Consider the following 115343-nt stretch of genomic DNA (forward strand, 5'->3'; position numbering starts at 1 on the left):
GCCCGACGCGAACTGACCGACCTGGTGATCCGCTACCGGGCCGCCAAACGCCGCCAGGACCTCCTCGACTTCGGGGACCAGATCGCCCTGTCCGCGCAGCTCGCCGGGCTCCCCGAGGTGGGCCGCGTCCTGCGCGACGAGTACCGGGTCGTGCTGCTCGACGAGTACCAGGACACCTCCGTGGCCCAGCGCATCCTCCTGGCCGGGCTGTTCGGCGGCGGCACCGGCCACCCCGTGACCGCCGTGGGCGACCCCTGCCAGGCGATCTACGGCTGGCGCGGCGCCTCCGTCGCCAACCTCGACGATTTCCCGGACCACTTCGCCCGCGCGGACGGACGCCCCGCGGTCCGCCAGGCGCTCAGCGAGAACCGCCGCAGCGGCGGCCGCCTCCTGGACCTCGCCAATGGCCTCGCCGAGCCCCTGCGCGCCATGCACGCGGGCGTGGAGGCCCTGCGGCCCGCCCCGGGCGCCGAACGCGACGGCTCGGTCCGCTGCGCCCTGCTGCGCACCCACGCCGAGGAGATCGACTGGATCGCCGACTCCGTCGCCCACCTCGTGCGTACCGGCACCGCGCCCGGTGAGGTCGCCGTCCTGTGCCGCACCGCGTCCGACTTCGCCGAGATCCAGGGCGCGCTGGTGGCCCGTGACGTCCCCGTCGAGGTCGTCGGCCTGTCCGGACTGCTGCACCTGCCCGAGGTCGCCGACCTCGTCGCCGTCTGCGAGGTCCTCCAGGACCCGGGCGCCAACGCCTCCCTGGTCCGGCTGCTCTCCGGCCCGCGCTGGCGCATCGGCCCGCGCGACCTCGCCCTCCTGGGGCGCCGCGCCCGGCTGCTCGTGAGCCACGCGCGCGTGGAGGGCGGCGACGACCCCGACCGGAGGCTGGCCGAGGCCGTCGAGGGGGTCGACCCGTCCGAGGTGACATCGCTCGCGGACGCCCTCGACACCTTCCTCGAGACACCGCTGGACGGCTCCGGCGACGACGACGGGCTGCCCTTCTCGCCGGACGCACGCGTGCGGTTCGCACGGCTGGCCACCGAACTGCGCGAGCTGCGCCGGGCCCTGTCCGACCCGCTCATGGACGTCCTGCACCGCGTCCTCGCCGTCACCGGCCTGGAGGTCGAGCTGTCGGCCTCCCCGCACGCCCTGGCCGCCCGCCGCCGCGAGACCCTGTCCAACTTCCTCGACGTCGCCGCGTCCTTCGCCGCGAGCGACAGCGAGGCCACCCTGCTCGCCTTCCTCGGCTTCCTGCGTACCGCGGCGCAGTACGAGAAGGGGCTGGACAACGCGCTGCCCGGCGGGGAGAACACCGTCAAGGTGCTCACCGCGCACAAGTCCAAGGGCCTCGAATGGGACGTCGTCGCCGTGCCCGGTCTCGTCACCGGCACCTTCCCCAGCGGCCAGGGCCGCGAGAAGTGGACCGCCCAGGGCAGGGTGCTGCCGCACGGTCTGCGCGGCGACGCCGACACCCTGCCCGACGTCGCCTCCTGGGACTCCCGCGGTCTGAAGGACTTCCACGCGGCCATGAAGGAGCACCAGCACACCGAGGAGCTCCGCCTCGGCTACGTCACCTTCACCCGCCCCCGTTCCCTGCTCCTCGGCTCCGGCCACTGGTGGGGGCCCAGCCAGAAGAAGCCCCGCGGCCCGTCCGACTTCCTCACGGCCCTGTACGAACACTGCGCCGCCGGACACGGCGAGATCGAGGCCTGGGCGGACGAACCGGCCGAGGACGAGGAGAACCCGGCCCTGCACCGGGCGACCGCCGACGAGGTCTGGCCCCTGCCCCTGGACGACGAGGCACTCGCCCGCCGTCGGACCGCCGCGGAGACGGTCCTCGCCCACCTGGACGCCCTCGCCACCGGCCAGGACGGTCCTCCCGCCGCCCCCGGCGCCTACGACGACCCGGACTGGCCGCCACCCCCCGAGGACGACGAGGCGCCCTCGGACGCAGCGGATGCCGGCTGGAGCGGGGACCCCGCCGACTGGGACACCTGGACCACGGACCGCCCGGCCGCCCCGCACGACACCCGCCCCGCGCGGGAGCACCCCACCGTCCCTCACCAGGCGACGCCTGCCGAACGGCGCCCGGGCGACGCCCCCGTCCCCGGCCCCGCGCGCCTCACCCCGGAAGAGGCCCGGACCGTCGCCTCCTGGGACCGCGACCTGGACGCGCTCACCGGCGAGCTCCTGCGCGCGCGAGAGAGCGTCACCGAGGTGCCGCTTCCGGCCTCGCTGACCGCCTCCCAGGTGCTGAGCCTGGCCGCCGACCCGGACGGTTTCGCCCAGGAGCTGGCCCGTCCCATGCCCCGCCCGCCGCGGCCCGCGGCCCGCCGCGGCACCCGTTTCCACGCCTGGGTGGAGGCCCGGTTCGAACCTCTGGCGCTGCCCCTGCTGGAACCGGAGGAACTGCCCGGCGGCGACGCCGAGATCGCCGACGAACAGGACCTGGAGTTCCTCAAGGACGCCTTCGAACGCACCGAGTACGCCCGCCGCACCCCGTTCCGCGTCGAGGCGCCCTTCCAGCTCTCCCTGGCCGGCCGGATCGTGCGCGGCCGCATCGACGCCGTCTACAAGGAGGGGGACGGGGACACCGCGACGTACGAGATCGTCGACTGGAAGACGAACCGCGCCGCCACCGCGGACCCGCTCCAGCTCGCGCTCTACCGCATCGCCTGGGCCGAGCAGCAGGGCGTACCGCCCGCCTCGGTGACGGCCTCCTTCCTGTACGTACGCACCGGCGAGGTCGTGCGGCCCGAGGGGCTGCCGGACCGCGCGGCGCTCGAGAAACTGCTGCTGGCCGAGCCGGCCGGTGACGAACCGCACGGTCGGGGTGTCCCCGCGGGCCGATAGGCTCGTAAGCATGAGCCACCCCGTTGACGATGCTGTCAGCGCTGTCCGCACGTACATCGAACAGCACCGCGCCGCCTTCCTCGACGACCTCGTCGACTGGCTGCGCATCCCGTCCGTGTCGGCGCAGCCCGACCACGCGACCGATGTCCGCCGCAGCGCCGACTGGCTCGCCGCCAGACTGCAGGAGACCGGCTTCCCCACCGCCGAGGTCTGGCCCACCCCCGGTGCTCCCGCGGTCTTCGCCGAGTGGCCCTCCGGGGACCCGCAGGCACCGACGGTCCTCGTGTACGGCCACCACGACGTACAGCCCGCCGCCCGCGAGGACGGCTGGAGCAGCGAGCCCTTCGAACCGGTCGTCCGGGAGAACCGCCTGTACGCGCGCGGGGCGGCCGACGACAAAGGGCAGGTGTTCTTCCACACACTCGGGGTCCGCGCCCACCTCGCCGCCACCGGCCGCACCGCCCCCGCGGTCAACCTCAAGCTGCTGATCGAGGGCGAGGAGGAGTCCGGCTCCCCGCACTTCCGCGCCCTCGTCGAGGAGCACGCCGCGCGGCTCACCGCCGACGCGGTGATCGTCTCCGACACCGGCATGTGGTCCGAGGACACCCCCACGGTCTGCACCGGCATGCGGGGCCTCGCCGAGTGCGAGATCCGCCTGCACGGCCCCGGCCAGGACATCCACTCCGGGTCCTTCGGTGGCGCGGTCCCCAACCCGGCCACCGCCGTCGCCCGCCTCGTGGCCGCCCTGCACGACGAGCACGCGCGCGTGGCGATCCCCGGCTTCTACGACGGCGTGATCGAACTCACCGACCGCGAACGCGAGCTCTTCGCCGAGCTGCCCTTCGACGAAGGGCAGTGGCTGCGCACGGCCAAGTCCCGCGCCACCCACGGCGAGGCCGGACACACCACCCTGGAGCGCATCTGGGCCCGCCCCACCGCCGAGGTCAACGGCATCGGCGGCGGCTACCAGGGCCCCGGCAGCAAGACGATCATCCCGGCGTCCGCCATGGTGAAGCTCTCCTTCCGTCTCGTCGCCGGCCAGGACCCCGACCACGTGGAGAAGGCCGTCCGTGCCTGGGCCGCCGAGCAGGTGCCCGAGGGCATCCGCTGCGAGATCGCCTTCGGTCCGGCCACCCGCCCGTGCCTGACGCCGCTGGACCACCCGGCCCTGCGGTCCGTGGTCCGCGCGATGGGCCGCGCCTTCGACGCACCGGTGCGCTTCACCCGGGAAGGGGGCTCCGGACCGGCCGCCGACCTCCAGGAGGTCCTCGACGCCCCGGTGCTGTTCCTCGGCATCTCCGTCCCGTCCGACGGCTGGCACGCCCCCGACGAGAAGGTGGAACTGGACCTGCTCCTCAAGGGCGTCGAAACCTCCGCCCACCTCTGGGGCGACCTGGCGGAGTACTGGCGTCACGCGCCCTGAGCACCGCGCACGGTCCGGGACCCGACCGGCACCGCGCGCGGCACACTGGAAAGGCCGCCCGCACCGCCGAGCCCTCCCGGACCCGGTCACCACCCGCCGTACGAACCGCTGAACCCGCCTGCCGAAACGAACCGCTCACCGGGGGAGTTGGAACCACTCGTGACCACCTGGACCGACCGCACCGCCGACCGTCCCATCTCGCTCACCGCCCCGAGCGGCATCGACCGCGCCGCCCACCACCGCCTCGACGAGGCCTGGCTCGCGGCTGCGTGGAGCCACCCCTCGACGCGCTGCTTCGTGGTGTCCGGCGGCCAGGTCCTCATCGACGAGACACCGGACGGGGCCACCGAGCTGGTCATGACCCCCTCGTTCGAGGCCCCGCTCACCGAGGCACACCGCTACTTCCTGGGCACCGACGCGGACGGGACCAGCTACTTCGCCCTGCAGAAGGACTCCCTGCCCGGCCGCATGGACCAGTCCGCGCGCCCGGCGGGACTGCGCGAGGCCGGCCTGCTCCTGTCGGACCGCGACGCCGGACTGATGGCCCACGCGGTCGCACTGGAAAACTGGCAGCGCCTGCACCGCTTCTGCTCCCGCTGCGGCGAGCGCACCGTCATCGCCGCGGCGGGCCACATCCGCCGTTGCCCCGCCTGCGGCGCCGAGCACTACCCGCGCACCGACCCCGCGGTGATCATGGCGGTCACGGACGGCGAGGACCGCATCCTGCTCGGCCGCCAGGTGCACTGGCCCGAGGGCCGTTTCTCGACCCTCGCCGGTTTCGTGGAGCCGGGCGAGTCCATCGAGCAGTCGGTGCGCCGGGAGGTCCAGGAGGAGGTCGGCGTCGCCGTCGGCCAGGTCGAGTACGTCGCGAGCCAGCCGTGGCCCTTCCCGTCCAGCCTGATGCTCGGCTTCATGGCTCACGCCACCTCGACCGAGATCAACGTCGACGGCGACGAGATCCACGAGGCCCGCTGGTTCTCCCGCGAGGAGCTGGGCGCCGCCTTCGAGACCGGCGAAGTGCTGCCGCCCTACGGCATCTCGATCGCGGCCCGCCTCATCGAGCTGTGGTACGGCAAGCCGCTGCCGACGCGCGGCGCCTTCTGAACCCGGCACGGCACCGCGAGAGGGGCGGCCCTCCCGTCACACGGGAGGGCCGCCCCTCTGCCACCGCCACGACCGACGCGGCCGTGGCGCACCGGCTACGCGCCGATCTTCTGCTTCACCTGCGCCAGCGACGGGTTCGTCAGCGTCGACCCGTCGGGGAAGAGGACCGTCGGCACCGTCTGGTTTCCGCCATTCGCCTTCTCCACGAACGCGGCGGACTCCGGGTCCTGCTCGATGTTGACCTCGGTGTACGCGATGCCCTCGCGGTCCATCTGGCTCTTCAGCCGACGGCAGTAGCCGCACCACGTGGTGCTGTACATCGTCACAGTGCCCGGCATGTCTCTCGTGCTCCTTCGGCGACTCGGGGAAGCGGCGGCTCGGGGATCGAGGTCGCACGAGGGGAACGTCCGGAGCGGCGCCACCATTCCCGCCGGGTGACGTCTGTCGCACGGTACGACAATCGGTGCGTGCCTGTGGACAGCCGACTCACCCGTCTCGCGAGACCTGGCAGCATTGCGGTGTGACAGCAGCAACGCACTCCACCCTCTTCCCGCAGGTACCGGACTCGGCCGACGCGGTGCTCGACGGGCTCGACCCCGAGCAGCGCGAGGTGGCGACCACCCTGCGCGGCCCGGTGTGCGTGCTGGCGGGAGCCGGTACGGGCAAGACCCGCGCCATCACCCACCGCATCGCCTACGGGGTGCGCGCCGGCATCCTCCAGCCCTCCAGCGTGCTCGCCGTCACCTTCACCAACCGCGCGGCCGGGGAGATGCGCGGTCGGCTGCGCCAGCTCGGTGCGGCCGGGGTCCAGGCCCGCACCTTCCACTCGGCGGCCCTGCGGCAGCTCCAGTACTTCTGGCCGAAAGCGATCGGTGGCTCCCTGCCCCGGCTCGTCGACCGCAAGATCCAGCTCGTCGCCGACGCGGCCGCCGCCTGCCGCATCCGCCTCGACCGGGGTGAGCTGAGGGACGCCACCGCGGAGATCGAGTGGTCCAAGGTGACCCAGACCGTCCCCGCCGACTACGCCCTGGCGGCGGCCAAGGCCGGCCGCGAGACCCCCCGCGACCCGGCGGAGATCGCGCAGCTCTACGCCGCCTACGAGGATCTCAAGCGCACCCGCTCCGTGATCGACTTCGAGGACGTACTGCTGCTGACGGTGGCCGTCCTCCAGGACCGGCACGACGTCGCCGAGCAGGTCCGCGCCCAGTACCAGCACTTCGTCGTCGACGAGTACCAGGACGTCAGCCCCCTCCAGCAGCGGCTGCTGGAGCTGTGGCTCGGAGACCGCGACGACCTGTGCGTGGTCGGCGACGCCAGCCAGACGATCTACTCCTTCACGGGAGCAACCCCCGACCACCTGCTCGACTTCCGCGTCCGCCACCCCGGCGCCACCGTCGTCAAGCTGGTCCGCGACTACCGGTCCACCCCCCAGGTCGTCCACCTCGCCAACGGCCTCCTCGCCCAGGCGCGGGGCAGGGCCGCCGACCACCGCCTGGAGCTGGTGTCCCAGCGCCCCGCGGGCCCCGAGCCCGTCTACACCGAGTACGCCGACGAACCGGCCGAGGCCGAGGGCGCGGCCCGCCGCATCCGCGAACTCCTCGACTCGGGCGTCCCGGCCGCCGAGATCGCGGTCCTGTTCCGCACCAATTCCCAGTCGGAGACCTACGAGCAGGCGCTCGCCGACGCCGGAGTCCCCTACCAGCTGCGGGGCGCGGAGCGCTTCTTCGACCGGCCCGAGGTGCGCAGGGCCGGAAGCGCCCTGCGGGCCGCGGCGCGCTTCGGCGGCAACGACTCCCTCCTCGACGACACCGTCGACCTGCCCTCGCAGGTGCGCGCGGTGCTGTCCGGCGAGGGCTGGACGACCGAGCCCCCGGCCGGGTCGGGGGCCGTCCGGGAGCGCTGGGAGTCGCTGGCCGCCCTGGTCGGCCTGGCCCAGGACTTCGCCGCCGCCCGGGCGGGAGCCACGCTGAGTGATCTCGTCGTGGAGCTCGACGAGCGGGCGGGCGCCCAGCACGCACCGACGGTGCAGGGCGTCACCCTCGCCTCCCTGCACTCGGCCAAGGGCCTGGAGTGGGACGTCGTGTTCCTGGTCGGCGTTGCCGAGGGCATGATGCCGATCACCTACGCAAAGACCGACGAGCAGATCGAGGAGGAGCGCCGCCTCCTCTATGTCGGGGTCACCCGCGCGCGTGATCGCCTGCACCTGTCGTGGGCGCTGGCCCGGTCGCCCGGCGGCCGGCCGAGCCGCAGGCCCAGCCGGTTCCTCAAGGGGCTGCGGCCCGGTTCGGGCACGGCGGGCGGACGGGCGTCCGGCGGGGGTGCCGGGGGAGTGGAGCGCGGCTCCCGGGGCGGCGGTCGCGGTGCCGCGGCCCCCGCGCCGAGACGGGCCCAGCGGACACCGGCGCGCTGCAGGGTCTGCGGGCGCACCCTCACCGACGCCGGCGAGATGAAGCTGATGCGCTGCGAGGGCTGCCCGTCCGACATGGACGAGGGCGTCTACGAGCGGCTGTGCGCGTGGCGGGCGGTGCAGGCGGAACGCAGCGGACAGCCCGCGTTCTGCGTGTTCACCGACAAGACTCTGATGGCGATCGCCGAGTCCGTCCCGGAGGACGAGCGCGAACTTGCCCGGATCCCGGGGGTCGGGATGCGCAAGCTCAACCGCTTCGGCTCCGACGTCCTGGCCATCTGTGCAGGCCAGGAAGGTGTGGGGCTTGACGCGGACGACTGATGCGAACTCGTCGAAAAAATAGTTTGCGCATGCCCCGGGAATCCCCATAGGTTCTTGGTCACGGGAGCAGCGGCCTTCCCGAAGGCCCTGAATCCGTGTTGTACTTGCATATCCGTGGACTGGTTCGTCCCAGTCCCCCGAGACGCCGAGAGGAGGCGAGTCCAGTGATCAGCATCAACAACAGCTCCGTCGTCGGCTTCACCGCCAAAATGACCGATCGCTCGGCCGTCTCCCTGTGCATCCTCGGCGCTTCCCACTCGGGCACCGGTCTGTCCGGCATTCCTGCCGTGCGTCCGGCTGCCTCCGCCGCTGCTCCCGCGGGCCTTCCCGTCCGCGAGCGCAATGAGCGACCGACCAAGGCACTGGAAGCAGCAGTAGTGGCACAGGCGCAGGCCTATGCCTTTACCGCGACCGGTGCCGGATTCCGGAAGCAGACGACGACGCAGCACCACCTGATGTGGGCCTTCCGTGGGCCAGAACCCTGGAGTGATCCAGCCTGATCGCCGATCAGGCCGGCGCCTTCAGGGCCGCGGAACCCCACCCGGGATCCGCGGCCCTTCTGTTTGTCCCCGAACGGGGGCGACAGCACGAAGGAGCCTCGGGACAAGAAAAGAACCCGGTACCAAGCCGCCACCCGGTCAACCGGCCGGAACGAACAGACGAGGAAGACCACCCGTGCAACTCGAAGCGCACGCCCCGTCCGTACCGCCTTCCGACACGATCCCCAAGCCCTGTTCCACGGAGGACTCCACCTTGACCCCGCTCACCGCGCTCACCGCGCTCGACGACGCCATCGAGAACCTCGGCGTGCCCGTCCCCTGCCGCTCCTACGACCCGGAGGTCTTCTTCGCCGAGTCGCCGGCGGACGTCGAGTACGCCAAGTCCCTCTGCCGCACCTGCCCGCTGATCGAGGCCTGCCTCGCCGGTGCCAAGGAGCGGCGTGAGCCCTGGGGCGTCTGGGGTGGAGAGCTGTTCGTCCAGGGTGTCGTCGTCGCCCGGAAGCGGCCCCGTGGCCGTCCGCGCAAGAACCCGGTTTCGGCATGAACACCGCAGGAACGATCGACCGCCCCCTCACGTACGACCCCCAGAAGCAGGCCCCGATGAAGCCGTCCACCCACGACATCGCAGGCACCGCGCCTGAAGACTTCACCACCACCGGCGCGAAGGACTCGCGTCAGAACAGGACCCGTGAAATGCAACTCATCCCAGAAGCCCTGGCGCGTGCGCATATGCGCGACCGCCTGCATGAGGCCGAGCGGGAACGCCGGGCGCTGCGCCTGGCGACCGCCCGCCGGATGCAGCGCCGGGCGGAGCGCGCCTCGCTGCGTGCTCGGCGCGCGCTGGCCATGGCGGTCATGCAGTAACCGACACACCTGAAGCGGTGGTCTCCCGGGGGAGAGACAGGCTTCGCTCGTGGGGGCCGGTCCGGCCGAACGGACCGGCCCCCACGGCGCGTTCGGTTCCGGTGGATCAGGCCTCCGCGGCGGTCTCCTTCACCTCGTCCACGTCCTCGCCGTCCCCGGCGGCGTTCTCCTCCGCTTCTTCGGCCTCGTCCTCGGCGACGAACCCGACCAGCCACTCCTCCAGCTCGTCGCGCAGCCGCACGGTGGCCCCGAGCTGGCACAGCACCCCGATGGTGCTCAGGGTCACGCGGTGGATCAACAGGTAGGCCGGCGGCAGGTTGAGCTGCTTGGCCAACTGGTAGGCGGGGGAGCGGGGGTCGCCGATGCGGGCGGCCTGGCTCCGCATCCACCCGCGGGTGAAGGTGAACGCGTCGACACGGGCCGGCTCGATGATCGGCAGGAGGTAGTCGAGAACCGCGTCGGGGTCCAGGTCTATCGACTCCTTGACGAACCCCTCCGCGCGGAGCATGTCGTAGACCGCCTCTGCCTCGCCGTCCAGCGTCATGCGCAGGGCCTCGCCGATGGGCTCGGGCAGGCCACCCGGGAGGCGGTCGACCGTGCCGAAGTCCAGGACACCCAGCCGCCAGTCTTCCTCTCCCTCCGGCCCGCCGGGCAGCAGCCGGAAGTTGCCGGGGTGCGGGTCGGCGTGCAGCAGCCCGGTGCGTGCCGGACCCGAGAAGAGGAAGTGGGCCAGCAACTGGCCGGCCCGGTCGCGTTGCTCCGGTGTGCCGTCCGAGATGATCTCCGACATCGGGATGCCGTCGATCCACTCGGTGATCAGCACCTGCTCGCGCTGGTGGACCACGTCCGGCACCACGATGTCCGGGTCCTCGGCGAAGACCTCGGCATGCGTCCGCTGGGCCTCGGCCTCCAGGTCGTAGTCCAGCTCCTCCGAGACCCGGTCCTTCAGCTCCGTGATCAGCGGCTTGATGTCCATGCCGGGGACCAGCGGGCCGAGCAGGCGGGCGAAACGACTGAGCTGGTTGAGGTCGGACAGCAGTGCCTCGCCGGCGCCCGGGTACTGCACCTTGACCGCCACCTCGCGGCCGTCGTGCCACACCCCCCGGTGCACCTGACCGATCGAGGCGGCCGCCGCGGGCTTGTCCTCGAACTCCAGGAACAGGTCCTGCCAGTCCTCTCCGAGCCGCTCCGCGAGCACGGCGTGCACGGTGCGGGTCGGCATCGGCGGTGCCGCCTCCTGCAACTTGGTGAGCGCGGCCCGGTAGGGTCCGGCGACCTCCTCGGGCAGCGCCGACTCGAAGACGGACAGCGCCTGCCCGAACTTCATCGCCCCGCCCTTGAGCTCGCCCAGCACCTTGAACAGTTGGTCCGCGGTGCGCTGCTGCAGTTGCTGGCCGACGATCTCCGCGGACTCGCCCACGATCCGCTTGCCGAGCCCCCAGGTGGCCCGCCCGGCGAAGCCGAGCGGGAGCGCGGCGAGCTTGGCGGTCCGGGTGACCGCCTTGCGCGGAAGATCAGACATGCGCCCTCCAAGTCCCAGCCGGCCGCGCCGGTTCCGCCTCGTGGCGTACTTCCGCTGACGGCCCTTGCCCAGCCATTGTCGCGCGCCGTGCCCCGTCCTCGGGGATGTGTTGCTGCTTACCTTTTGCGGCCGCTCCGCAGGGACACGCGGGGTGCGGCCGGACCGGTCGTGTCTGCCAGTGCAGACCGGGCAGCGAGACCTCCCAGCGCACGCCGGTGCTCGACGGCGTCCGGCCGTCCAGGAAGGAGAGCGCGTGAGCCGCCGCGAACCCGGCGACGGCTGCCGCGAGCGTGAGGTCGCAGGGCGGCACCCGGCGCTGCCGGCCGGAGCGCCACTGCGCCACCAGCCGCGGCCAGGCGGCGTCCCGGTCGGCGCGGTCGGCGTACAGACAGCCGGCGCATCCCGTCTCGCCGGGCAGCACGAGGGGGCCGACGACACCGGTTCCCTCGACGACTCCCGCGTACAGGTGGGGCGTGCCGGAGGCCATCAGGGATTCCGCCGCGGTGGGATCGGGCGTGTGCACCGCCACGTCGTCGCGCGGAGCGACGATCACCAGGGAGAGGCCCGTGGCGGCCTCCTCGTGCGGTGTCGTCGGGCTCCGGCGCGGCGGCCGGCCGGGGGCGGCCCTGCGGACGACACGGCGGGCGGCCTCGTCCCGGCGGTCGCCGGCCGACTCGGCGGGCAGGCCGCCCGGAGCGACGTCCCAGGGCTCGACGCGTCCGCCGTCGCGCACGTCGATCTCGCCGACGCCCGCGCCCGACAACAGGCCGGCCAGCATCGCGCCCACCCGTCCCGCACCCCTGACCCCGACCCGCAGCGCGCGACGGGCGGCCAGGTGTCTCATGGCGTCACCGGGCTCGGAGGTGGTCAGGGACAGCGAGGCCAGGTCGGGGCGGAGCCGGTCGAGGACCTCCTTCTTCTGCCGCAGGGCGTCGGCGTCCGGCCCGCCCCCGCGGGAGTCGTCGAGGAGACCGGCCCGTGCCAGCCGCTCCACCACCCGGTCCACGTGCCCCTCGGGCAGGTCCATGCGGTGCCCCTCCTCACGCAGGAGCGCCGGGCCGCGGGTGCCGTTGAGCAGGTCGAGGAAGCTGCCCGTCGCCGTGTCCACCGGCGCCAGCGTCAACGCGTGCGCCGGTGTCATCCCGAACTGCACAGTGTTCAGATCGCGCCAGCCGCGCCTGAGCGCGGGCTTCACCATCGGATGCATGCCAGGTCCCCCGTAAGTCTCCCGTGTCCGTGTCCGTGTCCGTGCCCCAGCCCGTGCCCGTGCCCCAGCCCGTGCCCGTGCCCGTGCCCGTGCCCGTGTCGGTGCCCGAGCCCGGGCCTGTGTCCGTGTCCGCGTCGCCGTCCGTGGTCACCGCCCGGCGACCGGTCGCGGATCGGCCGGCGAGTGCCAGCATGCCCGGCTGCGCGGAAAGGCGTCGAAAGTTGTCCACAGGCGGGGGATGTTCGTCGTACGAATCAGCCGCACGTCTGCCGTGACGAGTGGCGGATCGGCACGGAAGCGTCCCGGACCCGGGACTTCCCCGTGTGCAGCGGGTAACGTCGCTGGCGTGTCCGCCGACCCACTGCACCGTGCCGGGGCGCCCCCGCGCACACCCACGAATCCGTCGCCGCGCGGCTCGGGCAAGAGCGCGGTCGAGGTGCGCAGGAGCACCCGGCGACGACGGACGGTCTCCGCGTACCGCGAGGGCGACCGCACCGTCGTGCTGATCCCCGCCCGGATGTCCGCGGCGGAGGAGCAGCGCTGGGTGGGCGTCATGCTGGACAAGCTGGCCGCCCAGGAGAGCAAGCGCCTCCTCGGTGACGCCGAGCTGGCCGAGCGCGCGGAGCGCCTGTCGGGACAGTACTTCGACGGCCGGGCCCGGCCCGCCTCGGTCCGCTGGGTGACCAACCAGAACACCCGCTGGGGCTCCTGTACCCCGTCCGAGGGAAGCATCCGGCTGTCGCACCGCCTCCAGGGCATGCCCGAGTACGTCGTCGACTACGTCCTCCTGCACGAACTGGCGCACCTGCTGGTCCCCGGGCACGGGCCGCGGTTCTGGCGCCTCCTCGACGCCTACCCGCGGACCGAGCGCGCCAGGGGCTACCTGGAGGGTGTGGTCGCCGCCGACCGCCTGCCGCACGTACCCGGCGCCCGCAGCGAGTAGCGTGCGGCCCGGGCGGGCGTCCGCCACGGGCCCGCACGGGTTTCGTACCGGGTCTGTACCGGCTTCCTCCGGTGTCGGTGATTGCCGCTAGCCTGACGCGACGCACTCACATTCGGATGGGGGACGGTCGTAACGCATGGCCAGGGAATTCCAACGCGGCCACAAGGCCAGGATCAGTGACCTCACCGCGGGCACGGATCTGTACGTAGGCGTGCAGATCTCCGGCCCCGGGCTGAGCTTCGACATCAGCTGCTTCGGCCTCGACGCCGACGAGCGGTTGTCGGACGACCGGTACTTCGTGTTCTTCAACCAGCCGAAGACGCCCGAGGAGTCCATCCAGCTCCTGGGTGCGCAGGCGGGTGACACGGAATCCTTCCGGGTCACCCTCGACAGGATCCCGCAGCAGATCCAGAAGCTCTCCTTCACCGCGACGATCGACGGCGCGGGCCAGATGTCGCAGGTCGGGCCCGGGTACATCCGGATCGTCGCGGGCGGCGAGGAGGTGGCCCGGTACCCGTTCAGCGGTTCGGAGTTCTCCACCGAGCGCGCCGTGATGCTGGGCGACTTCTACATGAAGGACGTGTGGCGGTTCGCCGCCGTCGGGCAGGGCTTCGACGGCGGTCTCGACGCGCTGCTGAGGAACTTCGGGGGTGAGGTCGCCGAGGACGAGGCGCCCGCCGCGCAGCAGGCGCAGCAGCCGCAGTCCGGGGCCGCCCCGGGCTTCGCCCCGCCCGCCCAGGCCTCGGCGCCGCCGGCCTTCGGCGCCCCCGCCGCCTCCGCGCCGGCTCCTGCTCCGGCACCCGTTCCGCAGCCCGCACAGCAGGGCTTCGCCCCGCCCCCCGCGGCCACCCCGCCGCCGGCTCCCGCTCCGGCGCCCGCGGACGTGCACGCCGCGGCGACCATCGTCGCGCCGATGAACCCGGCTCCCGGCGGCGCTCCCGTACCACCACCGCCCGCCCCGGCACCCGCGCCGTACGGACAGCCGGGCCAGCCCGGTCAGCAGCCGCTGTACGGCCAGGTCCCCGGTCAGACCGCGCCGCCGCCCCCCGGCTACGGCCAGCCCCCGGCGCCGCAGGCCCCGGCCCCGCCGCCCGGTTACGGCCAGCCGCCCGCGCCCGCCGGCTACGGGCAGCCCGCCCCGCCCCCGGGCTACGGGCAGCCGACGGCACCTCCCGGCTACGGCCAGCAGCCTCCGCAGGCCGCACCGCACGGCATGCCCCAGGGAGCGCCGCAGGGCGCCGGTGTGACCGCGGCGCTCCAGCAGTACCGGGAGACCGCGGCCGGGCAGCGCTGGACGCAGCAGAACAAGAAGCTGGTCCGCGTCGACCTCGGAGCCGAGGGCCAGCCCGTGCTCGCCCGGCAGGGCAGCATGGTGCTCTACCAGGGCAAGGTCGACTTCAGCTACAAGGGCGCCGGATTCACCGGCCGGGTCGTGGGCAACGTGACCGGCCAGGAGATGCAGCTCATGCGCTGCACCGGCAAGGGGCAGGTGTTCCTCGCGGACGACTCCTCGATGCTCCACCCCATCGAGCTCCAGGGCGACGCCGTCTGCGTCTCCGCGGAGAACGTCCTCGCCTTCGACGAGAGCCTCCAGTACGAGGTCCGCCGGATCGAGGGGCACGGCATCCCGGGCGGAGCGCTGTTCACGATGCAGTTCCAGGGCACCGGCACGATCGTCGTCAAGACGCACGGCGTGCCCGTGGTGCTGCCGGTCACGCCCACGACGTTCGCCGACTGCAACGCCGTGGTCGCCTGGTCCGCCGCCGCCCAGGTGGTCGTCTCCAGCCAGGTGCGGATGCGCCGCAACTCCTACGCGGGCGACACGGGAGAGAGCGTCAACCTGCAGTTCCGGGCCGCGCCCGGCAGCTTCGTCGTCGTCCAGCCGTACGAGATCTGAGGGAGAGCCCGACATGAACCAGCCGCTCGCGGGCTACGCCCCCGCACCCGTCGGCGCCCGCATGGAGAACCACGGCAACCACATGCTGAAGGTCGCCATGCAGACCGGGAACGACCTCCTCGCACGCGTGGGGTCGATGGTCGCCTACGAGGGCTTCGTCCAGTACGAGCCCAACCCGTCGGCCGTCCGCCAGATCGCCAAGGACTGGATGACCGGCGAGGGCGCGCCCCTGATGAAGTGCTCCGGCGACGGACTGCTCTACCTCGCCGACTACGGCGCCAACGTCGTCGTCATCAACCTCAACGGCGACGGGATCTCCGTCAACGCCACCAACCTCCTCGCCTTCGACGCCCACCTGACGTGGGGCGTGGAACGGGTCAAGGGCCTGGCGAAGTTCGCCGGACAGGGCCTGTGGAACACCAGGATCTCCGGGCAGGGCTGGGTCGCCCTCACCTCCCGGGGCAAGCCGATCGTGGTGGACTGCGGCGGCGGCGAGGACGAGACCTACGTCGACCCGGACGCGCTCGTGGCCTGGTCCCCGAACCTCAAGGTGAAGGGCAAGCGCAGCTTCAAGGCGCAGTCGCTGATCGGCCGCGGCAGCGGCGAGGCCTTCCAGATGGCCTTCTCCGGTCAGGGCATCGTCGTCGTCCAGCCCAGCGAGGACAGCACCGACCGCCTCCGGGTACGGGGCTGAGGGGGAGCCACACATCATGCAGAGCCCGATTTTCGCCTACAACGACCAGCAGTCCCAGGAAGCCTGGAGCCTGCAGAACAAGCACATGCTCCGCGTCGCCCTGACGGGCCACGACGACGTGCTGGCCCGCAAGGGCACGATGGTCGCCTACCAGGGGCTCGTCGAGTTCGACGCCGAGTACCAGAGCAACAGCCAGTCGCACGCGCGTGCGTACACCGGTGAGGGCCTGGACCTGATGCGCTGCCACGGACAGGGCACGGTCTACTTCGCCAACCTCGCTCAGTGCGTCCACGTCGTCGACGTCGACCAGGACGGCCTCACCGTCGACAGCAGCTACGTGCTCGCCATGGACTCCGGCCTGCACCACGAGGTCATCGCGGTGGACAGCCTCTACGGCATCTCCGGCTCGGGGAAGTACCAGCTCAACATCACCGGCCGGGGCAAGGTCGCCCTGATGACCTCGGGCTCCCCGCTGTTCCTGCAGGTGACGCCCGACAAGTACGTCAACTGCGACGCCGACGCCATCGTCGCCTGGTCCACCGGCCTGCGCGTGCAGATGCAGGCCCAGACGCACTCCTCCGGCGTGTGGCGGCGCCGGGGGAACACCGGTGAGGGCTGGGAGCTGAGCTTCATGGGCAGCGGCTTCGCGCTCGTCCAGCCCAGCGAGCTGCTGCCGCCGCAGAACGCGCAGATCGGCTCGGGTCTCGCCGCGCAGTACGGCATGGGCCAGCACGGAGCCCGCGGGCAGAACCAGGGCAACGTCTGGAGCTGAGCACGGCGGACGGCCGCAGTCCGGTACGGGGTGTTCGCGAGAGCGGTCACCCCTTACCGGTCACAGCCGGGCGCGGGTCGCCTCCAGCAGGCGCACGACCGACGCGTCGGCCACGTCCGCGACCTCGGCGTACGGGAACCAGCGCAGGTCCAGGGACTCGTCGCTGATCGCCTCCACGGCTCCCTCGGGAGCCAGGGCCGCGTACTGGACGTCCAGGTGCCAGGCACAGGGCGTGTGGTGGCGGTCCAGCCGTACGGGGCCGCCCGGCAGCAGGGTCAGCCCGGCGATGCCGGACTCCTCCGTGCCCTCGCGCAGGGCCGCGCGGTCCAGGGTCTCGTCGACCGGTTCGCAGTGGCCGCCCATCTGCAGCCACATGCGCAACTTCTTGTGCAGGGTGAGCAGGACCCGCTCGCGCGAGGGGTCGATCACCAAGGCGCTCGCGGTGATGTGCCCGTCGGCGCAGGCCTTCCACATCCCGTCGGGGTGTGAGGCGAGGTGGTCCAGGTAGACCTGGCGCAGCTCGTCCTGGCCCTCGAAGCCCTTCAGGACCAGGACCGCGTCGTCGTGGAGGCTCACTCGCCGTCGTCGCCCTTGGGCTTGTCCCGGTCGTCGGACCGCCTCTCGCCCCGGACGTCCTCGTCGCCCTTGTCCCTCTTCTTCAGGTCGGGCTTGCCCGCGGCCTCGCCGAGCATCTTGTCCAGCTCGGAGAAGTCGAGCTGCTCGCGGTGCACGAAGCCGTCCGGGTCGTCCAGGTCGGTCGCGGTCGGCAGCATGTCCGGGTGGGCCCACAGACCGTCCCGGCCGTCGACGCCGTGCGCGTCCGTCAGGGAGGCCCACAGCCGGGAGGCGTCGCGCAGCCGGCGCGGGCGCAGCTCCAGGCCGATCAGCGTGGCGAAGGTCTGCTCGGCGGGACCGCCCGAGGCGCGGCGGCGGCGCAGCGTCTCCCGCAGCGCGTCGGCGGAGGACAGGCGCGGCTTGGCGGCGGTGTGCACCACCGCGTCCACCCACCCCTCGACCAGCGCCAGAGCCGTCTCCAGACGGGCCAGGGCCGCCTTCTGCTCCGGGGTGTCCTCCGGCTGGAACATGCCCTGCTGGAGAGCCTCCTGCAGCTGCTCCGGGTTCTGCGGGTCGAACTGGCCGACCACGTCCTCCAGCTTCGCCGTGTCCACCTTGATGCCGCGGGCGTAGCCGTCGACGGCACCGAAGAGGTGCGAGCGCAGCCACGGCACGTGCGCGAAGAGGCGCTGGTGGGCGGCCTCGCGCAGGGCGAGATACAGCCGCACCTCCTCCTGCGGCACGCCGAGGTCCTTGCCGAACGACTCGATGTTCGCCGGCAGCAGCGCGGCCTTTCCGGCCGGGCCGAGCGGCAGGCCCACGTCGGTCGAGCCGACGACCTCGCCGGCGAGCACGCCGACGGCCTGCCCGATCTGCGTGCCGAACATGGCGCCGCCCATGGACCGCATCATGCCGATCAGCGGGCCCGCCATGGCCTGCATCTCCTCGGGCAGGACGTCGCCCATGGCGTTGCCGACGCGCTCGGCGACCGGGTCGACCAGCTCGCGCCAGGCGGGCAGGGTCGCCTCGACCCACTCCGCGCGGCTCCAGGCCACGGCGGTGCCCGCGCCCGAGGGCAGGGCGGTGGCGTCGTCCAGCCACAGGTCGGCCAGGCGCACGGCCTCCTGGACGGCGGTGCGCTCGGCGGGACCGACGCTGGCGTCCTTGCGGCCGTCCGGGGTGCCCTGGGAGACCGTCTGGCGGGCGATCTGCTTGGCCATGTCCCAGTTCACCGGCCCGCCCTCGTAGGAGAGCATCTGGCCGAGCTGCTGGAACGCGGCGCCCAGGTCGTTGGGGTTCATGGAACCGAACATGGCAGCGAACGGGTTGTCCGCGCCGGGACCGCCCAGGCCTCCGGCCCCGGACATGCCGAAACCGAACGGGTTGGCCGGTCCCTGACCACCGCCGCTCTGCTGGTCCTTCTTCTTGCCCTCGTCGCCGTCGTCCGGCTCCTCCGGCGGAAGGCCGAATCCGAATGGGGTGTCACTCACGGGGTTCCTCGGCTGGTAAGGCCGCCGGTTCTTTCCGGCGGCACGGCTGCCCGACTTCACCATCCAGCGTAGACACCCGAAGCCGATCGGGCCTCGGTGCTTCGCCGGCCGGCGGCCTGCGGCAGGATGGATGCCACCTGGTACGCACGCGTCGCTCGCGCTCGTACTGAAGACAACCTCTGGAGACGCCCGGTGAGTTCCCCAGATCCACAGGTTCGCGCAGCGCGAAACCAGTCAACCAGTTCCGCCCGCCCCGGCGCGCGCGGACCCGTCGTGGCGGTCACCGGTGCCGCGTCCGGCGTCGGGGCGCTGCTCACCGCCCGGCTCGCGGCGTCCGACGAGGTCAGACAGGTCGTGGCCATCGACGAACGACGCGGTGGGTGCGAGGCGGCCGAGTGGCAGATCCTGGACGTACGGGACCCGGCCATCGCGGAGAAACTCCGAGGTGCGGACGTTGTGGTGCACCTGGCGCTCGACCTCGACCTGGAGACCGACGCGGCCGCCCGCACGGCTTACAACGTCCGGGGGACCCAGACCGTCCTGACCGCCGCCGCGGCGGCGGGTGTGCACCGGGTCGTGCTGTGCACCTCCGCGATGGTCTACGGCGCCCTCCCGGACAACGAACTGCCGCTGTCCGAGGACGCCGAGCTGCGCGCCACGGCCGAGGCCACGGGCGTCGGGGACCTGCTGGAGATCGAGCGGCTCGCGCGCCGCGCGCCGCGGGCGCATCCCGGCCTCAACGTCACGGTGGTCCGCCCCGCCGTGCTGGTCGGCGGCATGGACACCGCGCTGACCAGGTACTTCGAGTCGCCCAGGCTGCTGGTCGTGGCCGGGTCGCGGCCGGCCTGGCAGTTCTGCCACGTCGACGACCTGTGCAGCGCCCTGGAGTACGCCGTCCTGGAGAAGGCCGACGGTGAGCTGGCCGTCGGGTGCGACGGCTGGCTGGAGCAGGAGGAGGTCGAGGAGCTGAGCGGCATCCGGCGCATGGAGCTGCCCTCGGCGGTGGCGCTCGGCGCGGCGGCCCGGCTGCACCGGATCGGACTGACCCCCTCCCCGGCCGGCGACCTCGCCTACACGATGTACCCGTGGGTGGTGAGCGGCAGCCGTCTGCACGATGCCGGATGGCGTCCCAAGCACACGAACGAGGAGGTGCTGGCGGAGCTGCTCGAGGAGGTCTCGGGGCGGCACACCGTCGCCGGCCGGCGCCTGGGTCGCAAGGACGCGACGGCGGCGGGCGCCGCGGGCGCGACGGTGGCGCTGCTGGGCGCCGCCGCGGTGGTGCGCCGCGCGCGCAAGGCCCGGCGCCGCATCTGAGGGGAGTCCACGGGGTGGCGGCGGCCTCTGTAGGAGGCTCCAACGCCGCACGCGCGCGTGCCGGGCGATCAGGCTATTCCGCGCCGTCCGCGCCGTGGGGCACGATGGACGCATGGCAACCACGAGCGACCACCCCGGTGAGCGGGCCGCAGCGGACCCCGTCAGGCTGATCGGCATCCGCGAGACGCCACTGTCCGTGGACGAGGTCTTCCGCGCGGTCGGGGACGACGCGTCCGGCGGCACCGCGCTGTTCGTGGGGACCGTGCGCAACCACGACGGGGGCACCGACGTCGACCGGCTCGGGTACTCGTGCCACCCGAGCGCCGAGGCCGAGATGCGGCGGATCGCCGAGAAGGTCGTCGCGGAGTACCCCGTTCGGGCGCTCGCGGCGCTGCACCGTGTGGGGGACCTGGAGGTCGGGGACCTCGCGGTGGTCGTCGCGGTGTCCTGCCCGCACCGGGGCGAGGCCTTCGACGCCTGCCGCAAGCTGATCGACGACCTCAAGCACGAGGTGCCCATCTGGAAGCACCAGACGTTCTCCGACGGCACCGAGGAATGGGTGGGCGCGTAGCGCCTGCGCCGGGTACCTCGGGTTGCGTAACCCGCCCCCCGGCGTGAGCGTTGTCACTGCGAATGGTTAATCTGCTGATCAGTCAGTCGCGGACACTCATGGGGTTGGGAGGTCGGCATGGCGGCGCTCGCCTGGTTGCTGATTCCGCTGGTGGCCGCTGTCGGCGCGGGCCTGTGGGGCAGTTGGGCCAACCGGACCCGCAAGGCGCGCAGCGACGGTCCCGAGCTGGACGGGTACGCCCGGTTCCGCGAGGCCATGGAGAAGTCCCGCACGGGTGCCTGACGACCGTCCGGACGGCCGCCCGGCGGGGGTTGCCCTGACGATGTTCCGACAGCCGCGTCCCGTACTGTCGTGCCATGCCACGCCGCACCGCGACGATGCTCGCCTCCACCCTGATGCTGATCGCGCTCCTGTGCGCGGGTGTTTTCATCCCCGTGCCCTACTCGGAGATGTCGCCCGGTCCGACGGTGAACACCCTCGGCGACCACGACGGCGAGCCGGTGCTGCAGATCTCCGGGCACAAGACCTATGAGGCGAGCGGCCATCTGAACATGACCACCGTCCGGGTCACCAGCGCCGAGTACAAGATGAACCTCGTGGAGGCCGTCTACGGCTGGCTGTCGCACGACAACAGCGTGGTGCCGCACGACACCCTCTACCCGGACGGCAAGACCGAGGAACAGGCCACCCAGGAGAACGCGGAGGAGTTCAGCGCCTCCCAGGAGACCGCGAAGGTCGCCGCCCTGAAGGCGCTCGACATCCCGGTGAAGTCCTGGGTGGTCGTCTCCGCCGTCGTCAAGGGCTCCCCGGCGCAGGGCAGGCTGCACGCCGGCGACGTGGTCAAGGCCGTGGACGGCACGGCCGTCAAGAAGCCCGCGGACGTCGCCGAGCTGGTGACCAAGCACAAGCCGGGCGAGGAGACCGTCTTCACGATCGTGCCCGCCAAGGAGCAGGCCGCCGCCAAGAAGGAGGGCCGGACGGCGACGAAGACGCAGGAGGTCACGATCACCACCGAGGCCTCCGACGACGTCGGCGAGAAGCGCGCCATCGTCGGCATCTCCGCCGGGACCGACCACACGTTCCCGTTCGAGATCGACATCAAGCTGGCCGACGTCGGCGGTCCGAGCGCCGGCCTCATGTTCGCCCTCGGCATCTACGACAAGCTCACCCCGGGCGACCTCACCGGCGGCAAGTTCGTCGCCGGCACCGGGACGATCGATGACGACGGCAAGGTCGGCCCGATCGGCGGCATCGGCATGAAGACCATCGGGGCGCACGACAAGGGCGCCCAGTACTTCCTGACGCCCGAGGACAACTGCGCGGCGGCGGCCGAGGACACCCCCGACGGGCTCACCCTCGTGAAGGTCGGCACCATCGACGACGCCCTCGGCGCGCTGAAGGACATCCGCGCCGGGAAGACCGCCGACCTGCCGAAGTGCACGAAGGGATAGCCCCCGCCACGGGCGTCCGGCGGCCCGGCGCCGTCCCGGGGCCCTAGTCCTCGAAGGTCGCCGTCAGCGCCTCGGCCAGACCCGGCACCAGGTCGGAGCCCGTGAGGACCTCCGTGGCGGTGTCCTTCTCCCGCAGCCGCAGGGCCGAGTCGCGGGCGCCGTCGCGCAGGACCGCGACCGTCATGCGGACCTCCTGGCGGTCCGGGTGCTCCGCCACCCACTGGGCGAGCTTCTTCTCGTTCAGGCCCTGGGGCACCTGGGCCTCGGCCGAGGGCGGCAGCATCAGGCGCTCCACGGCGAGCGCGCAGCCGACGACGGCGTCGGGCCAGGCGATGGTGCCCAGGAACTCGTCGAGCGCCTGGTTCGTGGGAATCTCGTCCTGCTCGATCGGGGTGAGGCCGGAGGACTCCGCCTCGTCCTGCAGACCGAGCCGGTCCGCGAGCGAGGGCTGGTCGGACCGCAGCCGTGCGGTGTCGACGAGTGCGAAGAGGCGTGCGGGCTGGTCCCAGCCGAGGCCGGAGACGTACTCGTCGATCTCGAGCACGGCCCGGGTGAGGGGGCTCGCTGCCATGGGGGTGTTGGACATGGTCACAATCCTGCCTCGTTCATGGCCCGAATCGGGAACCGAGTAAACGATGAGTAAGTTGCATAAGTGTGCGCCCACGAATACGGGGGCGCACGGGGGGCCCGCGAACCCGAGGGCCTGACGGATCAAACAGCGAACTTCGAGGTGCGCACCTTGGCTTTCCAGATGCCGGACCGCGGCGGAGGCCCCCCGACGGGGCCGCGGATCAGAGTGGGCCGCCCGTCCCGGCGTGTCCGAACCCTGCTGCTGACACTCGGTGTTCTCGCCGTGCTTCTCATGGCGTTCACCATGTTCGCGGGGTTCTGGACGGACTGGCTCTGGTACCGGTCGGTCCACTACTCGTCGGTGTTCACGACGACCCTGTGGACCAAGATCGGTCTCTTCTTCGTCTTCGGCCTGCTCATGGCGCTCGCCGTAGGGTTCAACATCTGGTTGGCCCACCGCCTGCGCCCGCCGCTGAGCGCCATGTCGATGGAGCAGCAGAACCTCGACCGGTACCGGATGGGCATCGCCCCGTACAAGAAGTGGCTGCTGCTGGGCATCACCGCCCTGGTCGGCCTCATCGCCGGTGCCTCGGCCTCCGGGCAGTGGCGTACCTGGCTGATGTGGATCAACGGCGTGCCCTTCGGGCAGAAGGACCCCCAGTTCAAGCTGGACGTCTCCTTCTACGCCTTCGACCTGCCCTGGTACCGGTTCCTGCTCGGCTTCGGCTTCGCAGCCGTGATCATTTCCGTGATCGCCGCCGCGCTCACCCACTACCTGTACGGCGGGCTCCGCATCACCAGCCCGGGCGCGCGCGCCACGGCCGCCGCCACCGGGCACCTGTCGGTGCTCATCGGTGTCTTCGTCGCCCTCAAGGCGGTCGCGTACTGGCTCGACCGGTACGGACTGGCCGTGAAGTCCAGCGACTTCAAGGCGACGGACAACTGGACGGGCCTCAGGTACGTCGACGCCAACGCCTACCTGCCGGCCAAGACGATCCTGTTCTGTATCGCCGTCATCTGCGCGCTGCTGTTCTTCGCCACCCTGTGGCGGCGCACCTGGCAGTTGCCCGTCATCGGCTTCGGCCTGATGGTGCTCTCCGCGATCCTCATCGGCGGTCTGTACCCGGCGCTGGTCCAGAAGTTCCAGGTCCAGCCGAACGAGCAGGCCAAGGAGGCGCCGTACGTCGAGAAGAACCTCGTCGCCACGCGCGACGCGTACGGCATCGAGGGCACCCAGGTCACCGAGTACCCGGGCAAGAGCGAGACCACGGACAAGACGAAGCTCCGTGACGACGTGGACGCCGCGGCGTCCATCCGCATCATGGACCCGAACGTCATCTCGCCGACGTTCCAGCAGCTCCAGCAAATGCGTAACTACTACGCATTCCCGACCAATCTGGACGTCGACCGGTACTCCAAGGACGGCAAGGACCAGGACACGGTCATCGGTCTGCGCGAGCTGAACCTCGCCGGCATCCCGAAGAAGAACTGGATCAACAACCACTTCCGCTACACCCACGGCTACGGCGTGGTGGCGGCCAAGGGCACGGCCGTCGACGCGGAGGGCCGCCCGGTCTTCACCGAGTCCAACCTGCCGTCCGAGGGAGACCTCGGGAAGTACGAGCAGCGGATCTACTACGGCGAGAAGACGACCACCTACTCGATCGTCGGCGGTCCCCAGAAGGAGATCGACTACTCCGACGACACCGGTGAGAAGACGTTCAGCTACAAGGGCGACGGCGGCGTCGACCTGTCCAGCCCGATCAACCGGGCGGCGTACGCCGCGGCGTTCAGCGAGCCGCAGATCCTCTACTCCGGTGCGATCGGCGAGGGTTCGAAGATCCTCTACAACCGCACGCCCAAGGAGCGCGTCGAAGCGGTCGCCCCGTGGCTGACCATCGACGGCGACGCCTACCCGGCGGTGGTGGACGGCCGGATCCAGTGGATCGTCGACGCGTACACCACGATGAACGGCTATCCGTACGCCTCCCGCACGACGCTCGGCGACACGACGGCCGACTCGCTGACCGCCAACAACAACTCGCGCGCGGTGGTGGCCCAGCAGAACCAGGTCAACTACATCCGCAACTCCGTGAAGGCGACCGTCGACGCGTACAGCGGTGACGTGAAGCTCTACGAGTGGGACACCCAGGACCCGATCCTGAAGACCTGGCGGAACGCCTTCCCGGGCACGGTCCAGGACAAGAGCGAGATCTCCAAGGAACTGATGGCGCATCTGCGCTATCCGCAGGACCTGTTCAAGGTCCAGCGCGAACTGCTCACGCGCTACCACGTGAAGGACGCCAACACGTTCCTCAGCGGCAGCGAGGTGTGGCAGGTGCCGGACGACCCGACCAACAAGTCGGGCGACGCGGTGCCGCCGTACTACCTGAGCATGAAGATGCCCGACCAGAAGGCGCAGGCGTTCTCGCTGACGACCACGTTCACACCCAACGGGCGTGACAACCTCAGCGCGTTCATGGCCGTCGACGCCGAGGCGGGCACCAGCGACTACGGCAAGATCAGAATCCTGAAACTGCCGACGAGCACGACCGTCAACGGACCCAAACAGGTCCAGAGCCAGTTGAACTCCGAGCAGGACATCGCCGAGACCATCAGGCTGCTGAGAGGCGGCGACTCGGAGGTGGAGTACGGCAACCTGCTGACGGTGCCGCTCGACGGCGGGCTGCTGTACGTGGAGCCGGTCTACGTGCGCGGTGGCGACCTCAAGTACCCCTTGCTCCGCAAGGTCCTGGTGAGTTACGGGGGCAACACCGCCTTCGAGAACACCCTCGACGAAGCGCTCAACAAGGTCTTCGGAGCCCAGGCGTCCGAGAGCGAGCAGCCACCGTCGGACGAGGGCGACGACACCACCCAGCCGCCGCCGTCGTCCACCAACCCGACGGTCCGGGAAGCGCTGAGCGACGCGCAGAAGGCCTTCGACGCCGGGCAGAAGGCCCTGGAGCAGAAGGACCTGGCGGCGTACGCCAAGGCGCAGAAGGACCTCGAGGACGCGCTCAAGCGGGCCGAGGACGCACAGGCCAGGGCCGACCAGGGCGCCGGCGGCAAGAACGGCGACAAGAGCACCGGCGACAAGACCGGTGAGGACAAGGCCGGGGACAAGGCCGGGGGCGACAAGGCCAGTCCGGACGCGACCCCGACCGGCGACGCCGGCGGAGGGTCGGACACGAGCTGACCGACGCCCCGCGCCCGGCGTCCGCGTCAGGCGTTCGAGCTGGTCAAAGCCCCATCCCGCGCCGTGCTAGGGTTGTTTACACAACGGCGCGGGGTGGAGCAGCTCGGTAGCTCGCTGGGCTCATAACCCAGAGGTCGCAGGTTCAAATCCTGTCCCCGCTACTGATGTCGTGAGCTGGTTGCGAACGACCACGAAGGCCCGGATTCCCACAAGGAGTCCGGGCCTTCGTGATGTGCGAACGCATGTCCCGGTGGACACGACGGCCGCGCCGCCAGGGGGAGTTGGGCACTTCTGTGTTTGACTTGTCTCCCTGTGGGCATGTCGACAAAACGCTGAAGTGACCTCACTGACTGCGGTATACCGGATGTACCGAGGTTGCGGGTGGTGCGACGATGAACGTTATGGGGGACATGGCAAATCTGTTCGGGACAGGGCGTTTTGCGCAGCCGTCCGGTGAGTCGTCCGGTCAGTTGTCCGGTCAGGACGAGGCTGCCGACGAGGCTCAGGTGGCCGCCGACGAGGCCGCCGAGGAAGTGCGTCTGCGGCTCGCCGTCGACGGCGGTGACGTCGAGGCGATGAGCGTGCTCGGGGCGCTGCTGCTGCGCCGCGGCGACTTCGACGGCGCCGAGTCCCACCTGCGTGCCGCCACCGCCGCCGGCGACCGGGCCGCCGCCAACAACCTGGGCGTCCTGCTGCACCAGCGGGGGTACGCCGACGAGGCCGCCGGATGGTGGCGCATCGCCGCCGTCGCCGGATCCGCCGCGGCCGCGCACGCGCTGGGCCGGCACTTCCGTGAACGGGGGGACGAGCCCGCCGCCGAGTACTGGCTGCGCCAGTCCGCGGAGCAGGGCCACGTACTGGCCGCCTACGCCCTCGCCGACCTGCTGGAGCACCGCGGCGACGACACCGGGGCCGAGCGGTGGATGCGGGCCGCCGCCGAGCGCGGGCACAGGGAAGCGGCGTACCGGCTGGCGCGGACCCTGGACCGGCGTGCCGGGCAGCGCGCCGGCGACGACGAGGCGGCCGTGCACGCGGCCGGCGAGGCCGAGCAGTGGTACCGGCAGGCCGCCGCGCGGGGTCACCGGCGGGGCGCGCTGCACCTCGGGGCGATCCTGGAGAAGCGCGGCGAGCTCAGGGAGGCCGGCCGCTGGTACCTGACGTCCGCCAAGGACGGCGAGGCCCGTGCCGCCTGTGCGCTGGGCTTCCTGCTGCGGGACGCCGGGGACACCGAGAGCGCCGCCGTGTGGTGGCTGCGGGCCGCCCAGGACGGGGACGGCAACGCCGCCAACGCGCTGGGCGCGCTGCACGCCGAGCGCGGCGAGACGCAGACGGCGGAACGCTGGTACCGGGCCGCGATGGACGCCGGTGACGACAACGGCGCGTACAACCTCGGTCTGCTCTGCGCCGAGCAGGGGCGCACCACGCAGGCCGAGCAGTGGTACCGGCGGGCCGCGTACGCCGGGCACCGGGAGGCCTCCAACGCGCTGGCCATCCTGCTGCTGAGGGCCGGGGACGAGAGCGGCGCCGAGCCGTGGTTCTCCAAGGCCGCCGAGGCGGGCAGCGTCGACGCCGCCTTCAACCTCGGGATCCTGCACGCCGGGCGCGGCGAGGAGCGGGAGGCGCTGCGCTGGTACGAGCGGGCCGCCGCGGCCGGGCACACCGAGGCCGCGCTGCAGGTCGGCATGGCACGGCTGCGCGGCGGCGACGAGCGTGAGGCGGAGCGGTTCCTGCGCTGCGCGGCCGGGGGCGGCAGCGCCGAGGCCGCGTACCGGCTGGCGTCGGTGCTGGACGCGCGCCGCCCGCCCGCGCCCGCGCACGAGCTGGGGGAGCCGGCCCACGAGAAGACCGAGTGCGAGGAGTGGTACGAGCGTGCGGCCTCCCAGGGGCACCGGCGGGCCCAGGTGCGGGTCGGCATGCTCGCGGCGGCGCGGGGCGACGTGGTGGAGGCCGCGCGGTGGTACCGGGAGGCGGCCGAGGCCGGGTCGCGCAACGGGGCGTTCAATCTGGGGCTGCTGCTGGCCCGCGAGGGCAGTGAGCCCGAGGCGGTGGTGTGGTGGCGCCGCGCGGCCGATGCCGGGCACGGACGGGCGGCGCTGCGGCTGGCGCTGGTGTGCGCGCGGCGGGGGGAACTGGCGGAGGGGCAGCGGTGGGCGGACCTGGCGGTGTCGCTGGGGCCGGAGGAGGTGGGGAAGCGGGCGGCGCGGTTGCGGGACGCGTTGCTGCAGGAACTGTCGGCGTGACGCCGCGCTGAGCGTGGTGCGGGCGCGAGGGGCGCGGCCCGGCGTAGCGGCGTGGTCATGCACCTGGGGCCGGAATCCTTCCGGATTCCGGCCCCAGGCCTTCAGTAGCGGGGACAGGATTTGAACCTGCGACCTCTGGGTTATGAGCCCAGCGAGCTACCGAGCTGCTCCACCCCGCGTCGATGAATGGAACACTACGTCAACACGAAGACGGGAAGCAAATCCGTGCTCACGCCGCCGCGCAGTTCGGGCAGGTGCCGCGGTACGTCACCTCGACCTCCGAGACCGTGAAGCCGAAGCGCTCCGAGTCGGGGAGGTCGGCCAGCGGATTGCCGGTCGGGTGGACGTCGCGGATCGCACCGCACCGGGCGCAGACCAGGTGCTGGTGCGGACGGTGCGCGTTCGGGTCGTAGCGCTTGGCGCGCTTGTCCGTCGCGACCTCCAGCACCTCGCCGAGCGAGACCAGCTCGCCCAGGGTGTTGTAGACCGTCGCCCGGGAGATCTCGGGGAGCTTGGCCACGGCCCGGGAGTGCACCTCGTCGGCCGTCAGGTGGACGTGTTCGCCGTCGAGGACCTCGGCCACCACGCGCCGCTGTGCGGTCATGCGCCAACCGCGACCGCGCAGCCGTTCCAGAAGGTCACTCATGCCCACCAGCCTAACAGCAAGGGGGTCAGGTCCCGAACGGGTGTGATTTTGGACTGCTACCTGACTTAGACATTGTCTATCATAGCCCTGGGCCGGCTGTGGCGCCCCCTCGTCACGCGGTCGCGACCGGTGTGCGGTGCGGGGCGCGGGCCGGTGCCCAGCGGCGGATGATGTCGCGCACCGAGACGATGCCGACGGGCTCGCCGCCGTCCAGGACGATCAGATGACGGAAGCCGCCGTGCGCCATCGCGGTCGCCGCCTCCTCCACGGTCCAGGTCGGCGTGGCGAAGACGACGTCGGTGGTGGTGTGGCCGTGGGCGCGCTCGGTGTCGGGGTCCTGGCCCCCGCCCACCGAGATCAGGACGTCGCGTTCGGTGAGGATGCCGATGCCGCCGGCGTCGGGGTCGTACACCACGGCCGCGCCGACGTGGCGTGCGGACATCAGGGCGGCGGCCTGGCGGAGCGTGTGGGCGGGGCCGATGGTCAGGACGACCTTGCTCATGACTTCACGGACGAGCATGGGGGAGGCACCTCCTGCGGTGATCCATGAGGTGGTGCATGGATTCACACGTTCACAAGTGGGGGAGCTCTCAGAGTGGCAGGCAAAGCACCGGTCAACAAGGGGGCGCGGAGGACGATTCGGGGGGCGCTCAGTAGCGCTGGTTCAGATACCCGAGCAGCTCGTCGTGGAGCCGGCCGTTCGACGCCGCCGCGTTGCCGCTGTGCGGGCCGGGGCGGCCGTCGAGGCCGGTGAAGGTGCCGCCGGCCTCCGTGACGATGATCGCGTTCGCGGCCATGTCCCAGAGGGAGAGCTCCGGTTCGGCGCAGATGTCCACCGACCCCTCGGCCACCATCATGTACGGCCAGAAGTCGCCGTACGCGCGCGTGCGCCAGACCTCGCGCGTGAGGTCGAGGAAGCCGTCGAGGCGGCCCTGTTCCTCCCAGCCGCTCAGCGAGGAGTACGCGAACGAGGCGTCGGAGAGCGTGGCGACCTGGGAGACGTGCAGCCGGGAGGCGGAGGTCAGGCTGCGGCCGGTGAACGCGCCGTGGTCCTGCACCGCCCACCAGCGCCGGCCGAGGGCGGGCGCCGAGACGAGCCCGACGACCGGCTGGTAGCCGCCCTCCTTCGCCTCCATGAGGGCGATGAGGGTGGCCCAGACGGGCACCCCCCGCACGTAGTTCTTGGTGCCGTCGATCGGGTCGACGACCCAGCGCCGGGGGCCGGTGCCCGCGACGCCGAACTCCTCGCCGTGGACCGCGTCACGCGGGCGGGCGCGGGCGAGGTGGCCGCGGATGAGTTCCTCGGCGGCCTTGTCCGCCTCGCTCACCGGGGTCATGTCCGGCTTCGTCTCGACCTTCAGGTCGAGGGCCTTGAACCGGTCCATCGTCGCGGCGTCGGCGGCGTCGGCGAGCACGTGGGCGAGGCGGAGGTCGTCGAGGTAATCGGGCATGCCGTCACGCTATCTGTCCCGGGCGGGGCAGGGCCACCAGGGGTTTGGCGGGCGTGGCGGGGTGTGGAGGGCGGCGCGCGGACCGCCGCCCGCACGGGGGCGCGAGAACCCTTGACAGTGCCCCCATACCCGTCAAATCTGGCAGCGAGCCGCTCGGTACCGGCGGCAGCGCAACCGCCTAGGGAGGCGACGGTGCCCGCAGCCCGGGAGTCCCTGCTCGACGCCGCCTTCAGGGCGTTGGCGCGCCGACCGTGGTCCGCCGTGCGGATGGTGGACGTCGCGGCCTCCGCCGGGGTGTCCCGGCAGACCCTCTACAACGAGTTCGGCAGCAAGGAGGGGCTCGCCCGGGCGCTGGTGAGGCGCGAGGCCGACGGCTATCTCGCCGGAGTGGAGCGTGCGCTGGCCGGGGCCAGTGACCCCCGCGAACGGCTCACCGCGACCGCCGAGTGGATGATGTCGGCGGCCCACGACAACCCCCTGGTCCGGGCCATGCTCACCGGCTGCTGGAGCGAACGGCTGCCCGCGCCCTCCCCGGCGGCGGTGCCTTCCTCCATCACCGCACCGGCCCAGCGACGGGCCGACGGCCCGCTGCCCACGCCCGGCGACCTCGTGGGCCTCGTCCGCGACCGTGCCGTGGCCGTCCTCCACGGCACCGGTCCGCTGCCCCCGCCGGACGCCGCCGAACTGGCCCGCTCGTGCGAACTGGCGGTGCGGCTCGCCCTGTCCTGCGTGACGGCGCCGCCGGCCGAGGGCGGGGTGGCCGACCTCCTGCGCACCGCCCTGCCGCGCCGGCTCACGGCGTAGCGGAGCGGCGGGTCAGTGGGCCGAGCCCGACAACTGCAGTCCGATGACACCGATGATGACGAGGCTGATCGAGACGATCTTCAGGGTGGAGACCAGGTCGCCGAGGAAGACCATGCCGTAGATGGCGGTGCCCGCCGCGCCGATGCCGGTCCACACCGCGTAGGCGGGGCCGACGTCGAGCTTCTTCAGGGACATGGTCAGCAGGCCGAAGCTGCCCAGCGCGAAGGCGCAGAAGGCGATGGTGGGCCAGAGCCGGGTGAAGCCGTGCGAGAGCTTCAGACAGACGGCGAAGCCGGTCTCGAGCACTCCGGCCACTATGACCAGCAGCCACGCCATGTCTCGTCCTCCCGTAGTCCGTGCCGTGACCACCGCGTCGATCGGTGCCGATCAGCGGCTTCGTCCGACCGTGAACCCAACGGCCCCGCCCGGCAGACGACTTGGTCCGCCGGTGATGTCGTCGGGCTTTGCCCGGGCTTGGTTCCGGCTTGGTGCGATTATGCACTTACCGGCTGCACGGCACGGCAAACAACGCGGCGGTCAGTCGCCTTCCTTGCGTTCCCGCGTCGACAGCAGCCGGCGCAGCGAGTACAGCCGGGCCGGGTCCGCGTGCCCCTCGGCGACCCAGGCGTCCAGGGCGCAGTCGGGCTCGTCGTGACTGCACGCGCGCGGGCAGCCCTCCGTGCCGGGCACCAGGTCGGGGAAGGCGTTGATCACCCGGGACGGGTCGATGTGCGCCAGCCCGAACGACCGTACGCCGGGGGTGTCCACGACCCAGCCGCCCTCCGCCGAGGACAGCGGCAGGGCGAGGGCCGAGGTCGTGGTGTGCCGGCCGCGGCCCGTCACCGCGTTCACGTGTCCCGTCACCCGGCGGCGGTCCTCCGGCACCAGGGTGTTGACGAGGGTCGTCTTGCCGACGCCGGAGTGGCCGACGAAGGCCGTGATCCTCCCGTCCAGGTGCTCGCGCACGAGGTCCGCGGCGGCGCCGTTCTCCAGCTGCTCGCGGCTGGTGACGACGTACGGGATGTCGAGGGCGCCGTACAGCTCCAGGAGCTCGTCCGGCGGTGCCAGGTCCGCCTTGGTCATCACCAGCAGCGGGGTCAGGCCGCCGTCGAACGCGGCGACCAGGCAGCGGTCGATCAGGCGGGGGCGCGGCTCGGGGTCGGCGAGGGCGGTGACGATGGCGAGCTGGTCGGCGTTGGCGACGACGACGCGCTCGTACGGGTCGTCGTCGTCCGCCGTACGGCGCAGTACGGACGTGCGCTCCTCGATGCGCACGATGCGCGCGAGGGTGTCCTTCTTGCCGGACAGGTCACCGACCAGGGCGACCCGGTCGCCGACCACGGCCGCCTTGCGTCCCAGCTCCCGGGCCTTCATCGCCATGACGACCCGGTCCTCGACCAGGCAGGTCAGCCGGCCGCGGTCCACCGTGAGGACCAGGCCCCCGGCGGCGTCCTCGTGCTTGGGCCGGATGTGGGTCCGCGGCCGGTTGCCCTTGCGGTTCGGGCGGGTGCGGATGTCGTCCTCGTCGGTGTGCTTGCCGTAGCGGCGCATGGCGAACCGTCCCTACGCCCCGAGCATCCCGGTCCACAGGTCGGGGAAGTCGGGCAGGGTCTTGGCGGTCGTCGCCACGTTCTCGATCTCGACGCCCTCGACCGCGAGGCCGACGACGGCGCCGGCGGTGGCCATGCGATGGTCCTCGTAGGTGTGGAAGACGCCGCCGTGCAGCGGGCGCGGGCGGATGTGCAGTCCGTCGGCGGTCTCGGTGACGTCACCACCCAGTTCGTTGATCTCCTTGGTGAGCGCGGCCAGCCGGTCCGTCTCGTGCAGCCGCAGGTGGGCCACGTTCCGCAGGGTCGAAGGGGAGTCCGCGAGGGCGGCGACGGCCGCGATGCCGGGAGTCAGCTCGCCGACCTCGCCGAGGTCGACGTCGATGCCGTGGATGGCGCCCGAGCCGGTGAACACCAGCCCGAAGTCCGTCAGTTCGCAGGAACCGCCCATCTCGGTGAAGATCTCGCGCAGCCGGTCGCCGGGCTGGGTGGTGCGGGAGGGCCAGTCGGGGATCACGACCTTGCCGCCGGTCACCAGCGCCGCCGCCAGGAACGGCTGGGCGTTGGACAGGTCCGGCTCGATCGTCAGGTCCCGGCCGAGCAGCGCGCCCGGCGTGACCCGCCACACGTTGGGCTCGCCGCCGGACTCGGGGGTGTCGACCTGCGCGCCGACCGCGCGCAGCATGTCGACCGTCATCCGGATGTGCGGCATCGACGGCAGCGCGGAACCGGTGTGGCGCACCTCGACGCCCTGGTTGAAGCGCGGCCCGGACAGCAGCAGGGCGCTGACGAACTGCGAGGAGGACGACGCGTCGACCTCCACCGGCCCGCCCTCCAGCGCGCCGCCGCCCTGCACGGTCAGCGGCAGGGACCCGCGCCCGTCGTCGTCGACCCGGGCGCCCAGCACGCGCAGCGCGTCGATCACGCCGTGCAGCGGACGCTCGTAGGACCGGGGGTCGCCGTCGAAGCGGACGGGGCCGTCGGCCAGCGTGGCGACCGGCGGCAGGAAGCGCATCACCGTGCCGGCGTTGCCGACGTCGACCGTTGCCGGGCCGCGCAGGCCCGCCGGGATGACCCGCCAGAACTCGCCGGTGCCGTCCGGGCCGACACCCTCCTCGATCTCGACGCCCATCGCGCGCAGCGCCTCGGCCATCAGCACGGTGTCGCGGGAGCGCAGTGGGCGGCGCAGCCAGCCGGGCTCGGAGGCGAGGGCGGCCAGCACCAGGGCACGGTTGGTGACCGACTTGGACCCGGGCACGTGGACGGTCGCGTCGACGGCTCCGCTCGCGTGCGGGGCGGGCCAGAGGGGGGTGTGCGCGGGGTTCACGGTCATGGGCCCCACTTTAATGGCTGGGGGCGGTCGGAGATCTTGATCAAAAGTGGCGAAATCTGACCGAAACCACGGAGGGGCGTATGCGGTGGCACATGCCTTGCATATATGCGGGCACCTTGGGGCGCCGTGCCTGTTCCGCGCCGGGACTGCTTCTGTCCGCGCCTGTCCGGGCCTGTCTGTGCGCGGTTGCGCCCGTCTGTCTTGTCTGTTCCTGTCTGCGCCTGTCTGTGCCTGTCCGGGCCTCACAGCTCCAGCAGCCAGCGCCCTCCGCCGATCAGCGAGCACAGCGACACCGCGTGGAAGAGGAAGAACCACACGCCCGCGGGGGCGTGGGTCAGCCGCGCCAGCTGGTCCGCGTCCGAGTCCCCTGCCCCGCCCCGCGACCGCTTGGCCTGCAGCTCGAAGGCCGGGCGCACCCCGCCGAGCAGCAGGAACCACACCACCGCGTACGCGAACGCCGCCTGCACCTGCGGGCCCGCCAGCCAGGACACCAGGACGAACGTGCCGCCGGTGACCACCACCGTCAGCACCCCGTAGGCGTTGCGGACCATCACCAGCAGGGCCACGAGCAGCGCCGTGGCCAGCCACAGCAGCAGCGTGATGCGCCCCGCGGCCAGCAGCGCGGCGCCGCCGAGGCCGAGCAGCGGGGGAGCGGTGTATCCCGCGACGGCGGTGAGGATCATGCCCAGTCCGTGCGGCTTGCCCCGGCTCACGGTCAGGCCGCTGGTGTCCGAGTGCAGCGTGATCCCGGTCAGGGTGCGTCCGGTCAGCAGGGCCACCAGACCGTGACCGCCCTCGTGGGCGATGGTGATCGCGTTGCGCGCTATCCGCCACGAGCCGCGCGTCACGACGACGGCGAGCGCGACCACCAGGGTCGCGATCACCACCCACAGGTCGGGATCGGGCTGGGTGCCGGAGACCTCGTCCCACAGAGAGGTGAGCGAGGCCGTTGCGAGGTGGTCCATGTTCGGGGAGGGCTCCTCGTAGTGACGGTTGAGCGGGTGCGGCGCGAAGCGCCTCGTTGAGGGATGGTGGCCGGGAGGCGGGCGGGCCTGGCAGTGTGGCACGTATGTGCGGACGGTATCTGAGACGCTGACATAACAGCGAACGTTCCTGGCGGCAAACGTGCAGGTCATAGCGTTAGAGCACCGGAGTGATCCGGGGCTCTTGCTTTACCGGTGCTGACTGAGTGCTGACCTGGAGGCACCTGTGATCACCCCAGGAAACCCGTCCGGTGCTGGGCCGGTGCTGATGTCAGTCCCTTTTACGCAACTGGAGCGTGCTCCCACACGGCACGATCTCCATGAGAGCCTGGTGGAATCCCTCCCGCAGACACCGGCGAATGACTCGGCACTGTGCTGTCAGGCATCGGCGTTGGAGGAGTTTGCTAGGCGGTCGATGAGGTGCTGCTTGACTCCGTAGGCCGCATCACCGGCACACCCGGGCTGCCGTCGGAACAGGCCGCCCTCACTCTCAGAGATTCCGTGCTGTCCCCTGCCAGTCCTGCCGTGAGGCGTAGCGCAGGCTCTGCCTGATCAGGTGAACGACGCAGCGCTGCCCGATGGTTGGGGCCACACGGTCGCGACCGCGTCCGGCAGGGCGGACAGTCCGTCGCAGACCAGCATGAGGATGTCCTTCACGCCGCGTTTGCGTAGGTCGGTGAGGACTTGTTGCCAGAACAAGGTGCCCTCGCAGGGCTTCGGCGTAGTCGCGTGACGCCCGGTTCGTGGTGGTCCGTCGGGTGAGTGGCAGGGCCGGAACGTGACAGGCATGGCTTCCAAGATCATGGAGTTCTCTACGCTCCGTGATCCGAGGTGCCGGACTCGCGTGATCCGCGCGGGGTGCGTCATCGCCTGGCCGTCGTGCTCGCGCTGACCGCGTGTGCGGTACTGGCCGGAGCGGCCTCGCTGCTGGCGGTCGGCGAGTGGATTGCCGATGCTCCTGCACATGTGCTGGATCGGGTCGGCGCCCGCCCCGATCCGCTTGCGCCCAGACGGGCCCTGCTCGCCGAGACCACGGTCCGCCGACTACTGGCCCGTGTCGACGACGATGCGCTGGACAGAGCGGTCGGGAGCTGGCTCGCGGACCGCCGGCTGAGGACGACCGGAGTCACCACGCCGCGCGCTCTTGCCGTCTACGGCAAGTGCGAGCGTGGCGCTGCCAAGGCAAAGGACCGCAAGATCCATCTGCTCGCCGCACTGGACCACACCACCGGCTGGTCCTGGCCCAGTTGGACGTCGGCGAGGAGACCAACGAGATCACGTGCCTCCAGCCGCTGCTGGACACCGTCGTCGACCTGGCCGACACCGTGGTCACCAGCGACGCCATGCACACCCAGCGCGAACACGCCGAGTAACTCCTCGGCCGCGCCGCCCACTACATCGTGATCGCCAAGGGCAACCAGAAGAAGCTTCGCGGGCAGCTCAAGTCCCTTCCCTGGAAAGACATCCCGCTTCAAGACCGCACCAAGGGGGCCGGCCACGGCCGGTCGGAGCCGCCGGATCAAGGTCGCCACCGTGAACAACCTCCTCTTCCCCGGATCCCGCCAGGCCATCCAGATCAAGCGGCGACGCACCGACCGCAAGACCGGCAAGGCCGCCGTCAAGACGGTCTACGCCGTCACCAGCCTGACCGCCGAGCAGGCCACCCCGTCCCTGCCCGCCAACTCGTCCGCGACCACTGGAAGATCGAGACCCTGCACGACGTCCGCGACACCACCTTCGCCGAGGACGCCTGCCAGCTGCGGACCGGCAACGCGCCCCGCGCCATGGCCACCTGGCGCAACTTCGCCATCGGAGCCCTCCGGGTCGCCGGAGCGAAGAACATCGCGGCCAGCCTCCGCCACAACGCTCGCGACTCCCGTCGCCCGCTCAGACTCCTCGGCCTCAAGTGATCACAAACCGGGCGTCACGCGACTACGCCGAAGCCCCTGCCGACCGTGAGGGCACGGTAAAGAAAGCGTGAGCAACGGGCAACCGTCGAGCGGAGATGCCCCTCTGAACTGAGGCAACACCAGCGGATGACCTGATGTACCACCAGCAAAACGGAGACAACGAAAAGGAGGTTCACGACAACACCCCAGGAGTCTTGACTCACCACCGCCCCAACGCCTTGCTTCGCCGAGCGCACGGCGGGCCACGCGGGTGACGCACGCAGACCACAAGTGCCGAATGATCAGAAAGAACTTGATGCATCACCGAATACCAGCGCACGTTCGTCTTGCTGCGCTCGGCGCGGCTGCGGCGATCCTGCTTGCCTCGCCCGGCGTGGCATGGGCCGCGCCGACTCCGACCGCACCGACCGCAACGCCGTCCGGCTCCTCTGGGACTCCGGGCACCGGGGACGACGCCTCCCCCGTGCCCTCAGGTACCCCGTCCACGGCCCGGCCGACGGATGAGGCGAAGGAGGAACCCACTGTTCCGGCAACCCCTTCTCCTAGTCCCGAGGCGGGCACGCCGATGCCGGAGGACCCCGCGACGGCGATGCCGGAGGGTTCCCCCACGCCCAAGGAATCCGCAACGCCGGATGACTGGCTGCAAGCGACACCCGAAGAGATCGCGGAGGCGAAGAGGGCGGAGGCATACTGGACGCCGAAGCGCATCGCGGACGCGGTGCCCGCCAATCCGGAAAAAGGTGTTGAGAGTTCGCCGACGCTGCGCGACCTCATGAGGTCCCCCTCGCACGTCGACAACAACGGTGTTGCCACTGCGGGTGTCTTCCTCATCAGCCAGGACGACGACCCGCAGTCGGATCCGGGCAAGCGCGACCAGTTCTGTTCCGCCTCGTCGGTGGCCTCTCCCACCAAGTCACTGGTGCTCAGTGCCGCGCACTGCCTCAATGACAACGACCGGTTCCGCAATCTCGCTTTCGCCCCGGGATGGAAGGTCGACCCGAACAACAAGGCCCAAGGCATCGCACCGTACGGGATCTTCCCGATCAAGAAGGGAAAGATCTGGATCGACGGGCGCTATCTGTCCCAGGGCACGGTGAAGGCGGACGACCTCGACTTCGCATTCCTGAAGACCGGCCCGAACTCCAAGGGCCAGTTCCTCGAGAACGCTACGGGGATGGGTAACCAACTCACCACGCTGCCTGCCTCCGGGAACCTGAACCAGAAGAACGTGTCCCTGATCGGCTTTCCGGGAGGGGCCAAGTCGCCGCTCGTTTGCCCCTCGACCACCACCAAAGAGTTCGAGGGTCGCTTCCTGGAGATAGCCTGCGACGGGTTTGCCCCCGGTGTCTCCGGCGGTCCGTTCCTGCGGAACTTCGATGGCAAACGGGGAGATGTCATCGGTGTGATCGGCGGATACAAAACGGGCGGAAAGTTCGACAACGTCTCCTATTCCTCCCAGTTCGACGCCGACGTGGTGCGCCTGTATAACCAGGCGGTCAACGACTACGCACCGGACCAGCCGACCGGGATCGACGGCATGGGCGACGCCAACCTCTGGACCCATGCCGAAGCCGCCGCCACCGGCCAGTTCCACACGTCCTCGCAGAAGACGAAGGACGGCGACCTGATCGTCAAGTGGTCCGATGGAGAGGTCACGCTGTACCCGGGCGACCAGTCGCAGGGCTTCTACACCGGCTGCACTGCCGGCCAGCCCTGCGAGACCCAACTGGCGAAGCCCAACAAGCTGTGGGCGGACCACGCCGAGGTCATCACCGCGGGCGACTACACCGGCTCCGACGCCTTCGACCTGATGGTCAAGTGGAGCGACGGCGAAGTCACGATCTACAAGGACATCGATGAGAGGACGAAACTGCCGACCGCAGCTGATCAGCACCCGGCGAACGAGATCAAGATCGCCGCTGCCGGTTCGACATGGAAGTACGCCAAGGGTCTGGCGACCGGCAAGTTCGGCGGCAACAAGTGGCCCGACGACGTGGTGGTGCGCTGGGTCGACGGCGAGGTGACGAAGTACACCAACGTCGACGGCACGGGCTTCCACGCCGAGCAGCAACTCCAGGTCCCCAACGCCCTGTGGAAGAACCATGCCACGATCATCGCGGGCGGCGATTTCGACGGGACCACCAACTCCGACTTCGACCTGCTCGTCCGCTGGTCCGACGGTGAACTCACCGTGTACGAGGACCTCGGCGCCAACAGCTTGAAGAGAGAGCGGAAGCTCAAGCCCGCGAACCAGCTGTGGACCCACTCCCGCATCCTTGTGCCCGGCGAATTCGGCGGCAATCTGTGGGAGGACGATCTCTTCGTCCGCTGGTCCGACGGAGAGGTGACGGTTTACGGAAACACCCAGGCCGACGCACTGGGCCGGGAGTACCAGCTCGTGCCCCCGCCCGCCAAGGGCTCGGCGTTCCGTCGTGGGCAGCCAAGCGGTCGCCTTGTCGGAGAGGAGACAGCCGCCGAAGAGTCCTGCGACTCGGTGTGCGGCCCCGGTCTGCTCCGGCGGATCTCCGCAGACAAGTGAGCAACAACCCGCGTTGAGCCGCCGGCGGGGCGACAGCCCCGCCGCCGGCCCCGAACCTACGGTGGATACATGCGTATACGTCACTTCCTGCCGATCTGCGTCGCGGCGATCGGTCTGCTCACCGGCTGCTTCAAAGCGAGCGAGGAGCCGAGCGGTGCGACGGACCGGTCGTCGGCTCCGGCCGTCCAGCAGAGCGATCCGGCGGGTGACGGCAGCCGGGCCTGGGAGCCGGACGACGCGATGCGGCGGGCGGAGCGTGCTCTGAAGGCGGCGTCGGACAGCGACGCGAGTCCGGAACTCGTCGACACCGCGAGCGCGTTTATCGCGAGCGGCATGGACAAGAAGCACACTGCGCACGGCGACCGGCCGTACCTCCTCAGCATCACCTGTGACACGGACGGGATCGGAGAACTCACCCTCACCCTGTCGCGGGGCGATCAGGAGCAGGCGTACGGGATCGAGTGCGGGGACCGGGAAGCTGACCAGTTCAACATCCCCGCAGGTGAGCCGTTCACCGCACAGGTCGACCCGGTCAAGAACGGCACCGGCCTGATCCTGTGGCGCCTGGACACCATCGCCCGGAATGCGGTGGAGGGTTGTGACGACGACATCGATGGCTGTGACAGCTGAGCGGTGGACATTGTTCGAGCAACGGTGGCGGAGCCACCTGGGTTCTACGCGGCCATGATCCGTACCCACGCGGCGTGCCGGGCACGCGCGGTCCAGTTCCGCCGCACGACGCGTCCAAGGGGTCTCCGGTGCCCGACACTGCCACGGGCCACTGGGCGTAAGAGCAACAGCAAGCCGGCGAGGCGGGCTTCGGGTTTGGGGTGTCGTCGTGCAGGAGCTGGTGGTTGTGCTCGTCCGCTGCGTGCTCATGGCAGACATCACCGGCTGGCCGTGGGCGCTCGGCACGATGGTCCAGTGCGCCGGGATGGCTTTCCTGGCGCGCCAGGCAGCGTCGTGCCGAGCGGTTGGGGCGTCGCCGGATACACCGACATCGGTGGGATGGTGTCCGAATCGCTCGACGACGCCTACCCGGGGCGGTGATCCCATGACCACCGGCGTAGTCGCGTGACGCCCGGTTCGTGGTGGTCCGTCGGGTGAGTGGCAGGGCCGGAACGTGACAGGCACGGCTTCCAAGATCATGGAGTTCTCTACGCTCCGTCCAAGGACGACGACCGTCAGGCAATCCGTCTCCGTGCTCGGCGCGCCTCTCAGACCCCGCCTCCATTCTGTCCAAGGCTGCTTCCGGATCGAGGATCTGCCTGCGAGAAGCGAGCGCTCGCTCCGAAGATCCCGTTCGGACGGCGGCGCTGTGCCACCCGCCGCCCCTCGGGTGGGGCGGGAGGCGGATGGCCTCTCCACGGCTGGGTGGAGGGCGCGCCGAAGGGGCACAGGCGGGACATTCCGTTGGCGATGGACCTGGCCGAGGCCGTGGGCGAGCACGTGGTCCGCTGTGGCACCGGTCCGGGTGGTGCCCTCGTTTAAGACGATCACCGGAACCCTGGTCACCACCTCGGACTACTCGTCTGTGTTCCGTAAGGTTATGAAGACCTTGGGTTACGACTGGTCACGGTCACTACCTGCGACTTGGTTCGCCCCGACCGCGCTCAGTAGCGGTCTGTCACTCTTGCACATGTCCCGGTGGCCGGGGCACAGGAGCATCAAGGGGCGGACACGGCACCTTTCGCCGGACGCCACTGGCCGGGCGGTCAAGGGGATGGATGTGACGCTGGCCGGCACCGTGCTGACTTGGTGCTGAATGAACAGATATTTCCGCAGGTCAAAGGGGTTCTCCATATGTGCGGACGGTATGCGGCGAGTCGTCGACCCGAGGATCTCGCAGGAATCTTTGAGATCGAGAAGTGGGAGCCCAAGGAGAGCTTGGAGCCCGACTACAACGTGGCGCCCACCAAGGAGGTCTACGCCGTCCTGGACCGTCCCCTGAAGGACGCCGGGGACCCGAGGCCGGTTCGCCAGCTTCGGAAGCTGAAGTGGGGACTGGTCCCCTCCTGGGCCAAGACGCCCGAGGGCGGCGCCCGGATGATCAACGCCCGTGCGGAGACCGTCCACGAGAAGCCCTCCTACCGCCGCGCCTTCAGCGCCCGGCGCTGCATCCTGCCCGCCGACGGCTACTACGAGTGGGTCACCGGCAAGCAGGAGCGGGACCTGGAGGTCGAGGGGCGCAAGAAGCGGCCCCGCAAGCAGCCGTACTTCGTGACCCCGGCCGACGGGTCCGTGTTCGCCATGGCCGGGCTCTACGAGTTCTGGCGCGACCGGACCCTGCCGGACGACCACCCGCAGGCCTGGTGGGTGACGTGCTCGGTGATCACCACCGAGGCCGAGACCGAGCCGCTCGCCGTCGGCCCGGCCGACGGCCCGCACGCGCTGGCCGAGATCCACCCCCGGATGCCGCTGATGCTGACCCCGGACCGCTGGGACGACTGGCTCGATCCGGCCCGTACCGACCCCGACGCGCTGACCTCCCTGCTGGCGCCCCCGCCCCCCGGGCTGATGCGGGCCTTCCCCGTGTCCACGGCCGTGAGCAACGTCCGCAACAACGGGCCCGAGCTGCTCAAGGAGCTGGAGGCACCGGAAGAGGGCACACTCTTCTGACGTGACCAGCGACACCATCGAGAACATCCGCACCGAAGCGGGCACCGCCCGCATCACCTGGCACCGCGCGGACCGGCCCCGGCTCGTCCTCGCCCTGAGCCACGGCGCCGGCGGCGGCATCGAGGCACGCGACCTGCGGGCACTGGCCGCCGCCCTGCCGGCCCACGGGGTGAGCGTCGCCCTGGTGGAGCAGCCCTGGCGGGTGGCGGGCAAGAAGCTGGCGCCCGCGCCGAAGACCCTGGACACCGGCTGGCGGGGCGTCTGGCCCGCGCTCGCCGCGTCCGGCCCACCGGTGATCTCGGGCGGCCGCAGCGCGGGGGCCCGCGTCGCCTGCCGCACCGCGGCCGAACTGGGTGCCCACGCCGTCCTCGCGCTCAGCTTTCCCCTGCACCCGCCGGGCAAGCCGGAGAAGTCCCGCGCCGACGAGCTGCTGGGCGCCGGGGTGCCCACCCTCGTGGTCCAGGGCGGCAACGACCCCTTCGGCAGGCCCGAGGAGTTCCCCGAGGCACCCGAGGGGACCTACGACCTGATCGAGGTGCCGTACGGGGACCACGGCTTCGCCGTGCCCAAGCGGGCGGAGATCACCCAGGAGCAGGCGCTGGAGCTGATCACCGAAGGCGTCCTGGAGTGGGTCGGCCCACTCGGCTGAACGGCCGGGAATGACCGGCGGGTGACCGATGTTGTGCGGTGCATACGTTGCTGAGAATCAGCACCGACGCCGTAGGAGAGGAAGTCCGCCGCATGGGTTCAGCCTTCTGCCCGAGTCGCAGCAGCCGCGCCGACCTGGACTGGACCGTGCTGCACGCCGCCAAGACCGCCCCTATTCGGGCGGCGGGCGGACCGGATCGTCGTCTATCCTCCGATTCGAGTGAGGCCGGTCTCGGTTTCACGACGTCATTGGAGGAGGTGGGTCCGGTCACTGGGACCGACGCAGGGACCGAACACGGCCAGGCGGAGCAGCCCGAGGGCCGGGGCACGGGCGCGGAGTCGTCCGCCGAGCGCAGCGCGCGCTTCGAGCGGGACGCGCTGGAGTTCCTCGACCAGATGTACTCGGCCGCGCTGCGCATGACGCGTAATCCGGCCGACGCCGAGGACCTGGTGCAGGAGACCTACGCCAAGGCGTACGCGTCCTTCCACCAGTTCCGCGAGGGCACCAACCTCAAGGCGTGGCTGTACCGCATCCTCACGAACACCTTCATCAACTCGTACCGCAAGAAGCAGCGCGAACCCCAGCGCAGCGCGGCCGAGGAGATCGAGGACTGGCAGCTCGCCCGTGCCGAGTCGCACATGTCGACGGGTCTGCGCTCCGCGGAGTCGCAGGCGCTCGACCACCTGCCCGACTCGGACGTGAAGCAGGCGCTCCAGGCGATCCCCGAGGAATTCCGTATCGCCGTGTATCTGGCGGACGTCGAGGGCTTTGCCTACAAGGAGATCGCGGACATCATGGGGACACCCATCGGTACGGTGATGTCCCGGCTGCACCGTGGACGCCGTCAGCTGCGCGGCATGCTGGAGGACTACGCCCGCGACCGCGGTCTGGTCCCCGCCGGCGCCGGAGAGTCGAACGAAGCGAAAGGCTCGGGGTCATGAGCTGCGGAGAGCCGCACGAGACGGATTGCAGCGAAATCCTCGATCATCTCTACGAGTTCCTCGACAAGGAGATGCCGGACTCGGACTGCGTGAAGTTCGAGCACCACTTCGAGGAGTGCTCGCCCTGCCTGGAGAAGTACGGGCTGGAGCAGGCCGTGAAGAAGCTGGTCAAGCGGTGCTGCGGACAGGACGACGTGCCGGGCGACCTGCGGGCCAAGGTGATGGGACGGCTGGACCTGATCCGGTCCGGGCAGTCCGTGCCCGAACACGACGTCACCACGTCGCCGTCGGCGTCGCAGGAGTCCTGAGCCGGTCCGGAGACGCACAGGACTGTTCGGTTCTGTGCCGTTCCGAAGTCACTCGTACGTGCTAATCCGCGGGTTATCTGCCCGCGGCCTCCCCTTCGTCGTCCTAGGCTCCGAGCTTCACAGGCGTGGCCGGGGAGGGGCTCATGGACGCGGTACCCGCACGCGCGCGTGCGTACGTCGTATGCGTCGCCCTCGTCGCCCTGCTCTGCCTGCGGCCGCTGCCCTCGGTGCACGCGCCCTGGTGGGCGGTGCTGCTGCTGGCCGGGCTGTACGCGGGCTCCGAGCTGGTCGCGCGGTCCCGCTTCGTCGGCACCTGCTATCCCGTCCTGCTCGCCGGCGCCTTCCTGCTGCCGCCGCCCGCCGCCGCGCTCGTCGCCCTGCCCGGGGCCCTGCTGTCCCCGGTGCCGCGACGGCCCTACGGCCTGCGGCGGGTGTGGCGGGCCGCGCAACTGACCCTCGCCGTGTGGGCCGCCGCCTGCGTCCACTGGCGGCTCGGTGGCCGGGACGCGGTCGTGGAGCCCGCCTTCCCGTACGTCCTCGTGCCGGCCGGGGCCGCCGTACTCGCGTTCTGCGTGGTGCTCACCGTCCTGGACGGCGGGATCCTCACCCTCGCCGACCGGGTGCCGCCGCGCCGGGCGTGGCGGGGGCTGTTCCTCCGGTCGCTCGCGCCGATCGCGGCGCACGGGCTCGCCGGTCTGATGATGGCGGTCCTGTGGCGCAGTCCCTACGGCCCGGTGGCCGCGCTGCTCGTACTGCTGCCGATGTGCGTGGCGTGGTGGGCCTTCGCCCAGTACCACCGCGAGCGGGCCGCGCACCAGGCGACCATCCGGGCCCTGGTGCAGGCCGTCGACATCAAGGACGGCTACACGCGCGGCCACAGTGAACGCGTCGGTCAGGCCTCCATGATGATCGCCCGCGAGCTGGGCATGGACGACGAACGCGTCGAGACCCTCCGCTTCGCCGGGATCCTGCACGACGTGGGCAAGCTCGGGGTCCCCACCCGGCTGCTGCGCAAGGACGGGCCGCTGACGCCCGACGAGCGGCGGGTGATCGAACTGCACCCGGAATACGGTCACGAGATGGTGCGCGGCATCCGCTTCCTCGGCGAGGCCCGGGCCGCCGTCCTCCACCACCACGAACGGCTGGACGGCAGCGGCTACCCCTACGGGCTGGCCGGCGACCGGATCCCCGAGTCGGCCCGGGTGGTGGCGGTGGCCGACGCCTTCGACGCGATGACCTCCACGCGCTCCTACAGCCGGGCCCGTCCCGTCGCGGCGGCGCTGGAGGAGCTCCAGCGGTGTGCCGGGGCGCACTTCGACCCGCGGATGGTGCGGGCGCTCGTCCACGCCCTCGGACGCCACGGCTGGCGCCCGTCGGTGACGGCGGACGGCACACCGGCGCCCCCCGGCGCGATACCGGGCCGGCGCGGGGGCGCGCGGGACCACGTCGGCAAGGGGGCGTCATGAGGACGCCGGTGCCCCCGGCACGTCCTTGCCGGACCCGCCGTCCGCGCCGCGTCTGCCGTCCGCGCCGCGTCTGCCGTCCGTTCCGTGCCGGGCGTCGTCGGCCGGCTCTCTTTCCGTGGGCTGTTGGGTGCTTTCGTCCTCTTCTCCGTCGGTGCGCTGTCGGGTGCCTTCGTCCTCTTCTCCGTCCCTGCCCTGCCGGGTGCCTCCGCCCGGCCCGTCGTCCGTCCCCTGCCGGGTGCCCTCGCGCGGTTCTCCCTCCGTGCCCCGCCGGGTGCCTCCGTCGGGCTTGCGGTCCCGGGGGGCGCCGTCCTCGCCGGGGCCGGCACCACGGCCGGGTCCCGCGCGCGTGTGCCGTCGGCCGAGTCCGGGGAGCCCGGCGTCCGGGAGGCGACCGGGGGACGGGACCGGCCGCCGCGCGCCGTCGTCGGGGACCGGGACCGGCGGACACGAGGGCGCGGGCCGTCGGTGCGCGTGCGCGGTGCGCCGGCCGGCGGCGGCCCCCGGCCCCGGGGCGCGGGGGGCGTGCGGGCGGGGGTGCGCCGTGACGTCCTTCCGGCCCCGCGTCCCGTCACCCTCCCCGGCGGCACCGCGCCGGCGGCTGCGCCCGGACCCGCCCCGGGGCACCGGCGAGACGCCCCGGCCTCCGGGGACGGCGCTGTTCCTCGTACCCGGCTGTGCCGGCCTCCTCGCGCTCGGGTGCCTCGCCTCCGTGCTCGGGTCGGGGCCCCACCAGCGGCCCGTTGCGCTCGCCTTCGGGGGCCTCGTCGCCCTCGGCGAGCTGACCCGGCGCACCGGTGCCGAGGCCCGGGAGGCGGCTCCCCTCGGGGCCGCGGGCGCGCTGGCGTACGCGCTGCTCGGAGACGTCGCAGGGCAGCCCGCGCACCACGGCGTCGCCCAGACCGTCAGCGTCGTGCTCGCCGCCTCCCTGCTGGGCAGCGTGCCCCACGTCGCCCGCGGCAGCGGTCCCGTCCTCGACCCCCTGGCACGGCGCGTGCTCACCGTCGGCTTCGCCGCCGTCTGCTTCCGGCCCCTGTCCAACCAGGGCGTCTTCGACCACTGGAGCGGCCCCGCCTACGCGCTGCTGCTGCTCGCGCTCCTCGCCCTGACCACCCTGTGCGACGCCGTGCTCGCCGCCGCACCCGCGCACGCGCGCACCGGCTGGCCCTTCGGGCCGCTGCTGCGCGAAGAGCTGCGCGGCATGGTCGGGATCACCTCCGCGGTGTGTGCGACCGGTGCCGTGATGGCGCTCGCGGTGAGCGTCGCGGGCCTGTGGGCGCTGCCCGTCTTCTCCGTGCCGCTGCTGCTCGCCCAGCTCTCCTACCGCCGGTACGCGGCCGTGCGGGCCACCTACCGGCAGACCATCGCCTCCCTGGCCCGCGCCACCGAGATCGCCGGGTACACCCCGGCCGGGCACGCCCGCCGCGTCGCCGGGCTCGGGGTGGCCGTCGGGCGGGACCTGGGGCTGTCCGGGGCGGAGCTGACGGTGCTGGAGTACGCGGCGCTCATGCACGACATCGGCCAGCTGAGCCTCGTCGACCCGGTTCCGGCGGGTGCCACCGCCGACCTGCCCGCCTCGGAACAGCGGCGGATCGCGCTGCTCGGCGGGGCCGTCGTCCGCCAGACCGGCGTCGACGCGGCGGTCGCGGTGGTGGTGGAGCGGCAGGCCGACCCCTGCCGGGAGCAGCCGGTGGCCGCGCGGATCGTGCGGGTCGTCAACGCCTACGAGGAGAAGGCACGGGACGCGGGTCCGGGCGGTGGCCTGGCGGCGCTGGAGGAGCTGCGCCTGGCCACCGCCGGCGACTACGCTCCCGAGGTGGTGGAAGCGCTGGCCCGAGTCCTTTCGCGAGGCAGCCTTACCGAGCCCGCGGCTGGGTAACCCATGGGTAATGAGCGCCTCCGCAGCCGTACGTGGTTTGATGCCCGGGAGAGGGTGTCCGGGGGCGCGAAAGGCACAGCCAGCCCACTGAACGGAACTGGCAGGCGGGAATCGTGAGGATCTTCGGCAAGGCACGGCACCGGCCCTCCGCCTCCTGGCGGCAGGCCACCGACCGCGCGTTCACGCTGATCGGCGACGGTCGCTACGACGACGCGGGCGCGCTGCTGACGCGGGCGGCGGACCTGGAGCCCTGGCTGTCGGAGTCCTGGTTCAACCTGGCGCTGCTGCACAAGTTCCGGCACGACTGGGAGCAGGCCAGGGCGGCGGGCCTGAGGGCCGTCGCACTGCTCGACCGGGACGCCGGCGCCCCCGACTGGTGGAACGTCGGCATCGCCGCGACCGCCCTGCAGGACTGGCCGCTGGCCCGCCGGGCCTGGCAGGCCTACGGGCTGCGCACCCCGGGCGAGGCCACGGACGCCGGTGAGCCGCTCGGCATGGACCTCGGCAGCGCGGCGGTACGGCTCTCCCCGGAGGGCGAGGCCGAAGTGGTGTGGGGGCGGCGGCTCGATCCCGCCCGCGTCGAGGTGCTGTCCATCCCGCTGCCGTCCTCGGGCCGGCGCTGGGGCGAGGTCGTCCTGCACGACGGCGTGCCGCACGGGGAGCGGACGACCAGCGCCGGGCACTCCTACCCCGTCTTCGACGAGATCGAGCTGTGGGCGCCCTCACCCGTGCCCACCTGGGTGGTCCTCCTGGAGGCCGCCACCGAGGCCGACCGGGACGCCCTGGAGCAGCTGGCCGCGGACGCCGGGTTCGCCGCCGAGGACTGGTCGTCCTCCGTCCGGCTGCTGTGCCGGATGTGCTCGGAGTCGCGGATGCCGTCCGACGAGGGCGAGGGCGAGCACCTCGACCCGCACGACCACAGCGAACCGGGACACCCCGGGCCGCTCGGGCACCGCACGGACGGGCAGCTGTGGGTGCCGGAGCGGGAGTGCGGGGTGGCCGCGCCGGCCGGGCTGGTGAAGGGGCTGCTGGACGGGTGGGTCGCGGACAGCCCGGACTCGCGTGACTGGCGGGACCTGGAAGAGGTCTGCTGAGCGGCCCCGTAGTCTTTGACGGGGCAGTCTCTGCCCCAGGCACTCCAGCATCACCCTTGGTTGTACGAGGAAGGCATACGTCGGTCATGGCCCAGCAGGACACCGAACAGCAGCACCCGGGCGTGCTCCCCGTGGACGACGAGGGGTTCGTCGTCGACACCCAGGACTGCGAGGAGCGCGAGGCCGACTGGCGCGGGCGCGGCACCTCGCGCCCGATCACGGTGGTCGGCAACCCGGTGCTGCACAAGGAGTGCGAGGACGTCACCGACTTCGGCGAGGCGTTCCAGCAGTTGGTGGCCGACATGTTCGCCAGCCAGCGCACGGCCGAGGGCGTGGGCCTGGCCGCCAACCAGATCGGTGTCTCCAAGAAGGTCTTCGTCTACGACTGCCCGGACGACGAGGGCGTCCGTCACGTCGGCGTGGTCTGCAATCCCCAGCTCGTCGAACTGCCCGCGGACCGCCGCCGCCTGGACGACAGCAACGAGGGCTGCCTGTCCGTGCCGACCGCCTACGCGCCGCTGGCCCGCCCCGACTACGCCGAGGTGACCGGGCAGGACGAGAAGGGCAACCCCGTCAAGGTGCGCGGTACCGGGTACTTCGCACGGTGTTTGCAGCACGAGACGGACCACCTGTACGGGTACCTGTACATCGACCGGCTCTCCAAGCGCGAACGCAAGGACGCCCTGCGGCAGATGGCCGAGAACGAGCCCCGCTACCCCGTGGTCGCCAACGACTGACACCGCCACACCCGCCCCACATCTCCCTCGCGCACGGCGCCTGTTCGGGTCTTCCCCGAGCGGGCGCCGTTCGTCTGTGCGCGTCCCTGGAAAGCCGCCACACAACAGGAGAATTCCGGCACGCAGGGGTAGTGAATGAAGCAAATCCGTTCCCAGAACGGTCAGTTGTGGTGCTGAATGGGAAGTGCGGGATACGCAACGGCGCACGCCCGGCTCAGGGAGAGGGGTGCGCCACCGGCGGCTGAGAGGGGTTTGTTCGTGCATGCTTTCTCACACGGCACCACAGCGACACCGACAGCGATCGCAGTACCGTCATCGCTCCGCCTTCCAGTGATCGAGGCGGAATTTCCGCGGCAACTGCACCCGTATTGGCCCAGGCTCCAGGAGACAACACGCGCCTGGCTGCTCGAAAAGCGGCTCATGTCGGCGGACAAGGTCGAGGAATATGCCGACGGCCTGTGCTACACGGACCTCATGGCCGGGTACTACCTGGGTGCCCCCGACGAGGTCATGCAGGCGATAGCGGACTACAGCGCGTGGTTCTTCGTCTGGGACGACCGGCACGACCGCGACATCGTGCACGGCCGCCCCGGCGCCTGGCGACGACTGCGCGGCCGGCTCCACACGGCGCTCGACTCCCCCGGGGACCACCTGCACCACCAGGACGCGCTGGTGGCCGGGTTCGCCGACAGTGTGCGGCGGCTCTACGCCTTCCTGCCGGCCACCTGGAACGCCCGCTTCGCGCGGCACTTCCACGCGGTGATCGAGGCGTACGACCGGGAATTCCACAACCGCACGCGCCGCACCGTGCCCGGCGTCGAGGAGTACCTCGAACTGCGCCGGCTCACTTTCGCGCACTGGATCTGGACCGACCTGCTGGAGCCGAGTTCGGGATGCGAACTCCCCGACGCCGTACGGAAACACCCGGCATATCGGCGGGCGGCGCTGCTGAGTCAGGAATTCGCCGCCTGGTACAACGACCTCTGCTCGCTTCCGAAAGAAATAGCCGGGGACGAGGTCCACAATCTCGGTATCAGTCTCATCACCCATCACTCACTCACGCTGGAAGAAGCCGTCGCAGAAGTCAGGCGACGCGTGGAGGAATGCATCACCGAATTCCTCGCCGTGGAGCAGGAAGCCTTGCGCTTCGCCGACCGGCTCGCCGACGGAACCGTACGCGGAAAGGAACTGAGCGGCGCCGTACGGGCCAACGTCGGCAATATGCGGAACTGGTTCAGTTCCGTCTACTGGTTCCACCACGAGTCCGGCCGGTACCGGGTCGACAGCTGGGACGACCGGTCCACGCCCCCGTACGTCAACAACGAAGCGGCAGGTGAGAAATGACCGTCGAGTCCGTCCGTCCCGAAACGCGCGCACCAGGCGCACCGGAGCTGCGCGAGCCACCCGTCGCGGGCGGCGGCGTGCCGCTGCTCGGCCACGGCTGGCGGCTGGCCCGCGACCCGCTGGCCTTCATGTCCCAACTGCGCGACCACGGCGACATCGTGCGCATCAAGCTCGGCCCCAAGACCGTCTACGCGATCACGGACCCGGAGCTGACGGGCGCCCTCGCCCTGAACCCCGACTACCACATAGCGGGACCGCTGTGGGAGTCGCTGGAGGGGCTGCTCGGCAAGGAGGGCGTGGCCACCGCCAACGGCCCGCTCCACCGCCGCCAGCGGCGCACCATCCAGCCGGCGTTCCGGCTCGACGCCATCCCCGCCTACGGGCCGATCATGGAGGAGGAGGCGCACGCGCTCACCGAGCGCTGGCAGCCCGGGCGGACCGTCGACGCCACCTCCGAGTCCTTCCGGGTCGCCGTGCGCGTCGCGGCCCGCTGCCTGCTGCGCGGGCAGTACATGGACGAGCGGGCCGAGCGGCTGTGCGTCGCGCTCGCCACCGTCTTCCGGGGCATGTACCGGCGCATGGTGGTCCCGCTCGGGCCGCTGTACCGGCTGCCGCTTCCGGCCAACCGCCGCTTCAACGACGCGTTGGCCGATCTGCACCTGCTGGTCGACGAGATCATCGCCGAGCGCCGCGCATCCGGTCAAAAGCCGGACGATTTGCTCACGGCATTGCTGGAGGCGAAGGACGACAATGGCGACCCGATCGGGGAACAGGAGATCCACGACCAGGTGGTCGCGATTCTCACCCCCGGCAGTGAAACCATCGCGTCCACGATCATGTGGTTGCTCCAGGCACTTGCCGAGCATCCGGAACATGCCGACCGCATACGCGACGAAGTCGAAGCGGTCACCGGCGGGCGCCCCGTGGCATTCGAGGACGTCCGCAGCCTCACGCACACCGGCAATGTCATCATGGAGGCCATGCGTTTGCGTCCGGCCGTATGGGTATTGACCCGGCGCGCGGTGGCCGAGAGCGAACTCGGTGGCTATCGCATTCCGGCCGGTGCGGACATCATCTACAGTCCGTACGCAATCCAACGCGATCCGAAGTCGTACGACCGCAACCTGGAGTTCGACCCGGACCGGTGGCTTCCGGAACGGGCGAAGAATGTGCCGAAACACGCCATGAAGCCTTTCAGCGCGGGCAAGCGGAAGTGCCCCAGTGACCACTTCTCGATGGCGCAGCTCACGCTGATCACGGCCGCGCTCGCCACGAAGTTCCGCTTCGAACAGGTGGCGGGCTCGAACGACGCCGTCCGGGTCGGCATCACGCTGCGCCCGCACGACCTGCTGGTCAGGCCCGTGGCGCGATGACACGGCCGGGACGGATCAGGCGGCGGCCTCCGGCCCCCGGAAGGTGCGCCGGTAGGCGTGCGGGGTGGTGCCCAGGGCCCTGACGAACTGGTGCCGCAGGGCCGCCGCCGTGCCGAACCCGGCGCGCCAGGCGATCGTGTCCATCGTCTCGTCCGTCGCCTCCAGCAGCCGCTGCGCCAGCAGCACCCGCTGGCGCAGGATCCAGCGGTAGGGAGTCGTCCCCGTCTCCTGCTGGAAGCGGCGGGCGAAGGTGCGCGGGGACATGTGCGCCCGGGCCGCGAGCTGCTCGACGGTGACCTCCTCGTCGAGGTGCTGTTCCATCCAGGCCAGCACCTCGCCGACGGTGTCGCAGGAGGAGCGCGGCAGCGGCCGTTCGATGTACTGCGCCTGCCCGCCGTCCCGGTGCGGCGGCACCACCATGCGCCGCGCGATCCGGTTGGCGACCTCGGTGCCCTGCTCCTTGCGCACGATGTGCAGGCAGGCGTCGATGCCGGCGGCGGTCCCGGCCGACGTGATCACCGGGTCCTCGTCGACGTAGAGCACGTCCGGCGCGACCTCGGCCCGCGGGTACTGCCGGGCCAGTTCGGCCGCGTGGTGCCAGTGCACCGCGCACCGCCGCCCGTCCAGCAGACCGGCGGCGCCCAGGACGAAGGCGCCGGAGCACACGCTCAGGACGCGGGTGCCCCGGTCCGCCGCCCCGCGCAGGGCCTCCAGCAGCTCCGGCGGATACTCCCGGCGGACGAAGTCGCTGCCCGCCGGCACCGCGATCAGGTCGGCCTCGGCCAGCCGCTCGAGACCGTACGGCGTCGAGACGGTCAGCCCGCCGACGTGGGTGCTCAGCTCGGGGCCCTCGGCGGAGACCACCGCGAAGTCGTACCGCGGCAGACCCTCGTCGCTCCGGTCGATGCCGAAGACCTCGCAGATCACGCCGAGTTCAAAGGGATGCGCGCCGTCCAGCAGGACGGCGGCCACGTTGCGCAGCATGGTGTCAGTGTGCCCCGGAAGTGGCAGGAAATCGAGGCCGTACGGCAGTCCTGCCACTCCCGGTAAGGAGCGACCACGACGACAGTGGTGTCATGACCGGAAACCAGATTGAAGGCCTTGTCGGAATGCTCGTGACCTTCGGACTCCTCGTCCTCATGGTCCTCCCCTCCGTGATCGGCATCGTGCGCGACCGGCGCATCGACCGGCAGCTCAGGGAGGCCGAGGAGGGGAGGGGTCCGGGGAAGGAGACGCGGACGCCCCGGAAGACTCAGAAGTCCTCGGACAGGTCGACGGTGCCCTCCACCGCCACCTGGTACGCCGAGGGGCGGCGCTCGAAGAAGTTGGTCAACTCCTGAACGCCCTGCAGCTCCATGAAGGAGAAGGGGTTCTCCGAGCCGTACACCGGGGCGAAGCCGAGCCGTGTCAGACGCTGGTCGGCCACGCACTCCAGGTACTGCCGCATGGAGTCGGTGTTCATCCCCGGGAGGCCGTCGCCGCACAGGTCGCGCGCGAACTGCAGCTCGGCCTCGACGGCCTCCCGCAGCATGTCGGTGACCTGCTCCCGGAGCTGCTCGTCGAACAGCTCCGGCTCCTCCTTGCGCACGGTGTCGACGACGTCGAACGCGAAGGACATGTGCATGGTCTCGTCCCGGAACACCCAGTTGGTGCCGGTGGCCAGGCCGTGCAGCAGACCCCGGCTGCGGAACCAGTAGACGTAGGCGAAGGCACCGTAGAAGAACAGGCCCTCGATGCACGCGGCGAAGCAGATGAGGTTGAGCAGGAAGCGGCGCCGGTCGGCCTGGGTCTCCAGCCGGTCGATCGACTCGACCGAGTCCATCCACGTGAAGCAGAACTCCGCCTTCTCGCGGATCGAGGGGATGTTCTCCACGGCCGCGAAGGCGGCGGCGCGGTCGTCCGGGTCGGGCAGGTAGGTGTCCAGCAGCGTCAGGTAGAACTGGACGTGCACGGCCTCCTCGAAGAGCTGGCGGGACAGGTACAGCCGTGCTTCGGGGGAGTTGATGTGCTTGTAGAGGGTCAGCACCAGGTTGTTCGCGACGATCGAGTCACCGGTGGCGAAGAAGGCCACCAGCCGGCCGATCAGGTGCTGCTCCTCGGGGCTGAGCCTCGCCAGGTCGGCGACGTCCGAGTGGAGGTCGACCTCCTCGACGTGCCAGGTGTTCTTGATCGCGTCCCGGTAGCGCTCGTAGAAGTCCGGGTAGCGCATGGGGCGCAGGGTCAGCTCGAAGCCCGGGTCGAGCAGGTTCTTCGTGGCGTGGTGCGCGGGGGTCTCGGCGGTCTCGGTGGTCATTACTGGCAGGCCTCGCAGGACTCGGGGTTTTCCAGGGAGCAGGCGACCGCCTCGGGGTCCGGGGCGGCCTGCACGGGGACGGTGGTGGTCCGGGCCGCGGCGCGGGCGATCCGGGTGGCCGGGCGGGAACGCAGGTAGTACGTGGTCTTCAGGCCCCGCTTCCAGGCGTAGGCGTACATCGAGGAGAGCTTCCCGATGGTCGGCGTCTCCAGGAACAGGTTCAGCGACTGGGCCTGGTCGAGGTACGGGGTGCGGGCGGCGGCCATGTCGATCAGGCCGCGCTGGGGGATCTCCCAGGCGGTGCGGTACAGCGCGCGCACGTCGTCGGGGATCCAGGAGAAGCCCTGCACCGAGCCGTTGGCCTCGCGCAGCGCCTCGCGGGTGCGCGCGTCCCACACGCCGAGCCGCTTGAGGTCGTCCACCAGGTAGGAGTTGACCTGGAGGAACTCGCCCGACAGCGTCTCGCGCTTGAACAGGTTGGACACCTGCGGCTCGATGCACTCGTAGGCACCGGCGATGGAGGCGATGGTGGCGGTCGGCGCGATGGCCAGGAGCAGGGAGTTGCGCAGCCCGGTCGTGGCCATGCGCGCGCGCAGCGCGGCCCAGCGCTCCGGCCAGGTGTGCTCGACGCCGTAGTGGTCGGGGTGCAGCACACCCCGCGCCGTACGGGTCTTCTCCCAGGCCGGCGCGGGGCCGTTGCGCTCGGCGAGGTCGGCGGAGGTCTCGTACGCGGCGAGCATGATCCGCTCGGCGATGCGGGTGGACAGGGCCTTCGCCTCGGGGGAGTCGAAGGGCAGGCGCAGCCGGAAGAAGACGTCCTGGAGACCCATCGCGCCGAGGCCCACCGGACGCCAGCGGGCGTTGGAGCGGCCCGCCTGCTCGGTCGGGTAGAAGTTGATGTCGACGACCCGGTCGAGGAAGGTGACGGCGGTGCGGACGGTGGCGTCCAGGCGCTCCCAGTCCATGCCGCCGCTCGCGGGGTCGGCGAAGGCCCCGAGGTTGACCGAGCCCAGGTTGCACACCGCCGTCTCCCCGTCGTCGGTGACCTCCAGGATCTCCGTGCAGAGGTTGGAGGAGTGGACGACGTGGCCCGGGGTGGCGGTCTGGTTCGCGGTGCGGTTGGCGGTGTCCTTGAAGGTCATCCAGCCGTTGCCGGTCTGTGCGAGGGTGCGCATCATCCGGCCGTACAGCTCACGGGCGGGCAGCGTCCTGCGGGCGAGCCCCGCCTCCTCCGCCCCGCGGTAGGCGGCGTCGAACTCCTCGCCCCACAGGTCGGTCAGCTCCGGCACGTCGGCGGGGGAGAACAGCGACCAGGTCCCGTCGGCCTCCACGCGGCGCATGAACTCGTCCGGCACCCAGTGCGCGAGGTTCAGGTTGTGCGTACGGCGGGCGTCCTCGCCGGTGTTGTCCCGCAGCTCCAGGAACTCCTCGACGTCCGCGTGCCAGGTCTCCAGGTAGACCGCCGCCGCGCCCTTGCGCCGGCCGCCCTGGTTCACGGCGGCGACCGAGGCGTCCAGCGTCTTCAGGAACGGGACGATGCCGTTGGAGTGTCCGTTGGTGCCGCGGATCAGCGAACCCCGGGAGCGGACGCGGGAGTAGGCGATGCCGATGCCGCCGGCGTGCTTGGACAGACGGGCGACCTGGTGGAGCCGCTCGTAGAGGGAGTCCAACTCGTCCCGGGGGGAGTCCAGGAGGTAGCAGGACGACATCTGGGCGTGCCGGGTGCCGGAGTTGAAGAGGGTGGGGGAGGAGGGGAGGTAGTCGAGGCGGCTCATCAGGCCGTACAGGGCGGCGACCTCGTCCACGGACCGCGCGGTGTCGTCCTCGGCGAGTCCGGAGGCGACCCGCAGCAGGAAGTGCTGGGGCGTCTCGACGGCCTTGCGGGTGATCGGGTGGCGCAGCAGGTAACGGCTGTAGAGGGTGCGCAGCCCGAAGTAGCCGAAGCGGTCGTCCGCGTCCGGGTCGACGAGGGCGTCGAGACGCTCCGCGTGCAGCCGTACGAAGGCGGCCGTGCGGTCGGCGATCAGGCCCTCGCGGTGGCCGGTGGCGACCGAGTCGGTGAAGGTGACGACGCCCTGGCCGGCGGCCTCGGCGCGGATGCCGATGGTCAGCAGCCGGGCGGCCAGCCGGGAGTAGACCGGGTCCTCGGAGATCAGCCCCGCGGCGGCCTCCGTGGCCAGCTCGCGCAGCTCGGCCTCGTCGGCGTGCGCGGACCGGCCGCGCAGCGCGGCGGCGGCCACCCGGCCGGGATCGGCGTCGGGGAGGTCGGCGGTCAGCCCGGTCAGGGTCCGCAGCAGGGCGGCACCGGGGCCGTCGGGTCCCGCGGTCACGGGGGCGGCGGTCCCCGGGGCGGCTGGAGCCGTCACCGGGTTCGCTGAAGCCGGGTCGGCTGGCGCGATGGTCACGTGGAGCACTCCCTCGCTCGGCACGGGGCCTGGCGGAGGGCAGGGGGCAGCACACGAGCGCACGCGGCGTCGCGCGTCCACCGGCCCACTCCACGAGGCCCGGACGTCATGGCACCCGGGCCGGGACGGCCGGGCGCACTGTCGGCAGGTCCTCGGACTGGACAGGCGTGCGCGCACGTGCGAAGACGTACGGATGCACGCAAGTACACCGTTGCGGGTCAGTTCCGGATTCGCACCGGATTCCCCTGCGGCGACAGCGAGCACGAGCATACATCTTGTGCCGGGTGGTGCGAGCACCCCCAGATGTTGTGTCCTGGCGTGGTCTCTCGCCGGTCAGGGCGCCGCTGTCAGAGCGTCAGCCGGTAGGTGAGCAGCATGATGTCGTCCAGCTCCGGCAGGGGATTCCAGTCGCGGCCGGGCGTGCGGACGAAGCCCAGGCGCTCGTAGAGCCGGTGCGCGGTGCGCATCGCGGCCTGGGTCGACAGCACGACGCCCGTGCACCCCGCCACGGCCCGGGCGCGGTCCACGCAGGCCCGCACCAGCGCCTCCCCGGCCCCGCGGCCGCGTGCCTCGCGGGCGACGGCGAGCATGCGTATCTCGGCCTCCCCGGGGCGCGAGATGTCCGCCATCGGGCCGCCGGACGGCACGAAGGTCACGCCGCCGAGCACCCGGCCGTCCGCCGCGGCGACCAGCACCTCCGCGGCCGCCGCCCGCTTGGCCACGTCGCGCAGCTCGTCCAGGTACGAGTCGCTCTCCCCGAAGTCGAGGAGGCCGTCGCGCAGGTAGGCCTGCGCGGTGATCTCGCCGAGGGTGTCGTACTCCTCGGCCGTCGCCCGCCGGATCACGAAGTCCATGCCGCGAGTGTGCCCGATGGGTACGACAACGGGCCGCCGGTTTTCTCCGACGGCCCGCTGGACGGGGGGAACTAGTGCGAGCTGCCCGCCGTGGCCGGCGGCAGTTCGACCTGGACGCCGGGGTCGCCGGCGTCCGCCGTGTAGTCGGCCGGCCTGGTCTCGTCCACGCCGTCGGGCGCCTTGACCGCCCTCAGGACGACGGTCAGGACCACGGTGACCAGGACGTTCAGCACGAAGGCGGTGAGACCGATGTAGCCGATCTCGCCGATGCCGGGGATCTCGTCGGAGGAGCCGCCGAAGTGCTTCTGCGTCGGGGAGGCCACGCCGTAGGCGGCGACCGTGCCGTAGACCATGCCGACCGCCCAGCCGCCGAGCAGTGCCCAGCGGTGGAACCAGCGGGTGAACAGGCCGCCGACCAGGGCCGGGAAGGTCTGCAGGATCCAGATGCCCCCCAGGAGCTGGAAGTTGATCGCGACCGTCTTGTCCATGCCCAGGACGAAGATCAGCGCGCCCACCTTCACCAGCAGCGACACCAGCTTGGAGACCTTGGTCTCCTGGGCCGCGGTGGCGTCCGGCTTGATGAAGTCCTTGTAGATGTTGCGGGTGAAGAGGTTCGCGGCCGCGATCGACATGATCGCCGCCGGGACCAGGGCGCCGATGCCGATGGCCGCGAACGCCACGCCCGCGAACCAGTCCGGGAACATGTTCTCGAACAGCTGCGGGATCGCCAGCTGGCCGTTCTCCACCTTGACCCCGGCGGCGATCGCCATGAAGCCGAGCAGCGCGAGCAGGCCCAGCATCAGCGAGTACAGCGGCAGGATCGTGGTGTTGCGGCGGATCACCTCACGGCTGCGCGAGGACAGCGTGGCGGTGATCGAGTGCGGGTACATGAAGAGCGCGAGGGCCGAGCCGAGCGCGAGCGTCGCGTAGGTCCACTGGCCCCCCGAGTCGGGCACCACGCCGCCCTTGCCCGACTCGGCGAACTTGTCGCTCGCCGCCGCGAAGATGTCGTCGAAGCCGCCCAGCTTGATCGGGATGTAGATGATCGCCACCGCGATGACGATGTAGATCAGCGTGTCCTTCACGAACGCGATCAGCGCGGGCGCGCGCAGCCCCGACGAGTAGGTGTACGCCGCGAGCACGCCGAAGGCGATCAGCAGCGGCAGGTCCTTGACGAACCAGTTGGTGTCCTCGCCGCCGCCGACGCCCATCACGTCGAGCACGGCCTGGATGCCGACGAGCTGGAGCGCGATGTACGGCATCGTCGCCAGGATGCCGGTGACGGCCACCGCCAGCGACAGGCCCTTGGAGCCGAACCGGCCGCGCACGAAGTCGGAGGTCGTCACGTACCCGTGCTTGTGCGAGACCGACCACAGGCGGGGCAGGAAGGTGAAGATCAGCGGGTAGACCAGGATCGTGTACGGCACCGCGAAGAAGCCGGAGGCGCCCGCCGCGTAGATCGCCGCCGGGACGGCCACGAAGGTGTAGGCGGTGTACAGGTCGCCGCCCAGCAGGAACCAGGTGACCCAGGTGCCGAACGAGCGGCCGCCCAGGCCCCATTCGTCGAGGCTGTGCTCGTTCTCGGCCCTGCGCCAGCGGGCGGCCATGAAGCCCATGGCGGTGACGAGGACGAAGAAGAAGATGAAGACGGCGAGTGCGACGCCGTTCACGCCGTCGTTCATCGCGGCTCACCGCCCTTCGCGGAGGAGGTGGCGGCGGAGTGGGCGGCGCGTCCGCGCTGGTCGCGCTGCCACAGTTTGTACGCGGTGACCGTGAGCAGGGTCGAGATCAGCACCCAGGCCATCTGGTACCAGTAGAAGAAGGGGACGCCGATGAACGTCGGGTCCGCCTTCGCGTAGGAACCGACCCAGAGCATGGCGACGAACGGTGCGACGAGACAGATCCCGATGACGACCCGCACCGGGGTCACCACCGGCTCTCTGCTCGCGTCTGTGTCTTCTGGCATGCGCGGCTCCGTCCCCTCGCTGATCACCTCGTGCAGTGCGCACGCAATGTAGGTGACGGCGTCAGGACAGCGGAAGACCTCGTCCGTATATCGGTCCTCAACCGAAACGTCGCGTCCGGGCGTGGGAAAGGTACGCCCGGAATGTGCTAGTCCTGCGGGCGCTTGAGGCGGGCCACGAACTTGTAGCGGTCGCCGCGGTACACCGAGCGCACCCACTCCACCGGCTGGCCGGTGCGGTCCTGCGAGTGCCGCGAGAGCATCAGCATCGGCAGGCCCACGTCGGTACCGAGCAGGCCGGCCTCGCGCGGGGTGGCCAGCGAGGTCTCGATGGTCTCCTCGGCCTCGGCGAGGTGGACGTCGTACACCTCGGCCAGCGCGGTGTAGAGGGACGTGTACTTCACCAGGGAGCGGCGCAGGGCGGGGAAGCGCTTCGCGCTGAGGTGGGTGGTCTCGATCGCCATCGGCTCGCCGTTGGCCATGCGCAGCCGCTCGATGCGCAGCACCCGGCCGCCGGCCGTGATGTCCAGCAGTCCGGCGAGCCGGTCGTCGGCGGTGATGTAGCCGATGTCCAGCAGCTGCGAGGTGGGTTCGAGGCCCTGGGCCCGCATGTCCTCGGTGTACGAGGTGAGTTGCAGCGCCTGCGACACCTTGGGCTTGGCGACGAAGGTGCCCTTGCCCTGGATGCGCTCCAGGCGGCCCTCGACGACCAGTTCCTGCAGGGCCTGGCGCACGGTGGTGCGCGAGGTGTCGAACTCGGCGGCCAGCGTGCGCTCGGGCGGGACCGGGGTGCCCGGCGTCTGGGTCCGGGTCATGTCGAGCAGATGCTTCTTCAGACGGTAGTACTTGGGCACGCGCGCGGTACGGACGGTCGCCCCACCCTCGTTCTCCGCACTGCTGACGTCGGTGCTCATGCTCTGCCTTCCCGGCTCCGGGTGCCGAAGCGACCGCTATCCCTGTCGGCCACGGCTCACATCGTGGCACGGCTCCGCGCGAGGATGCCCCCGTACGCTCCGTGATCCCTTCTGTATACCCGCGGGAACACCCTTGGTCTAGTCCACAGGGGGTTCGGGCGTCGCTGGTACGCGCGTTCGGGGGGTGCGCGGACAGGCCATTCGGTGGGGGGTGGTACACCCGGTCCCGGTCCGCCCGTTCTGTCGCTTGCGCAATGAAAGGTCCCTGCATATCTCGGTCCCATCACGGAGGGACCGGGGGAGTTTGAACACCCTTGACAGTCCTATTGGTCTGGGCCAAGCTCCCCCTACTGGTCTACACCATTGGTCCAGGTCCCGGCCCCAGGAGCGGTACGCGTTCACGCTCGAACCGCAGGGAGGCAGGGGGGTTTGTGGCATCCCTGAGGAGGGTGGCGTGAAGCGCAAGCTGATAGCCGCGATCGGTATCGCGGGCATCATGGCAAGCATCGCGGCGTGCGGGAGCTCTGACGACGACGCGTCCAAGCAGGATCCGAAGGACCGCAAGGGCGAACTCACCGTCTGGCTGATGGTCGACGCCCAGAGTAGCTGGCCCGAGCTGGTCAAGCAGGCGAACACCGAGTTCAACAAGAAGTACCCCGGCGTCAAGGTCAACGTCCAGTACCAGCAGTGGGGCGACAAGACCAAGAAGCTCGACGCCGCCCTGTCCGGCGACTCGTTCCCCGACGTCGTCGAGCTCGGCAACACCGAGACCATGACGTACATCCTCAACGGCGCCCTCGGCGAGATCGACGCCAAGAAGTACGACAACTCGGACACGTGGATCGAGGGCCTCAAGGACACCTGTTCCTACGAGGGCAAGCTCTACTGCGTCCCCTACTACGCGGGTGCCCGCGTCGCCATCTACAACAAGGACATGTTCAAGGCCGGCACGGGCTCCGACCAGCTGCCGACGACCGAGGCCGACCTGCTCAAGGCGCTCGACAAGGTCCAGGACAAGTACAAGAAGGACAACGCGTTCTCCGCGCTGTACCTGCCGGGCCGTTACTGGTACGCCGCGATGTCCTACGTGGCCGCCTACGGCGGGGAGATCGCCACCTACGACGAGGGCAGCAAGGAGTGGAAGGCCGCCCTGTCCACGCCGGAGGCGCAGAAGGGCATCCAGCACTTCATCGACCTGGTCAAGAAGTACAACCACGGCGACCAGACCAAGGACGAGCAGGACCACGCCAACGTCATGGCCAACGAGAAGGCCGCCCTTCTCTACGGCAACGGCTGGGAGGCCGGCAGCGTCGTCGACTCCAAGACGAGCGGCAACCCGAAGCTCAAGGACAAGATCGCCACGGCGGGCATGCCCGGTCCCGAGGGCAAGACCCTGCCCTCCTTCATCGGCGGGTCCGACCTCGCGACCGTTTCCAAGTCCGACCAGCAGGACCTCGGTCAGGAATGGATCTCGCTGTTCACCAATGAGAAGTCCCAGGCCGCACTGGCCGAGAAGGACATTCTCCCGAACAACACCAAGCAGCTCGAGCCGCTGAAGGCCAAGCCCGAGACGGCGCCGATCGCCAACGCGGTTCCCGACGCGTGGTTCACCCCGATCGCCCCGGGCTGGTCGGCGATCGAGAAGAAGGAAACGCTCGAGACGATGCTCCTCGACATCCTCAAGGGCAAGTCGGTCGCCGACGCCACCAAGGCGGCCGACGCGGAGATCAACTCCCTGATCAACGAGTCCTCCTGAGCCTCCCCGCTCGAACTCGTTGACTTCCGGTGCCTTGTCCGGCCGCGCCGGCCGGACAGGGCCGGTTGGGCGGCCGGCCGCATGGCGCGTGCCGGCCGCCGACTCGATGCAGAATCCTTCGAACGGAAGGCCAGCACAGTGAGTGCCGCCGACATCAAGACAGCCGGCCCGGAGGTGTCCGCCCCGCGGCCTCCTCACGGTGCCGGCCCGGCGCCGTCCGCACCCCGGCGGAGCCGGTGGACGAACGGGCCGTTGCTGCCCTACCTGCTGATCGCGCCGGCTGTCGTGGCCCTCGCCGCGGTGTTCGTCTGGCCGCTGATCAAGACCGTGATCATGTCCTTCCAGGACGTCGGCCGACGTGAACTGTGGACCGGTCAGGCCGCCGACTGGGTCGGCTTCGACCAGTTCACCAACATCCTCGGCGACAGCGAGTTCTACGATGTCGTGTGGCGCACCGTGCTGTTCATGGTGGTGTGCGTCGTCACCACCCTGGCCATCGGTCTCTTCCTCGCGCACTCCATGCAGCGCATGACCAAGGCGGTGCGACTGCTGCTGACCGGCGCGCTGATCGCGGCCTGGTCGCTGCCCCTGCTGGTCGCCACCTCGATCTTCCGCTGGTTCGCCGACTCCGACTACGGCGTCGCCAACATGGTCCTCACCGAGTACCTGGGCCTCGACTTCCAGGGCCACAACTGGTGGCTCGATCCGAAGCAGGGCTTCCTCATGATCGGTGCCGTGGTGGTGTGGGGAGCCGTGCCGTTCGTCGCCGTCACCCTGTACGCCGCCTTCACCCAGGTGCCGAGCGAGCTGGAGGAGGCCGCGGAACTGGACGGCGCCGGCCGCATCGGCGTGTTCCGCTACGTGACCTGGCCGGTGATCAAGCCCGTCTTCCAGATGGTGGCCACGCTCTCGGTGATCTGGGACTTCAACGTCTTCGGCCAGGTCTTCCTGATGCGCGGCAACAAGCCGGAGCAGGAGTACAACCTGCTCGGCCTCTACTCGTACGAGAAGGCCTTCGAGTCGAACAGCTTCAGCCAGGGTGCCGCCATCGCCCTGATCACCGTGCTGCTCCTCTCCGGCGTCGCCGTCTACTACCTGCGCCAGCTTCTGAAGATCGGAGAGGTCGAGTGAGCGACACGACCGCCCCCGGCGCCACGGCGCCCGCATACCGGCCCGACCGCAAGAAGCGCAGCCGGCACTTCTACAACCTCGTGGGTGTCGTCACCTTCGTGGTGATGGCCTTCCCGGTCTACTGGCTCGTGGTGAGCGCGCTGCGCCCCAACAACGAGATCCGTTCCTACGACCAGAAGCTCTGGCCGAGCTCCATCACCTTCGACAACTTCCGCCGGGCGATCGACGCGCCGAACTTCGGCACCGCCATCCAGTCCAGCCTCATCATCTGCGTGACCGCCGTCCTCGGCGCCATGGTGCTCTCCACGATCGCGGCCTTCGCGATCGGCCGGTTCCGGTTCGCCGGGCGCAAGGCCTTCATGATCGTGCTGCTCGTGGTGCAGCTGCTGCCGCCCACGGCGATGCTGATCCCCCTGTACATCCAGCTCAACGACCTCGGCGCGATCAACGAGTACTGGGGCGTCATCGTCATCTACCTGGTCACCACGCTGCCGTTCGCCACCTGGATGATCCGCGGGTTCGTCGTGAACATCCCGCTGGAGCTGGAGGAGGCCGCGATGGTGGACGGCTGCTCCCGGATGGGCGCCTTCTGGCGCGTCGTGTTCCCGCTGCTCGCCCCCGGCCTCGCCGCCGCGTCGATCTTCTCCCTGATCAACGCGTGGAACGAATACCTGCTCGCCTACATCGTGCTGCAGGACAACGACAAGTACACGCTCAACGTCTGGCTCATGAATTTCACCACCTCGCACGGCACGGACTACGGCGCCCTGATGGCCGCATCGACGATGATCGCGATCCCCGTCGTGGCCTTCTTCATGATCGTGCAGAAGAAGATGGCCGCCGGCCTGACGTCCGGCGCCGTGAAGGGATAGCGCCACCGATGACCACCCTCGCCAGGGCCACCGACACCCTCACCCGCGACGCGCTCACCGTCCTCCAGCCCGGCTTCGCCGGCACCACCGCCCCCGACTGGCTGCTGCGCCGGCTCGGCGAAGGGCTCGCCTCCGTCGCCCTGTTCGGGCGCAACGTCACCTCGCCCGAGCAGGTGGCGGCGCTGACCGCGCAGTTGCGCGCCGAGCGCGAGGACGTGCTGGTCGCCATCGACGAGGAAGGCGGTGACGTCACCCGCCTCGAGGTGCGCACCGGCTCCTCCTTCCCCGGCAACCACGCCCTCGGCGCCGTGGACGACGTCGGGCTCACCCGCGCGGTGGCCGCGGAACTGGGCCGCCGGCTCGCCGCCGCGGGCGTCGACTTCAACTGGGCGCCGTCCGCCGACGTGAACTCCAACCCGGACAACCCAGTCATCGGCGTGCGGTCCTTCGGCGCCGACACCGACCTGGTCGCCCGGCACACCGCGGCCTACGTCACCGGCATGCAGTCCGCGGGCGTGGCCACCTGCACCAAGCACTTCCCGGGCCACGGCGACACGGGCGTCGACTCCCACCACGCCGTGCCGCACATCGACGTGGACGCCGACGTGCTGGCCGAGCGGGACCTCGTCCCGTTCCGCGCCGCCATCGCGGCCGGCACCCGCGCGGTGATGAGCGCCCACATCCTGGTCCCGGCCCTCGACCCGGACCGCCCGGCAACGTTGTCCCGCCGCATCCTGACCGACCTGCTCCGGGGCGAACTGGGCTACGACGGGCTCATCGTCACCGACGGCATCGAGATGCAGGCCATCGCCGGCACCTACGGCATCGAACGCGGCACCGTCCTGGCCGTCGCGGCCGGTGCCGACGCCATCTGCGTGGGCGGCGGCCTGCACGACGAGGGCACCGTACGGCGGCTGAGCGACGCGCTCGTCGAGGCCGTCCGCGCGGGTGAACTGCCCGAGGAGCGCCTGGCCGACGCGGCGGAGCGGGTCAGGGCCCTGGCCCGCTGGACCGCGGCGAACCGCCCCGCCGACGGGGCCCCGGACACCGCGGACGGCGACGTGGGCCTGCGTGCGGCCCGCCGCGCCCTGCGCGTCACCGCCGCCGAGGACGTCGCCCCGCTCACCGAGCCGCCCTACGTCGCCGCGCTCACCCCCGTGGCGAACATCGCCGTGGGCAACGAGACGCCCTGGGGCGTGGCCGCCGAACTCGGCCGCCTGCTCCCGGGCACCGAGACCGGCAGCTTCCACGGCGCCGACGCCGGAAGCGAGGCGCTGGCCGCGGCGGGCTCCCGCCGCATCGTCGCCGTCGTCCGCGACGAGCACCGCCACCCGTGGATGGCGGCGGCCCTGGACGTCCTGCTGGCGGCCCGGCCCGACACGATCGTCGTCGAGATGGGCGTCCCGCGCGCCCGGCCCCGCGGCGGTCTCCACGTGGCCACCCACGGCGCCGCCCGCGTCTGCGGCCGAGCCGCCGCGGAGGCCATCGCCGGCGTCTGACGAACACCGTCGCCGTACCGAGGGCGCCGGTCCCGTGCACGGACCGGCGCCCTCGGCGTGCGCGCCCACCCGCGCGGGCCGCGGCGAGGCCGCCCCGTGCCGTGGGCGGGGCTGCGGGTGCGGGGCGCGGGTACGGCAGAGGCGCCGGGCCCGTGACGGGTCCGGCGCCTCGCGCGCGTGGGTGTCCGGTCCGGCCCGTGGGGCCGCACCGGGGCGGGTCAGATGCCCTGCCAGTCCGGCTTGTGGGCGTAGGTGTGCCGGAAGTAGTCGGCGAGCTTCAGCTTGGACGCCGCGGCCTCGTCGACGACGACCGTGGCGTGCGGGTGCAACTGCAGCGCGGAGGCCGGGCACACCGCCGCGACCGGACCCTCGACGCTGGCGGCGACCGCGTCGGCCTTGCCCTCACCGGTGGCGAGCAGCACCACGTGCCGCGCCTCCAGGATGGTGCCGATGCCCTGGGTGATCACGTGGTGCGGCACCTGCTCGATGTCGCCGTCGAAGAAGCGGGCGTTGTCGACGCGGGTCTGCTCGGTCAGCGTCTTGATCCGCGTGCGCGAGGCCAGCGAGGAGCACGGCTCGTTGAAGCCGATGTGTCCGTCGGTGCCGATGCCCAGCAGCTGGAGGTCGACCCCGCCGGCGCCGCTCAGCGCCCGGTCGTAGGCCTCGCACGCGCCCTGCACGTCCGTGGCCGTCCCGTCGGGGCCCATGAACGCGTCCATGCCGATGCCCAGCGGTTCGAGCACCTCGCGCCGCAGCACCGAGCGGTAGGACTCCGGGTGGTCCGCGGGCAGCCCCACGTACTCGTCGAGCTGGGCGATCCTTGCCCGCGCGGTCTCCACGGCACCCGAGCGCACCTTGGCCGCCAGCGCCTCGTACACGGGCAGCGGCGTCGACCCGGTGGCCACCCCGAGCAGGGCGTCGGGCTTGCGCCGGAGGAGCTTCGCCATGGCCTCGGCTATGAGAGCGCCGCCCGCCTTGGCATCGGGAACGATGACAACTTCCACGCTGGCCTGCCGTTTCGAAGAGAGGACTCACCCGGGGTCCGGGACTGGCTATGTGGTTTAGACCAATCTAACAGAGCGGGGCCCCGCGGTCGCGCCCAAACGGTCGGCCGGGTGACGGGGGCGCGGGCGGCGGGCGCGCGGAAAATGAACCCCTCGGACCGGCCCCGCGTGTGAGCCAACAGGGTTAGGCTTCTGACGGCTGCCGACGCGCCCGTGCGGCCGACGGAACCACCGACAACAAACGACGCCCACCACATGGACACGGTAAGTGGTCTAGTCCAGAATGGACGCGGGGACACCGACCGTGTCCCGCGCACCAGGTGATCGTCAGGCTTCCGTCCTCCCCGCACAGGAGGACGGACCGAGGAACCGGAGCTCTCTGCCCTGACTGCCCCGGCTCCTCATCCTTCGGCCGACCGGGACCGCACACCCCACGGCCGATGTTGCTCCGGGCTGCGGTGCCGGGAGGGTTGAGGGTCCCTCCCAGGCGCCGCGGCCCGCGGGTGTCTCCCGGGGGCGTCCGGCCGCGCCGCGGTCCCCTCGGGGCCGGGGGAGCAGTGGACAGTGGCTGGTTTCGATCGCTGTCCGTACCGCCAGGTACGCTCAGCCCCGTGCCCTCCATGAACGAACTCGTACGCCAGCACACCGCGCTCGACGACTCCGACCTCGAGTGGCTCCACCTGCTGGTCTCGGAGTGGCAGCTCCTGTCCGACCTCTCCTTCGCCGACCTGGTCCTGTGGGTGCCCACGCGCGACGGCACGCGCTACGTCTCCGTCGCCCAGATGCGCCCCAACACCGGCCCCACCTCGTACCAGGACGACATGGTCGGCCACCTGGTCCCGCGCGGCCGGCGCCCCATGCTGGACGCCGCCCTGGACGAGGGCCGCATCGTGCGCGAGGGCGACCCCGAGTGGCGCGAGGAGGTCCCGGTCCGCGTCGAGTCCATCCCCGTACGCCGCCAGGGACGCGTCCTGGGGGTCATCGCCCGCAACACCAACCTGCTCACCGTGCGTACCCCGAGCCGGCTGGAGCTGACGTACCTGCAGAGCGCCTCCGACCTCGCCCAGATGATCGCGGCCGGCGCCTTCCCGTTCGAGAACCAGCAGGTCGACATGGACGCCTCGCCCCGCGTCGGCGACGGCCTGATCCGGGTCGACGGCGACGGCATCGTCCAGTACGCCTCCCCGAACGCGCTGTCGGCCTATCACCGCATGGGGCTGGCCGCCGACCTGGTCGGCCACCACCTGGGGCAGACCACCGCCGAACTCGCCCCGTCCCGCGGCCCGGTGGACGAGGCGCTCGCCAAGGTGGCCAGCGGCTGGGCGCCGCGCGAGTTCGAGATCGAGGCGCACGACGGCGTGATCCAGTTCCGCGCCATCCCGCTCAAACCCAAGGGCACCCGCATCGGTTCGCTGGTCCTCCTGCGCGACGTGACGGAACTGCGCCGTCGCGAGCGCGAGTTGATCACCAAGGACGCCACCATCCGGGAGATCCACCACCGGGTGAAGAACAACCTCCAGACGGTGGCGGCCCTGCTGCGCCTGCAGGCCCGGCGCATCGAGTCCGACCGGGGCCGCGAGGCGCTGGAGGAGGCCGTGCGCCGGGTGGGCTCCATCGCGATCGTGCACGAGACGCTCTCGCAGAACCTGGACGAGCGCGTGGAGTTCGACGAGATCGCCGACCGCGTGCTGGCGATGGTGGCCGAGATCTCCCCGGGCAGGGTCACCGGCCGGCGCACCGGCCGCTTCGGCATCCTCGACGCCGAGGTCGCCACCCCGCTGTCCATGGTGCTCACCGAGGTGCTGCAGAACGCCCTGGAGCACGGCTTCCGGGACAGCGACACCGGCACGGTCGAGGTCTCGGCGGTCCGCGGCGGCACCACCAAGGAGGCCCGGCTCCTGGTCACCGTCCAGGACGACGGCGTCGGCCTGCCCGGGGACTTCGACCCGCACCGCTCCGGCAACCTCGGGCTGCAGATCGTGCGCACCCTGGTCGAGGGCGAGCTGAGCGGCACCTTCGACATGGTCCCGGCCTCCGGGCGCGGCACCCGGGTGATCCTCGACATCCCGGTGCCCGCCGAGAAGTAGTCGAGGGGTCGAGGAGTCGAGGAGCGGCCCGGTCGGCGGGCCGACGGACGGGGCCGGAGCCGAGGACCGCGGTTCCCGGCACAGCAAAAAGCCCCGGACCTGTGAAGGTCCGAGGCCTGTGCTCGTGCGCTACATCGTCCGATGCGCATCGGGGGTACTGCGCGCTGCGGCTCGGGAGCGGGGGATGCGTACTCGCTGTACGCGCCGCCAAGCTGAGGCTGTCAGTAGGGGTGGGTTGTCAGGCGGAGGCCTGACGGGCCCGGTTGCGGGCGGCACGGCGCTTCATTGCGCGACGCTCGTCCTCGCTGAGACCACCCCAGACGCCGGAGTCCTGGCCGGACTCGAGCGCCCACTGCAGGCACTGCTCCATGACGGGGCAGCGACGGCAGACGGCCTTGGCTTCCTCGATCTGCAGCAGCGCGGGACCGGTGTTGCCGATGGGGAAGAAGAGCTCGGGGTCTTCCTCGCGGCAAACGGCGCGGTGACGCCAGTCCATGGCTGCTACCTCTCCTTGGTATTACATGCTCGGATGCTTGTGAATGTGAACGCTTTCACGAATCCCTCAACAAGGGAAGGGCCTACCGCCAGGTTCCCTGGCGTGGTCCTGTGGTTTGAAGAGGGGTTCCGGTGATCTGTGGATGCCGGTCTTGCGGGCTGTCCCGATCGCCAAGAAGAGACTCGCAAACCTCGGCGGCGGATACAACCCCTTCCGGAAAGTTTTTTTTGATTCTTCGGTGTCGACTAGGTCACAGCCGTACTTCCATGGGGTGGACCCTGGTCTAAACGTTCGAGTGAAAGGACTTTCGCCCCTTCTGCTCACACAATCACACGCAGTGCACGGCGTACGCCTGTGAACGTCACGCTGGTCCGCAGGCCCAGGTGGTCACCGTCCATCTGAAGGGGCAGAGGCACCTTCGAATGCAAGGTGAAGTCGGTCAGATCGTGCAGGGAGACCGCGTGCCGGCCTCGCGGCCCGCGCTCGGGGGACGAAGTGAGCAACTGGGTGCCATACCGGGCAACCGCGGCCGTCGACAGCCGGCTGAGGCCGAAGACGTCGAGCGCGGTGTCGAACGACGCCTCGGGGGAGGCGTAGATCGGGCGGTTGCCGAGGAACGTCCAGGGGCAGGTGTTCGAGACTATGGACAGCACCAGGTCGGTGACCGGGTCCTCGCCCTCCCGCTCCAGCGTGATCGTGCCGCTGCGGCGGTGCGGCTCGCCGATGAGCTGGCGCACCACCTGACGGACGTAGAGCGCGTGCGTCGACTTCCTGCCGCGCTCGCGGTGCTGCTCGACGCGGCCGACCACACCGGCGTCGAAGCCCAGGCCGGCGTTGAAGGTGAACCAGCGGGCCGGGACGGCCTCGTCCTCGGTGCCCGGCGTACCCGACGCCAGACCGAGACCGACGGTGCGTTCGCTGCCCTCGCGCAGGGCGTCCAGCAGGGCCCCGGTCGCCTCCACCGCGTGGTTGGGCAGGCCGAGGGCGCGGGCGAAGACGTTGGTGGAACCGCCGGGGACGACCGCGAGACCGGGCAGGTGCTCCGGGTCGGGGCCCGCGTGCAGGAGGCCGTTGACGACCTCGTTCACCGTGCCGTCGCCGCCGAGGGCCACCACCAGGTCGATGTCGTCGCTCCGGGCCGCCTGGCGCCCGAGGTCGCGGGCGTGGCCGCGGTACTCGGTGGTGACCGCCTCCAGCTTCATCTCGCTCGCCAGCGCGTGGATCAGCACGTCGCGCGTACGCGCACTCGTGGTGGTTGCCGCCGGGTTGACCACGAGAAGTGCACGCATGGTGTGCAGGGTACCTACTGGGTGGTACTCGGCCCAGACCGGAGTGAAGATCGCCACCCGGGCCCACCGGCGCGTGAGGGGCCCGACACCCGGGCGGGCGCGGGCGGGGCCGCGCCGACGGCTACCCTGCAGGGGTGAGCAGTGAGCAGACCCCCGACCCCGCCTCCGCAGCCTCCGAGGAGGCAGAGCCCCGCCCCGCCCGGGTGACCGCCGCGGCGGCGATCGCCGCGCTGGAGGGCCTGGCCCTCGTCGTCGGCGGCGCCTGGATGCTCGTGGGAGGCCTCACCGGACACCCCGACGACCGGACCTCCGCCGTCACCGGCGGCATCACGCTGATCGTCCTCGCCCTGCTGCCGCTGCTCGCCGCCCGCGGACTGCTCCGCCTGAAGGGGTGGAGCCGGGGGCCCGCCGTGATCACGCAGATCCTGGCGCTGCCCGTCGCCTACAACATGGCGGGGGCCGACAGCCTCGCCGTCCCCGCGGGCGCCGTGCTCGGTGTCCTGGCGCTCGCCGCGCTGTACATGCTCATCAATCCCGAGACCACCCTGGCCCTCGGCATCCGGGGACCGGGCAACGCCCGGAAGTAACCGGAAGCCCTCGCCCGCGCCGGGCGGCCGGCCGCGGCTACTCCTCGACCAGCAGCTTCTCCCGCAACTGCGCGAGCGTGCGGGCCAGCAGCCGCGACACGTGCATCTGCGAGATCCCGACCTCCTGCGCGATCTGCGACTGGGTCATGTTGCCGAAGAAGCGCAGCAGCAGGATGCGTTTCTCCCGCGGCGGCAGGTCCTCGAGCAGCGGCTTGAGCGACTCCCGGTACTCGACCCCCTCCAGTGCCTCGTCCTCGGCACCGAGGGTGTCGGCGACCGCCGGGGACTCGTCGTCGGTGTCCGGGACGTCCAGCGACAGCGTGGAGTAGGCGTTGGCCGACTCCAGGCCCTCCAGGACCTCCTCCTCCGAGATGGACAGCTTCTCTGCCAGCTCGTGCACCGTGGGGGAGCGGCCGTGCAGCTGGGAGAGTTCCGCCGTGGCCGTCGTCAGGGCCAGCCGCAGCTCCTGGAGCCGGCGCGGGACGCGCACCGCCCAGCCCTTGTCCCGGAAGTGCCGCTTGATCTCGCCGACGACCGTGGGGGTCGCGTACGTGGAGAACTCCACCCCGCGGTCCGGGTCGAAGCGGTCCACCGACTTGATCAGTCCGATGGTGGCGACCTGGGTGAGGTCGTCCAGCGGCTCGCCGCGGTTGCGGAAGCGGCGCGCGAGGTGCTCGACGAGCGGCAGGTGCATGCGGACCAGCCGGTTGCGCAGCTCCGCGTACTCCGGGCTGTCCTTCGCCAGCGTGCGCAGCTCGGCGAACAGGAGGCGCGCGCCGCTGCGGTCCTGCGGGTCGTGCCGTGTGCCCTGCGTGCCCCGTGCGCCCGGCGCGTGGCCGTCGGCGTGTCGCTCGTGCTCGCTCATCGTCCCGCCCGTCGCCCTTTCCCGAGCCCGTGCCTCCGCTCGGGCGGGCCGGACGGGGGTCCCCCCGGTCCGCTGCCCGCCGCCCGGAACGACGGCCTCGGGCGAGGTCTCGTCCTCCGGATGCGGCCGGGCCTGCTCGGGGATGCCGTCGATGCCGTCCGCCGTGCGCCGCACCTCGTTCGGAGAACGTGTGCCCTCGGCCGGCAGCTCCCGTGTACCGCGCTCTTCGTCCCGCACCGGCCCGTCCCCGTCCCCGTCCCTCACGTCGGCCCGGGTCCCGCGCCGCGCTGTTTGTAGAGGCTGATCGAAACGGTTTTGTCCTCGTCCACGGCGGAGGAGACCTTGCCCGCGAGGGCGGAGAGGACCGTCCACGCGAAGGTGTCCCGCGAAGGGGCGTGGCCGTCCGTGGTCGGCGCCGAGACGGTGACCTCGAGCGAGTCGTCGACGAGACGGAAGACGCAACTGAGCACCGAGCCGGGCACGGCCTGCTGCAGCAGGATCGCGCAGGCCTCGTCGACTGCGATGCGCAGGTCCTCGATCTCGTCGAGGGTGAAGTCCAAACGGGCTGCGAGGCCGGCCGTCGCCGTACGCAGCACCGACAGGTAGGCACCCGCGGCCGGCAGCCGGACTTCCACGAAGTCCTGGGTCGCGGGCTCGCCTGCGATCTGGGACACCCTCACCTCCAAGGTGGTACAAGCGTTACAGGGCCGAGGGACGCCCCTCGGAGCAACGCGATACGTGGTTCAGCGGTGACGTTATCGCGCCCCGAAGTTTCCTGTCCCCGAGACCCCAACCCCGTGCTGTCACTCATAGTAAACACATGAACACGCACAGTGGCTAGGGGGTCGGCGGGCCCAAATCGGAAGAGCGCGCGCCGGGTTGACGTACCCAGACGTCAGACGGTCGAACCGTCGCGGGCCGGGGTCACACGAGTACATGATCGACGAAGCACCAGCGCCAGCTCTCCCCGGGCTCGAAGGACCGCATCACCGGATGACCGGTCTCCTTGTGATGCGCCGTCGCGTGCTGCCGCGGCGAGGAGTCGCAGCAGCCGACATGACCGCAGCTCAGGCACAGCCTCAACTGCACCGGGTCCGTGCCCTCGGCCAGACACTCCGGGCAGGTCTCGCCGCACGGCTCGGGTTCCGGGTGCGGCAGCGCGTCGGCGTGCGTGCACTGTTTCATGATTGCCAGGTTACGACGGGTGTGCGGATGACCGCGCGGAAACCGAGGGCGGGCGAGGACGATGGACGTGATGCCGCTGCTGTTGCTGGTGGCGGGCAGCGCCGCGGTCGCGGCGGCGGGCCGGCGCGTGCCGGTACCGGTGCCGCTGCTGCTGGTCGCGGCGGGCCTGGCGGTGAGCTACGTGCCCGGCGTGCCCGACTACACCCTCGACCCGCACGTCGTCCTGCCCCTGCTGCTGCCCCCGCTGCTCTACACGGCGGCCACCGACAGCTCCTACCTGGACCTGCGGGCGCAGGCGAGGCCCGTGGCGCTGCTGTCCGTGGGCTACGTCCTGTTCGCCACCTTCGTCGTCGGATGCGCGGCCTACCTCATCGTGCCCGGCCTGCCGCTGACCGCCGCCCTGGTGCTCGGCGCGGTCGTGGCGCCGCCGGACGCCGTCGCGGCCACGGCGGTCGCCCGCCGCGTGGGGCTGCCCTCCCGGATCACCACGATCCTCCAGGGCGAGTCCCTGGTGAACGACGCCACCGCGATCACCGCCTTCAAGGTGGCGCTCGCGGCGGCCGTCGGGGAGGGCACGACGTGGGCGGGCGGCATCGGGGAGTTCCTGATCGCGGCGGTGGGCGGCGTCGGTGTCGGACTGGTCCTGATGGTGCCGCTGCACTGGCTGCGCACCCACCTCACGGAGGCGCTGCTGCAGAACACGCTCTCCCTGCTGATCCCGTTCGTCGCCTACGCGGTCGCCGAGCAGGTGCACGCCTCGGGTGTGCTCGCGGTGGTCGTCGTCGCCCTCTACCTCGGGCACCGCGCGTGGGAGGTCGATTTCGCGACCCGGCTCCAGGAGGAGGCGGTGTGGAAGATGGTCGCGTTCGTACTGGAGTCGGCCGTGTTCGCCCTCATCGGACTCCAGTTGCCCGTCGTCCTCAGGGGCCTGGGCGAGATCGAGGGCCTCGACGCCGCCTGGTACGCCCTCGCCGTCTTCCTGGTGGTCGCGGTGGCGAGGTTCGTGTGGGTGTACCCGGCGACCTTCCTGCCCCGGCTGTCGGCCCGCGTACGCGCGCGTGAGGGAGCCCTCTCCTGGAAGGCGCCGTTCGTGATCGGCTGGGCCGGGATGCGGGGCGTGGTCTCCCTGGCGATCGCCTTCTCCATTCCGCTCACCGTGCACGGCGGCGCGCCCTTCCCCGAGCGCAACCTCGTCCTGTTCCTCACCTTCACGACCGTCATCGGCACCCTGGTCGTCCAGGGCGTCAGCCTGCCGCCGCTGATCCGCCTGCTGAAGTTCCCGGCGCACGACGTGCAGGCCGAGACACTGGCGGAGGCCAACGCCCAGGCGCAGGCCTCACGGGTCGCGGAGGAGCGCCTGGACGCCCTGCTCGCCGACGAGCGCAACACGCTGCCGGCCCCCCTCGCCGACCGTCTGCGCACGGTCCTGGAGCGCCGCCGCAACGCCGTCTGGGAACGGCTCGGTCAGGTCAATCCCGTCACCGGTGAGACGGTCGACGACACCTACCGGCGGCTCTCCCGGGAGATGATCAGCGCCGAGCGCGAGGTCTTCGTCCGGCTGAGGGACGGCCGCTACATCGACGACGAGATGCTCCGGACACTGCTGCGCCGGCTCGACCTGGAGGAGGCTGCGGCCTACCGCGAGACCACCTGAACCGGTGTGCCGACGCGGTGGTGGGCCGCTCAGGGGAAGGGCCGGCCGGTGACGACCGCCGCCAGGGCCGTCCCGCGCGGGAAGGCGCCCTCCTCGGTGAGTGCCAGGAGGGCGAACAGCAGTTTGGCGACGTAGACGCGTTCCACGGGCAGCCCGTGGCGGTGCTCGAAGTCCTCGGCGAAGGCGTCGAGCGCGGGCGTCGTGCGGGCATAACCGCCGTGGTGGAAACGGTCCTCCAGGCTCCAGTTGCCGCACGGCCCGCCGAACGCGCCCTCCTGGAGCCGCCGTATGTCGCCCTCCAGGAAGCCGCCCTTGAGCACCGGTATGCCGAGGGCCCGCCGACCCGGAGGGAGCCCGGCGGCCAGCCCGGCCAGCGTGCCGCCGGTGCCGCAGGCGACGGCGGCCACGTCGGCGTGTTCGCCCAGTTCCTCGCCCAGGGCGCGGCAGCCGCGGACGGCCCGGGCGTTGCTGCCGCCTTCGGGGACGACGAGGGCGTCCTCGGCCTCCACCGCGCGCAGCAGGGCGGCCAGCGTCTCCGGCTCCGTCTTGCGGCGGTACGTCGCGCGGTCGACGAAGTGCAGCCGCATGCCGTCGGCGGCGCACCGGGCCAGCGAGGGGTTCAGCGGCCGGCCCGCCAGTTCCTGACCGCGCACGACGCCCACCGTGGGCAGGCCGAGCAGGCGGCCGGCGGCGGCCGTGGCCCTCAGGTGGTTGGAGTAGGCGCCGCCGAAGGTCACGACCGCGCGGCCGGCCGCCGGGGCGAGATTCGGCGCCAGCTTGCGCCATTTGTTGCCGATCAGCTCGGGGTGGATCAGATCGTCCCGCTTGAGCAGCAGCCGGACGCCGCGCCGCTCGAAGCGCCCGTCGGCCACCTCCTGCACGGGAGAGGGCAGACGGGGCCGCAGGGCGTCGAGGCCGTCGGTATCGGTGCCGGTCACCCCGCCATTGTCACGCCGCCGCGCGGAGCGGACACCTCGCGTTCGCCGCTGCCGGATCACCTCGGCCGGTGATCCACCCCGGCCGGGCCCGGTTCACTTCAGCCGGTCACGGATCCGCTCCCGCATCGAGGCCATCGTGAACCCGCGCGGGTCCACCTTCCCCGGCTGCCACTCCAGGTGGCCGATGACGGACCGCTCGTTCCAGCCGTGGTGGCGGCACACGGCCGCGGCGGCCCGCTCGATGGCCTCCAACTGGGCCTCCGGCCAGGGATCGGCGCCGTCGCCGAGGTTCTCGCACTCGAAGCCGTAGAAGTGGCGGTTGCCGTCGGTGCCGGCCTCGTTGTCCCGGGGCAGCGCCTTCTCCGCGATGACGGCGCGCAGCACGTCGTCGTCGCCGAGACCGGCGTGGTTGGCGCGGCCGTAGCCGACCAGGTGCACCGTGCCGTCCTTGGTGACGACCCCGTGGCACAGCGGGCCCGGCAGGTCCTCGTGGCCCTTGCGGCAGATGTCCACCGTCCGCTCGCTGCCCTCGGTGACCGTGTGGTGGATCATCACTCCGTGCACGGGGCCCCAGGGGCCCTTGTGGTTGCGGTTGTGATCCCGCCAGTCGCCCACCTCGACGACGGTGAGGCCCTCCGCCTTCAGTGCCTTGAGGAAGCTGCTCGCGGACATGGGTGAGGCCATGGCCGACTCCTTCGCGCTGCGCGACGACCGCCCGGCGCGACCGTCTCGTACGGAGCTTGTACCGAAACGGAGCGTCGTCTATTGCTTGTTCGGCCCGTGTGCGAGCCGTTTCGGACAACCCCGTCCGGGCCAGGGGCGGCGGGGGGACGGGACGGGGCAGGCCCCGACGGAGCCGGACATGTCAGGGAGACACCGAACAAGCCCCCATATCTGCCCCGGCCGGACGTGATCCATTCCCGCTCTTTCGTGTAATAGCACCGGCACGCTCCGTGAGGAAGGGTGGTCCACGCACATCGATGCCGGGCGCAGTCGTCCGGCATGACCGGGAGGGCAATTCCTTATGTCGGTAGGCGAAGAGGTCCGCACCGAGCAGACCAGGCCGCAGCAGAGCCTGGGCACGGCGGCCGCGCGGAACCTGGCCACCACCACCAAGTCCGTTCCTCAGATGCAGGAGATCAGCTCGCGCTGGCTGCTGCGCACGCTCCCCTGGGTCGACATTCAGGGCGGCACGTACCGGGTGAACCGGCGCCTGACCTTCGCCGTGGGCGACGGCCGCGTGACGTTCGTGAAGACCGGAGACCGCGTCGAGGTCATCCCCGCCGAGCTGGGCGAGCTGCCGGCCCTGCGTTCGTACGAGGACGACGAGGTCCTGTCGGAGCTGGCGCAGCGCTGTGAGCAGCGGGAGTTCGGCCCCGGTGAGGTCATCGCCTCGTTCGGGGGCCGGGCCGACGAGGTCTACCTGCTGGCGCACGGCAAGATCGAGAAGATCGGCACCGGACCCTACGGCGACGACGCGGTGCTCGGCGTCCTCGCCGACGGCGCCTACTTCGGCGACCAGGCGCTCCTGGACGGGGACGCCATCTGGGAGTACACCGCCCGCACGGTCACCGCCTGCACCGTCCTGGCACTGCCCCGCCAGCAGGTGGAGCAGGTGGCGGAGCGGGCCGAGTCCCTGCGCGCGCACCTGGAACAGGCGCGCGCGATCCCGGAGCAGCGCACCAACAAGCACGGTGAGAAGGAGATCGACCTCTCCGCCGGCCACAGCGGCGAGCCGGACATCCCGCACACCTTCGTCGACTACGAGGCCCGCCCCCGCGAGTACGAACTGAGCGTCGCCCAGACCGTGCTGCGCATCCACTCGCGCGTGGCCGACCTGTACAACCAGCCGATGAACCAGACCGAGCAGCAGATCCGGCTGACGGTCGAGGCGTTGAAGGAGCGCCAGGAGCACGAGCTCATCAACAACCGCGAGTTCGGCCTCCTGCACAACTGCGAGTACGACCAGCGCATCCAGCCGCACGACGGTGTGCCCGGCCCGGACGACCTCGACGAGCTGCTGAGCCGCCGGCGCGGCACCAAGCTGCTCCTCGCCCACCCGCGCGCCATCGCCGCCATCGGGCGCGAGCTGAACAAGCGCGGGCTCGTCCCCGAGACGATCGACGTCGGCGGGAACCGCATCCCGACCTGGCGCGGTGTGCCGATCTACCCGTGCAACAAGATCCCGGTCACCGAGGCCCGTACGTCCTCGATCATCGCGATGCGTACCGGCGAGCAGGACCAGGGCGTCATCGGTCTGCGGGCCACCGGCATCCCGGACGAGATCGAGCCGAGTCTGTCGGTGCGCTTCATGGGCATCAACGAGCAGGCCATCATCAAGTACCTGGTCACGGCCTACTACTCGGCCGCGGTCCTCGTGCCCGACGCGCTCGGCGTCCTGGAGAACGTCGAGATCGGCCGCTGGCGGTGACGCCACAGTCCCCGACGCCGTGTTCCCGCCCTCACGGGCGGGTACACCCCAGGGGTACGGACGGGCCCAGGGGGAAGGTGAGTCCATGACGGAGAGCCGGCGCGGCGCCACGGCGACGCCCCTTTCCACCGGAGCGCCCGAAGGACACGGTCTCATCGGCGCACAGCGGGACAAGGAGCCGGGGGAACCGCCCGGGGGGCAGGGGCCGGTGGGGGCCGAAGGGCACGAAGCGGCGGTGCTCCTGCGGGAGTCACGGGCGTCGGTGGACCCCGAACTGCGCTCCGCCATCGCGTCGTTGCCCGATGCGATGCGCCGGATCGCGCTCTACCACTTCGGCTGGCAGCACGCGGACGGCACCCCCGCGGCGGGCAACGCGGGCAAGGCGATCCGCCCCGCACTCGTCCTCACCGCGGCGACCGCGCTCGGCGGGCCGGCGGCCCGTGCGGCGGCCGGCCGGGCCGCGGCGGCGGTGGAGCTGGTCCACAACTTCACGCTGCTGCACGACGACGTGATGGACCGGGACGCCACCCGGCGCCACCGGCCCACCGCGTGGACCGTGTTCGGCGACGCCGACGCGATCCTCGCCGGAGACGCCCTCCAGGCGCTCGCCCTGCGGCTGCTCGCCGCGGACCCCCACCCGGCGTCCGCGGCGGCCGCCGCCCGGCTCGCCGACTGCGTCATGGAGCTGTGCGAGGGTCAGCACGCGGACACGGCCATGGAAGGGCGCCCACCGCAGGGGGTCACCCTCGACGAGACGCTCACCATGGCGGAGGCCAAGACGGGGGCCCTGCTGGGCTGCGCCTGTGCCCTCGGCGCGCTGTACGCGGGAGCCCCCGCGGAGGACGTCGAGGCCCTGGACGCCTTCGGCCGGGAGGCGGGGCTGGCCTTCCAGCTCATCGACGACGTCATCGGCATATGGGGCGACCCGCGCCACACCGGCAAGCCGGCCGGTGCGGACCTGGCCGCCCGCAAGAAGTCGCTGCCGGTGGTCGCCGCCCTCACCTCCGGCACTCCGGCCGCCGCCGAACTGGCCGAGTTGTACGCGGTGCCGTACGACCAGGACAGGGAGGACCTGGAGCGCACCGCCCTGGTGGTGGAGCGGGCCGGCGGACGGGACTGGGCGCAGGCCCAGGCGGCCGACCGGATGGCGCGGGCCATGCAGGAGCTGGCCCGGGCCGTGCCCGACCCGGAGGCGGCGGGCGGCCTGCTCGCGCTGGCCGAGTTCGTCACCCGGCGCAGCACCTGACGGCCGCGCCGGCCGTGCAAGACCCCGGAGCCCGTGCAGGGCCGTACGGCACCTGACCGACGTACGGCCGCACCGCCGACGGCTCCGGTCGGGCGGGTCCCGCACTTCCCCACGGTGTGCGGGGCCCGCCTCCCTGTCTTCCCGTCGGGCAGGGCCTGGGCCCTGCCGCCGTACAGGCGAGCGAGGTTGACCCGAAGAGGCGGGTCAGGGTGTGGTGATCCGGACGGCAGGGCGAGGGGCTGGAGGGCGCGCTGATCGCGCGCTGATCGGCGGCGTACTCGACCGCCGCGACCGGGAGGGAGCGCCCGCCTGTCTGGAGGCGAGCAGCGCACGGGTCAGGGTGCCGTACGAACGCCTCGGCCTCGCGTGCACCGGCCGGGCCCTGAACCTGCCGGACGACCCCCGCAGGTGGCCGATGCGGCGTGAGCCGCGGGCCCGGTAGAAGGCACTTCCCCAGACAACTACACATGGAGTACTGTGAGCGTAGTGGTCAAACGGAGGGGAGACCGGTTTGCGCAAGCTCACGTACTTCATCGCCTGCTCGATCGACGGCTTCATCGGCGGGCCGGACGGCGACGCGTCGTTCATGGTCTCGTTCGTCGACGAGGAGTTCATGGAGTTCCTGAAGGCGGAGTATCCCGAGACGCTGCCGACGCACGGCCGTCGGCCGCTCGGCATCGACGACCTGCCGAACAAGCGCTTCGACACGATCATCCAGGGCCGGGCCAGCTACGACCTGGCCCTCAAGGAGGGCATCACCAGCCCCTACGCACACCTGCGCGAGTACGTCGCCTCGCGCACGCTCACGGAGTCGCCCGACCCGAATGTCGAGATCATCTCGACGGACCTGGTCGGCAGGGTCAGGGAGTTGAAGGCGGAGGACAGTGCCTTCGGCATCTACCTGTGCGGTGGGGCGGCCGTCGCCGGCGAACTGGTCGACGAGGTCGACGAACTGGTCATCAAGACCTACCCGGTGATCATCGGTACCGGCATGCCGATGTTCGCCTCCGGGTTCCAGGTCTCCGAGTTCGTGCCGGAGTCGGTGCGGACCTTCGGCAACGGCGTCGTGGTGCGGACGTACCGCCGCAAGCACTGAGCCGCCCTCCGACTCCGGTCCGGGGCGGCAACGCGGAAGGGGCCCGGCCGGGTGGCGGCCGGGCCCCTTCGGGCTCCCTTGCGGCCTGCGATGGTGCACCGATCGCCGGCCCCGGGTACGGACCTTCGTCAGGCCTTCTTGGTCTCCCAGAAGATCTTGTCGATCTGGGCGATGTAGTCCAGGGCCTTCTGGCCGGTGGCCGGGTCCTTGGAGCCCTTGGCGGCCGACAGGGCCTTCAGGGTGTCGTTGACGAGCTGGTGCAGCTCCGGGTACTTCTCGAAGTGCGGCGGCTTGAAGTAGTCGCTCCACAGCACGGAGACGTGGTGCTTCGCGAGCTCGGCGCGCTGCTCCTTGATGACCGTGGCGCGCGTCTGGAAGTGCGGGTCGTCGTTGCCGGCCATCTTCTCCTGGACGGCCTTCACCGACTCCGCCTCGATGCGGGCCTGGGCCGGGTCGTACACGCCGCAGGGCAGGTCGCAGTGGGCGCTGACCGTGACCTTGGGGGCAAACAGGCGGGAAAGCATGAAGCGTTCCTTCCTCGTGATCGTCTTCTCAGGGGGGACATTACTCCCTGGGAGGACCGATTTCGCGGGTGCCCCCGTGGGCTTAGGACAAAAGTCCGGGGTGAGACTGAGACTGGTGGAGGAAAGACCGGGGAGGTGCCGGGTGATGCCGGAGCAAGTGTCGCAGGAGACCGAGCGCCCGAGAGGGGCGTTGCCCTTCGGGCCGGCCGAGGTGACCGGGCCGTCGATGGTGCCCACGCTGCACCACGGTGACGTGCTGCTCGTGCACTGGGGGGCGCGGGTCCGTCCGGGTGACGTGGTGGTGCTGCGGCATCCCTTCCAGCAGGACCTGCTCGTGGTCAAGCGGGCGGCCGAACGGCGGGGGTCCGGCTGGTGGGTGCTCGGGGACAACGCGTTCGCGGGCGGGGACAGCACCGACTACGGCGTTGTCCCGCAGGACCTCGTCCTCGGCCGGGTCCGGTTCCGGTACCGGCCGAGGGCCGGTCAGCGGTCGCCGTTCGCCGTGGTCCGCTGGGCGCTGTCGGCGGTCAGGCCGGTGCCGGCCGACCGGTCCGCCTCCAGGCGCTTGCGGGCGCGGTAGGCCGCCACGTTGGCGCGGGTCGCGCAGCGGTCGGAGCAGTAGCGCCGGGAGCGGTTGGTCGAGGTGTCCAGGTAGGCGTTGCGGCAGGGGGTCGCCTCGCACAGGCCCAGCCGGTCGACGCCGTACTCGGTGAGGTGGAAGGCCAGGCCCATCGCCGCGATGGCGGCGAAGCCGGCGGTCGCGTTGGAGGGGTGGTCCGCCAGGTGCATGTGCCACAGCGGGCTGCCGTCCTCCGCGCGGTGGTCGTGGCCGGAGATCTGCGGGCTCACCGGGAATTCCAGGAGCAGGGAGTTCAGCAGGTCCACGGCGAGGGTCTCGTCGCCGCCGTCGGCCGCCTCGAAGACCGCGCGCAGCCGCCCCCGGACCGAGCGGAACCGCGTCACGTCGGCGTCGGAGGCGCGCCGGGCCGCCGACTGGTTGGCGCCGAAGAGTTCACGGACGGCCTCCACCGAGGTCAGGGAGTCCTGGCCCCGTGAGGGTTCCTCGGTGTTGACGAGACGTACGGCGTAATCCGAGTAATAGGCCAGTTCCACTTGTAGTCCTTACGAAGGGGCTCTAGGGTCGTGCCTGCGGTCAGGTAATGGCTGATCGTGCTTACAGGGTATTACGTGACGCAGGTACGGAGGGGCTCGATGACCGACGCGGACACCACGAACGCGGCCACCGGCACGACCACTGGCACGACTACCGGCACGACCGCCGGGACGCCCACGGCGGCCGGTGCCGACTGGCAGGCATGGCAGCGGAGCTGGGACCGGCAGCAGGAGTGGTACATGCCGGACCGCGAGGAACGGTTCCGGATCATGCTCGACATGGTCGAGGCACTCGTCGGCCCCGCGCCGCGCGTGCTCGACCTGGCCTGCGGCACCGGCACCATCACGGCCCGGCTGCTCGACCGGTTCCCGGAGGCCACCAGCACCGGCGTGGACCTCGACCCGGCGCTCCTCGCCATCGCCGAGGGCACCTTCGCGGGCGACGAGCGGGTCTCCTTCGTCGCCGCCGACCTCAAGGACCCCGACTGGCCGGCGACGCTGCCGTACGACGCGTACGACGCCGTGCTGACCGCCACGGCCCTGCACTGGTTCCACGCCGAACCCCTCGCGGATCTCTACGGTCGGGTCGCGGGGCTGGTCCGCGACGGTGGTGTCTTCATGAACGCGGACCACATGATCGACGACACGACGCCCCGGATCAACGCGGCCGAGCGCGCGCAGCGGCACGCGCGGATGGACGCCGCCAAGGAAGAGGGCGCCCTGGACTGGTCCGAGTGGTGGCAGCTCGCCGCCAAGGACCCGGTGCTCGCCGCTCCCACCGCCCGCCGCTTCGAGATCTACGGCGAACACGCCGACGGCGAGATGCCCTCGGCGGCGTGGCACGCGCGCGTCCTGCGGGAAAAGGGCTTCGGCGAGGCGCGCCCGGTGTGGTGCTCGCCCTCGGACACCCTGCTGCTGGCCGTGAAGTGAGCCGTTGACGGCGAGGACGGCAGCCGGAAGGGGCGGTACGGGAGTCCCGTACCGCCCCTGTGGTGGACGTGGTCTCAGAGGACCTTGGACAGGAACGCCTTCGTCCGGTCGTGCTGCGGGTCGGTCAGGACGTCGCGCGGGTTGCCGGACTCGACGACCACGCCGTCGTCCATGAAGACCAGGCTGTCGCCGACCTCGCGGGCGAAGCCCATCTCGTGGGTGACGACGACCATGGTCATGCCGGACTCGGCGAGGTCGCGCATGACGTCGAGGACGTCGCCGACCAGCTCGGGGTCGAGCGCCGAGGTCGGCTCGTCGAACAGCATCAGCTTCGGGTCCATCGCCAGGGCCCGCGCGATGGCGACGCGCTGCTGCTGGCCGCCGGAGAGCTGCGAGGGGTAGTTGCCGGCCTTGTCGCCAAGGCCCACCCGCTCCAGCAGGGCCCGCGCGCGGTCCCTGGCCTGGGCCTTGCCCACGCCCTTCACCTGCACCGGCGCCTCCATGACGTTCTCCAGGGCCGTCATGTGCGGGAAGAGGTTGAAGCGCTGGAAGACCATGCCGATGTCCCGGCGCTTGAGGGCGACCTCGCTGTCCTTCAGCTCGTAGAGCCTGTCACCCTTCTGGCGGTAGCCGACCAGCTCGCCGTCGACGTACAGCCGCCCGGCGTTGATCTTCTCCAGGTGGTTGATGCAGCGCAGGAACGTCGACTTGCCGGAGCCGGAGGGCCCGATGAGGCAGAACACCTCGCCCTGCTTCACCTCCAGGTCGATGCCCTTGAGGACCTCGACGGCGCCGAAGGACTTGTGGACGCCCTCCGCCTTGACCATGGGGACGGCGGAGTCCCGCACGCGGGCACCGTCCGTCCTGGCAAGCTTCCCGGTCATGCCATGCCTCCCTTCGGGCGGCCGAGGGAGAACATGTTCGCCCTGACCTTCTGCCACGGCGTCGGCGGCAACTGGCGGCTGGAACCGCGGGCGTAGTACCGCTCCAGGTAGTACTGGCCGACGCTGAAGACCGAGGTCAGCAGCAGGTACCAGGCCGCGGCCAGGAACAGCATCTCGGCCGGGGCGCCGGAGGTCTGGCCGATGTCCTGGGCGACCCGGAACAACTCGGCGTACTGGACGACCGACACCAGGGAGGTCGTCTTCAGCATGTTGATGACCTCGTTGCCCGTCGGCGGCACGATGACGCGCATCGCCTGCGGGACCACGATCCGGCGCAGCGTCTTGGCGTGGCTCATGCCGAGCGCGTGCGCCGCCTCGGTCTGACCCTCGTCGACCGCGAGCAGACCGGCGCGGCAGATCTCCGCCATGTACGCGGCCTCGTTGAGGCCGAGGCCGAGCAGCGCCGTCAGGAACGGCGTCATGAAGTCCGACCACTCGTCGCGGTAGAACGGGCCGAGGTTGATGTACTCGAAGACCAGGCCCAGGTTGAACCAGACGACGAGCTGCACCAGGACCGGCGTGCCGCGGAAGAACCAGATGTAGAACCACGCGAGGGACGAGGTCACGGGGTTCTTCGACAGCCGCATCACGGCCAGCAGGATGCCGCCGACGATACCGATCAGCATCGCGAGGACGGTGATCAGCAGCGTCTTGCCCATGCCGGTCAGGACGCGGTCGTCGAAGAAGTAGTCCGGGATCGCACCCCAGTTGATCTTGCCCTGGGAGAACGCGTACACGACCGCGGCCAGCAGCGCGATCGCGACGACCGCGGACACGTACCGCCCGTAGTGCCGGACCGGGATGGCCTTGATGGCCTCCGGACGGGTCGGCGGGGTGCCGGGCGGGCCGCCCGCCGTCTTCTCGATGTCAACAGTCACGGATACTGCCTTTCAGCGCCCGCCGCCCGGTCACTTGCCGCCGTTGACGACGGCCTGGGTGACGGCGCCTTCCGCCACGCCCCACTTGTCCATGATCTTCTTGTAGTCACCGTTGGCGATCACCGCGTCCAGCGCCGCCTTCAGGGCGTCGCGGAGCTGCGTGTTGTCCTTGGCGACCGCGATGCCGTACGGGGCGGCCTCGACCTGCTCGCCGACGAGCTCGAAGTCCTTGCCGCCGCCGGAGGTCTTCACCGCGTAGGCCGCGACCGGGAAGTCGGAGGAACCGGCGTCCGCGCCGCCCGCGCGCAGGCGGGTCTGGGCCTGCTGGTCGTTGTCGAAGGCCTCCATGGAGATCTTCTTGCCGGCCGGACACTTCTTGTTCTCGGACTTGGCGAGGTCCTCGGAGACCGTGCCGCGCTGGACCACGAGCTTCTTGCCGCACAGGTCGGACCAGGTCCTGACGCCGCGGTCGTCGCCCTTCTTGGTGTAGATCGAGACACCGGCGGTGAAGTAGTCGACGAAGTCGACGCCCTGGCCGACCTTCTTGCCGGTGTCGGCGTCGATGCCCTCCTGGCGGTCCTTGGTGTCGGTCATCGCGGACATGGCGATGTCGTACCGCTTGGAGCGCAGGCCGGTGATCAGCGTGTCGAAGGTGCCGTTCTCGAATTCGAACTTCACGCCGAGCTGCTTGCCCAGGGCGTCCGCCAGATCGGGGTCGATACCGACGGTCTTGCCGGAGTCGTCCTTGAATTCGACGGGAGCGTACGCGATGTCGGAACCGACCTTGATGGTGCCCTTGTCGCGGATCGACTGCGGGAGCTTGTCGGCCAGCGGAGCGCCGCCGGAGGACTGGTTGTCGCTGCTGCCGGAGTCGCCCTTCTCGGTCTGGTCGCCGCAGCCGGTGAGCAGCAGGGCGCCTGCGACCGCGATCGCACCGACCGCTGTCAGCCGGAAGCGCGCGGCGGTCGTACGACGGGTGGAGCGTGCGGTCATGGTGGTTCCTCCGGCGGATGAGGGAGTAGCCGATGGGGACGGTCGGGTTCCGTGGGACGGGACGCCGGCCGGGGCCGACCGGCGTCGTGGGTCGACGGGAGCACACACCTTCGAGTGCCGCGACCTCGTGTGATTACGGCATCTTGCCATTCGGACTCGGCCATTCAGGGGGGACGTCATGTCAAAATCGGATAACGGGTCACACCCCGAACCGCACCAGGTCGGTACAACACGACCGAACCTTTGCGGGAATCTGCCCTTCCGGCCGGAAGATCTACGGAATTTCTCGTTATCCGAACATGGACTGCGCGTCGACAGGGTCGTGGAAGGTGGCGTCGGCGGGTCTGTCAAGGGGTGCGGGAAGGTTGTCCGGAACCCTGGCTATGAGGCTTGTCACCGACATGCGGCGTTCGGGGTCCGGCATGTGAGCTTGCGCTTATCGGACTCGTCGCGAGGGCCGTCCGTCGGGTAAGAAGGTTCTTTACACCCCTCATCAGGGGCTCAGGGCGCGTGTGCGGCGCGCCCGTCGCGCAGGGGCCTTGTGGCCCGTACAGCCATCTCCCTGTGCGGTGCCCGCCCATTCCTCACCAGGAGTGGACAAAACCCTCAATCCATGAACTCTTAAGGGGTAAGACAAAGTGGCAGCGGAGATCGTCAATCCTCGCAGCGACAGCGCCGCCGGTGCGGAACAGGGGGAGGGCGTCGAGCCGCTCGACTCCTTCGACCCCGCGTTCGCGCTGCACCGCGGCGGCAAGATGGCCGTGCAGGCCACCGTGCCGGTCCGCGACAAGGAAGACCTGTCCCTGGCGTACACACCCGGCGTCGCGAAAGTGTGCAGCGCGATCGCCGAGCAGCCGGACCTCGTCCACGACTACACCTGGAAGTCGTCGGTCGTCGCGGTCGTGACGGACGGCACGGCGGTGCTGGGGCTCGGGGACATCGGGGCCGAGGCGTCCCTTCCCGTGATGGAGGGCAAGGCCATCCTCTTCAAGCAGTTCGGCGGCGTGGACGCGGTCCCGCTCGCCCTGAACTGCACGGACGCCGACGACATCGTCGAGACCGTGGTCCGGCTCGCGCCCTCCTTCGGCGGCGTGAACCTGGAGGACATCTCGGCGCCGCGGTGCTTCGAGATCGAGCGCAAGCTCCAGGAGCGCCTGGACATCCCGGTCTTCCACGACGACCAGCACGGCACGGCCGTCGTGACGCTGGCGGCGCTGCGCAACGCGGCGCGGCTGAGCGGGCGGACGCTGGGCGAACTGCGGGCGGTGATCTCGGGCGCGGGCGCGGCCGGGGTGGCCATCGCCAAGATGCTGGTCGAGGCCGGTATCGGGGACGTCGCGGTCGCCGACCGCAAGGGCGTCGTCTCGGCCGACCGGGACGACCTGACGCCGGTCAAGCAGGAGCTGGCCTCCTTCACCAACAAGGCGGGGCTCTCGGGCTCGCTGGAAGTGGCCCTCGCGGGCGCCGACGTCTTCATCGGCGTCTCCGGCGGCACGGTGCCGGAGACGGCGGTGGCCTCGATGGCGAAGGGCGCGTTCGTCTTCGCGATGGCCAACCCGAACCCCGAGGTGCATCCGGAGGTCGCCCACAAGTACGCGGCGGTCGTCGCGACGGGGCGCTCGGACTTCCCGAACCAGATCAACAACGTGCTGGCGTTCCCGGGCATCTTCGCGGGGGCGCTGCAGGTGCGGGCCTCCCGGATCACCGAGGGCATGAAGCTCGCGGCGGCCGAGGCGCTGGCCTCCGTGGTGGGGGACGACCTCGCGGCGGACTACGTCATCCCGTCCCCGTTCGACGAGCGGGTCGCTCCGGCGGTGACGGCGGCGGTGGCCGCGGCGGCCCGGGCGGAGGGGGTTGCGCGCCGGTGACGGTGTGAACGTCCGCGGTGCGGTGAGCGGCCTCGTCCCTCGGGGGGCGGGGTCGCTCGTTTTTTTGGACGCGGGCGGGTCGCGGGGGCCGGTGCTGCCCGGGGGTGCCTGGGGGTGCCTGGGGGTGTCTCCCAGGCCGTTCAGGCACCGGGGGCGGCTCGACTGCCCGCAGCCGGGGCGGTGCGTGGCCGTCTGCGTCTGCGGCTGCGGCTGCGGCGGTGTGCGCAAGAGGGGGTGTGTCACACGGCGCCGCGGTTTCGGTCGGGGGGTGGGGAATCTATCGTCGAGGTCATGTTCGCTGTCTACGCCGCCCGAATCGACCGCGACCAGCCCTTGGCCGGACTGGAGTTGGGAGAGCTTCCGGCTCCCGAGGCCCGGCCCGGCTGGAGCGTCGTCGATGTCAGGGCCGCCTCCCTCAACCACCACGACCTGTGGTCCCTGCGCGGCGTCGGTCTCCCCGAGGACCGGTTGCCGATGATCCTGGGCTGCGACGCCGCCGGGGTCGACGCGGACGGCAACGAGGTCGTCCTGCACTCCGTCATCGGCCAGAGCGGCCACGGGGTCGGTCCCAAGGAGCCCCGCTCCATCCTCACCGAGCGCTATCCGGGGACGTTCGCGGAGCAGGTCGCCGTGCCGACCTGGAACGTCCTGCCCAAGCCCAAGGAGCTCTCCTTCGAGGAGGCCGCCTGCCTGCCGACCGCCTGGCTGACGGCGTACCGGATGCTGTTCACCAACGCCGGGGTGCGTCCCGGCGACTCGGTGCTGGTGCAGGGTGCCGGCGGCGGGGTCGCCACGGCCGCGATCGTGCTCGGCAAGGCCGCGGGGCTGCGGGTCTTCGCGACCAGCCGTGACGAGGCCAAGCGCAAGCGGGCGCTGGAGCTCGGCGCCGTCGAGGCCGTCGAGACCGGGGCGCGGCTGCCGCAGCGGGTCGACGCCGTCATCGAGACGGTGGGCGCCGCCACCTGGTCGCACTCCATCAAGTCGCTGCGGCCCGGCGGCACGCTGGTCATCTCCGGTGCCACCAGCGGTGACCGGCCCTCCCACGCCGAGCTGACCCGGATCTTCTTCCTGGAACTCAAGGTCGTCGGCTCCACGATGGGCTCCAAGGACGAGTTGGAGGACCTGCTGTCCTTCTGCGCCGCCACGGGGGTGCGTCCCGTCATCGACGAGGTGCTTCCGATGGACCGGGCCCGTGAGGGGTTCGAGCGGATGGCCTCCGGGGGGCAGTTCGGCAAGATCGTGCTCAGCAACTCCTGAGCCGCCCCGGCTTCTTCCTCTTCCTCCCGTGTACGGCGGGTCCGGTGCTCCGGGCCCGCCGTTCGCGTGCCTCGCCCGGCCCCCTCGTCTGTCAACGAAGGTTGACAATCGAGGGCTGTCAACCTACGTTGACAGCATGAGCGAAGCAACGGATCTCGCCACGCGTGCGGGTGACCGCGATCCCCGGGTCGGGCTGCGGGCCGTCGCCGCCCTGCGAAAGCTGGTGGAGCAGCTGGAGGCGGTGCAGGTGCGCAGCGCACGCCAACGAGGGTGGTCGTGGCAGGAGATCGCCACGGAGCTCGGGGTCAGCAGGCAGGCCGTGCACAAGAAGTACGGGAGGCATTGATGTTCGAGCGATTCACGAAGGACGCCCGGGCGGTCGTGCAGGGGGCCGTCGAGCACGCCGAACAAGCGCGGGCGGGAACCGTCGAGCCCGAGCACCTGCTGCTCGCCCTGCTGGACCGGGAGGGCAGCCGCGCCTCGTTCGCACTGGCGGCCCTCGGTGTCGGCGAGCACCGGGACGTCGTACGGCAGGAGCTGCGGGAGGCGCGGCGCCGTGCCGGTCTGTCGCGGTCCGAGACGGAGGCCCTCGCCGGGCTGGGGATCGACGTCTCCGAGATCGTCGCCCGGGTGGAGGAGGTCCACGGCGTCGGTGCCCTGTCGGCCGGCGACCGGCCGCGCGGGCGCCGCTGGAGCGGGCACCGGGGTTTCGGCCGGGGGGCCAAGGAGGTCCTGGAGAAGGCGCTGCGCGTCGCCGTCGCCCGACGCGACCGGCACATCGGGGACGAGCATCTCCTCCTCGCCCTGGCCCTGCGCCCCGGTGTGCCGGCCGAGGTGCTCGCCGGCCACGGCGTGACCCACGCGTCGCTGACCCGGGTGCTGGGCGACGGAACCGGGCAGGCCTGCGCCTGACCCCCACGTCACCGGCGCACGGCGCCCCCGCGGGAGTGGGGGCGCCGTGCCTGCCGTGCCCGGCTCAGTGCTTCGGCGCCCGCAGGATCGCCCCGATGTGCGCCGCTGCCTCCGACAGGCGGCGGCGGGAGTCGCGCAACTGGTCGGCCGTCACGCCGTGGTCCCGGGCAGCGTCGCGGATGTCGTCCCGGAAGCGGTCGAGCAGCCGGTCCAGGTCGCGGGCCGGGTCGCCGGTGGAGTCCGCGGCGTCCTCGTGGGCCCAGCTCGGAGCGTATTCGGCGGGGAAGTCCTCCCGCGTGACGGAGTACTCGACGCCGGGGGAGTGCTCGGACCGCGGGGTGGTGCTCGCGGCGTCGCTGCGGCCGAAGCCCCAGTCCTTGCCGAACTCCTTCCCGAAGTCGCCGACCTCCTTGGCCAGTTCGCTCAGGCCCTCGCGCAGCCCCGTCGGCCAGTCGCCCCGCGAGAAGTGGGTCTGCACCTGCTCCTGCACGCGCTGGGCGATGCGCTGCACCTCCTCCTGGGCCTGGGCCCGGGCCCGCTCCTGGGCCTCCTTGGCCTGGCGCCGGGCCCGCTGCGCCTCGTCACGGGCGCGGCGGCTCTCGTCCTTGGCGCGGCGGGCCTGCTCCTTCCACTCCTGCTTGACCCGCCGCATCTCCTCCTTGGCGGCACGCCACGCCTCCTTCTCGCCGGTGTCCCCGGCGCCGTCCGCCGAGTCGCCGTACGCGTCGGACGCGTCGGACGCCCCGGAGTCCGTGCCCCGGCGGGCAGCGGTGGCCGCGGCCCGCATCTCGCGCCGCAGGTCACCGGCCGCACCCCGTACGTCGGCCCGGATCTCGGCGGCCAGCTCGGCGACCGACTCGCGGATCTCCAGCTCCAGGTCGGCCAGCTCCCCGCTGCGGTCGGCCAGCTCGGCCCGGCCGGCGTCCGTGATCGCGTACACCTTCCGGCCGCCCTCGGTGGTGTGGGTGACCAGGCCCTCCGCCTCCAGCTTGGCCAGGCGCGGGTACACCGTGCCCGCGGACGGGGCGTACAGGCCCTGGAAGCGCTCTTCGAGGAGCCGGATCACCTCGTAGCCGTGGCGCGGGGCCTCGTCCAGGAGCTTGAGGAGGTAGAGGCGGAGTCGGCCGTGGGCGAAGACGGGGGGCATGTCAGAGCACCTTCTTGTCGGTCGTGCCTTCGGAAGGGGCACCGGTGGCGCCCTGGTCCCGGACGGAAGCGGAATGGCCCCCCGAGTCGTCCCGTGCGTCGCCCGCCGGACCGGGTTCCTCCGGCTCCCGCTCCCACGGCGTCTCCTCCGTCGCCGGACGGCGGAGCAGGGCGATCGAGCCCGAGACCGTGGTGGCCCTCAGCCGTCCGCTGCCCGCGCCGAGCCGCCCGGTGATGCGCTTGGCCCCCCACTGGCCGCCCACCCGGAGGTCCTCGAAGGCGCTGCTGACCGTGCCGCTGGCGGTGTTCGCCTCGACCCGGGCGTCGGCGGGCTGGGGCAGCCGGATGGCGATCTCGCCCGAGACGCTGTTCAGGCTGACGTCGGTGGGCCCGCCGGCCGGGTCCAGGTCGACGATCATCGATCCGCCCACGGAGTCCGCCCGGACGGAGGAGCCCGCCTCCACCACGGTCAGATCGCCGGAGACGGAGTTGAACCGCAGGTCGCCGGTGAGGGCCTGGGCCTCCACGTTCCCCGAGACGGTGTCCGCGCGGACGGGGCCCGCGAGACCCACCAGGGTGGTGTCCCCGGAGACGCCCTTCACCTCGGCGGGCCCCTCGATGCCGGAGATCACGGCAGCGGCGCTGACCGCGCCCACCTCCACGCGGGTGCCGGCCGGCACCGCCAGGGAGACCACCGCGCTGCGGCGCCAGCCCTTGCGGTCGAGCCACTTGAGGAAGCCCTTCCAGGGCAGGTCCTCGTACGCCACCGTGAGCACGCCGTCCCGGTGGGTCACGAGCAGAGGTGGTCCCTCGATCTCGGAGATCTCCAGGCGGGCGGAACCTTCGTCCGTACCCACCACGTTCACCGTTCCACCGACCACGCGGACGTGGAGCCGGTCCACCGACTCGTCGAAGGTGAGCTTCCTGGGCTCCGCGACGGACCACTCGGACATGGTGACGACCTCCTCGAGGCAACGCGCACTATCGCGTCCTACTCGATTCACGATATATCGCGGACACGGAAAGTCAAGACACCCGTTCCGGTGGTCAGGGAGTCACAGAGTGGGACACCTTGCTCGGATTTGTCCGTGAAGCGACGCAGAAGATCCTGCCCCTCACCCGCTCACCCGCTCACCCGCTCACCCGCTCACCCGCTCACCCGCTCACCCGCTCACCCGCTCAGGCACCCGGGCGCGACAAGGCGGGCGCCGCCCCGTGGCCGGTGCCCGCCCCGTGGCCGGTGCCTGGCCCCGGTGACCCGCCTGCCGCTCACCGTCCCGAGACCGCGGCGCCCTCCGGAGTCCGCGGCGTTGTCCGAGGGCCGCGCGCGCTCCCGGCGCGGGCGTGCCCCTGCGCGTCCGGCGGTGTCCCTACTCGTCCTCGTCCTCGTCGTCCAGCCGTGCCAGCCAGGTGGCCAGGCGCTCCACCGGTACCTCGAAGTCCGGGTTGAGGTCGACGAACGTGCGCAGCTGCTCGGCGAGCCACTCGAAGGTGATCTCCTCCTCGCCGCGCCGCTTCTCCAGCTCCTCGATGCCGCGGTCGGTGAAGTACATGGATCGTGCTCCGTCGGGTCTTCGCAGGGTTGAGAGTCTCCCGTGCGGGAAGAAACCTGTGCCTGCGGGGTGGAGAGATGAGGTCTTTTCGTCAGTTGTGAGAAGACAGCACAAGGATAGGCGCCCACGAGGCAAGCCCTTCCGGGGCCGTCGAGGGGGCGCGGGGACGGGGGAATCGCATGGGACAGGAAGCGACGCGCGTCACGCGCATCGTGCTGCCGGACGGGACACCGGTGTGGGCCCGGATCTCGGGCACGGCGGAGCCGCCGGCGCCGTCCGGGCAGCTCTCGTACCGAGACACCGGTTTCACCGACCGGCTCGAAACGGGCGTGGAGAGTCTGAACGCGCTCGTCACCGGGGTCGCGCGCTCACTGGCGGCACCGTTGCGCGCGGTGCGGCCGGACGAGGTGAGCGTCCAGTTCGGCATCGAGCTGACGGCCAAGGCCGGCAAGGTCGTGGGGCTCCTCGCCGACGGCGAGACCAAGGCGGGCATCACGGTCACCCTCACCTGGAACGGCGGGCCGCCCGACCCGCCCGCGCCCGGCGCCCCGGGAGGTGAGCCCCCCGACGCCACCGCGGACGCGTCCGCCCGCGCCCCGGAGCACGGCGGGAGGGGCGACGCCGCTTCCGGGAGCGGGGCATGACGCACGGACGCGCCCCCGGCGCACCGGGGGCCCGGGACGCGGCCCGCCGTGCGCTGCGTGGCCTCGTCATGGCGGCGACCGTCCGCATTCATCGGCCGGACGCCGGGTATGCCCTCGACGAACCCGGGACGTTCCTCGGCAGCGGGTACTTCGTCGCGCCGAGCTGGGTTCTGACCTGCGCACACGTGGCATGCGGCGGTGAGGGGGGCGAGGTCGTGGTGGTGTACGAGCCCGCACCGGGCCGCGGCATGTCCGCGGTGCCGGGCCACGTGGCGGCGGCCCTTCCCGAGGGCGCCGGATCCGTGCCCGGCGGCTGGCCCGCCCCCGACCTCGCGCTGGTGCGGCTGAGCGAGCCGGTCGACCACGAGTGCGTGTACCTCTCCGAGCGCCCGGCGGCCTACTTCGGCGAGGGCACGGTCCTGTACGCGGGCTGGACAGTGGTCGACGGGCACCTGAGGATGCTCGACGGCACCCTGACCGTGGAGGGCACCATCGGCGGCTGGACCACGGACGTCCAGATGCGGCTCGGCAACAACGACCTGCCGGACGGCGTCTCCGGCGGCCCCGTGATCGATCCGGAGCGCGGCGAGGTCATCGGCGTACTGAAGTCGCGTTCCGACCACGCGCGCGGGGGCACCTCCACCGGGCTCGAACAACTGCGGACGCTGCCGGTGCCCGCCGGGGAGCTGAAGGCGGAGGCGGACGACCTCTACCAGGCGGTGGTGCACGCCCACGACCGCTACCACCGCGACCGGCAGCGCCACCCGGACGCGCGCCGTCACACCTGGGCCGACGTGCAGAACCAGCTCGGTGCCCGGCCCGGTCAGACGCTGAGCCCCGACGAGCGCGTCCAGTTGCTCGGCCGGCTCGCGGACCTGCCGCCGCCGGCCAGCACCCGCTCCCTGCTGGACCTCCTCGGTTCCCTGCCGGACTTCGAGGCGCCGGCTCCGCTGCCCGCCCCGCGCGGCTGGCGCGACGGACTGGGTGCCCTGTACGAGTACGCGCTCGACGACGGCGCCCTCTACCTGGTGCTCGACTACGCGGTGCACGTCATGACCGCCGACCGGCCGTTCCTGGCGACCAGTACGCCGGCCGCCGAGGAGGCCCTGTGGGCCGGGGTGTGGCAGGCCGCCCAGCGGCTCGGCCCCGGTCGCCGCAGTGCCCTCCTCGAACGGCGGAGGACCAGGATGGCGGCGCGCCCGCCCGCCCCGGTGGGCGGCGCCGGCGGCCGGGCGGGGGCGGCGACCGGCCGGTCGTCCGTGCTGGTCGAGATCGTGCGGCGGGGCTGGGAGCCGGACCACTGCGACTGGTCGGTCTTCGTCGTGCGCTCCGACGGAGAGGCGAAACGCATCGAGGAGGTTCAGCGAGTCCCGCTGGCCGACCTCCCCGCCCATCTGTCCGCGCCCCTCAAGGAGGCGTTCCGCCAGTGCGACACGCCGGGCCGGCCCGCGGTCCTGCAGGTGGCGACGGAGCACTCGCTGCTCGCCCTCGACGTGGACGAATGGCGGCTCGGCCCCGAGGACGAGCGACTCGGTACGCAGCGCCCGGTCGTCCTGCGCTGCACCGACCGCGACCAGCTCATGGAGGACGGCGAGTACGGCCCGTACGACCCGTACGGCGAGAAGAGGGAGGGCGGCGGGAGCCCGGCTGCCGTCGTGGGCGGTGACCGCCGGCTGGACGTCGACGAGGAACGCCGGGCCCGCTGGCGCTGGCTGCACGCCCACCCGGTGACGGCCGCGGTCCTCGACTGCGACGACGGCCTGCGCAAACCGGTGCCGCCCGTGGAGGAGTTGCGGGGCCTGTCGCACGGCACGGTCCCGGTGCTGTGCCGCTTCGACGGTCACGGCCACGAGGGCGGCACGGACGGGCTCGCCCGGCTCGTGCGCGGCGGGTTCGGTGTGGCGCTGTGGCGCCGCCGGCACGGGCTGCCGGAGGCCGTCTGCGGTGAGTTCCACCGCGGCACCCTGGACCAGATCGCGGGCCCGGCCGGCGCCCACCGGCTGCCGGAGGCCGTGCACGACCTGCGCTCGAGACTGCGCTCGGGACGGCCCGAGACCTTCTGGGCCCACGGCATAGCGCTGCTGTACGACGATCCGCACCAGCCCCTTCCCGGCGCGGGCGACCTGCTGGAGGCACCGTGAGCGCGGCCCGCGCGTGCCGCCGCCGACCGCGCGCCCCGGTGTTTCAAGTCCCTTGGCCGAGAGACCCGTTGGGTGATGTGCCTCTTACCAGTCCCGTTCAGGATCGATACCGTGATGGACGCCCCACGACGACAGCGCCCCCCGGACGAGTGACGACGAGGATTGGATCATGACCGAATCCAGTGAGTGGCTCATCTACCGGGGCGCCGGCGAACCCCACGACGGCATCGACCGGCTTCCCGACCCGCCGCCGTGGCGGGACTTCACCAGCCGGGACGCGGCGGGCTCGGGCGACGGCTCCGAGGACCGCAGGCTCGGTGCCCACCGGCACCTGGCCGAACTGCACCGGCCGGGCGCCGAGGAACTCGAGATGATCAACGCCGCGCTGTACCTGCGCCGGCCGCTCCTCGTCACCGGCAGCCCCGGCGCGGGCAAGAGCACCCTGGCCCACTCGGTGGCGTACGAACTCGGCCTGGGCAACGTACTGCGCTGGTCCATCGTCAGCCGCTCCGAACTCCAAGACGGCCTGTACCACTACGACGCCATCGCGCGTCTGCAGGACGTGCAGATCGCCGCGCAGGCGGACCACGGCCCCGGATCCGGGGCGCCGGGCGCGGTCGACGGGATCGGCGGCTACATCCGGCTCGGCCCCCTCGGCACCGCCCTGCTGCCCTCCGACAAGCCGCGCGTCCTGCTCATCGACGAGCTGGACAAGAGCGACATCGACCTGCCCAACGACCTGCTGAACGTCCTGGAGGAGGGCGAGTTCGCCATCCCCGAGCTGGAACGCATCGCGGACCGGCTGCCCGACCGCACGGCCGAGGTGCTCACCGCGGACGGCGTGAAGGTGCCGGTGCGCGACGGCCGCGTGCGCTGCCGGGCCTTCCCGTTCGTGGTGCTCACCAGCAACGGCGAACGCGACTTCCCGGCCCCGCTGATGCGGCGCTGCATCCACCTGGAGCTGGGCCGCCCCGACCACAACCGGCTCGCCACCTTCGTACGGGCCCACCTGGGCGACGAGGCGGCACGCGCGGGCGACGACCTCGTCACCCGGTTCCTGGAGCGGTCCCGCAGCGAGCTGCTGGCGACGGACCAGCTGCTCAACGCGATCTACCTCACCGACGCCGCCGCCACGCCCAGCCGCGACCGCCTGGCCGACCTGCTCATCCAGCGGCTCGATCGCCCGAGGTGACGCGATGCCCGACGAGACGGCGCGCCACGGTCCCGGCCACGACGGCACCCCCGGCGACGGCGGTTCCGGGGCGGGGCGCGCGGCCGTGCCCGCCGACGACCCGCTCGCCCGACTCGTCCTGAAGCTGCGGGAGATCGGCCTGGACCCGGACGCCGAGCAGCTCTGCGACGCGCTCTGGCTGGCCCGGTGGACCGGGTCCGCCGACGCCACGGACGCTCCGCCCGAGCCGGACCCCCGCCTCGCGCCGCCGGTGGTCCGGCCACCCGCCAGGCCCGTGCCCCTGCCGCGGAACGAGACCCGGCCGCCCGAGTCCGAGCAGCCCGACACCCCGGCCGCCCGACGCGTGGCCCTCTACCCCCTGCCCCCCGGCGACGGGCCCGGTGCGCCCGGAACCGGCCGCGCCCGCGCGCTGCCGGTGGGGGTGCCGGCCGCCCCCGTCCTGCCCGCGCCGCTCGAACTCCAGCGTTCCCTGCGCCCCTTGCAGGGCTACCGGAGCCCGGCCACACCGCTGCGCTCCGTGCTCGACGAGGTCGGCACCGCGGAGCTGAGCGCCCGGGCGGGCGGGCTGATCCTGCCCGTCCGCCGGTACCTGTCCCGCCGCGACGCCCGGCTGCAACTGGTCCTGGACGCCTCCTCCTCGATGCGCGTGTGGGGCCGGCTCTTCGCCGAACTGGCCCAGGTCTTCGGCCGGCTGGGCGCCTTCTCGGACGTCCAGGTCAGCCATCTGCACCAGGGGCCGGACGGGGGTCCGGCCGTCAGCCGCAGCGCCGACCCGCACGGTGCGCCGCTGCACGCCGCCGACCGGCTCAGCGATCCGACCGGACGCCGGATCGTCGTCCTGGTCAGCGACTGCGCCGGCCCGCTGTGGCACAGCGGCCACGCCCACCGGCTGCTCCACCACCTGTCCCGGCAGGGCCCCGTCGCCGTGCTCCAGCCGCTGCCGCAGCGCATGTGGAACCGCACCCGGCTGCCCGTCACCTTCGGCGGTCTGTCGCGCGGTGACACCCTGGGGGGCGGCGCCGTGCTGCGGGTGCGCACGGCCTCCGGCACCGCCGCCGAGCCCCGCAGGGGCGCGCTGGCCGTACCCGTCCTGCCGCCGGAGCCGGTGGCCCTCGGATCGTGGGCGCGCCTGCTGTCCGGCGCCGGACCGGTCCCCGGCGCCGTCGGCTGGGTGCGCGCCGACCAGCCGGCTGCCCCGGTGGCCCGTCCCGACCGCCGCCGCACGCCGCTGGAACGGGTCAGCCGGTTCAGCGCCGGGGCCTCACCGGCCGCCGCCCGCCTGGCCGTCTACCTCGCGGCGACCCCGCTGTGCCTCCCGGTGATGCAGTTGGTCCAGCGGACCATGCTGCCCGGATCCGGCCCCTCCGAACTCGCCGAGGTACTGGTCGGCGGCCTGGTCACCCGGGCCCGCGCGGACCACGGCGAGGACGGCTCCCAGTGGTACGAGATCGACCCCGAGGTGCGCGAGGCCCTGCTGTCCCGGCTCGGACGGGACGAGGCCATGCTGGTCCTCAAGCACTGCTCGGAGTACATCGAGCAGCACTTCGGCAAGGGCGGCCCCAACTTCCCGGCGCTCGCGCTGGCCCAGCTCGGCGACGGCGGCCCCGGCCGCCCGCACCCGCACGCCTCCGGCACCGCCGAACCCGGGTACCCGGGCGAGAACGGGGGCGACGACGGAGCCGCCCACGTCCCGCAGCCCTTCGCGGAGGTCGCCGCCCGGATCCTGGAGCGGTTCATGCCGTTGCCCGATCAGTTCGCGACGTACGACGGCCGGACCGGCCCGCAGCTCACCGCGGAGCGGCCCACGCACCGGGCGGTCGTCCGGGCGCGTGCCCTGCTCTCCCGGTTCGACGGCGAGGGCATGGTCCAGGACCTCATCGACGCCGTGCAGGTGCTGCGCGGCGCGACCGAGCAGGAACGGCCGGCCGGGGCCGACCCCGAGCTGTGGGGCGAGTACGCGCGCTGCACGCTGCGGCTGTGGGAGGTGCAGGGCGGTGCCGCACTGCTCCAGGAGGCCACCCGGGCCGCCGAACGGGCCGCCGCGCCTCCGCACGCCCTGCGCGAGCGCGCCGTCCTCGCGCGCGTGCTGCACGCCGGAGCCACCGACGCGCGACGGCGCGGAGACCGGTCCGGCGCGCTCGACCTGCTGCGCCGCGCCGACCGGGAGTACGCGGTCGCCTGCGCGGCACCCGGCCTGGACGAGGAGGAGGCGCTGCGGCTCACCCTGGAACGCGTCGCCTCCCTGGAGACCCAGTGGCGCCTGGGCGGCGACAGCGCCCTCCTGCAGAGCGCCGCCGGCATGCTGGAGGCGTTCGCCGACGCCTGGCCCGACCGGAGCGAGCGCCCCTCCGCACTGCTGCTGGCCCACGGCCGCACCCTGCTGCGCCTGTCGGAGGTGACCGCGGACCCGGTCCAGGCCCGGCTGTACGCGGAGCAGTCGGCGCGGTCGCTGCGCCGGGGGCTGCGGTCCGCCCCGGCACAGGACACCGCCGAGTCCGTCCGCGACCGGGTCCGGATGCTGCTCGACCTGGTCGACGCGCTGCTCTCGGCGGGCGGCCCGCTGGACGAGGCCCAGGCCCGGACCGACGAGGCCCTCGGCCACGTCCGCGAGCAGGCACAGCGCGCGGCGTCGCTGGTGCGCGCCGGCCGGGTGGCCGTGGCACGCTACGGCGAGTCCGGGGACCCGGCCGAACTGCACCGGGCCTCCGACCGTTTCGCACAGGCGGCGCACTGGATGTCCCGGGACGCGCCCGCGCACGCGGACGTGCTCGCCGAGTGGGGGAGCGTCCTGCTGCGGCTGGCCACGCTGGAACCCGCGCACCGGCAGCAGGACCACTTGTCCCGTGCGATCCGGGTGCTGCGGGACTGCCGGATGGAGACCCCGGCGGGCAGCCGGCGGGTCGCCCACCGGCTGCTGCTCCTCGGACAGGCGCTCATGCTCCGCTACCAGGCGCGCGGCGAGGTGGTCGACCTCAGGGAGGCGGAGCATCTCTTCGGGCTCGCCGCGGCCGACGCGGAGACCCCGTTGCTGGCGGCGCGCTGCCGGCTGGAGCTGGGGCAGGCCCAGTTCGAGGCGTTCCAGAGCCTGGGCCGCGCGGCACGTCTGGACGTGGCGGTCGACGCCTTCCGGGCGGCCGCCGAGTCGGCCCGCCGGGCGGAGGAGGAGGCCGAAACCGAGCGTCGGCGCCAAGAAGCCGTGGAGCTGGCCGCACAGGCGCACCACTGGCGGGGTATGTCCTTCGAGGCGGCCGGCCGGCCCCGCGCGGCCCGGGACGCCTACGCGGCGGCGCGGGCACAGTGGGACCGGTTGCCGGAGGACCGGCTGGCCACGGGGGAACCGACCGCGCGGCAGACGGCGCAGCGGCTCGCTGACCTGGAATGAGGCCGGACGCCGGAGGACCGGGCGACGGGTCCGCCGGGCAGCGGAGCAGCGGAGCGCGGAGAGGAACGAGAGGAACGAGGGGAACGGGGAATGGGCATACAGGACGAGGCCGGGGCCGAGCAGGCGCCTCCGGGCGCCGAAGAACCCCTGCCGGACCTGCTGGAACTGGACCTCGCGGAACTGGGCACCATCGAGCATCCGGTGCTCAGCGAGGTGCTGGGGGAGCTGAGGGCGCGGGCCGCGGAGCCGACCGAGATGCTGTGGGGCTTCGACAACTCCTTCTGACCGGTGGCCGCGGCCGTCCCGGCTCGGCTCGGCTCGGGAAGTCATGTGAACAGGACAACTTTCGCCGCGTCGAGTTTCGGGCACCCGCCGCGCCGGGAATGCGGCTCCGTACGGCACGCCGCCGTGGCGCCGGCTCGCGGCGACACCGGCCGGACCGTTACGGCATGGGGGGTGCTGAGGTGTCGGAACAGGCCAAGGGCGGTCCGGCTCCCGTCGTTCCCGGCCGGCGGAGCGGTCCTGAAGGCCCCTTTCCCTTCCGCCAGTTCATCGTCAAGATGCACGGCCGCTGCAACCTGGCGTGCACGTACTGCTACCTCTACGAGGGCCCGGACAGCAGCTGGCGCGAGCGGCCCGCCGCCGCTTCCGCCGCCGTCCTGGAGCGCACCGCCCACCGCATCGCCGAGCACGCCGCTCGGCACGCGCTGCGTGACCTCGCCCTGGTTCTGCACGGGGGCGAACCGCTGCTCGCCGGAGCCGGTCCCCTCGCCGCGGTCGCCGGGAGGGTGCGGGAACTGGTCTCGTCGGGATGTCAGGTTCACGCCACCGTGCAGACCAATGCCACCCTGCTCACCGCGGAACGCCTCGCCGTACTGGCCGACGCCGGCATCCGCGTCGGCATCAGCCTCGACGGAGGCACCGCCGCCCACAACCGACGGCGGGTGGACCACGTGGGGCGCCCGTCCTGGCCCGCCGCGGCACGGGGGGCCCGCCTGGTCGCGGAGCGCTTCCCGGAGGCGTACGCGGGTCTGCTGACCGTCGTCGACCCGACGCTGGACCCGGTCGAGACGTACGAGTCGCTGCTCGGCCTGCGTCCGCCCGCGCTGGACCTGCTGCTGCCGCACGGCAACTGGTCCGCGCCGCCGCCGGGCCGGACCGGCGTCCGGTACGGCGACTGGCTGTGCGCCGTCTTCGACCGCTGGTGGGCGGCCGGGCGGCGCGAGGTGCGGGTACGGCTCTTCGAGGAGTGCGTGGCGCTCCTGCTGGGGATGCCCGCGGCCACCGAGGCGCTGGGGCTCGCGCCGTTCGACGCGGTCGTGGTGGAGACCGACGGGTCGATCGAGCAGGTCGACTCCCTCAAGTCGGCCTACCCCGGCGCCGCGCGGACCGGCCTCGACGTGTTCCGCCACACGTTCGACGAAGCGCTGCGACACCCCGGCGTGGCCGCCCGGCAGGCGGGCGCCGCGTCGCTCGCGGACCAGTGCCGGGCCTGCCCGCTGCTGCGGGTCTGCGGAGGCGGCCACTACGCCCACCGCTACCGTGCCGGGCACGGCTTCCGGAACCCGTCCGTGTACTGCGCGGACCTCCAGCGCTTCATCCGCCACGTGGCCTCGCGGCTGGCCGCGGCGACGGGTGGGCCGGCGTCCGGCGGACCGGCTTTGGGCGGACCGGCTTTGGACGGACCGGCTGTGGGCGGGCCGGCTGGGAACGGGCAGCCTGTGACAGGTCCGGCCGCGGCCGGACCGCCGGACGCCGGACCGCCGGACGCCGACCCGCCGGACGCCGGGCCGTCGGTGGCCGGTCCGGCGGTGGGCAGGCAACCTGCGGCCGGTCCGTCCGCGACGCGCCCGTCCTCGGCTGGGGCGACTTCGGCTGGGGCGACTTCGGGCCACCGGTCCGCGACCGGCCCGTCGGTGACGGGAACGCCCAGTCCGTCCGCGACCGGCTCGGCGCAGGCCGGGCCGACAGCGGCCGGTCCAACGTCGGCCGCACCGATCGCCGTTGGCCCGGCGCCGGGCGAACCGGCTGTCACCGGCGCGGCGTCGGCGGGGCCGGCTGCCGTCGGGGCGGCGTCGGCCGGGACGGGCGCCGTCGGAGCGGCCTTGGCCGGCGCCGGTGGTTCTGCCGGGCCCGGCTCGGGCGGCGTGGTCGCGGTCTGGCCGGTCGCCAACGGTTCGGGCGCCGCCGGGACGGTTCCGATCGGAGAGGGCGCCACGTGATGTTCCCAGTCGTTCCCGAGCAGGCCCTTCTCGAACTCGCCCGGACCGAGGGCGGGCCCGACACCCTGGCGCTCCTCGTCCGCGACCAGGACACACGGCGGCTGCTGCTGCTGCGAGCCGTGCTCGACGCGGCCGAGGCGGCCGAACGGTCCGTCTGCACCACCGCGCAGAAGGCGAGGCTGCGCGAGGACTGGGCGCTGCTGACCGAGGCGGACCGGATGCCGGCGGCGGACGCGACGCCGGACCCGGGCCACCGGCGCGGCCACGCGGCCACGCGCAGCGACCGCGACGGCCGTGCCCTGCCCGGCGCAGGGAGCGCCCAAGCCCCCGCGTCGTTCGCCAACCCGGCGCGTGCCCGGCTCTTCCACCCGCTCACCGGACCCTGGGCGCGCTCCTGCCTGCGCGGCCTCGACGCCGCTCCCGGACCGGCGGAGGGCGAGCGGGGGCTGCGGCTGCGGCGGGACCTCGCGCACTTCGGCGCGATCGCCGCGGTGGTCGCCGCCGGGGCGGGCATCTCCTTCAGCACCCGGCTCACCGCCCGCGCCGGAGTCCTCGCCCTCCCGTCGCTCGGCGCCCTGCACACGGCACGGTCCGGCGACGTACCCGTCGACGTCACCTGCGCCGACGGCCGGCTGGTCCTGCGTCAGGCCGACGCCCCCGACGTGACCGTCCACCTGGAGAGCGGCGCCGGCGCCTGGTCCGGGTCCCTCGCCTGGACGCCCGCCCACGCGCTGCCCGGCCTCACCCCGGCCGCACCGCCCCTGCCGCTCGACGACCTCGACCCGTACCGCGAACTTCCCCCCGGCCCCCGCCACGGCAACCTGCGCACCCCGCTCGCGCTCGACGACGCGGAACGCAAACGGTGGCTCCAGGCCTGGTCCGGCACGGCCCTCGCCCTCCGCTCGGGCGGCGCCCAGCGCCTCGCCGAAGCGGGGACCCTGCTGCGCTGCCTGGTCCCGCTGGAGACGCCGCCCGACGTCGGCACCGGCCGCGGCAGTTGCAGCGCCACGCGCCGGGAGGCCTTCGGCGGCCTCCTCAGCAGCACCCCGCCCGACTCCGTGACCCTCGCCGCCACCCTCGTCCACGAACTGCAGCACGCCAAACTCGCCGCCCTCGGCGACCTGGTGACCCTGCACCGGGCCGGCCCCGCGGCGCGGTACTTCGCACCCTGGCGCACCGATCCCCGGCCCTACGACGGCCTGCTCCAGGGCACGTACTCCCACCTCGCGATGGCCGCGTTCTACCAGCGCCGGGCCCTCGTCGGCGGGCTGCCGGACCGGGACTGGGCGTGGGCCCAGCACGCGCGCTACCGCGCCCAGGTCGGGGCCGCCCTGCCCGCCCTGGTCGGCTCGCCCGACCTCACCGTGCGAGGACGCCGGTTCGTCGACGAAATGGCCGCCGCCCACGACCGGATGGCCGACCACCCCGCCCCCAGGGGCCACGTCGCCCGCGCGCAGGCGTACGTGGCCTCCGCGCGCGCACTGTGGAACCAGCGTCACGGCTCCGCGCTCCCGCCCTCTAACGGATGAATGCCCACGCACGGCGGCCGGGTACGGAAAGATCGTCCGTACAGGGGGTGTTGCCGTCGGTCGGCGGACTTACGCGCGGCGCTCCGGGGTCCTAGGATTTTGCGGTACTACGTGCTGGAGGCCACTGCATGTCTGGAGCTCGCAAGCCGGCCGAGACGGCCGAGAGGGGGACCGCCAGGCAGACGGTCACGATCCATTTCGCAGGCTTCAACCGGGCCTGGGCGGCCTGGATCGGGGACCGGCTGGAGCGGCGTGGGGTACGGGTGGTGCCGCTGCGCTGGGACTCCCCGGCCGATGTCCCGCTGGTGGACCTGCTGCGCGACCTGACGCTCGCCGAGGGCCGGGTCCTCATCATCGTCAGCGAGTGGTACTTCCAGCTCGGCCCGCGCACCCACGAGGAGTGGAACGCTGCCCTGCGCGAGGTCGTCGCCCCCGACCCGTCCCGGTTCGCGGCCGTGTCGGTCACCACGGCCGCGGTTCCGGCCGCCGCGGCCGTCCTGGCCCCGGTCGCGCTGACCAACATGGGCGCCGAGGAGGCGGAGCGCCGGCTGCTGGACCGGCTCGACCTGCCGCCCGAGGCGCCCGCCGAGACCCCGGCGGAGTCGCGGCGCGGCCCGCGCTTCCCCGCGGCGATGCCGGACGTGTGGGGCGTGGTGCCCCGGCGCAACACCCGCTTCACCGGCCGCGAACCGCTGTTCAACGAGGCCTACCACCTCCTCCAGAGCGCCGAGCCCGGCGCCGGCGTGCTGACCCTGCACGGCATGTCCGGGGTGGGCAAGACCCAGTTCGCCGCCGAGTACGCGCACCGGTTCGGCTCGGAGTACGACGTGGTCTGGTGGGTGAACGCGGAGAAGCGCGTCACCTACCGTCGGCAACTGGCCGAGCTGGCCCCGAAACTGAACCTGCGGACCGGTCAGGAGTACGGCGAGCGGCTGCGTGCCGTACGCGACGCGCTCCGCCGCGGGGAGCCGTACTCCAGGTGGCTGCTGGTCCTGGACGGGGCGGACGAGCCGGACCAGATCTGGGACCTGCTGCCGACCGGCCCCGGACACGTCATCGTCACCTCGCGCAACCCCGAGTGGAGCGAGCACAACAGCAAGCTGCTCGAAGTGCGGGTCTATCCCCGTGAGGAGTCGGTCGCGTTCATCCGCCGGCGCGCCCCCCGCCTGTCCGAGGCGGAGGCCGACCAACTGGCCGAGGCGCTGGGCGACCTGCCGCTGCTGCTCGACCAGACGGCGGGCTGGCTGAACGACTCCGACCTGTCGGTCGACGCGTACATCGCCCTGCTGGAGGGCGGCATCGACAGCGACGTGGTGAAGGTGTCGGCGGACTTCCCGCTGGCCTTCCAGACCGCCTGGTCGATACTGCTGAACAAACTCCGCGAGACCGTCCCGGAGTCCGTCGACCTGCTGCGCCTGTGCACCTTCTTCGCGCCGGGGTTCATCCCCGTGCGCCTGCTGAAGGAGATGCCCGTCGACGAGTTGCCCGAGCAGCTCGCCGGACTGCTCAACGACCCACTGCTGTGGAACAAGGCGATCAACCAGCTCCGCACCTACTCGGTGGTCCGGCTGGAGTCCCACGAGGCGTCCCTGGACGAACCGGTGTCCGCGGGGGAGTCGCTCTACCTGCACCGCATGGTCCACCAGATCGTGCACAAGGACATGCCGGACACCGACCGCCGCGAGTTCATCGACGTCGTACGCCGGGCCCTCGCCGCGGCCGACCCGGGCCGGCCGACCGAGACCCGGCTGTGGCCCGGCTACGCCGAGATCGTGCCGCACCTGAAGTACGCGGACGTCCTCAAGAGCAAGGACCCGAAGGTCCAGCGCATGGTCCTGAACTGCCTGCGCTACATGTACTTCTCCGGCGAGTACCGGGCCGGCATCAAGCTCGGCGAGCGCGCCCTCACCGCCTGGCGCCGCCTGCTCGGCCCGACCCACGCGCGGATCTGGGAGCTGACCTACCACTACACCAACCTGCTGCGCGCCATGGGCGACTACGCCCGCACCGAGTCCCTCAGCCGCGACGCGGTCGAACACCTCAGGGAGGAGCGCGGACCGCAGGACCTGGACCACCTGCGCGCCGCCGCGGGCCTGGGCGGCGACCTGCGCGGCCTGGCCCGCTACGACGAGGCCCTGGAACTCTCCCAGTGGGTGCTGGCGGCCTACCGCGAACTCCTGGGCGACCAGGACTCCAGGACGCTGAACGCGCAGAACAACCTGGGCGTCTCCCTGCGCCTGCTCGGCCGCTACGAGGAAACGCTGGAAACCGACCGGAAAACCATGGAGGCGCGTCGCCAACTGCTTCGCGCCCGCCACCCGTGGGCGCTCAGCTCCGAGATCACGTACGCCATCGATCTCCGCCTGCTGGGCCGCTACGCCGACGCCGAGTCCCTCCAGGCGAAGAACGTGCGTGAGAACCGCATCGTGATGGGCCCGGACAACCCGCAGACCCTCAAGGCCGAGTACAACCTGGCGCTGTGCCGGTACCGCCTCGGCGAGCGGGCCCCGCACGGCGAGGAGCCGGGGGCGATGCTCAGCAGCGTTCTGGAGCGCGGTGAACGCGTCCTGGGCGAGACCCATCCGCTCACGCTGATCTTCGCGACGGGCCAGAGCTGCTACGCCCGCGAACACGGCGACATCGACCAGGCACGCGAGCTCAGCGAGGCAGTCGTCGCCCGTTACGAGATGATGCTTCCCGAGGGGCACCCGTTCATCGCCGGGTCCCGCGCCAACCAGGCCCTGATCCTGCGCAACGTCGGTGAACGGGAACACGGGCACGTCCTCGTCGAACAGGCCCTGGCCGAGATGACGCAGGCCGTCGGCGAGAGCCACCCCTGGACGCTCGGGTGCGCCCTGAACGCCTCCGCGCTGCGGAACCTGGTGGGCGACATCGAGGGCGCCGCCGAGCTCAGCCGGAACACCGTGTCGAGGGCCATCGAGTCGCTGGGGCGCACACACCCGCTCACGCTGTCGACCCGTATCGCGTACGCGGCGGACCTGCGGGGCCTGCGGGACCGACGGCAGGCGGAAAAGGTCGAGCAGGAGGCACTGTCCGACCTCGACGCGACACTGGGCAGCAAGCACACGCACACCGTCTCCGCCCGGTCCCGCAACCGCCCGTACTGGGACTTCGAGCCCCAGACCACCTGACGGCGCGGAGGACGAGACCGGTCGGTCACGTTCGTTGCCCCGGGGCGCATAACCCCCCGCGCCCCGGGGAAGAACACGGGTCCACTCAACACACCTGTAACACAAACGAGTTGGGCCGGGGGGGAGCGTGTGGTGATCCTATTGGGACCCGTGCCGGAGGGCGCGGACGGGCCCATAGCGGTCGAGGTCGACGCGCAGGTCGACCCGTCCGCCGTCGACGGCCTCGGCCTCGTCTACGGCGACGAGGAGACCCGCGACGGCGCCGGGCAGCGGGTCGTCCGGGTGGCGCGGGACGTCTACACCGACGGGCTGGACCTCGCCCGCAGGTGTGCCGCCCAGGCCGTACGGCGCTTCGGCGAGCTCCAGGAGGGGCTGCGGCCGGACGAGATCGAGATGCAGCTCGCCATCAAGATCGACGCCGGGGTGGCGACCCTCGTCAAGAGCGGGGCCGAGGCCCAGCTCCAGATCACGCTCCGCTGGCAGACCGCCCCGGCCCCGCACCCGGCCCCGGCTCCCGCCCCGGCCCCGCACCCGGCCCCGGCTCCCGCCCCGGCCCCGCACCCGGCCCCGGCTCCCGCGCCAGGCCCGCACCCGGCCCCCGTGCCCACGCCCCACCCCGCCCCCGCCCCCGACGACCACGGGACCGGCACGGCCGACGGGGCCGGTTCGTGAACCGCGCCCTGCCGGGCCCGCGCATCCTGCCGTACTCCCGCGTCGTGGCCCAGGACGAGCTGAAACTGGCGCTGGAGCTCCACCACGTCGTCCCCCGCATCGGCGGTGTGCTCATGGCGGGACCGCGCGGCACCGCCAAGTCGACCCTCGTACGGGCCTTCGCCCTGATGGCGCACGACGCGCTGCCGGTCACCCTGCCCATCAACGCCACCGACGACCGCGTCGTCGGCGGCTGGGACCTGGACGCGCTCCTGCGCGGCGAGCCCCGGCCGCAACCCGGGCTGCTGGAGGACGCGGCGGACAAGGGGCTGCTCTACGTCGACGAGGTCAACCTCCTCGACGACCACCTCGTCGACATCATCCTGGACGTCGCCGCCACCGGCGTCCTGTCCGTGCAGCGCGAGGGGCTGGACACCGCCAAGTACCTCTCGTTCGGGCTGGTCGGCACCATGAATCCCGAAGAGGGCGGGCTGCGCCCCCAACTGCTCGACCGCTTCGGCCTGATGGTCACCGCCGAGACGCTGGACGCGACCGCCCGGCACCTGCTGCTGCGCACCGTGCTCGACTTCGAGGAGGAACTCGGACGCGAGGACTCCGCGTGGCTGGCGGCAGCCCGTCGGGACGACGCGCGCACCCGGGAGCGGCTGACGGCCGCCCGGCGCCGGGTCGGCGACGTCGGCGTCCCCGAGCACATCCTGGAGCTGTGCGCCCGGGCCGCGGAACGGAGCGAGGCGGTGGGCCAGCGCGGGGAGATCGTGGCCGTACTGGCGGCACGGGCCCTGGCGGCCCTCGAAGGCGCGGACCGAGTGGCCCCCGGGCACCTGCGGCGGGTCCTGCCGATGGCCCTGCGGCACCGGCGCCCGGAAGCGGTGCAGGGCGACGCCTTCGACTGGGGGCCCGACGACGAGGCCCGCCTCCAGGATCTCTTCGAGGACTGACCGGGGATGGCAGCCGTTGCGCCCGACCCGCCCACCCCACCGGACCCGCCACCGGCCCGGGGCGCGGCCCCCACCGGCGCGGTCCCGCACGACGACCCGGCGCACCGGCTCGGACTCGCCCTGGTCTGCGCGGCCGCCGAGCCCGCCCTGTCCGGGGTGCTGCTCCTCGACCTGGACCCCCGGCTCGTCGATCCGGTCGCCCGGGTGTTCGGGGCCGTCCTCGCCGGGGCCGACGAACCGGCGCGCCCGCCGCTCGTGCTGGGCGCCGCGGACCGGGACGAGGACCTGTGGACCCGCACCAGGATCCGCGGCGGCGAGCACGGCATCACCGTCCGCACCGGGCCCGGCCCGCTGACCGAGGGGGACGACGCCGACGGGGCACCGCCGTTGGTCGTGGTGCCCGACCTCGCGCGGCTGAGCGTCGCCGGGATGCGGGCAGCGGTGCAACTCCTCGGCGCCGACGTCGTGACCGTCGAACGCGGGGGCCCGCGCCGGACGGTCCGGCCCCGGGCGCGCTGGCTGGCCGTCTGCCGCAGCGCCGACGTGGGACGGGTGAGCCGGCACCTGCTGGACCGGTTCGCCCTGCGGCTGTCGGTGGCGGGACTGCGGCTGCCCGCCCCGGGCGGGGCACTCCAGGAGCCGGGGGCGGCAGAGGCGCGGGAGGCGCTGCTCGCGGGGCTGGCGGATACCCGGCGTCCGGCGTCCGGCCGGGGCATCGGGCCCGTGTCCGTGGACGACGCGGCGATCGGCCGGGCGCGGGACCTGCTCGGGCCCGACGCGGGAGTCCGCCGGGAACTGGCCCTGCTGCGGCTCGCCCGCACCCTCGCGGCCCTGGACGGCGCCCCGTCGGCCTCGGCCGGCCACACCGACGACGCCGCCCGGCTCATCGGCGTGTCCGTGCCGCAGAGCGCGCCGGAGCGCGCGGAGAGCGACCCCGAGCCGCCCGGCACGGGTCCGGAACCGGCCGGCCCGCCCGGCACCCTCCCGGAACGCCACGGCAGCGGCGGGGGAGGCCGGCCCCGGACCCGCGACGGCGCCCGGGCGCTGCGGGACACCGGACCCGCCGAGGGGATCGGCACCGCACCGGGCGCCGCACCCTCCCCGGCCGCGGGGAGCCCCTACCCGGAGGACGAACCGGCCGCGGTGCGCGACGCCGTGCCGCTGAGCAGTCCCCGGCGGCGCACCACCGGGCCCGTCTCCACCCGCGGCACCGTGATCGGCACCCGCCGCGCCACGGACCTGCGGGACATCGCCCACGTCCGCACGGTCCGCGAGGCCGCCGTGCACCAACGGGCCCGGCGCACCGAACGGTTCACCGTCTCGCCCGTCGACCTGCACAGCAACGTGCGCGCCGCCGCCCCCGAGCGGGTCCTGGTGCTGCTCCTGGACCACACCTGCCGGGCCGGGGACGGAAACTGGCCCGAGGTCCTCGCCCCCTTCCTGCAGTGGGCGTACACGAGCCGGGCCACGGTCCAGGTGATCGAGGTCGGCGCGGCGGACGCGGCCGACGAACTGCGCGCCGGCTCCTTCACGGCCCGCGGCGTCCTGGACCCCCGGGTGCCGGCCGCGCTGCACCGCCGGGCCGGGCGGGCGACGCCGCTCGCCCACGGCGTCGAACTCGCGGCGCAGGCGCTGCGCCGGCTGCTGCGCCGGCAGGGCACCGGGCCGGCGGAGGCGTGGCTCGTGGTCGTGACCGACGGCCGCGGCAACGTCCCGCTGCGGGCCGGCCACACCGGGCGGACCGACGGGGAGGTGGCCGCCGCGGGGGTCGAGGACGCGGTGGAGGCCGCGTCCCGGATCGGGGCCATGGACCGGACGCGGCTGCACGTCGCGGTCGTCGACCCCGGCCGGGAGCCCTACGGCGACCTGCCGTACGTCCTCGCCGACCGGCTCGGGGCGATCGTCGTCGACGGGCGCCGGGGGCCCGGGACGGAGGCCGCCGGTGGGTGAAGCGAGACGCGGGCCCGGCGGACTCCCGGTCAACGGCACCGCCGGGCTCCGGGCGGCCCTGCCGGGACTGAGGGCCGTGGCCCGCCGCCCCGCAGCGTCCGTGCTGAACCTGCGCCGGGCGCAGGAGCCGCCCGCAGGGCTCGGCGGCACCGACGCACGCCCCGGCGCCCGCCTGGAGGACGGCTTCGCCGTGCTGCGCGTCCTGCGGGCCGACGGGGCCGACGGGGTGCCGGGATACCGGCTGCAGGGCTGGTGCGGCGACCTGTCGGTGACCTGCGCGGCCGGGCCCACCCGCCGCCCCGCGCCCGCCGTCAGCCTCGCCCGGCTGCGGCAGGACGGCGACGCGCACTACCCCTCGGAGGTGCTGCGGGGCATCCGCCTGTGGTCGGACAACCAGTACGAACTCGCCCACTGGATCAACCGGATCCGCGCCCGGCACGGCGAGGGACTGCGCCTGGTGGTGTGGGACGACACCGGGTACGACCTGCCCTGGGAGCTGCTCCTGCTGCCCGAGGACGCCGTACTGGGCCTGGCGGGCGGGCCGCTGGGGGCGCTGATCGCCGTGGCCCGCTGGACGACCGTGCGGGACCTGAGCCAGGACGGCCTGCCCGCCGAGACCGGCGACTGCCACGGCCGGGTGCTCGGCTACCTCCACCAGGACATGGCGGACGACGGCCGCGTCTTCACGTCGTACGCGCACCGGCTGCACCGGCGCATGACCCCCTTCCTCAGCGACCTCGACACCGAGGCCGACCGCACCGGACTGGTCTACCTGGGCTGCCACGGCACCTACGGCGACGCCGTGCCGGGCCTCACCCTCGGCAACCGCACCTGGGCCGAGCTGAACGGCGAACCGATGTCGGTGCTGCGCCGGGACGGCTCGCTGGTCTGCCTCAACGCCTGCGACTCCGGGCGGTTCGTCGACAACCGGGCCCAGGGCGAGGAGGCGCTGCGGGGATTCGCGGAGCTGTTCCTGCGCAAGGGCGCGGGCGGCTGCATCGTCAGCTCCGGGAAGGTCGGAGACCTGGAGGCCCGGGCGCTGGCGCGGCGCCTGGTGCGCGAGGTGGCCGGGCATCCCCGCCGCCCGGTGGTGCGCACGCTGCGGGACTTCCGGGTGCGGGCCCTGGAGGAGTTCGGGTCCCTGGCGGAGCTGCCGCGGGTCCGCAACGATGACGGACAGGTCGACGTCGTGGGCCAGAAACGGGTCCTGCGGCTCCTGTACGCGTTCATGTTCCACTACTACGGGCATCCGGGGACGGCGCTGCGGCTCACCGCGGTGGACGCGCCCGGCACCGAGGGGGGAGGCGGCCGGTGAGCGCCGCCGCAGGACCCTCCGGGCCGCCGCTGCTGATCGAGCCCGTCGTCGCGTGGCCCCGGCGGGCGGAGGCCGGGGGCGACTACCTCGTCACCGTCGACCTGCGCGGCCCCCTCCCCGCCCCGGACGGCACACCGGCCCCGTGGCCCTACGCCGAGGAGGAGTTCACCTTCACCGTCACCCTGGACGGCGCCCCGCACTTCGACTGCTCCGCCCTGGGCGCACCGAACCTCGTCCTGCACCGCTTCGGCGGCACCTACGGCCCCGCGCGGTTCCGGGTCTCCGCGGGCACGGGCCTGGGGCCCGCCTCGCTGTGGCTGACCGTCAGCAACCAGTGGGGCGTGCCGGTCCGCAAGGCGGAGCTGCGCTGCGAGATACGCGAGGCCACCGGCGACGCGGCGGCGCCGGTCCCGGACGGACCCGCACCGCCGCCCGTACCGCGGGCGCCCCGGCCGCACCGGCCCCCGGCCGCCGTAGCAGCCGGCCCGGACCGGCAGACGGTCACGATCAGCTTCGCCGGTCTCGACCGGGCCTGGGCGGCCTGGATCGGGGACCGGCTGGAGCGGCGCGGGGTGCGGGTGGCGCCGCTGCGCCGGGGCTCCCCGGCCGACGTCCCCCCGGCGGCCCTGCTGCGCGACCTGACCCTCGCGCCCGGGCGGGCCCTGCTCGTCCTGGACACCCCCTACTTCGGCCACGGAACGCACGCGCACGACGAGTGGAACGCCGCCCTGCGCGAGGTCGTCGCCCCCGACCCGTCCCGGTTCGCCGCCGTGTCGGTCACCGGGGCCGCGCTCCCGCCGGAGGTCTCCCTCCTGGCGCCCGCCACCCTGCACGGCGTGCGCGCCGAGGAGGCCGAGCGGCGCCTGCTGGAGCGGCTCGGCCTGCCGTCCGAGCCGGTGGCCGAGGACGCGGCGCAGGCCGGGCCCCGGCCGCGGTTCCCGGCGGACGCACCCGGCGTGTGGGGCGCCGTACCGCGCCGCAACACCCGGTTCACCGGCCGCGAGGCCCTGCTGGACGAGGTGCACGACCTGCTGGGCCGTCCGGGGCCGGGCACGGGGAGGCTGACGCTGCACGGGATGTCCGGGGTGGGCAAGACGCAGCTCGCCACCGAGTACGCCCACCGGCTCGGCCCCGAGTACGACGTGGTGTGGTGGGTCAACGCGCAGGACCGGGCCGGCTGCCGCCGCCAACTGGCCGACCTCGCCCCCAGACTGGGCCTGCGGACCGGCCAGGAGTACGGGGAACGGCTGCGCGCGGTACGGGACGCGCTGCACCGCGGCGAGCCGTACTCCCGCTGGCTGCTGGTCCTGGACGGCGCCGACGAGCCCGAGGAGATCGAGGACCTGGTGCCGGCCGGCCCGGGGCACGTCCTGGTCACCTCGCGGAACCCGGAGTGGGGCCGCTACGGCAGCGGGCTGCTGGAAGTCCCCGTGTACACCCGCGAGGAGTCGATCGCCTTCCTCCGCCGCCGGGCGCCCGGACCGACACGGGACGAGGCCGGCCGGCTCGCCGAGGCCCTGGGCGACCTGCCGCTGCTGCTCGCCCAGACGGCGGGCTGGCTGAGCGACGCGGACCGCTCGGTGGACGAGTACCTGGCGCTGCTCGCGGACGGCGACGGCACCGGGGGCGACGCGCGGACCGTGGCGGACGACTTCCCGCCGGCCTTCCGGACGGCCTGGTCGATCCTGCTGTCCGAACTGCGCGAGAGCGCCCCGGAGTCCGTCGTCCTGCTCCGGCTGTGCACCTTCTTCGCCCCCGGCCTCGTCCCCGTCCACCTGCTGCGCGGCATGCCGCACGACGGGCTGCCCGACTCCGTGGCCGGACTGCTCACCGACCCCCGGCTGTGGGACCGGGCCGTCGGCCACCTGCGACGGCACTCCGTCGTCCGGGTCGAGACGGACCCGGACGAACCGGAGCACGAGAACCTGTACGTGCACCGGGTCGTCCACCAGATGGCGCACCAGGCCATGCCGGAGGAGGCCCGCCGCGACCTCGTCGACGTCGTACGGCGGGCCCTGGCGGCGGCCGGCCGCGGCCGGCCCTCGGCCCCCGAACAGTGGCCCCGGTACGCCGAGATCGTGCCGCACCTCAAGTACGCCGACGTCCTCGCGAGCACCGACGAGGCCGTGCAGACGCTGGTCCTGGACTGCCTGCGCTACCTGTACCTGTCGGGCGAGTACGGAGCGGGCGTCCGGCTCGGCGGCCACGCCACCCGGATCTGGCGTGCGCTGCTGGGCGACCAGCACCCCCTGCTGTGGGAACTGACCCACCACTACGCCAACCTGCTGCGGGCGGCGGGGGACTTCCACCGGACGATGGAGATCGAGCGGGCGGCCGTGCGGCACCTGAGCGAGCAGCGGGGCGAACGCGACCCCGTCCTGCTGCGGGCCCTCGGCGGACTCGCCGCCGACCTGCGCGGACTCGGGCACTACACGGAGGCCCTGGAGATCTCCCGGCGGGTGCTCGACGGGTACCGCGAACTCCTCGGCGACCAGGACACCCGCACCCTCAACGCGCAGAACAACGTGGGCGCCTCGCTGCGGCTGCTGGGCCGCTACGCGGACGCCCTGGACGTCGACCTGCCCACCCTGGGCGAGCGCCGCCGGGTGCTCGGGGACCGGCACCCGTGGACACTGGGCTCGGAGACCACCTGCGCCGTCGACCTCCGGCTCCTCGGCCGGCACGGGGAGGCCCTGTCGCGGCAGGACGCCAACTGGCGGCTGGTCCGCGAGACACTGGGCGCCCACCACCGGCAGACCCTGCTCGCCGCCCACAACCTAGCGCTGTGCCACTGCGCCGCGGGCGACACCGACGAGGCGGCGCACCACGCCGGGCATGCACTGGAGCTGGGGGAGCGGGTGCTGGGCGACAGCGACCCCCTGGTGCTGATGCTCACCGCGAGCCTGAGCTGCTTCGCCCGGGAGCAGGGGGACCTCGACCCGGCCCGGGCGCTGAGCGAGCGCGTCGTCGGCCGCTACGAGGAGACGCTCACCGCCGGCCACCCCTACGCCGCGGGGGCCCGCGCCAACCACGCCCTGCTGCTGCACCGGGCGGGGGAGGGCGACCGTGCGGCCGCCCTCGCCGACGACGCGCTGGCCGGCATGGACGCCGCCGTGGGGCACGACCATCCGTGGACGCTGGGCTGCGCTCTCAACGCGGCGGTGCTGCACGGGAACGCGGGGGAGGCGGACCGTGCCCTCGCTCTGAGCCGGGCCACGGCGGGCACGGCGGCGCGCGTCCTCGGCGCCGCCCATCCGTTCACCTTGTCCGCGGAGGTGGCCCTCGCCTGCGAACTGCGGGTGCGCGGGCGGCGCGGGCAGGCCGACGCGGTGGAGCGCGAGGCCCTGGAGGGACTGGCCGCCGCCCTCGGCCCCCGGCATCCGCGCACCCTGTCGGCCCGTGCCCGGCGCGCTCCCTTCTGGGACTTCGAACCCCAGCGGACCTGACCGGCGCACGCGCACCCCCACAACGCCGCAGGGCCCGGCCCCGGAGTGTTCCGGGGCCGGGCCCTGCGCGTCGCCGCCGTGGCCGGTGTCAGCCGGGCACGGCCGACGGGTCAGGCCTCGAAGACCTCACGCACCAGCTGCTCCTGCTCGGCCTGGTGCCGCTTGGCGGAACCGACGGCCGGGGACGAGCTGTGCGGGCGCGAGATGCGGCGCAGGCGCTCGCCGTGCGGGACGTCGGCGCCGACCGCCAGGTCCAGGTGGTCGATCAGGTTGAGCGCGATGAACGGCCAGGCACCCTGGTTCGCCGGCTCCTCCTGGGCCCACAGGTACTTCTCGGCGTTCGGGTACTTGGCGATCTCCGCCTGGAGCTCGGCACCCGGCAGCGGGTACAGGCGCTCGATGCGGATGATCGCCGTGTCCGTCAGGCCGCGCTTCTTCCGCTCGGCGTCGAGGTCGTAGTAGACCTTGCCCGCGGTGAAGACGACCTTCCTGACGGCGGCCGGGTCGACCGACTCGTCGCCGATGACCGGGCGGAACTGACCCGTGGTGAACTCCTCCGCCTTCGAGGC

General features: G+C 72.1%; 98 protein-coding genes, 2 tRNA genes, 3 pseudogenes and 1 riboswitch (2 of these 104 running past the window's edge). Of the genes and pseudogenes, 64 read left to right on the forward strand and 39 right to left on the reverse strand.

The genetic code is table 11. The features are described 5' to 3' along the window. The 3 genes from Sdi02f_RS10420 to nudC all read left to right on the forward strand — a co-directional run. Positions 1-2847, forward strand: the 3' portion of a protein-coding gene (locus Sdi02f_RS10420; protein ID WP_108933136.1) for an ATP-dependent helicase. It extends 648 nt beyond the left edge of the window; the window shows 2847 of its 3495 coding nt (coding positions 649-3495); the start codon falls outside the window, past its left edge; its stop codon occupies positions 2845-2847. Between the two features lie 10 nt (positions 2848-2857). Beyond that, on the forward strand, positions 2858-4270 hold the full coding sequence (locus tag Sdi02f_RS10425; RefSeq protein ID WP_108933137.1) for a dipeptidase: 1413 nt from the start codon (positions 2858-2860) through the stop codon (positions 4268-4270). A gap of 159 nt (positions 4271-4429) precedes the next feature. Continuing rightward, a complete protein-coding gene (gene nudC / locus Sdi02f_RS10430) occupies positions 4430-5374 on the forward strand; it encodes an NAD(+) diphosphatase (RefSeq protein ID WP_030400693.1) in 945 nt (314 codons plus the stop codon). 95 nt (positions 5375-5469) lie between these two features. Here nudC and Sdi02f_RS10435 read toward each other — a convergent pair whose 3' ends face one another. Continuing rightward, positions 5470-5712, reverse strand: coding sequence for a mycoredoxin (locus Sdi02f_RS10435; protein ID WP_030400692.1), 243 nt, complete (start codon positions 5710-5712; stop codon positions 5470-5472). A 182-nt stretch (positions 5713-5894) separates the two neighbouring features. Between Sdi02f_RS10435 and Sdi02f_RS10440 the strand changes: the two genes are divergently transcribed. The 4 genes from Sdi02f_RS10440 to Sdi02f_RS10455 all read left to right on the forward strand — a co-directional run bounded on the left by Sdi02f_RS10440 (position 5895) and on the right by Sdi02f_RS10455 (position 9466). Further along, on the forward strand, positions 5895-8102 hold the full coding sequence (locus Sdi02f_RS10440) for an ATP-dependent DNA helicase UvrD2 (RefSeq protein WP_108933138.1): 2208 nt from the start codon (positions 5895-5897) through the stop codon (positions 8100-8102). 164 nt (positions 8103-8266) lie between these two features. Continuing rightward, the gene (locus Sdi02f_RS10445; protein ID WP_037798590.1) at positions 8267-8602 is read left to right on the forward strand and encodes a hypothetical protein; all 336 of its coding nucleotides are present in this window, start codon (positions 8267-8269) and stop codon (positions 8600-8602) included. 175 nt (positions 8603-8777) lie between these two features. Further along, the gene (locus tag Sdi02f_RS10450) at positions 8778-9146 is read left to right on the forward strand and encodes a WhiB family transcriptional regulator (protein ID WP_003973786.1); all 369 of its coding nucleotides are present in this window, start codon (positions 8778-8780) and stop codon (positions 9144-9146) included. Then, positions 9143-9466, forward strand: coding sequence for a putative WhiB-interacting protein (locus tag Sdi02f_RS10455; protein ID WP_030400690.1), 324 nt, complete (start codon positions 9143-9145; stop codon positions 9464-9466). The genes Sdi02f_RS10450 and Sdi02f_RS10455 overlap by 4 nt, the downstream gene beginning before the upstream one ends. Before the next feature lie 106 nt (positions 9467-9572). Here Sdi02f_RS10455 and Sdi02f_RS10460 read toward each other — a convergent pair whose 3' ends face one another. Continuing rightward, positions 9573-10988, reverse strand: coding sequence for an ABC1 kinase family protein (locus Sdi02f_RS10460; protein WP_031082599.1), 1416 nt, complete (start codon positions 10986-10988; stop codon positions 9573-9575). Then, positions 10981-12195 (reverse strand): TOMM precursor leader peptide-binding protein, encoded by a 1215-nt coding sequence (locus tag Sdi02f_RS10465; RefSeq protein WP_108933139.1) that lies wholly within the window; start codon positions 12193-12195, stop codon positions 10981-10983. The genes Sdi02f_RS10460 and Sdi02f_RS10465 overlap by 8 nt, the downstream gene beginning before the upstream one ends. A 346-nt stretch (positions 12196-12541) precedes the next feature. Here Sdi02f_RS10465 and Sdi02f_RS10470 point away from each other — a divergent pair, with 346 nt between their 5' ends. From Sdi02f_RS10470 to Sdi02f_RS10485, 4 genes are all read left to right on the forward strand, one after another. Further along, on the forward strand, positions 12542-13138 hold the full coding sequence (locus Sdi02f_RS10470; RefSeq protein ID WP_031082603.1) for a M48 metallopeptidase family protein: 597 nt from the start codon (positions 12542-12544) through the stop codon (positions 13136-13138). A gap of 136 nt (positions 13139-13274) precedes the next feature. Further along, positions 13275-15035: a TerD family protein gene (locus Sdi02f_RS10475; protein WP_031184776.1), complete on the forward strand. Its 1761-nt coding sequence runs from the start codon at positions 13275-13277 to the stop codon at positions 15033-15035. Between the two features lie 13 nt (positions 15036-15048). Beyond that, the gene (locus Sdi02f_RS10480; RefSeq protein WP_030400685.1) at positions 15049-15729 is read left to right on the forward strand and encodes an AIM24 family protein; all 681 of its coding nucleotides are present in this window, start codon (positions 15049-15051) and stop codon (positions 15727-15729) included. 16 nt (positions 15730-15745) lie between these two features. Further along, on the forward strand, positions 15746-16501 hold the full coding sequence (locus Sdi02f_RS10485) for an AIM24 family protein (RefSeq protein WP_030400684.1): 756 nt from the start codon (positions 15746-15748) through the stop codon (positions 16499-16501). A 60-nt stretch (positions 16502-16561) separates the two neighbouring features. Here Sdi02f_RS10485 and Sdi02f_RS10490 read toward each other — a convergent pair whose 3' ends face one another. Both Sdi02f_RS10490 and Sdi02f_RS10495 read right to left on the reverse strand, forming a co-directional pair. Next, entirely contained in the window at positions 16562-17077 is a 516-nt protein-coding gene (locus Sdi02f_RS10490) for an NUDIX hydrolase (protein WP_053637494.1), read from the reverse strand. Continuing rightward, positions 17074-18546 carry a zinc-dependent metalloprotease gene (locus tag Sdi02f_RS10495; protein WP_108933140.1) on the reverse strand — a complete coding sequence of 491 codons (1473 nt, stop codon included), beginning with the start codon at positions 18544-18546 and terminating at the stop codon, positions 17074-17076. Before Sdi02f_RS10495 ends, Sdi02f_RS10490 begins: the two co-directional genes overlap by 4 nt. Before the next feature lie 192 nt (positions 18547-18738). Between Sdi02f_RS10495 and Sdi02f_RS10500 the strand changes: the two genes are divergently transcribed. The 4 genes from Sdi02f_RS10500 (at position 18739) to Sdi02f_RS10510 (ending at position 21882) form a co-directional block, all read left to right on the forward strand. Next, positions 18739-19860, forward strand: coding sequence for an SDR family oxidoreductase (locus Sdi02f_RS10500; protein WP_030400681.1), 1122 nt, complete (start codon positions 18739-18741; stop codon positions 19858-19860). Between the two features lie 112 nt (positions 19861-19972). Next, positions 19973-20431 carry a molybdenum cofactor biosynthesis protein MoaE gene (locus tag Sdi02f_RS10505; RefSeq protein ID WP_108933141.1) on the forward strand — a complete coding sequence of 153 codons (459 nt, stop codon included), beginning with the start codon at positions 19973-19975 and terminating at the stop codon, positions 20429-20431. 117 nt (positions 20432-20548) lie between these two features. After that, complete coding sequence (locus tag Sdi02f_RS35860) at positions 20549-20713, forward strand: hypothetical protein (protein ID WP_167458149.1); 165 nt, start codon at positions 20549-20551, stop codon at positions 20711-20713. Positions 20714-20787: 74 nt separating this feature from the next. Further along, positions 20788-21882, forward strand: coding sequence for a YlbL family protein (locus Sdi02f_RS10510; protein ID WP_030400679.1), 1095 nt, complete (start codon positions 20788-20790; stop codon positions 21880-21882). 43 nt (positions 21883-21925) lie between these two features. Here the strand turns inward: Sdi02f_RS10510 and Sdi02f_RS10515 are convergent, their stop codons facing one another. Next, a complete protein-coding gene (locus Sdi02f_RS10515; RefSeq protein ID WP_167458150.1) occupies positions 21926-22468 on the reverse strand; it encodes a PPA1309 family protein in 543 nt (180 codons plus the stop codon). Positions 22469-22633: 165 nt separating this feature from the next. On the opposite strand from Sdi02f_RS10515, the gene Sdi02f_RS10520 reads away from it, so the two are divergent. From Sdi02f_RS10520 to Sdi02f_RS10530, 3 genes are all read left to right on the forward strand, one after another. Next, positions 22634-25648 carry a UPF0182 family membrane protein gene (locus Sdi02f_RS10520; RefSeq protein ID WP_108933143.1) on the forward strand — a complete coding sequence of 1005 codons (3015 nt, stop codon included), beginning with the start codon at positions 22634-22636 and terminating at the stop codon, positions 25646-25648. An 87-nt stretch (positions 25649-25735) separates the two neighbouring features. Then, a tRNA-Met gene (locus tag Sdi02f_RS10525) sits at positions 25736-25809 on the forward strand. Positions 25810-26040: 231 nt separating this feature from the next. Then, positions 26041-27888: a tetratricopeptide repeat protein gene (locus Sdi02f_RS10530; protein ID WP_174843328.1), complete on the forward strand. Its 1848-nt coding sequence runs from the start codon at positions 26041-26043 to the stop codon at positions 27886-27888. A 105-nt stretch (positions 27889-27993) separates the two neighbouring features. On the opposite strand, the gene Sdi02f_RS10535 is transcribed toward Sdi02f_RS10530, so the two are convergent. The 4 genes from Sdi02f_RS10535 to hisN all read right to left on the reverse strand — a co-directional run bounded on the left by Sdi02f_RS10535 (position 27994) and on the right by hisN (position 29985). Further along, positions 27994-28067: transfer RNA gene (locus Sdi02f_RS10535), tRNA-Met, on the reverse strand. A gap of 50 nt (positions 28068-28117) precedes the next feature. Beyond that, entirely contained in the window at positions 28118-28534 is a 417-nt protein-coding gene (locus tag Sdi02f_RS10540; protein ID WP_030400675.1) for a Fur family transcriptional regulator, read from the reverse strand. Between the two features lie 112 nt (positions 28535-28646). Next, positions 28647-29054, reverse strand: coding sequence for a CBS domain-containing protein (locus Sdi02f_RS10545; RefSeq protein ID WP_030400674.1), 408 nt, complete (start codon positions 29052-29054; stop codon positions 28647-28649). Positions 29055-29184: 130 nt separating this feature from the next. Next, positions 29185-29985 carry a histidinol-phosphatase gene (gene hisN, locus Sdi02f_RS10550; protein WP_030400673.1) on the reverse strand — a complete coding sequence of 267 codons (801 nt, stop codon included), beginning with the start codon at positions 29983-29985 and terminating at the stop codon, positions 29185-29187. A 192-nt stretch (positions 29986-30177) separates the two neighbouring features. Between hisN and Sdi02f_RS10555 the strand changes: the two genes are divergently transcribed. Beyond that, positions 30178-30789 carry a TetR/AcrR family transcriptional regulator gene (locus Sdi02f_RS10555; RefSeq protein ID WP_030400672.1) on the forward strand — a complete coding sequence of 204 codons (612 nt, stop codon included), beginning with the start codon at positions 30178-30180 and terminating at the stop codon, positions 30787-30789. A 12-nt stretch (positions 30790-30801) separates the two neighbouring features. Here the strand turns inward: Sdi02f_RS10555 and Sdi02f_RS10560 are convergent, their stop codons facing one another. The 5 genes and pseudogenes from Sdi02f_RS10560 to Sdi02f_RS35605 form a co-directional block, all read right to left on the reverse strand. Beyond that, positions 30802-31125 carry a DMT family transporter gene (locus Sdi02f_RS10560; protein ID WP_030400671.1) on the reverse strand — a complete coding sequence of 108 codons (324 nt, stop codon included), beginning with the start codon at positions 31123-31125 and terminating at the stop codon, positions 30802-30804. 201 nt (positions 31126-31326) lie between these two features. Beyond that, complete coding sequence (gene rsgA, locus Sdi02f_RS10565) at positions 31327-32340, reverse strand: ribosome small subunit-dependent GTPase A (protein ID WP_030400670.1); 1014 nt, start codon at positions 32338-32340, stop codon at positions 31327-31329. Between the two features lie 12 nt (positions 32341-32352). Next, positions 32353-33669, reverse strand: coding sequence for a 3-phosphoshikimate 1-carboxyvinyltransferase (gene aroA / locus Sdi02f_RS10570; protein ID WP_030400669.1), 1317 nt, complete (start codon positions 33667-33669; stop codon positions 32353-32355). Positions 33670-33911: 242 nt separating this feature from the next. Next, positions 33912-34634: a M50 family metallopeptidase gene (locus Sdi02f_RS10575; protein WP_030400668.1), complete on the reverse strand. Its 723-nt coding sequence runs from the start codon at positions 34632-34634 to the stop codon at positions 33912-33914. A gap of 511 nt (positions 34635-35145) precedes the next feature. Further along, a pseudogene (locus Sdi02f_RS35605) lies at positions 35146-35360 on the reverse strand (transposase); the annotation flags it as partial. A gap of 171 nt (positions 35361-35531) precedes the next feature. Between Sdi02f_RS35605 and Sdi02f_RS36355 the strand changes: the two are divergent. The 15 genes and pseudogenes from Sdi02f_RS36355 to Sdi02f_RS10650 form a co-directional block, all read left to right on the forward strand. Next, a pseudogene (locus Sdi02f_RS36355) lies at positions 35532-35690 on the forward strand (transposase family protein); the annotation flags it as partial. A gap of 209 nt (positions 35691-35899) precedes the next feature. After that, entirely contained in the window at positions 35900-36025 is a 126-nt protein-coding gene (locus Sdi02f_RS36710) for a hypothetical protein (protein WP_281262863.1), read from the forward strand. A 27-nt stretch (positions 36026-36052) separates the two neighbouring features. After that, positions 36053-36562 carry a hypothetical protein gene (locus tag Sdi02f_RS36360; protein ID WP_245962172.1) on the forward strand — a complete coding sequence of 170 codons (510 nt, stop codon included), beginning with the start codon at positions 36053-36055 and terminating at the stop codon, positions 36560-36562. A gap of 277 nt (positions 36563-36839) precedes the next feature. Next, positions 36840-39101 (forward strand): RAD23 family protein, encoded by a 2262-nt coding sequence (locus tag Sdi02f_RS10590; protein WP_159107646.1) that lies wholly within the window; start codon positions 36840-36842, stop codon positions 39099-39101. Between the two features lie 69 nt (positions 39102-39170). After that, positions 39171-39731, forward strand: coding sequence for a hypothetical protein (locus Sdi02f_RS10595; protein WP_031184773.1), 561 nt, complete (start codon positions 39171-39173; stop codon positions 39729-39731). Positions 39732-40904: 1173 nt separating this feature from the next. After that, the gene (locus Sdi02f_RS10605) at positions 40905-41720 is read left to right on the forward strand and encodes an SOS response-associated peptidase (RefSeq protein ID WP_030400664.1); all 816 of its coding nucleotides are present in this window, start codon (positions 40905-40907) and stop codon (positions 41718-41720) included. A gap of 1 nt (position 41721) precedes the next feature. Beyond that, a complete protein-coding gene (locus Sdi02f_RS10610) occupies positions 41722-42369 on the forward strand; it encodes an alpha/beta hydrolase family protein (protein WP_174843329.1) in 648 nt (215 codons plus the stop codon). Positions 42370-42626: 257 nt separating this feature from the next. Next, entirely contained in the window at positions 42627-43310 is a 684-nt protein-coding gene (gene sigR / locus Sdi02f_RS10615) for an RNA polymerase sigma factor SigR (protein WP_030400662.1), read from the forward strand. Beyond that, positions 43307-43618, forward strand: a complete 312-nt coding sequence (gene rsrA, locus Sdi02f_RS10620; protein ID WP_055467359.1) for a mycothiol system anti-sigma-R factor — start codon at positions 43307-43309, stop codon at positions 43616-43618. The genes sigR and rsrA overlap by 4 nt, the downstream gene beginning before the upstream one ends. A 143-nt stretch (positions 43619-43761) precedes the next feature. After that, the gene (locus tag Sdi02f_RS10625) at positions 43762-45084 is read left to right on the forward strand and encodes an HD-GYP domain-containing protein (protein WP_053662399.1); all 1323 of its coding nucleotides are present in this window, start codon (positions 43762-43764) and stop codon (positions 45082-45084) included. A 598-nt stretch (positions 45085-45682) separates the two neighbouring features. Further along, positions 45683-46960: an HD-GYP domain-containing protein gene (locus Sdi02f_RS10630; protein ID WP_108933282.1), complete on the forward strand. Its 1278-nt coding sequence runs from the start codon at positions 45683-45685 to the stop codon at positions 46958-46960. A gap of 113 nt (positions 46961-47073) precedes the next feature. Beyond that, complete coding sequence (locus Sdi02f_RS10635) at positions 47074-48054, forward strand: tetratricopeptide repeat protein (RefSeq protein WP_030400658.1); 981 nt, start codon at positions 47074-47076, stop codon at positions 48052-48054. Positions 48055-48140: 86 nt separating this feature from the next. Continuing rightward, entirely contained in the window at positions 48141-48791 is a 651-nt protein-coding gene (gene def / locus Sdi02f_RS10640; protein ID WP_108933148.1) for a peptide deformylase, read from the forward strand. Between the two features lie 258 nt (positions 48792-49049). Beyond that, the gene (cyc1, locus tag Sdi02f_RS10645) at positions 49050-50135 is read left to right on the forward strand and encodes an epi-isozizaene synthase (RefSeq protein WP_031184769.1); all 1086 of its coding nucleotides are present in this window, start codon (positions 49050-49052) and stop codon (positions 50133-50135) included. Continuing rightward, on the forward strand, positions 50132-51508 hold the full coding sequence (locus tag Sdi02f_RS10650; protein ID WP_030400655.1) for a bifunctional albaflavenone monooxygenase/terpene synthase: 1377 nt from the start codon (positions 50132-50134) through the stop codon (positions 51506-51508). Before cyc1 ends, Sdi02f_RS10650 begins: the two co-directional genes overlap by 4 nt. Before the next feature lie 15 nt (positions 51509-51523). Here the strand turns inward: Sdi02f_RS10650 and Sdi02f_RS10655 are convergent, their stop codons facing one another. Next, positions 51524-52492, reverse strand: a complete 969-nt coding sequence (locus tag Sdi02f_RS10655) for a GlxA family transcriptional regulator (protein WP_030400654.1) — start codon at positions 52490-52492, stop codon at positions 51524-51526. 92 nt (positions 52493-52584) lie between these two features. On the opposite strand from Sdi02f_RS10655, the gene Sdi02f_RS36990 reads away from it, so the two are divergent. Next, positions 52585-52848, forward strand: a complete 264-nt coding sequence (locus Sdi02f_RS36990) for a hypothetical protein (protein WP_108933149.1) — start codon at positions 52585-52587, stop codon at positions 52846-52848. Here the strand turns inward: Sdi02f_RS36990 and Sdi02f_RS10665 are convergent. From Sdi02f_RS10665 to Sdi02f_RS10690, 6 genes are all read right to left on the reverse strand, one after another. Next, positions 52761-53801: a ribonucleotide-diphosphate reductase subunit beta gene (locus Sdi02f_RS10665; RefSeq protein WP_108933150.1), complete on the reverse strand. Its 1041-nt coding sequence runs from the start codon at positions 53799-53801 to the stop codon at positions 52761-52763. The genes Sdi02f_RS36990 and Sdi02f_RS10665 overlap by 88 nt on opposite strands. Continuing rightward, complete coding sequence (locus tag Sdi02f_RS10670) at positions 53801-56206, reverse strand: ribonucleoside-diphosphate reductase subunit alpha (protein WP_108933151.1); 2406 nt, start codon at positions 56204-56206, stop codon at positions 53801-53803. Before Sdi02f_RS10670 ends, Sdi02f_RS10665 begins: the two co-directional genes overlap by 1 nt. Positions 56207-56332: 126 nt before the next feature. After that, positions 56333-56476, reverse strand: a riboswitch (cobalamin riboswitch). A 77-nt stretch (positions 56477-56553) separates the two neighbouring features. Further along, positions 56554-57060, reverse strand: a complete 507-nt coding sequence (locus Sdi02f_RS10675) for a GNAT family N-acetyltransferase (protein ID WP_030400651.1) — start codon at positions 57058-57060, stop codon at positions 56554-56556. Positions 57061-57131: 71 nt separating this feature from the next. After that, entirely contained in the window at positions 57132-58742 is a 1611-nt protein-coding gene (gene mctP, locus Sdi02f_RS10680; protein WP_031082635.1) for a monocarboxylate uptake permease MctP, read from the reverse strand. Continuing rightward, entirely contained in the window at positions 58739-59026 is a 288-nt protein-coding gene (locus Sdi02f_RS10685; protein WP_037824637.1) for a DUF3311 domain-containing protein, read from the reverse strand. Before Sdi02f_RS10685 ends, mctP begins: the two co-directional genes overlap by 4 nt. A 146-nt stretch (positions 59027-59172) precedes the next feature. Next, positions 59173-59937, reverse strand: coding sequence for a GntR family transcriptional regulator (locus Sdi02f_RS10690; RefSeq protein ID WP_003973740.1), 765 nt, complete (start codon positions 59935-59937; stop codon positions 59173-59175). Between the two features lie 454 nt (positions 59938-60391). On the opposite strand from Sdi02f_RS10690, the gene Sdi02f_RS10695 reads away from it, so the two are divergent. The 4 genes from Sdi02f_RS10695 (at position 60392) to Sdi02f_RS10710 (ending at position 65195) form a co-directional block, all read left to right on the forward strand. After that, on the forward strand, positions 60392-61693 hold the full coding sequence (locus Sdi02f_RS10695) for a sugar ABC transporter substrate-binding protein (protein WP_030400648.1): 1302 nt from the start codon (positions 60392-60394) through the stop codon (positions 61691-61693). Positions 61694-61831: 138 nt separating this feature from the next. After that, on the forward strand, positions 61832-62824 hold the full coding sequence (locus tag Sdi02f_RS10700) for a carbohydrate ABC transporter permease (protein ID WP_030400647.1): 993 nt from the start codon (positions 61832-61834) through the stop codon (positions 62822-62824). Then, complete coding sequence (locus Sdi02f_RS10705; RefSeq protein WP_030400646.1) at positions 62821-63696, forward strand: carbohydrate ABC transporter permease; 876 nt, start codon at positions 62821-62823, stop codon at positions 63694-63696. Before Sdi02f_RS10700 ends, Sdi02f_RS10705 begins: the two co-directional genes overlap by 4 nt. An 8-nt stretch (positions 63697-63704) precedes the next feature. Beyond that, the gene (locus tag Sdi02f_RS10710) at positions 63705-65195 is read left to right on the forward strand and encodes a glycoside hydrolase family 3 protein (RefSeq protein WP_030400645.1); all 1491 of its coding nucleotides are present in this window, start codon (positions 63705-63707) and stop codon (positions 65193-65195) included. Between the two features lie 218 nt (positions 65196-65413). Here the strand turns inward: Sdi02f_RS10710 and nagB are convergent, their stop codons facing one another. Then, positions 65414-66199 carry a glucosamine-6-phosphate deaminase gene (nagB, locus tag Sdi02f_RS10715; RefSeq protein ID WP_030400644.1) on the reverse strand — a complete coding sequence of 262 codons (786 nt, stop codon included), beginning with the start codon at positions 66197-66199 and terminating at the stop codon, positions 65414-65416. Positions 66200-66819: 620 nt separating this feature from the next. Between nagB and Sdi02f_RS10720 the strand changes: the two genes are divergently transcribed. Then, positions 66820-68286 carry a PAS domain-containing sensor histidine kinase gene (locus Sdi02f_RS10720; protein ID WP_218030775.1) on the forward strand — a complete coding sequence of 489 codons (1467 nt, stop codon included), beginning with the start codon at positions 66820-66822 and terminating at the stop codon, positions 68284-68286. 238 nt (positions 68287-68524) lie between these two features. Here the strand turns inward: Sdi02f_RS10720 and Sdi02f_RS10725 are convergent, their stop codons facing one another. Beyond that, positions 68525-68782, reverse strand: a complete 258-nt coding sequence (locus Sdi02f_RS10725; protein WP_003973730.1) for a WhiB family transcriptional regulator — start codon at positions 68780-68782, stop codon at positions 68525-68527. A 320-nt stretch (positions 68783-69102) separates the two neighbouring features. Next, the gene (locus Sdi02f_RS10730) at positions 69103-70071 is read right to left on the reverse strand and encodes a diacylglycerol/lipid kinase family protein (RefSeq protein WP_030400642.1); all 969 of its coding nucleotides are present in this window, start codon (positions 70069-70071) and stop codon (positions 69103-69105) included. A gap of 134 nt (positions 70072-70205) precedes the next feature. Between Sdi02f_RS10730 and Sdi02f_RS10735 the strand changes: the two genes are divergently transcribed. Beyond that, on the forward strand, positions 70206-70658 hold the full coding sequence (locus Sdi02f_RS10735) for a hypothetical protein (protein ID WP_030400641.1): 453 nt from the start codon (positions 70206-70208) through the stop codon (positions 70656-70658). Positions 70659-70695: 37 nt separating this feature from the next. Here Sdi02f_RS10735 and Sdi02f_RS10740 read toward each other — a convergent pair whose 3' ends face one another. The 3 genes from Sdi02f_RS10740 to Sdi02f_RS10750 form a co-directional block, all read right to left on the reverse strand. After that, on the reverse strand, positions 70696-71760 hold the full coding sequence (locus tag Sdi02f_RS10740) for an RNA polymerase sigma factor SigF (protein WP_078936562.1): 1065 nt from the start codon (positions 71758-71760) through the stop codon (positions 70696-70698). Positions 71761-71783: 23 nt separating this feature from the next. Further along, on the reverse strand, positions 71784-72197 hold the full coding sequence (locus Sdi02f_RS10745) for an ATP-binding protein (RefSeq protein ID WP_003973726.1): 414 nt from the start codon (positions 72195-72197) through the stop codon (positions 71784-71786). A gap of 250 nt (positions 72198-72447) precedes the next feature. Next, a complete protein-coding gene (locus tag Sdi02f_RS10750; RefSeq protein ID WP_030400639.1) occupies positions 72448-72708 on the reverse strand; it encodes a UBP-type zinc finger domain-containing protein in 261 nt (86 codons plus the stop codon). A 61-nt stretch (positions 72709-72769) separates the two neighbouring features. On the opposite strand from Sdi02f_RS10750, the gene Sdi02f_RS10755 reads away from it, so the two are divergent. Continuing rightward, the gene (locus Sdi02f_RS10755; RefSeq protein ID WP_030400638.1) at positions 72770-74362 is read left to right on the forward strand and encodes a Na+/H+ antiporter; all 1593 of its coding nucleotides are present in this window, start codon (positions 72770-72772) and stop codon (positions 74360-74362) included. Positions 74363-74391: 29 nt separating this feature from the next. On the opposite strand, the gene Sdi02f_RS10760 is transcribed toward Sdi02f_RS10755, so the two are convergent. Together Sdi02f_RS10760 and Sdi02f_RS10765 are read right to left on the reverse strand one after the other, a co-directional pair. Continuing rightward, positions 74392-75300 (reverse strand): 1-aminocyclopropane-1-carboxylate deaminase/D-cysteine desulfhydrase, encoded by a 909-nt coding sequence (locus Sdi02f_RS10760; RefSeq protein ID WP_108933153.1) that lies wholly within the window; start codon positions 75298-75300, stop codon positions 74392-74394. Positions 75301-75393: 93 nt separating this feature from the next. Further along, positions 75394-75984: an N-acetylmuramoyl-L-alanine amidase gene (locus Sdi02f_RS10765; RefSeq protein ID WP_030400636.1), complete on the reverse strand. Its 591-nt coding sequence runs from the start codon at positions 75982-75984 to the stop codon at positions 75394-75396. Positions 75985-76324: 340 nt separating this feature from the next. Between Sdi02f_RS10765 and Sdi02f_RS10770 the strand changes: the two genes are divergently transcribed. The 3 genes from Sdi02f_RS10770 (at position 76325) to Sdi02f_RS10785 (ending at position 80073) form a co-directional block, all read left to right on the forward strand. Next, a complete protein-coding gene (locus tag Sdi02f_RS10770; protein ID WP_030400635.1) occupies positions 76325-77731 on the forward strand; it encodes a family 2B encapsulin nanocompartment shell protein in 1407 nt (468 codons plus the stop codon). 85 nt (positions 77732-77816) lie between these two features. Further along, on the forward strand, positions 77817-78977 hold the full coding sequence (locus Sdi02f_RS10775; protein WP_053637506.1) for a family 2 encapsulin nanocompartment cargo protein polyprenyl transferase: 1161 nt from the start codon (positions 77817-77819) through the stop codon (positions 78975-78977). Between the two features lie 511 nt (positions 78978-79488). Further along, a complete protein-coding gene (locus Sdi02f_RS10785; protein WP_108933154.1) occupies positions 79489-80073 on the forward strand; it encodes a dihydrofolate reductase family protein in 585 nt (194 codons plus the stop codon). Between the two features lie 128 nt (positions 80074-80201). Here the strand turns inward: Sdi02f_RS10785 and sodN are convergent, their stop codons facing one another. Beyond that, on the reverse strand, positions 80202-80597 hold the full coding sequence (gene sodN, locus Sdi02f_RS10790; RefSeq protein WP_003973716.1) for a superoxide dismutase, Ni: 396 nt from the start codon (positions 80595-80597) through the stop codon (positions 80202-80204). A gap of 145 nt (positions 80598-80742) precedes the next feature. On the opposite strand from sodN, the gene sodX reads away from it, so the two are divergent. Continuing rightward, positions 80743-81177 carry a nickel-type superoxide dismutase maturation protease gene (sodX, locus tag Sdi02f_RS10795; RefSeq protein WP_037798582.1) on the forward strand — a complete coding sequence of 145 codons (435 nt, stop codon included), beginning with the start codon at positions 80743-80745 and terminating at the stop codon, positions 81175-81177. Here sodX and Sdi02f_RS10800 read toward each other — a convergent pair. Further along, positions 81081-81710, reverse strand: a complete 630-nt coding sequence (locus Sdi02f_RS10800) for a CGNR zinc finger domain-containing protein (protein WP_108933155.1) — start codon at positions 81708-81710, stop codon at positions 81081-81083. The two genes, sodX and Sdi02f_RS10800, sit on opposite strands and share 97 nt — an antisense overlap. A 99-nt stretch (positions 81711-81809) precedes the next feature. On the opposite strand from Sdi02f_RS10800, the gene Sdi02f_RS10805 reads away from it, so the two are divergent. Continuing rightward, a complete protein-coding gene (locus Sdi02f_RS10805) occupies positions 81810-82640 on the forward strand; it encodes a class I SAM-dependent methyltransferase (protein ID WP_031082652.1) in 831 nt (276 codons plus the stop codon). 74 nt (positions 82641-82714) lie between these two features. On the opposite strand, the gene Sdi02f_RS10810 is transcribed toward Sdi02f_RS10805, so the two are convergent. The 3 genes from Sdi02f_RS10810 to Sdi02f_RS10820 are packed head-to-tail and all read right to left on the reverse strand — an operon-like array spanning position 82715 to position 85455. After that, positions 82715-83467, reverse strand: a complete 753-nt coding sequence (locus Sdi02f_RS10810; protein WP_053637570.1) for an amino acid ABC transporter ATP-binding protein — start codon at positions 83465-83467, stop codon at positions 82715-82717. A gap of 53 nt (positions 83468-83520) precedes the next feature. Continuing rightward, positions 83521-84462 (reverse strand): amino acid ABC transporter permease, encoded by a 942-nt coding sequence (locus Sdi02f_RS10815; RefSeq protein WP_031082654.1) that lies wholly within the window; start codon positions 84460-84462, stop codon positions 83521-83523. Positions 84463-84492: 30 nt separating this feature from the next. Continuing rightward, positions 84493-85455, reverse strand: coding sequence for an ABC transporter substrate-binding protein (locus Sdi02f_RS10820; RefSeq protein WP_031082656.1), 963 nt, complete (start codon positions 85453-85455; stop codon positions 84493-84495). 638 nt (positions 85456-86093) lie between these two features. On the opposite strand from Sdi02f_RS10820, the gene Sdi02f_RS10830 reads away from it, so the two are divergent. The 4 genes from Sdi02f_RS10830 (at position 86094) to Sdi02f_RS10845 (ending at position 89492) form a co-directional block, all read left to right on the forward strand. After that, positions 86094-87323, forward strand: coding sequence for an NAD(P)-dependent malic enzyme (locus tag Sdi02f_RS10830; RefSeq protein WP_030400626.1), 1230 nt, complete (start codon positions 86094-86096; stop codon positions 87321-87323). 291 nt (positions 87324-87614) lie between these two features. Continuing rightward, positions 87615-88580 (forward strand): zinc-binding dehydrogenase, encoded by a 966-nt coding sequence (locus tag Sdi02f_RS10835; RefSeq protein ID WP_030400625.1) that lies wholly within the window; start codon positions 87615-87617, stop codon positions 88578-88580. A 136-nt stretch (positions 88581-88716) separates the two neighbouring features. Beyond that, positions 88717-88926: a helix-turn-helix domain-containing protein gene (locus Sdi02f_RS10840; RefSeq protein ID WP_030400624.1), complete on the forward strand. Its 210-nt coding sequence runs from the start codon at positions 88717-88719 to the stop codon at positions 88924-88926. Beyond that, a complete protein-coding gene (locus Sdi02f_RS10845) occupies positions 88926-89492 on the forward strand; it encodes a Clp protease N-terminal domain-containing protein (protein WP_053637516.1) in 567 nt (188 codons plus the stop codon). Before Sdi02f_RS10840 ends, Sdi02f_RS10845 begins: the two co-directional genes overlap by 1 nt. Before the next feature lie 64 nt (positions 89493-89556). Here Sdi02f_RS10845 and Sdi02f_RS10850 read toward each other — a convergent pair whose 3' ends face one another. From Sdi02f_RS10850 to Sdi02f_RS10860, 3 genes are all read right to left on the reverse strand, one after another. Then, a complete protein-coding gene (locus Sdi02f_RS10850; protein WP_108933156.1) occupies positions 89557-90639 on the reverse strand; it encodes a PadR family transcriptional regulator in 1083 nt (360 codons plus the stop codon). A 1-nt stretch (position 90640) separates the two neighbouring features. Then, on the reverse strand, positions 90641-91591 hold the full coding sequence (locus tag Sdi02f_RS10855) for a DUF4097 family beta strand repeat-containing protein (protein WP_159107647.1): 951 nt from the start codon (positions 91589-91591) through the stop codon (positions 90641-90643). Positions 91592-92008: 417 nt separating this feature from the next. Further along, positions 92009-92191, reverse strand: a complete 183-nt coding sequence (locus tag Sdi02f_RS10860) for a DUF6104 family protein (RefSeq protein ID WP_014176503.1) — start codon at positions 92189-92191, stop codon at positions 92009-92011. A gap of 179 nt (positions 92192-92370) precedes the next feature. Here Sdi02f_RS10860 and Sdi02f_RS10865 point away from each other — a divergent pair, with 179 nt between their 5' ends. The 13 genes and pseudogenes from Sdi02f_RS10865 (at position 92371) to fxsT (Sdi02f_RS10925) (ending at position 114774) form a co-directional block, all read left to right on the forward strand. Next, positions 92371-92835 carry a CU044_2847 family protein gene (locus Sdi02f_RS10865; protein WP_030400620.1) on the forward strand — a complete coding sequence of 155 codons (465 nt, stop codon included), beginning with the start codon at positions 92371-92373 and terminating at the stop codon, positions 92833-92835. After that, on the forward strand, positions 92832-94976 hold the full coding sequence (locus Sdi02f_RS10870) for a VMAP-C domain-containing protein (RefSeq protein ID WP_108933158.1): 2145 nt from the start codon (positions 92832-92834) through the stop codon (positions 94974-94976). Before Sdi02f_RS10865 ends, Sdi02f_RS10870 begins: the two co-directional genes overlap by 4 nt. Before the next feature lie 169 nt (positions 94977-95145). Then, on the forward strand, positions 95146-96168 hold the full coding sequence (locus tag Sdi02f_RS10875; protein WP_030400618.1) for an AAA family ATPase: 1023 nt from the start codon (positions 95146-95148) through the stop codon (positions 96166-96168). Positions 96169-96172: 4 nt separating this feature from the next. Beyond that, entirely contained in the window at positions 96173-99550 is a 3378-nt protein-coding gene (locus tag Sdi02f_RS10880) for an SAV_2336 N-terminal domain-related protein (protein ID WP_438363742.1), read from the forward strand. A 90-nt stretch (positions 99551-99640) separates the two neighbouring features. After that, positions 99641-99835: an FxSxx-COOH cyclophane-containing RiPP peptide gene (fxsA, locus tag Sdi02f_RS10885; RefSeq protein WP_030400616.1), complete on the forward strand. Its 195-nt coding sequence runs from the start codon at positions 99641-99643 to the stop codon at positions 99833-99835. A 164-nt stretch (positions 99836-99999) separates the two neighbouring features. Next, positions 100000-101199 (forward strand): annotated as a pseudogene (locus tag Sdi02f_RS36370) (FxsB family cyclophane-forming radical SAM/SPASM peptide maturase); the annotation flags it as partial. A 572-nt stretch (positions 101200-101771) separates the two neighbouring features. After that, positions 101772-103301, forward strand: coding sequence for an aKG-HExxH-type peptide beta-hydroxylase (locus Sdi02f_RS10895; RefSeq protein WP_108933160.1), 1530 nt, complete (start codon positions 101772-101774; stop codon positions 103299-103301). Positions 103302-103429: 128 nt separating this feature from the next. Then, positions 103430-106453, forward strand: a complete 3024-nt coding sequence (gene fxsT, locus Sdi02f_RS10900; RefSeq protein WP_108933161.1) for an FxSxx-COOH system tetratricopeptide repeat protein — start codon at positions 103430-103432, stop codon at positions 106451-106453. A gap of 132 nt (positions 106454-106585) precedes the next feature. After that, positions 106586-107125, forward strand: coding sequence for a CU044_2847 family protein (locus Sdi02f_RS10905; RefSeq protein ID WP_108933284.1), 540 nt, complete (start codon positions 106586-106588; stop codon positions 107123-107125). Next, on the forward strand, positions 107122-108063 hold the full coding sequence (locus Sdi02f_RS10910; RefSeq protein WP_234353127.1) for an AAA family ATPase: 942 nt from the start codon (positions 107122-107124) through the stop codon (positions 108061-108063). Before Sdi02f_RS10905 ends, Sdi02f_RS10910 begins: the two co-directional genes overlap by 4 nt. 6 nt (positions 108064-108069) lie before the next feature. Then, a complete protein-coding gene (locus Sdi02f_RS10915; RefSeq protein WP_108933162.1) occupies positions 108070-110013 on the forward strand; it encodes a magnesium chelatase in 1944 nt (647 codons plus the stop codon). Continuing rightward, positions 110006-111328, forward strand: coding sequence for a CHAT domain-containing protein (locus Sdi02f_RS36715; RefSeq protein ID WP_234436622.1), 1323 nt, complete (start codon positions 110006-110008; stop codon positions 111326-111328). Before Sdi02f_RS10915 ends, Sdi02f_RS36715 begins: the two co-directional genes overlap by 8 nt. Beyond that, positions 111325-114774, forward strand: coding sequence for an FxSxx-COOH system tetratricopeptide repeat protein (gene fxsT, locus Sdi02f_RS10925; RefSeq protein WP_108933163.1), 3450 nt, complete (start codon positions 111325-111327; stop codon positions 114772-114774). The genes Sdi02f_RS36715 and fxsT (Sdi02f_RS10925) overlap by 4 nt, the downstream gene beginning before the upstream one ends. Before the next feature lie 110 nt (positions 114775-114884). Here the strand turns inward: fxsT (Sdi02f_RS10925) and Sdi02f_RS10930 are convergent, their stop codons facing one another. Then, positions 114885-115343: the 3' end of a multifunctional oxoglutarate decarboxylase/oxoglutarate dehydrogenase thiamine pyrophosphate-binding subunit/dihydrolipoyllysine-residue succinyltransferase subunit gene (locus Sdi02f_RS10930; RefSeq protein ID WP_108933164.1), read on the reverse strand. It continues 3363 nt past the right edge of the window; 459 of the gene's 3822 nt are visible here — the last part of the coding sequence; its start codon lies beyond the right edge, outside the window; its stop codon occupies positions 114885-114887.

This window comes from Streptomyces ardesiacus, assembly GCF_003112575.1.
GTDB lineage: Bacteria > Actinomycetota > Actinomycetes > Streptomycetales > Streptomycetaceae > Streptomyces > Streptomyces ardesiacus.

Coding starts and splice junctions, on each gene's coding strand:
- Sdi02f_RS10425 (WP_108933137.1), top strand. CDS start 2,858: ATGAGCCACCCCGTTGACGATGCTGTCAGCGCTGTCCGCACGTACATC.
- Sdi02f_RS10435 (WP_030400692.1), bottom strand. CDS start 5,712: ATGCCGGGCACTGTGACGATGTACAGCACCACGTGGTGCGGCTACTGC.
- Sdi02f_RS10455 (WP_030400690.1), top strand. CDS start 9,143: ATGAACACCGCAGGAACGATCGACCGCCCCCTCACGTACGACCCCCAG.
- Sdi02f_RS10460 (WP_031082599.1), bottom strand. CDS start 10,988: ATGTCTGATCTTCCGCGCAAGGCGGTCACCCGGACCGCCAAGCTCGCC.
- Sdi02f_RS10465 (WP_108933139.1), bottom strand. CDS start 12,195: ATGCATCCGATGGTGAAGCCCGCGCTCAGGCGCGGCTGGCGCGATCTG.
- Sdi02f_RS10475 (WP_031184776.1), top strand. CDS start 13,275: ATGGCCAGGGAATTCCAACGCGGCCACAAGGCCAGGATCAGTGACCTC.
- Sdi02f_RS10480 (WP_030400685.1), top strand. CDS start 15,049: ATGAACCAGCCGCTCGCGGGCTACGCCCCCGCACCCGTCGGCGCCCGC.
- Sdi02f_RS10485 (WP_030400684.1), top strand. CDS start 15,746: ATGCAGAGCCCGATTTTCGCCTACAACGACCAGCAGTCCCAGGAAGCC.
- Sdi02f_RS10505 (WP_108933141.1), top strand. CDS start 19,973: ATGGCAACCACGAGCGACCACCCCGGTGAGCGGGCCGCAGCGGACCCC.
- Sdi02f_RS35860 (WP_167458149.1), top strand. CDS start 20,549: ATGGCGGCGCTCGCCTGGTTGCTGATTCCGCTGGTGGCCGCTGTCGGC.
- Sdi02f_RS10510 (WP_030400679.1), top strand. CDS start 20,788: ATGCCACGCCGCACCGCGACGATGCTCGCCTCCACCCTGATGCTGATC.
- Sdi02f_RS10515 (WP_167458150.1), bottom strand. CDS start 22,468: ATGTCCAACACCCCCATGGCAGCGAGCCCCCTCACCCGGGCCGTGCTC.
- Sdi02f_RS10520 (WP_108933143.1), top strand. CDS start 22,634: ATGCCGGACCGCGGCGGAGGCCCCCCGACGGGGCCGCGGATCAGAGTG.
- Sdi02f_RS10530 (WP_174843328.1), top strand. CDS start 26,041: ATGAACGTTATGGGGGACATGGCAAATCTGTTCGGGACAGGGCGTTTT.
- Sdi02f_RS10540 (WP_030400675.1), bottom strand. CDS start 28,534: ATGAGTGACCTTCTGGAACGGCTGCGCGGTCGCGGTTGGCGCATGACC.
- Sdi02f_RS10545 (WP_030400674.1), bottom strand. CDS start 29,054: ATGCTCGTCCGTGAAGTCATGAGCAAGGTCGTCCTGACCATCGGCCCC.
- hisN (WP_030400673.1), bottom strand. CDS start 29,985: ATGCCCGATTACCTCGACGACCTCCGCCTCGCCCACGTGCTCGCCGAC.
- Sdi02f_RS10560 (WP_030400671.1), bottom strand. CDS start 31,125: ATGGCGTGGCTGCTGGTCATAGTGGCCGGAGTGCTCGAGACCGGCTTC.
- rsgA (WP_030400670.1), bottom strand. CDS start 32,340: ATGCGCCGCTACGGCAAGCACACCGACGAGGACGACATCCGCACCCGC.
- aroA (WP_030400669.1), bottom strand. CDS start 33,669: ATGACCGTGAACCCCGCGCACACCCCCCTCTGGCCCGCCCCGCACGCG.
- Sdi02f_RS10575 (WP_030400668.1), bottom strand. CDS start 34,634: ATGGACCACCTCGCAACGGCCTCGCTCACCTCTCTGTGGGACGAGGTC.
- Sdi02f_RS10590 (WP_159107646.1), top strand. CDS start 36,840: ATGATCAGAAAGAACTTGATGCATCACCGAATACCAGCGCACGTTCGT.
- Sdi02f_RS10595 (WP_031184773.1), top strand. CDS start 39,171: ATGCGTATACGTCACTTCCTGCCGATCTGCGTCGCGGCGATCGGTCTG.
- Sdi02f_RS10605 (WP_030400664.1), top strand. CDS start 40,905: ATGTGCGGACGGTATGCGGCGAGTCGTCGACCCGAGGATCTCGCAGGA.
- rsrA (WP_055467359.1), top strand. CDS start 43,307: ATGAGCTGCGGAGAGCCGCACGAGACGGATTGCAGCGAAATCCTCGAT.
- Sdi02f_RS10625 (WP_053662399.1), top strand. CDS start 43,762: ATGGACGCGGTACCCGCACGCGCGCGTGCGTACGTCGTATGCGTCGCC.
- def (WP_108933148.1), top strand. CDS start 48,141: ATGGCCCAGCAGGACACCGAACAGCAGCACCCGGGCGTGCTCCCCGTG.
- Sdi02f_RS10650 (WP_030400655.1), top strand. CDS start 50,132: ATGACCGTCGAGTCCGTCCGTCCCGAAACGCGCGCACCAGGCGCACCG.
- Sdi02f_RS10655 (WP_030400654.1), bottom strand. CDS start 52,492: ATGCTGCGCAACGTGGCCGCCGTCCTGCTGGACGGCGCGCATCCCTTT.
- Sdi02f_RS36990 (WP_108933149.1), top strand. CDS start 52,585: ATGACCGGAAACCAGATTGAAGGCCTTGTCGGAATGCTCGTGACCTTC.
- Sdi02f_RS10665 (WP_108933150.1), bottom strand. CDS start 53,801: ATGACCACCGAGACCGCCGAGACCCCCGCGCACCACGCCACGAAGAAC.
- Sdi02f_RS10675 (WP_030400651.1), bottom strand. CDS start 57,060: ATGGACTTCGTGATCCGGCGGGCGACGGCCGAGGAGTACGACACCCTC.
- mctP (WP_031082635.1), bottom strand. CDS start 58,742: ATGAACGACGGCGTGAACGGCGTCGCACTCGCCGTCTTCATCTTCTTC.
- Sdi02f_RS10685 (WP_037824637.1), bottom strand. CDS start 59,026: ATGCCAGAAGACACAGACGCGAGCAGAGAGCCGGTGGTGACCCCGGTG.
- Sdi02f_RS10690 (WP_003973740.1), bottom strand. CDS start 59,937: ATGAGCACCGACGTCAGCAGTGCGGAGAACGAGGGTGGGGCGACCGTC.
- Sdi02f_RS10710 (WP_030400645.1), top strand. CDS start 63,705: ATGACCACCCTCGCCAGGGCCACCGACACCCTCACCCGCGACGCGCTC.
- Sdi02f_RS10720 (WP_218030775.1), top strand. CDS start 66,820: ATGAACGAACTCGTACGCCAGCACACCGCGCTCGACGACTCCGACCTC.
- Sdi02f_RS10725 (WP_003973730.1), bottom strand. CDS start 68,782: ATGGACTGGCGTCACCGCGCCGTTTGCCGCGAGGAAGACCCCGAGCTC.
- Sdi02f_RS10730 (WP_030400642.1), bottom strand. CDS start 70,071: ATGCGTGCACTTCTCGTGGTCAACCCGGCGGCAACCACCACGAGTGCG.
- Sdi02f_RS10750 (WP_030400639.1), bottom strand. CDS start 72,708: ATGAAACAGTGCACGCACGCCGACGCGCTGCCGCACCCGGAACCCGAG.
- Sdi02f_RS10755 (WP_030400638.1), top strand. CDS start 72,770: ATGGACGTGATGCCGCTGCTGTTGCTGGTGGCGGGCAGCGCCGCGGTC.
- Sdi02f_RS10765 (WP_030400636.1), bottom strand. CDS start 75,984: ATGGCCTCACCCATGTCCGCGAGCAGCTTCCTCAAGGCACTGAAGGCG.
- Sdi02f_RS10770 (WP_030400635.1), top strand. CDS start 76,325: ATGTCGGTAGGCGAAGAGGTCCGCACCGAGCAGACCAGGCCGCAGCAG.
- Sdi02f_RS10775 (WP_053637506.1), top strand. CDS start 77,817: ATGACGGAGAGCCGGCGCGGCGCCACGGCGACGCCCCTTTCCACCGGA.
- sodN (WP_003973716.1), bottom strand. CDS start 80,597: ATGCTTTCCCGCCTGTTTGCCCCCAAGGTCACGGTCAGCGCCCACTGC.
- sodX (WP_037798582.1), top strand. CDS start 80,743: ATGCCGGAGCAAGTGTCGCAGGAGACCGAGCGCCCGAGAGGGGCGTTG.
- Sdi02f_RS10805 (WP_031082652.1), top strand. CDS start 81,810: ATGACCGACGCGGACACCACGAACGCGGCCACCGGCACGACCACTGGC.
- Sdi02f_RS10810 (WP_053637570.1), bottom strand. CDS start 83,467: ATGGTCAAGGCGGAGGGCGTCCACAAGTCCTTCGGCGCCGTCGAGGTC.
- Sdi02f_RS10820 (WP_031082656.1), bottom strand. CDS start 85,455: ATGACCGCACGCTCCACCCGTCGTACGACCGCCGCGCGCTTCCGGCTG.
- Sdi02f_RS10835 (WP_030400625.1), top strand. CDS start 87,615: ATGTTCGCTGTCTACGCCGCCCGAATCGACCGCGACCAGCCCTTGGCC.
- Sdi02f_RS10840 (WP_030400624.1), top strand. CDS start 88,717: ATGAGCGAAGCAACGGATCTCGCCACGCGTGCGGGTGACCGCGATCCC.
- Sdi02f_RS10845 (WP_053637516.1), top strand. CDS start 88,926: ATGTTCGAGCGATTCACGAAGGACGCCCGGGCGGTCGTGCAGGGGGCC.
- Sdi02f_RS10850 (WP_108933156.1), bottom strand. CDS start 90,639: ATGCCCCCCGTCTTCGCCCACGGCCGACTCCGCCTCTACCTCCTCAAG.
- Sdi02f_RS10855 (WP_159107647.1), bottom strand. CDS start 91,591: ATGTCCGAGTGGTCCGTCGCGGAGCCCAGGAAGCTCACCTTCGACGAG.
- Sdi02f_RS10860 (WP_014176503.1), bottom strand. CDS start 92,191: ATGTACTTCACCGACCGCGGCATCGAGGAGCTGGAGAAGCGGCGCGGC.
- Sdi02f_RS10865 (WP_030400620.1), top strand. CDS start 92,371: ATGGGACAGGAAGCGACGCGCGTCACGCGCATCGTGCTGCCGGACGGG.
- Sdi02f_RS10870 (WP_108933158.1), top strand. CDS start 92,832: ATGACGCACGGACGCGCCCCCGGCGCACCGGGGGCCCGGGACGCGGCC.
- Sdi02f_RS10875 (WP_030400618.1), top strand. CDS start 95,146: ATGACCGAATCCAGTGAGTGGCTCATCTACCGGGGCGCCGGCGAACCC.
- Sdi02f_RS10880 (WP_438363742.1), top strand. CDS start 96,173: ATGCCCGACGAGACGGCGCGCCACGGTCCCGGCCACGACGGCACCCCC.
- fxsA (WP_030400616.1), top strand. CDS start 99,641: ATGGGCATACAGGACGAGGCCGGGGCCGAGCAGGCGCCTCCGGGCGCC.
- Sdi02f_RS10895 (WP_108933160.1), top strand. CDS start 101,772: ATGTTCCCAGTCGTTCCCGAGCAGGCCCTTCTCGAACTCGCCCGGACC.
- fxsT (WP_108933161.1), top strand. CDS start 103,430: ATGTCTGGAGCTCGCAAGCCGGCCGAGACGGCCGAGAGGGGGACCGCC.
- Sdi02f_RS10915 (WP_108933162.1), top strand. CDS start 108,070: ATGGCAGCCGTTGCGCCCGACCCGCCCACCCCACCGGACCCGCCACCG.